This window comes from Bacteroides mediterraneensis, assembly GCF_900128455.1.
Classification (GTDB): domain Bacteria; phylum Bacteroidota; class Bacteroidia; order Bacteroidales; family Bacteroidaceae; genus Phocaeicola; species Phocaeicola mediterraneensis.
Genome location: NZ_LT635783.1, coordinates 2,981,957 through 3,090,496 on the forward strand (window position 1 = coordinate 2,981,957; position 108,540 = coordinate 3,090,496).

Here is a 108,540-nt window from a genome sequence, read left to right on the forward strand (position 1 = left end):
TTATACCGTGGCCTCCACAGGCGGGGAAGCCAAACAGTTAACAACCCACCAGGCTTATGATACCCATCCCATCTGGAGTCCGGATGGAAAACAGATAGCTTTCGCTTCTTCCCGTCAAGGCAGTATGGATATCTACCTTGTATCCAAAGACGGCGGAACTCCCCAAAGACTGACCACCCACTCCGGAAATGAATTGCCAGTTACTTTTACTGACGAGGGACACCTTCTATTCAGGGCAAGCGTGATGCCGGATGCGGCAGACCTGTCCTTCCCCAGTTCACAGTTTCCGCAAGTGTATGAAGTCAGCACCCAAGGAGGACGCCCCGTCTTGTTTTCGTCTTTCCCCATGGAGGACATCAGCGTAGGTAAAGAAGGGACCACCCTGCTCTATCACGATCAGAAAGGCTACGAAGACCCTTGGCGCAAGCATCATACCTCTTCTATTACGCGTGACATCTGGCTCAGCAAGGAAGACGGCAACCACCAGCGTACTTATCAGAAACTGACGTCCTTCAACGGAGAAGACCGCAGTCCAATATGGAGTGCCGACAACCAGTCATTCTACTACTTAAGCGAAAAAGGCGGTTCTTTCAACGTGTTCAAACGAAACCTGGATGGAAGCAATGAGATTCAGCTGACCCATCACACCCAACATCCGGTCCGTTTTCTGTCTGCTTCACGAGACGGCCTTTTATGCTACGGCTACGACGGTGAAATCTATACAGTAAAAGAAGGACAATCTCCACAAAAGGTCAATATCCGTATTGTAACAGACCAAACAGAAACCGAACTGGCTCACCAGATAAGAACCTCTGGGGCTACGGAAATCGCTGTCTCTCCCAATGGAAAAGAAGTGGCTTTCGTACTCCATGGAGATGTATTCGTCACTTCTACCGACTACAGAACCACCAAACAAATCACAGATACCCCCGAACAAGAGCGTAGCATAGATTTTTCTCCAGACGGACGAAGCATCGTATATGCCTCCGAACGGAATGGTATCTGGCAAATCTATCAGTCTAGCCTTACCGAAAAGGAGGAAAAGTTATTCACTTATGCAACCGGCATCAAGGAAGAACGGCTTACGCAGACACAAGTCACCTCTTTCCAACCTCAATACAGCCCGGACGGGAAGAAAGTGGCCTTCCTTGAAAACCGCACGACTTTGCGTGTACTCAACCTGAAAGACAAGTCCGTATGCACTGCCATGGACGGGAAATATGAGTATTCCTACAGCGACGGAGACCAGTGGTTCCAGTGGAGTCCCGACAGCCGCTGGCTGCTTTGCGGCTATATCGGCACAGGCGGATGGAACAACAGCGACGTGGCATTGGTCAATGCTTCCGGCAACGGCGAAATCCATAACCTGACAGAAAGCGGATACAATGATTCCAACGCGAAATGGGTGCTGGATGGAAAGGCCATGATCTGGGAAAGTGACCGGGCCGGCTACAGAAGCCACGGAAGCTGGGGAGCCGAAAGTGATGTCTACATCATGTTCTTCGACTTGGATGCCTACGAACGCTTCCGGCTGAGTAAGGAAGAGCTGGCACTCGTAGAAGAAAAAGAGAAAAAGGAGGAAGACAAGGACAAGCAGGACGACAAGAAAAAGGACAAAAAGAAAAATAAAGAGAAATCAGAAAAAGAGGAAGTCACCCCTCTCACTTTTGACCTGGAAAATTGCCGTGACCGAATAATCCGACTGACAGGAAATTCGTCTTTCCTGGGTGATGCCGTACTTTCTCCCAAAGGTGACAAATTGTATTACCAGGCTTCCTTTGAAGATGGAGCCGACTTGTGGGTACACGATTTGAAGGAACAGAAGACCGAACGTTTGCTCAAGGACATCGGATATGGTTCATTGATTTACAACAAAGAAAACAAACAGCTGTTCTTGTGCAGCAACGGAGCCATCAAGAAGATAGACACCGAAAAGAACAACATCCAGAATGTTGATTTTGAAGCCATATTCAACTATCGTCCTTACAAGGAACGGGAATATATTTTCAATCACGTATGGCAGCAAGTGCTCGACAAGTTCTATGTGCCCGACCTGCATGGGACCGACTGGAAATTCTACCGTGAAAGCTATGCCCGCTTCCTGCCATACATCAACAACAACTATGATTTCCAGGAAATGCTGAGCGAACTGCTGGGCGAGCTGAACGGTTCCCATACCGGTGCCCGGTATTATGCTCCGGGAGCTACCCTCTCCACTGCCTGTCTGGGAGCTTTCTTCGACAACACATACGACGGCGACGGTTTGAAGATACAGGAAATCATCGCCAAAGGTCCGTTTGCAGTCAAGAAAACCGATGTGACCACGGGATGCATCATCGAAAAGATTGACGGCCAACCGATACTGAAAAATGCGGATTATTTCCCGATGCTGGAAGGAAAAGCCGGGAAAAACGTACAACTCAGCATTTACAACCCAGCAAATGGCAAACGATTCCAGGTGAGCATCAAACCTATCAGTATGGGGGCCCAGAATGAGCTTCTTTACAAGCGCTGGGTGAAACGGAATGAAAAAATGGTGGAAAAACTTTCCGGAGGACGCATTGCATACGTACACGTGAAAGGCATGGACAGCCCAAGCTTCCGCACCGTGTACAGCGAATTGCTGAGCGACCGGAACCGTAACAAGGAAGCGGTCATCGTCGACACCCGTCATAATGGCGGAGGATGGCTTCACGACGACCTGGCCACTTTGCTGAGCGGCAAAGAATACCAACGTTTCGTGCCACGTGGACAATACATCGGTAGCGATCCGTTCAATAAATGGCTGAAACCTTCTTGCGTCATGGTCTGCGAAGACAACTACAGTAACGCACATGGTTTCCCATGGGTATATAAGGAACTGAAAATCGGAAAACTGATTGGTGCTCCTGTGCCCGGCACCATGACTGCCGTTTGGTGGGAACGCCAGATAGACCCAACTATCGTGTTCGGTATCCCACAGGTAGGCTGCATGGATATGCGTGGCCAGTACATGGAGAACCATCTGCTGGAACCCGACATTACCGTGTACAATACCCCCGAAAAATCATTAAAGGGCGAAGATGAGCAACTGGAAGCAGCCGTAAAAGAAATGCTCAAAGAAGCCGATGCGGCAAAAAATAAAAAATAAGATTCCAACTACCTAAAAAACAGACAGGCGGGAAAAGCTGATTCGTGTTCAACTTTCCCCGCCTTTGTGCTTCTGCCTCATTTTCTTTTCTCTTTCAGGAATCTTGACGAATGACCCGTCAGCATCTATTCTCCTTTCACCACCAGTTCCTGATGCATCACTTCCTGACGGTTATAGTTCCGCTGGTGTGTTTTCCAATATTCCTCCAGATTATCCGCCTCTTCTTTCGTCAGATGAATCACGGCTCCGTGCTTGGGAGAAGTATAATTGGTTGTCTTCATGACCCCTTCGTTAAAGTGTCCCAAATTCTTGAAATACACGAAGTCGGAAGTCTCGGCAAATCCGAAATTATGAGGTGTAATACTGAATATGTCATACATCAACACCCATTTGTCCTCGCCAATCCTTTTCCATACATTGGGGGCCTCACACGCCTTTGGCTCAAAGTCATACCAACGGGCATCGTACACATAACCTCCGTTCATCCGGTCGGATACGGCCTGTTTGATTCCTCCAATTCCGTCATGGGCCACATAAAACAAATGGTACTTGTCACCAATCTTGGTAATATCTCCATCAATGGCCGACACTCCGTCCATCGGATACTCAAACAAAATCTGAGGCGTGCTTTCTATCTTATTGAAATCATCGTTCACATAAACATAATACAATTTGTTGGCCTCGCTCTTGAACCGCATGGTATAATAAATCATCAGTTTGCCCTTCTTATCGTCATAAGCCACTTCGGGCGCCCATACGCAACCCACTTCGCTCAATCCGGCAGAAAGCCTGTCGAAACGGATATTGGCCCGATTCCAGTGAATCAAATCCCATGATTTCATCAGCACCAGCCCCCGGTTGTTTCCCCATCCGTACTCCGGACCACGCTCCCATTCTGTTGTCCGGTAACCGTCCCGCCGGCCAAACACATGCAGGTCGGTCATCGACAAGTAAAAGGCTCCATCCGGTCCGCGGAAGATATGCGGGTCACGAATGCCTCGCTGATAGGCTATGGTATCGCCCGCCAATACAGGCTCACCGTTATTGACAGCCGTAAAGGTATAACCGTCACGACTCACAGCCATATACAGGCCATGCGTTTCATCCCGGTGAAAAACCATCAGGTAGGCTCCCATATCCTTTTCTTCCGGAATAGCGTTACGATAACGGAAATCACGGAACCTTACCTGCCCTTTTCCCGCAGCATAAAGCGCCGGACGCAAAGCATAAAATCCTTTATACACATTGTGATTCAAACGGGACACATCTACATTCTCGGCCAACACTTCCCATGTCTTTCCATCCGCACTGACCGACATTTTCAAACGGTTACCCTGATTCAATATTTTTATTTTGAACTTATTTCCCAACTGATTGGCTGCCGTCAAAGGTTTCTCTTCTCCACGATAGATAGTAAAAATTTTCCCATTGGATGCTACCCCTGCATACGCCTGCTCATTGTAATAAAGCAGCAGACCACCCGTATTACCATTGCTCAAGGTAACTTCCACTCCCGTTTCATAACATTTATCTCTTGCCGTAGTCAGCAAAAGCCGTCCGTCGGCCGGAGTCCGCCCTTTGGCCTTTACCTTCAACATTCCTCCCGTCAGTTCCACAGCCTTCGGTGCATAATCTTTCCAGTATGTCCATTGCAGACCTAATTCAGATCCACCAAAATCATCGGAAACATCCATTTTCAGTTCAGGTTCCCGGTTTCCGCCCGGACAAATACCTTCCTGCGCCGTACGGCACCATCCGTCGGAGGTCCATTCTATCGGTTCAATCAAGGTAGACCTTCCCAAAGTATGATACCCATTGGCGTACGCATGGTATACCACCCACCAGTTACCGTTCACATCGTCGATAAGTGTTGCATGTCCCTTCGACCACCAATTCTCGCTGGCACTATATGTATGCACAATCGGATTATACGGAGAGTTTTCCCAAGGGCCGAACACCGATTTGGAACGGGCCACCACACACATGTGACTCGTAGCCGGCCCGGCTGTTCCTCCTTCTGCCGAAATCATGTAATAATACCCGTCTTTCCGGAGCAGTTTCGGAGATTCCAGATACATATCCTTTCCTTCTGTCACCCAGTTGGCCGGATATTCCCATCCGTCGTACACTTTGCGGCTCGGCCCAGTGACTTTCAATCCGTCTTCGCTCAAGGGAGTAATCCAACCGTTGTTTGTAAACAGATACCGTTTCCCGTCTTCACCCACCACATGGCCTGGATCAATACCTTTTACCTCTAACTTCACCGGCTTGCTCCACGGACCACGGATATCGTCGGCATAAATCACGTAGTTTTCTCCCGTAGAAGTCGGATAATAAATGTAATAACGCCCTTGATATTTCAATAAATCCGGTGCCATGACGGAACCTTCATATTCCGGCAGTGCCCGGCAAACCGGCTCCCAGTGCATCAAATCGGTGGAATGCCAAATCAAGAAACCCGGCGCATAATAGAAAGGTGAATGCGTAATGTAATAATCCTTACCATCACGGAGGATGGACGGATCCGGATAATCTCCGGGAAAAATCACTTTTGGAAAATTCTGTGCTCCTATTCCGGTCCCGACAGAAATGAAAAGCACAATCAACAAGAATAGTTTTTTCATGGAATCTATAAGATGCTAAATTATACAACTACAAAAATAGCAAGTAAAATCTGAAAAAACGGAGAAAAAAGGACACAAAAGGTAGAGAAATGTAACTGATAAAAGGTTCCTTCCAAACGCACTTGCGTTTTCCTTCAAACGTCAAAGAGTTTTGATTAAAACGCACTTACGTTTTGAGTCAAACGTACTTGCGTTTTTTTCAAACACAAAACCGTTGTCCGACCACTCTATAATCGAACAACGGTTTCAGTCAAAAAGACAAGTCTGTAGACTAATAGCTATGCTCGTCTTCTTTTACCTCTTTCATGGTCAGCGGCTTGCGGTCGATAGCCCGCCATGCATAGATGATATAAGCCAGTACGAACGGAACCAGAATAGACACATAGGCCATGGTTTTCAGGGTAAACTGGCTGGAGCAGCTGTTGGCAATGGTCAGCGAACTCTGCAAGTCGGCAGTAGACGGATAATAAGCCGTATGATTATAGCCAGCCACCAGCAACAAGGCCAGCACCGTCAGCACGGTACCGATTCCGGCAAACCAGATGCCGCGGGTATAGGTCTTGCAGAAAATGCTCTTGCCGATTCCATACAACACACCCACAACTCCTATCAGGAACAGGATGAGCAGATACGGCATTTCTACCAGATTATGGAAATATTTGAACGGCTCCATCACAATCAGCCCGTTGTCCGGGTTTACCGCAAAGCCGTCTTTCAACAACATACGGATGACAAACGCCAGAAAGAAGACCAGGAAAGGCACCACATCGGCAATCAATTGACGACGGAAACGGACATTTAGTTCTTCATGACGAATGTTGTTGATGAAATACAGATTTCCCAACAAACGGGCAAGAAACAGTACGGCAAATCCCAGAATCAAATTCCAAGGGTCGCCAAAAGCATCCAATCCATGCCAGCCGTTTCCCCAATGACTGATGACCGGCATCATCTCATCGGTCAGATTACCCTTGCTTACTACGAAATTGGAGCCGTTGAAGAAAGTAGCCACAGCCGCACCCAGCAACAGCGGGCCGACCACTCCGTTCAACACCAAAAAGAACTGATAAGTACGTTTGCCCAGCCAGTTTCCCAGTTTCGACTGAAACTCATAAGACACTGCCTGTAGCACAAAGCTGAAAAGGATAATCATCCACAGCCAGTAAGCCCCTCCAAAACTGGTACTATAGAACAAAGGGAAAGAAGCAAAGAAAGCTCCCCCAAAAGTGACCAGAGTTGTGAAGGTAAATTCCCATTTACGCCCTGTGGAGTTCACAAGCAAAGTACGTTCGTCTTCTGTACGTCCCAGGCAATACAGCAAAGAGTTTCCTCCCTGCACAAACAGCAGAAACACCAGCAATGCACCCAGCAAAGAAACCAGAAACCACCAGTAATGCTGCAAGAATATATAAGTTGAATCCATATTTTTTCGGTTTTAAGATAATGTATCGGTTAGTTTATTTCTCGTCCGGTCCTTTGCGGATAGCTTTCACCATAATACCGATTTCCGCAATCAGCAGCACGGTAAACATCACAAGGAAAATAAAGAAAGTGGTCTGTACGGAACCCGTTTCCAGTTTCGACACGGCTGCATTGACGGGTAGCATGTCCTGAATGGTCCAAGGCTGGCGGCCCATCTCGGCCACAATCCATCCGGCCTGACTGGCAATGTAAGCCAATGGGATGCTCCACAAGGCAATCCAGTGCAACCAGTTTAGCTTGGCCAGCTGTTTTTTCCAGACCAGTACCAAGATAACCAGGAAAAACAAGATGAAATACATACCCAGACCCACCATCACACGGAACGACCAGAACAGCAGTCCCACATGCGGAACCAATGCGTCTTTATCCTGAATATATCCATAACCGAAATAAGGCATATACTCATCCAACGCGCTACGGGCAATCTGCATAGCCGACTCGTCGCCTTGCTGTTTGGCTCTGCGGAAATCAGCCAATGCCGTAATAGCCTTCTTTCCGTTGGCTATCTTCTCCTCCGCAGAAAGTGCGGTAGAACCGTCCGGAAGCGTATAGCCACCGTTCTGCAAGTCATTGATGCCCGGCACATAGCCCGAAGTGCTGTGTGTAGCCAGGAAGGAAAGCATTTCCGGAATCTTAATGGCACCGACCACCGTAAGCGGCTCGTGCGTGCCTCCTTCATATAGCGCCTCCATGGCAGCCAGTTTCATAGGCTGTACCTGTGCCACCTGATAGGCAGATTTGTCGCCCGTTCCAGCCGTTACTAGTGCCGCGAACAATCCGACAGCTGCAGCCACCTTCATGCTGGCCAGCGCAAATTCTTTTTCACGCTTGCGAATCAGATACCAGGCACTTATACCAATGACAAAGGCAGCACCTACCATCCAGCTGCTCAATACCGTATGGAAGAACTTCACCACTGCTACCGGAGAAAAAGCCACCGACATGAAGTCGACCATCTCATTACGCATGGTTTCCGGATTGAATTCCATCCCTACAGGATATTGCATCCAAGAATTTGCCACCAGAATCCACCAGGCAGAAATTGTAGCTCCCAGCCCAGTCAGCCAAGTGGAAGCCAAGTGGAACCCCTTGCTCACCTTGTGCCAGCCAAAGAACATGACAGCCACAAAAGTGGCTTCCATAAAGAAGGCCAGAATGCCTTCAATGGCCAGCGGGGCTCCGAAGATATCGCCCACGAACCAGGAATAGTTACTCCAGTTGGTACCAAACTGAAACTCCAGAATCAAGCCGGTAGCCACGCCTATGGCAAAGTTGATTCCAAAAAGTTTCATCCAGAACTTTGCCGTACGTTTCCAGAATTCATTTCCCGTACGCACATACAGTGTCTCCATAGTTGCCATAATTACGGCCAAGCCCAATGTCAATGGCACAAACAACCAATGGTAAATGGCCGTCAAGGCAAATTGTGCCCTCGACCAGTCAATCATCGAAGTGTCGATTGTTTCAAGCATAAAAAATCACTTTATCGGTTAATATTAATAAGGTATAGTTATTCTGCCATCCGATCGGTCAGTTCCACTCCTACATAATCCTGTTTTTCTTCCTCACTCTTTCCACTCAGAAACGAAGGGAAGAAAAACAATTTCAGTATAAAGAACATGACAAAAAGCTTTATCAGGATAATGGCCCACAAGGTCCGGCCGATGGTCATCTCCCGAAAACCGTCACGGTAAAAATGAAAAATTCGAATGATAGTCTTTTTAATCATAATCTAGTTTTATAATGATTACAAAGTAAATGCTTTATCGGGAAAAAACAAGAGTTTATCGAGATATTCTGTAGAAAAATCTATCTGTTTTGCGCTTCATTATACAATGGAATACATTTGCAATGTAAAAATTCAACGAAATATGAAAAAAAGAGAACTCATTTTCTTCGCCGCATTCGCGACTTTCCTGTCAGCCAATGCCCAGGAGAAACAAACCTGGTCGCTCGATGACTGCATAAATTATGCACTGGAGAAAAACATCCAGCTGCAGCAGAACAAGATTTCCTTACAGGAAAGCGAAGTGGATGTGAAAACTGCAAAGGCTGCACTCTTCCCCAGCCTTTCATTCAATACCGGACAGAACATAGTAAACCGTCCGTATCAGGAGAACAGTGCCACCGTAAGTGGAACAGAAATTATCAGTAGTACGAATAAAACTACTTACAACGGCAGTTACAGCTTGTCGGCACAATGGACACTCTGGAACGGCGGACAGCGCCTGAACAACATCAAACAGCAAAAGAAAAATCAGGAAATAGCCGAACTGAGTGTGGCAGAAACCGAAAATACCCTCAAAGAAGAAATCACGAAACTCTTCCTTCAGATTCTTTACGCAGACGAATCGGTTAACATCAACAAAGGAACACTGGAAGTAAGCAAGGCCACTTACGAACGTGCCAAAGAGCTATTTTACCAAGGGAGTATTTCAAAAGCCGACCTGGCGCAGCTGGAATCTCAGGTAGGAAACGACGAGTATCAGCTGGTGACTTCCGAAAGTTCACTGAGAAACTACAAGCTTCAGCTGAAACAGATGCTTGAACTGGACGGTACAGCCGAAATGGAACTGGAACTTCCAGTGCTGGATGATGCAAAAGTGATGCAGCTGCTCCCGAACCAGGAAGATGTGTACCAGACAGCACTGGCCAACCGACCGGAAATCCAGAGCAGCAAACTGAGCATTGACAATGCCAAGCTGGCCATTTCTTCTGCCAAAAGTGGCTATTTCCCGACAATCAGTCTGTCGGCCTCTACCTCAAGTATGACCAACAACTCCAGCCAGAACAACTGGGCACAACAGATGAAATATGGCTGGAACAACATGATTGGATTGAACATCAGCGTGCCGATTTTCAACAACCGTCAAACCAAAAGTGCGGTAGAAAAAGCACAGTTCCAATACAATTCCTCCTTGCTGAACCTTCAGGACAAACAGAAAGGATTGTACACAGACATCGAAACCATCTGGCTGGACGCACTGAATGCACAACAGCAATATGCAGCGGCCGAAGTGAAACTGAAAAGCAGCCAGACCAGCTTCGACATGGTCAACGAACAGTTCAAATTAGGCATGAAGAATACCGTAGAACTGCTGACAGAAAAAAACAACCTGCTCAGCGCACAGCAGCAGCGGATTCAGGCCAAATATATGGCGATATTGAACCGTACACTACTTGATTTTTACGCAGGAAAAGACATTGAATTATAATAACCTAACAATATGAACAAGAAAAAAATAATTATCACAGCTGGCGTCGTAATTGTACTGGCTGTGGCAGGATACTGGATTTTTGGCAAGAAGAGCGCACAAGGCAAAGTAGACTTCGTTACCGAAACAGTAGCAAAAGGCAACATCAGCAATTCCATTACAGCTACAGGAACCATCGAACCTGTCACTGAGGTGGAGGTCGGTACACAGGTATCAGGTATCATTGATAAAATATACGTAGATTATAATTCGGTAGTAAAAGAAGGGGAAGTGATAGCCGAGATGGATAGAGTGACCCTGCTCAGTGATTTACAGTCAGCGCAAGCTACATACGACGGCGCAAAAGCCGAATACGATTACCAAAAGAAACTATACGAGAGAAACAAAAAGCTACATGAAAAGCAACTGATCAGTGAAACCGACTACGAGCAGAGTACATACGACTACGAACGTGCCAAGAGTACATTCGAACAAAGTCAGGCGGCTCTGTCAAAGGCAGAACGAAACCTTTCTTATGCTACCATCACCTCTCCGATCAATGGTATCGTCACCAGTAAGGACGTAGAAGAAGGACAGACCGTGGCATCTGGTTTTGAAACACCGACCCTGTTTACCATCGCTGCCGATTTGACCAAAATGCAGGTAGTAGCCGATGTGGACGAAGCCGATATAGCCGGAGTGAGAGACAGCGCCAGAGTCACATTCACCGTAGATGCCTATCCCAACGATGTCTTCGAAGGACGGGTTCACCAAATCCGACTGGGCAGCGCCAACAGCAGCAGCTCCAGCAGTACCAGCACCAGCAGCGAAACGGTAGTCACTTATGAGGTGGTCATCACCGCAGACAATCCTGATTTGAAACTGAAACCGAGACTAACCGCTAATGTGACCATCTATACGAATACACGTGACAATGTACTAGTGGTTCCCAACAAAGCCTTGCGATTTACTCCAGAAAAAGAACTGGTAGGCAAAAAGACCATCACCGACTGTGAAGGTGAACACAAAGTATGGACCATGGATGCCAACGGTTTCACAGCTCACCCTGTGAAAATCGGCCTGAGCGACGGAAGCCATACGGAAATTCTGGAGGGTATCAGCGAAGGAACACCGATTGTCACAGAAACCGTATTGAAAGGATTTGCCGATACTACAGCATCTGAAACTTCTGCCGACGGAGAAAGAAGCCCATTCATGCCAGGCCCTCCGGGAAATGACAAGAAGAAACAAAAATAAGGAGATACTGTCATGAAAAAGACTGTCATAGAATTACAAAATATCAAACGGAATTTCCAGGTAGGAGACGAAACGGTCCATGCGTTACGTGGCATCTCATTCAGCATACAGGAAGGAGAGTTCGTGACCATCATGGGTACATCCGGTTCCGGAAAGTCTACCCTTCTGAACACATTGGGATGTCTGGATACGCCGACCAGCGGGGAATATCTTCTTGACGGAGTATCCGTACGCACGATGAGCAAACCGCAAAGAGCGGTACTGCGGAACCGGAAAATCGGATTTGTCTTCCAGAACTACAACCTGCTGCCCAAAACCACGGCAGTAGAAAACGTAGAACTTCCACTGATGTACAACAGTGCCGTCAGTGCCGCTGAACGCCGTCGCCGGGCCATAGAAGCCCTGACTGCCGTAGGACTGGCCGACCGTCTGGAACACAAATCCAACCAAATGTCCGGTGGACAGATGCAGCGCGTGGCCATTGCCCGTGCACTGGTCAACAATCCGGCGGTCATCCTGGCCGATGAAGCGACCGGTAACCTGGACACACGTACTTCTTTCGAAATCCTGGTTCTTTTCCAGAAACTTCACAAGGAAGGACGTACCATCATCTTCGTGACACACAACCCGGAATTGTCACAATACAGCAGCCGCAACATCCGACTGCGTGACGGACATGTCATTGAAGACGTAACCAACCCCCATATTCTTTCGGCTGCGGAAGCACTGGCTGCCCTGCCGAAAAACGATGATGATTGACAATTTATCGAGATGACTTATGAATGGAACAAACCTTTTTAAAATAGCCTTCCGGGCATTGGCCAACAACAAGCTCCGCGCTTTCCTGACCATGCTGGGAATCATTATCGGAGTAGCTTCCGTCATTGCCATGCTGGCCATCGGACAGGGCTCCAAACGGAGCATCCAAAAACAAATCTCCGAAATGGGCTCCAATATGATTATGATTCATCCGGGAGCCGAGATGCGAGGAGGTGTCCGCCAGGACCCGTCGAGCATGCAAACGCTGAAACTGGAGAATTATGAGACTTTACGTGATGAATGTATGTACTTGTCGGCTATCAGCCCGGATGTTTCGGCTTCCGGACAGCTGATTTCAGGCTCCAACAACTACCCTTCTTCTGTGAGCGGAGTAAGCCTCGGCTATCTGACCATCCGGCAGCTGACCGTGGAACAAGGGGATATGTTTACGGAAGAAGATATCCGTACGGCAGCAAAAGTGTGTGTCATTGGTAAAACCATTGTAGACAACCTGTTCCCCGACGGACAAGACCCGATTGGAAAAATTATCCGCTGCAACCAGGTTCCCCTCCGTGTGATTGGAGTGCTCAAATCAAAAGGATACAACTCCATGGGTATGGACCAGGATGACGTGGTACTGGCACCTTACAGCACAGTAATGAAACGTCTGCTTGCCCAAACCTATCTGAGCGGTATCTTTGCTTCTGCCCTGACGGAAGACATGACGGAAGAAGCCGTTGACGAAATCACAAATATCCTCAGAAGAGAACATAAGCTGAAAGAAACAGACGATGATGATTTTACCATCCGTACCCAGCAGGAACTCAGCTCCATGCTAAATACTACCACCGACCTGATGACTACCCTGCTGGCCTGTATCGCGGGAATCTCCCTGGTGGTAGGAGGTATCGGTATCATGAACATCATGTATGTCAGTGTAACTGAACGTACCCGCGAAATCGGACTCCGTATGTCTGTGGGTGCAAGAGGAATAGATATTCTGTCACAATTCTTGATAGAATCCATCCTAATCAGTATCACAGGAGGATTGATTGGAGTGATTCTGGGCTGTGGAGCCAGCTTCGTCATCAAGACGGTTGCCCACTGGCCTGTATTCATCCAGCCATGGAGTGTATTGCTGTCATTTGCAGTATGTACCTTCACCGGTGTATTCTTCGGATGGTATCCGGCCAAGAAAGCGGCCGACCTGGATCCGATTGAAGCACTGCGTTATGAATAAAAAATAACGGAACTACTTTGTTCTTCATAACTTTGGTTTCCTGTCCGGCCGTCTATCTCTGCAGTAATATTTCGAAGTATTTGCTGCGTGTGACGGCCGGACTTTTCTTAAATTATCGTATCTTTGCTTTAAATCAATCTAATATGGTGCATCTAACCCACAACAAACACCGCTTACTGGAATTAATCATCCACACAATATGCTGGGGATTATTCTTCGGATTTCCGCTGTTTTTTACCCAACACGACAACGGAAATATCGACTGGAAAGAATTTATCAACCACTCCGGGGTATCGCTCGCCTTTTTTATCATTTTTTACGTCAACTACCTGATCCTGATTCCCAAGATACTCTTCAAAGAACATATCGGACGTTTCATTTTCCTGAACATCCTTCTTATTCTTGTGGCCTCCATCGGACTACGCTACTGGCACAACCTGATTGCCTTTCCACCTCCCGTACGCCCGCGCTCTTACCTGCCTCCCCGATACATCTTTTATATAAGAGACATGACCAGCATGATTTTTATGGTAGGATTGAGTGTGGCCATCCGGATGAGCCTCCGTTGGAGTGCTACAGAGCTGGCACGCCGGGAAGCGGTGAAAAGCCGTACGGAGGCGGAACTTAAGAACCTCCGCAACCAGCTGAATCCACATTTCTTGCTGAATACCCTGAACAACATCTATGCACTCACTGCATTCGATACAGACAAGGCACAGCAAGCCATCCAGGAACTCAGCAAGCTGTTACGATATGTGCTATACGACAATCAGGAAAATTTTGTTCCTCTTATCAAGGAAGTGGAATTCATACGAAACTACATTGAGCTGATGCGTATCCGAGTTTCCTCTCAAGTGAAAATCAGCACCCATTTTCAAATCCATCCGAACAGTCAGAGTCCTGTGGCTCCCTTGTTATTCATTTCACTGATAGAAAATGCCTTCAAGCATGGAGTATCTCCCACAGAACCCAGCTTTATTGACATCACATTGACTGAAAAAGAGAACAAAATCCACTGTATAATACGCAACAGCAACTACCCTAAAAGTTTCACCGACAAAAGTGGATCGGGTATCGGACTGGAACAAGTACACAAAAGATTGGAACTTCTGTATGCCGGACATTACGAATGGCAACATCAGGTCAGCCCCGACCAAAAAGAATACAGTTCGATTTTGACAATTGATATTCCAGACACTAATCTTAAAAAAACAATGCCATGACAATCAAATGCGCCATTATTGATGATGAACCTTTAGCACTCGGATTACTGGAAAGCTATGTGAAGAAGACTCCTTCACTGGAACTATGCGGAGCATATTCCAGTGCCATTCAGGCCATGGAGCTACTGAACGGACATCCGGTAGACCTGATTTTTCTGGACATCCAAATGCCAGAACTGAACGGACTGGAGTTCTCCAAAATAATTCCGAACAGTACACGCATCATCTTCACAACTGCCTTCGGACAATATGCTTTGGACGGTTACAAGGTGAATGCCCTTGATTATCTACTCAAACCTATCAGCTATACAGATTTCATGACAGCCGTAAATAAAGCCATACAGTGGTTTGAACTCTGCCAAAAGGCTGAGAATGCACCAGAAGAAGTACAGTCTTCCGAGGATTTGAAATATATTTACGTAAAAAGCGACTATAAACTGATTCAAATTGAGCTGGATAAGATTCTATACATCGAAGGGCTAAAAGATTACATTAAAATTCACTTGGAAGACAATCCTCGGCCTATCCTCTCACTGGTCAGTATGAAAATGATGGAAGACAAACTGCCGGCCAACCGCTTCATACGGATTCACCGGTCTTTCATTGTGCAAAAACAAAAAATAAAAATTATAGAAAAAGGTAGAATTGTTTTCGGGAAGGAGTACATTCCGATATCTGACAGCTACAAACAGGAGCTCCAAAATTATGTTAATAAACATACTATTTGAAAATCTGTTGTATTTTCAACATTTTTTTCTGAAACAATCCAATTTTTTACTGATTTTCTTTGGCTACAAACAATCTAAACCCTATATTTGTAGCATACATAATAAAAGCGGAAGTTGTGAAACTTCCTTTAGAATAGTTTAGTTAAGTCTAGTTTAGTTTTTGTGTTGTGATACTCCTGCTAATAGTGATTAGCGGGAGTATCTTTTTTTCTTATCGAAGATATATCCAGCTCTGCCTAAAATAGATTTATTAACAAACCACCTTCTATAGTTGTTAAAAAACAACAATGTTACAAAACTGCATATTCTTACAATTTGTATAACAAATTCAAGGAATAGCAATCAATTTATGAATCTGCAAGCTCAAACGCCAGACAGGATGTCCTTTTATATAATCCACCACTTCGGTAGTATTCATACAAGAACAAGGTTGCAGGAAATAGGCGGAAGCGGGTATCTGCAAATACGGCTCCACATCTTGCCCCTGATAGACCACCTTTATTTCATCTACCCTCTGCACACGTAACTGTGTACCTTGCTTGGGTGAACAGGTTACCCAGTCGATACCTTCAGGAAGTACACGGGTTCCATTCGTTTCGATACACACATACTTTCCTGCCGCATGCAAGGCGGTAACCAGCTGATCATCTACCCACAAGCCCGGTTCGCCCCCCGTCAAAATCACCATCCGGCAAGGATAGTTCCTCACCGCCGCCAGAATCTCTTCGTCCGACATCATCCTCCCCTGCTCATGCTTCGTGTCACAAAAATCACAATGCAGGTTACATCCAGAAAAACGGACAAAAACAGCAGGTGTGCCCACATGAAAACCCTCCCCCTGAAGGCTGTAAAAAATCTCATTAATCTTTTTCATAAATTACGGTGTTTCCTTCCGATTCACAGACTTCCACTTTTACACAATGGGGTACACGTTCACAAATCCATCGGGCTATATTTTCAGCGGTTGGATTACAAGACAACACGTCATTCAGGTTTTTATGATCCAACTGTCCTTTTACCACCTCCTTAATATGCGTGAAATCGACCACCATACCATCTGCATTCAGCTCTGCCGACTGACAATAAACCGTAACTATCCAATTGTGACCATGCAGGTTTTCACACTTACTTTCATAGGAAAGTTCCAGACGATGAGAAGCCGAAATCTCCATCCGTTTAATAACTGTATACATAACAATTTGATTTTTAAAAGATTAAAAACTCCGCATTTAATGTCACCTCAATGCAACTACAAAGGTAAAAAAGAATTATCAGACAGAAAAAATTCATGCACAAAGATTTGCACGGACATCAAAACTCACAATTTTTAATAAAATCCACAACAAATATTTTTGAAATTCCAATCAATACAGTATATTTGTATATACTTTTTTGATATACGAATGACGGAAGAGGACAAAAAACTGCTGCACACTTTCGAAGGCAAGTTAAGGCAATTGCTGTTTCTTTATGAAGGACTGAGAAAAGAGAACCTTTCATTAAGAAAAGAAATTGACGAAAAAAACGCAGAAATCGATGAGTTAAAAAGCAGTTGGAAAGAATTGGAAACCAAATATATCAACTTGAAAAGCGCCCGTATCCTCAGTATCAACGACAACGACCTCCGCGATACGAAACAAAGGCTGGCGAAACTTGTGCGTGAAGTCGATAAATGCATCGCTTTGCTGAATGAATAAAACAAAACGGTAAAGTATATACTTTTATGGACGAAAAAAAGAGATTTAATCTACTAATTGACAACGAACGTTATCCTGTGTCCATATTCCCATCGGAAGAGGAAGGATACCGGGAAGCTGCCAAACAGATTAACTATAAACTAAATAAATATCGCAGTGCATTTCCAGAATTTAACAGCATACAACACTGGAAAATGGTTGCACTCGATTTAGCGTATGAAAATACATCCATGAAGGACAGGAACGACACCCGTCCGTATATGGAGAAACTAAAGGAGCTGGATGAGGATATTGAAAAATGTATCCAACAAAGCCAGAATAAAGGTTTATAGAGAGAAAGACGTTTATTTTAAAGTAGTTTCACGCATAAGCTTGACCCGAAGGATTCCGACGGAAAAGCTTATGCGTTTTTTATTTATATATTTAAATTAATTATAATGTTGACGACAGTAATACTAGCGATTGTGGCCTTCCTGGTAGGAGGTGCATTGTCGTATGGGTTCTTTAAGTATGGCTTAAAGACGAAATATGACACCATTATCAAAGAAGCCGAGACAGAGGCCGAAGTTATCAAGAAAAACAAGCTTCTGGAAGTAAAAGAGAAATTCCTGAATAAAAAAGCTGATTTGGAAAAGGAAGTTGCTCAGCGAAACCAAAAAATCCAACAGGCGGAAAACAAGCTGAAGCAACGTGAAATGGTGCTCAATCAAAAAAATGAAGAACTTCAGCGCAAACGCAATGAAACTGAAGCTATCAAAGAGAATCTGGACGCACAGCTGGTAATTATAGAAAAGAAAAAAGAAGAACTGGACAACTTGCAGTCACAGGAAAGAGAGAAACTGGAAACCATCTCTGGACTGTCGGCAGAAGAAGCAAAAGAACGCTTGGTGGAATCCCTAAAGGAAGAGGCCAAGACACAGGCACAATCGTACATCAATGACATCATGGACGATGCCAAGCTTACTGCCAACCGTGAAGCCAAGCGTATTGTTATCCAGTCTATCCAAAGAGTGGCAACTGAAACCGCCATTGAAAACTCTGTCACTGTATTCCATATAGAATCAGACGAAATCAAGGGACGTATCATCGGACGTGAGGGACGTAACATCCGTGCCTTGGAAGCTGCCACGGGTGTAGAAATTGTAGTGGATGACACTCCGGAAGCCATTGTACTTTCTGCCTTCGACCCGGTTCGCCGTGAAATTGCCCGTCTGGCCTTGCACCAGCTGGTAACCGACGGACGTATCCACCCGGCACGTATTGAAGAAGTAGTAGCCAAGGTACGTAAACAGGTAGAAGATGAAATCATAGAAACCGGTAAACGTACTACGATTGACTTGGGTATCCACGGCCTGCATCCGGAACTGATCCGTATCATCGGTAAGATGAAATACCGTTCTTCTTACGGACAGAACCTACTGCAGCACGCACGTGAAACTGCCAACTTATGTGCCGTAATGGCTTCCGAACTGGGATTAAATCCGAAGAAAGCCAAACGTGCCGGTCTGTTGCACGATATTGGTAAGGTACCCGATGAGGAACCTGAATTGCCACATGCATTGCTGGGTATGAAACTGGCTGAAAAATACAAAGAAAAAGCGGATATCTGCAATGCCATCGGTGCACACCACGATGAAGTGGAAATGACCAGCCTTCTGGCACCTATCGTGCAGGTCTGTGATGCTATCTCTGGAGCCCGTCCGGGAGCACGCCGTGAAATCGTAGAAGCTTACATCAAGCGTTTGAACGACCTTGAACAGCTGGCTATGTCTTATCCGGGTGTAACCAAGACTTATGCTATCCAGGCAGGACGTGAACTCCGTGTCATTGTGGGGGCTGATAAGATTGACGATAAACAGACGGAAAGCCTGTCAACCGAAATAGCCAAGAAGATTCAAGATGAAATGACCTACCCGGGACAAGTAAAAATCACGGTTATCCGTGAAACCCGTGCAGTCAGCTTTGCGAAATAAAATTCATAAAAAATCCGGGATTCTCACATTCCGGATTTTTTATTTATCTCAACAGGTTTATTCTCATTTTCCTTCCAATAAGGGCATCAACACCTTTTCGGCACATGCATAGCCTTCTTCATACAAGTCGGTCAACTTCTTCACATCCTTTTCTATCCGATTCACTACGACCTTCTTTTCCGGACGAATGGCTATAATACGTCCCTCATCTTCCAGCTTTTCCACAAGTTCCAACTGCTCATTATATACCGCACACCGTCTGCTAAGCAACAATCTCAAACGCGGATAACGACGATAAATAAATCGAGGCACTCGAATGTCCTTTTCCGACTTACGATACCCTCTGTTACGGGTCAGGACCACGACATTCTGTGAATACCCCTGCGACATCGCACGCAAAACCGGAATGGAATCTACAATTCCTCCATCCAGCATCGGACGCCCGTCTACATACGCAATAGGACAAACGTATGGCAGACTGCTGGAAGCCTTGGCAATATCAACCAGACGTTCCCGGTCGCGTCCTTTTTTCTCTTCCAAATAACAAGCCCTTCCTGTGACACAGTTAGTTGTCACCATCTCAAACCGCGCTGGATTATCGAAGTAAGCCTCATAGTCGAAAGGTAAAATCTGACTTGGAAACAAATCATAAAGCAAGTGCTGATCCAAAATGCTATGCTGATACCACAAATACTTCAACCCGATATAATGATACTTGTCCAGCATATCAATATTGCTGAACTTGGCACGTCCACGCTGGTGAGACATATACGACAAGCCATTGCAGGCCCCCGCAGAAACACCTATCACGTAAGGAAATTCCAACTTATGATCCATCATGAAATCCAGAACTCCACATGTGAATACGCCTCGCATGCCTCCACCTTCAAGAACCAATCCTGTTTTTTCAAAGTCTAGTTTCATACCTTGCACTTTTTAAAGTAACCTTGGAATTGCAAATATATGTTTTTCCAATACATTCCAGCCATTTTTTCTATTTTATTTACTACATTTGCAACATTATTTTCACACATGTGATATTAAAATGTAATAAATATGTTTGATTCTCTAACTTATCAGAAGCGCCGAAAAGCCCTGCGGGAAAAAATGAGCAATGGTATTATCCTCATCTTGGGCAACAACGAAGCCCCAGCTAACTATCCCGGCAACACATACAAATTCCGTCAAGACAGTTCATTTGTCTATTTCTTCGGACATTCACACCCGGGTTATGCCGGTATCCTCGATATTGACAATGGAACCGATTATTTCTTTGGAGATGACGTTGACATGGATGATATCATCTGGATGGGACCTCAACCAAGCGTAAAAGAACTGGCAGCACAGGTGGGAGTGGAGAAAAGCTATCCTTTCGACAAACTGAAAGAAATGGTAGGGAAGGCTATCGCACAACGAAGAAAAGTCCATTTTCTTCCTCCCTACCGATATGACAACATGCAGCTACTTGAGGATTTGACGGGCATCCGTGCATCCATGACTCCCAAACATGCCTCGCTTGAACTCATCAAAGCAGTCATCTCTCTGCGAGCTGTCAAAGAAGAATGTGAAATAGCCGAAATAGACAAAGCCTGTAACGTAGGATATGAAATGCACACAGCTGCCATGCGCCTGTGCAAGCCCGGAGTATCGGAACAATACATCGCCGGTGTGCTCGACGGCATCGCTTCTTCCTACGGACGAATGGTTTCATTTGCTACCATCCTGACTCAAAACGGACAGACACTTCACAACCATGACCACAGTCACATCCTACAGGAAGGACGAATGATGCTGACAGATGCGGGTGCCGAACTGATGAATTATTACTGCTCCGACCACACACGTACTATCCCGGTCGGTGGAAAATTCACCAGCCGACAACGTGATGTTTACGGCATCGTACTGGCTTGCCACGACAAGGCACTCGAACTGGCCCGCCCGGGAGTGACCTATAAATCCGTACATCTGGAAGTATGCAAAGTGCTGACCAACGGTCTAAAAGACTTGGGGCTGATGAAAGGAAATACGGAGGAGGCTGTAGCCGCAGGGGCACATGCCTTGTTCCTTCCCCACGGACTGGGACACATGATGGGACTGGATGTGCACGATATGGAGGACTTGGGGCAATGTTATGTAGGCTATGACGAAGAAGTACAACCCTCTACCCAGTTCGGTTTGGCTTCTCTCCGCATGGGAAGAAAACTGCAAAAAGGATTTGTCATTACTGACGAACCGGGTTGTTATTTCATTCCGGCACTTATCGACAAATGGAAAGCAGAAAAGTTACACACCGACTTCCTGAACTTCGATGAAATTGAAAAGTACAAGGATTTCGGAGGTATCCGCCTGGAAGACGATATTCTGATTACAGATAATGGTTCTCGGTTCTTAGGCGAAAAACATATTCCTATCACTTTTGAAGAAGTGGAAGCAATCATGAATGAATAAAATTATTTATTAACTCTATAACATTTTCTAGAAACAATGAACAAACTGATTTTATTAGCCGCAGCAGGACTCTGTTTTGGAAGCATTTATGCCAAGAGCCCGAAAAAAGACAAAGCGGAAGAAGGATTCACCTTCACCACTGTAAAAGAAAACCCAATCACTTCCATAAAGAACCAGAACCAATCAGGTACATGCTGGTCTTTCTCCAGCATTGGTTTCCTGGAGTCTGAACTGCTCCGTACAGGAAAAGGCGAATTCGACCTGTCTGAAATGTTCGTCGTACACAAAACAATGGAAGACCGTGCCGTAAACTATGTACGTTACCACGGCGACGCATCATTCTCTCCGGGCGGAAGCTTTGAAGATATCGTATATTGCTACAAGAACTATGGTATGGTACCGCAAGATATCATGCCGGGTATCGAATACGGAGATTCTCTCCCGAATCACAACGAACTGGACGCAGTAGCCGGTGCTTACGTAGAAGCAATTGGAAAAGGTAAACAGCATAGACTGACTCCAGTTTGGAAAAAGGGAGTAACTGCCATTTATGACACCTATCTGGGAGAATGTCCGAAAGAATTTACTTATAAAGGCAAGACTTATACGCCGAGAACATTTGCAGACGAAGTGCTGGGACTGAACATGGACGATTATGTATCCCTGACTTCATTTACCCATCATCCTTTCTATCAGCCATTCAGCATTGAAGTACAGGACAACTGGCGCAATGCCTTGTCATACAATCTGCCGATTGACGAACTGATGGAAGTAATGGATAACGCCATCAACAACGGATACACTTTTGCCTGGGGAGCAGACGTCAGTGAAGAAGGGTTCACTCGTGACGGAGTAGCTGTATGTCCAGACGTAGCAAAAGGTGCAGAGCTGACCGGTTCGGACATGGCACGTTGGTTGGGCTTAAGCAAAGCAGACAAACGTAAAGAACTGACCAGCAAACCGCTTCCTGAAATCAACGTAACACAGGAAATGCGTCAAACAGCTTTTGACAACTGGGAAACCACAGATGACCACGGTATGCTGATTTACGGTATTGCCAAAGACCAGAACGGAAAAGAATACTACATGGTGAAAAACTCATGGGGCTTTAGCGGAAAGTACAAAGGCATCTGGTATGCATCTAAAGCATTCGTCAAATACAAAACCATGAATATTCTGGTCAACAAAAAAGCAATCCCTGCAGACATCGCAAAGAAATTGGGATTCTAAAAACTTAGTATATAGACTAATTATAAATAATAAGCGGCTCGTTCCATAAATTTAAGATGGAATGAGCCGTTTTTTTTCTTTCTTTTTACTAATTTTACGGATTGAAGTGGGAACAAGTGCTTTATTCCCCAAGAAAAAGATTCTTCCTGATAGGGAAATTACATCATATCCCTCGTCTGTCAATGCCAGACACCCCAAGAAGAATCTCACGTGATAAAGAAAAAAGAAAAAAACATATATAAATGAACTACAAATGGAACTATCAACCTCCAACACTTCAAGAAAGAGAAGCAGCTAGAGCCCTCTCCAGAGAAATAGGCATTAGCCCCATCTTGTGCAAGCTGCTACAAGAAAGAGGCATACATACAGCCGCTGAAGCCAAGCGTTTCTTCCGCCCTCAGCTGAACGACCTGCACAATCCGTTTCTGATGAAAGATATGGATGTAGCCGTGGAGCGCCTCAATCTGGCTATGGGACGCAAGGAGAGAATTCTGGTGTATGGAGACTATGACGTGGACGGAACCACAGCCGTCGCACTCGTTTTCAAGTTTTTGCAACAGTTCTATTCAAATATAGACTATTACATCCCCGACAGATACAATGAAGGGTATGGCGTGTCGAAAAAAGGAGTAGACTATGCGTATGAAACAGGAGTCAAACTGGTCATCGTACTAGATTGTGGCATAAAAGCAGTAGAAGAAATCAGTTACGCCAAGGAGAAAGGCATTGACTTTATTATCTGTGACCATCACGTGCCCGATGAAGTCCTTCCACCCGCCGTGGCCATTCTGAATGCCAAACGGTTTGATTCTACCTATCCCTATGAACATCTTTCCGGATGTGGAGTAGGCTTTAAATTCATGCAGGCCTTTGCCCAAAACAATGGCATCGAATTTCATCAGCTGACTCCTCTGCTCGACTTGGTGGCCGTAAGCATCGCTTCCGACATTGTGCCCATCATGGGAGAAAACCGTATCTTGGCCTATCATGGCCTCCGGCAGCTTAATGCCAACCCCAGTATCGGCCTGAAAGCCATCATTGACGTGTGCGGACTGGCCGAAAGAGAGATTACGATGAGTGATATCGTATTCAAAATCGGACCACGTATCAATGCCTCCGGACGTATCCAGAACGGAAAAGAGGCCGTAGACCTCTTGATAGAAAGGGATTTCGCCTCCGCCCTGAAGAAAGCCAACCGCATCAACAGTTACAATGAAACCCGAAAGGATTTGGACAAAAGCATGACGGAAGAGGCCAACAAAATTGTGGATAACCTGTCCGACTTGTCTGAAAGAAGGTCAATTGTCATCTTCAATGAAGACTGGCACAAGGGCGTCATCGGTATCGTAGCTTCCCGACTGACAGAAATCTACTATCGCCCAGCCGTGGTACTGACACGTACAGACAACCTGGCTACAGGTTCTGCACGTTCCGTATCGGGATTCGACGTATATAAAGCCATTGAATATTGCCGTGATTTATTGGAAAATTTTGGCGGACATACCTATGCCGCCGGACTCTCCATGAAAGTGGAAAATGTGCCGGAATTTACACGGCGGTTTGAAGAATATGTCACCAACCACATCCTTCCGGAACAGACCAATGCTACCATTCAGATTGATGCACAGCTGGATTTCAGAGACATCACTCCGAAGTTTTTCTTCGACCTGAAGAAATTCAATCCGTTTGGTCCGGAGAACCACAAGCCTATCTTTGCCACACTGAACGTGTATGATTACGGCACCAGCAAGGTGGTAGGCCGAGACCAGGAACACATCAAGCTGGAGTTGGTAGACAACAAATCGAACAACGTCATGAATGGTATCGCTTTCGGCCAAAGCTCACAAGTCCGCTACATAAAGACCAAGCAATCGTTCAACATCTGCTATACTATCGAAGAAAATACCCATAAACGAGGAGAAATCCAATTGCAGATTGAAGACATCAAGCCGAGTCGAAGCTAGAAATCCATGGCCGACTATCTGAAAATTCTGAAACAATACTGGGGATACGACCACTTCCGAGGTATACAGGAAGACATCATCCGCAGCGTAGGCGAAGGCAAAGACACTTTAGGGCTTATGCCCACAGGAGGAGGTAAATCCATTACTTTCCAAGTGCCGGCCCTCGCCCAGGAAGGATTATGTCTGGTCATTACCCCCCTGATTGCCCTGATGAAAGACCAGGTAAGAAACCTGCGTGAGCGGGGTATCAAGGCCACTGCCGTTTATTCCGGCATGACGCGAGAAGAAATTCTGATTGCATTGGAAAACTGCATTTTCGGCAACTACAAATTTCTTTATATCTCACCGGAAAGACTGGGTACCGAAATATTTCAAATCAAGCTTCGCAGCATGCACGTGAGCCTCATCACCGTGGATGAATCCCATTGCATCTCACAATGGGGATACGATTTCCGCCCCGCCTACCTGAAAATAGCCGACATCCGGCAACTGCTTCCGGGAGTTCCCGTCATTGCCCTGACGGCTACAGCCACTCCGGAAGTGGTCAAGGACATTCAGGAGCGCCTCCAGTTCCGTCGGGAAAATGTATTCCGCATGAGTTTCGAGCGAAAGAATCTGGCCTATATCGTCCGCCACACGGAAGACAAAGAAGGCGAAATGTTACATATCCTACAACGGGTAAATGGTTCCAGCATTGTTTACACACGCAACCGGAAAAAGACCAAAGAAATAGCCCAGCTTCTGAACCGAAACCACATCACAGCCACGTTCTACCATGCCGGACTCAGCGATGAGACCAAAGACCTACGCCAAAAGTCATGGCTGAAAGGGGAATATCGTGTCATGGTGGCAACCAATGCTTTCGGTATGGGAATTGATAAGCCCGATGTACGTCTGGTAATTCATGCCGATGTACCCGACTCCCCCGAGGCATACTTTCAGGAGGCAGGACGAGCTGGAAGAGACGGTATGAAAGCGTATGCAGTGCTGTTATTCTGCCCCCGCGACAAGATTACCCTAAAACAACGAATCAGCGACACTTTTCCTGAAAAAGACTATATCCGGAAAGTGTACGAAGACATCAATTTCTACTACCAGATGGCCATGGGAGACGGATTGGGCTGTACCTTCGCCTTCAATCTGGATGAATTCTGCCACAATTTCAAGCATTTTCCTGTACAGACCGACAGTGCGCTGAAAATCCTGACACGTGCCGGCTATCTGGAATATACCGATGAACAGGACAATGCCTCCCGAATCATGTTCACCCTCACCAAAGAAGAACTGTACCGCATTCATGAACAAAATGCAGATACGGAAAAACTGATTCGCATTTTACTGCGGACCTATACCGGACTTTTCACCGATTATGCGTACATTAATGAAGAGCTACTATCCAAACGCTCCGGATTGAGCAGACCACAAATCTATGAGACTTTGCTCTTTCTGACCCGACAGCACATCTTGCACTACATTCCCGGGAAAAAAACTCCCTATATCATTTACACCCGTGAACGACAGGAGACTGACCGTATCTACTTGAGCAAGGAAGTGTATGAGGAACGAAAAGAAAGCTACCGCCGGCGAATAGAGGCCATGATAGAATATGCTGAAAGTGAAAACAATTGCCGAAGCCGCATGCTGCTTCATTATTTCGGCGAAAAGAACGAGCACAACTGCGGACAATGCGATGTATGCCTGCAGCACCATCATTCCGGACTGAAACAAAGCCAGTTTGACGAAATCAGTCGCCAGATACGTGCCTTACTGAAAACCTCTCCTCTTTCTCCGCAAGAGCTCAAAGCCCAAATCCAAGCACCGGAGGAACAAGTGAGTAAAGTCATAGCCTATCTTCTGGCGGAAGAAATCATCCGTCAGGAAAATGGCCTGTTACTCTTTTAAGCAAGTTTATATTAGTCAAATATTTTACCATTCTAAAAAAAGAAGTATCTTTGCCGGAAAACACAAAAAACTTGATTCACATGGAAGAAGGAGGAGAATTCCGGGAACTCATGATACAGATTTTCCGCACCCGCATGGCGTTCCGACGTGCCATGCAACGTACATTAAAAGACAATCATGCAGGAATCACTTTCGAGATGCTTCAAGTACTGAGCAGTCTTTGGCATGAACAAGGTATCACCCAGCAGGCACTGGCAGAGCGAACCGCTAAAGACAAGGCCTGCCTGACCAACCTGATGAACAATCTGGAGAAAAAAGGATATGTCTATCGCAAGGAGGATGCAAGTGACCGCCGAAACAAGCTGGTATATCTTACTCCGGAAGGAGAAAAACTGAAAGAACAAATCCGCCCTATCCTCAATTTAGTATATGCCAACGCGGAGCATATCTTATCTACCGAACGAACCGGAAATATTTTATCTGAACTAAAAACAGTGCAAAATGTTCTTGAAGATTTCTAGCACCTTACGAATCCTGCTTTTCATCGGAAATCTCTTTCTTATCCTCCCGGCCATGGCCCAACAAGATTCACTGTTCCTATCTGTAGAACAGCTTTTTGAATCAGGAGTAAAAAGCAGCCTGCGCTTACAAGCCGACAGCCTGAAAGAGAGAATGGCTTATGAACGGAAGCGCCATGCCCAAACGGCCTTGCTCCCCGACCTGGAAATCGGTCTCAAAGGAGGGGTTATCGGACAACCTGTGGTCTTTCAGGAAGGGCTTTCCCATCCGACCTATCCGGACACTCCCGACTGGTCGCAAAACTATACGGTCGACTTCAACCAACCGCTGTATCAGGGAGGAAAAATCCGCTATTCCATCCGTAAGGCAGATATCGAAAAAGAAATTGCAGGCTTGCAACGATTGAGCAATCAAGCAGACATCAAACTGGGATTACTCAACCAATACTTGAATCTCTTTACTCTGTTCAAGCAACACATCGTGCTTACCCGTAACATCGAAGAGTCGCTTCGACGTTTGCAGGACATACGGCAGATGAAGAAAGAAGGACTCATCACTAACAACGACGTGCTGCGCAGTGAGATGCAACTTACCAACGACCGGCTGTCTCTGCAAGAAACAGAGAACAGTATCCTCATCGTATCCCAACAACTGAACCTGCTGCTGGGAAATTCCGAAAACCGTATAATAAAGCCCGACACCACATTGCTGCAGAAAGCGACTCCCCTGGAAAGTTACGAAGCCTATCTCCTGTCGGCTTACGAGCAGGCCCCAGACATGAAACTGCTGCAAAAAGAAACCGAACTGGCCCGGAACCAAATACAGATGGATCGCGCCTCCCGCAAGCCCAATGTCAACCTGTACGCATCCAACACTCTGGCACGCCCCATCACCCGTACCATGACCGACTTGTATAACAACAACTGGAACGTCGGACTTTCGGTTTCCTATCCCCTCTCGTCTTTATTCAAGTCCGACCATAAAATCAAGGAAAGCCAGTTGCAGGTGTCCGTGCAAAAGAAAGAAGAGGAACTGAAAAAGCAACAGCTCCAGATGGATATTTACAATGCGATTCTCCGCCACAAAGAAGCCTTGCAGCAGGCTGACGCCTGGAAACTCTCCGTCCGTCAGGCACAGGAAAACTATCGTATCATGCAGAACCGTTACATGAACCAACTGGCCATACTGACCGATTTGCTGGATGCCAACTCTGTCTTGCTCAACGCCGAGCTCCAGCTGACAGCCTCACGCACACGAATCATTTACACTTATTACCAACTGCAGAAAGTCTGCGGAAGATTATAACCCATTCAATCCTACAGAATATGACACTAAAAGATACTCATAGCAAACTACGGAAGAGAAGACTGCAGAATATCATTCTCAACTTACTTTGCATACTGATTGCCGGCTCCGGACTGGTATGGGTGGGCAACTACTTCTGGAAATACATTCATTATGAAATCACGAACGATGCATTCATCGACCAGTATGTAGCCCCCTTGAACATACGCGCTTCGGGCTACATCAAGGAAGTCCGCTTCAAGGAACATCAATATGTACATCAAGGAGATACGCTGCTGATACTGGACAACCGCGAATATCAGATAAAGGTCAAGGAGGCCGAAGCAGCCCTGCTGGATGTGCAAGGTTCACGCGACGTACTACATTCCGGCATAGAGACCTCACAAACCAACGTGGCAGTGCAGGAAGCCAACATTGCCGAAGCAAAAGCCAAACTGTGGCAACTGGAGCAGGATTATCACCGCTTTGCCCGTCTGTTGCAGGAAGAATCGGTCCCCGAACAGCAGTACGAACAGGCAAAAGCCTCTTATGAGGCCGCAAAAGCCCGCTACCAAGCCCTGCTGGCACAACATAAGGCTGCACAATCACAGTTCACAGAAACCAGCAAAAAAACCACCAGTGCCGAAGCGGCCATCCTGCGCAAGGAAGCCGACCTGGATTTGGCCAAGCTGAATCTTTCTTATACCGTACTCACTGCGCCATACGACGGATACATGGGACGCAGAACCCTTGAACCCGGACAGTTCGTACAAGCCGGGCAAACCATCTCCTACCTGGTCCGAAACACAGACAAATGGGTGACAGCCAACTATAAGGAAACCCAGATTGTCCACATCTACATTGGTCAGGAAGTACGCATCAAGGTCGATGCCTTTCCCGGAAAAGTTTTCCATGGGACGGTGACAGCCATCTCAGAAGCGACCGGATCCAAATACTCGCTGGTACCTACCGACAATTCTGCCGGAAATTTCGTGAAGGTACAGCAGCGAATTCCCGTGAGAATAGACCTGAAAGACATTTCTCCTGAAGAAATGAGCGAATTGAGAGCCGGTATGATGGTAGAAACAGAAGCCTTACGCAAATGATGACCATGCAACAACTGGACGTTCCCGTACGTCAATGGGTCCCCGACTGGCTCGGAATGATATGCATCTTCACCATCATCCTGCCTGTCACCATGCTGAACGGTTCCTACACCGGAAGCATGCTTGAAGTGTCCAACACATTGGGCACCCACACTGAAGACATCACCATGGGGTATTATGCCGCTTCGGCCGGAATGGCTGTGGCCTATCCCATTGTCCCCAAAGTGCTCGATGCCCTTTCCTCCAAGTTCCTGTTGCTGACCGACCTGACCCTGCAATTCTTTCTCAGCTGGATATGTGCCCGTTCGCAAAACATCGACCTGGTCATTATCTGCAGCTTCTTCATCGGCTTCCTGAAAGGTTTCCTCATGCTCTGGTTCATCCGAAGGGCCACCAAGATTTTCAGTCCCAAGAACGTACGAAGCGAGTTTTATTCTTATTTTTATCCGCTGGTGTTTGCCGGAGGACAGGTATCCATGGTACTTACTGCCGAACTGGCTTACCATTATAACTGGCAGTATATGTACTACTTCATGATGCTGCTCCTCATGACTGCCATCCTGACAGTGATTATCTGTTTCCGGCACGACCGCCCGTTGAAGCCCATACCACTCTCCGAACTTCATCTGCGCGAGATGCTGGTCATTGCCACCGGACTCCTGATGCTTGTCTATGTCATCAACTATGGGAAAGTGCTCGACTGGACCTCCTCTTTCAAAATCCGGCTCTATATCGTCATTGCTCCCATCCTGATTGCCTTTTTCATCTGGCAGCAATACCACTCCAAACATCCCTTTGTCAGTTTGGCTCCATTGTATCAGCCCAAAGCCATCGTAGGCTATCTGTATATGATGCTGGTCATGTTTTTCAGTACCTCCACCACCCTGCTCACCAACTACATGACAAGCATCCTGAAGGTAGACAGCACACACACTTATCTGCTCTATGGCTATCTGTTACCAGGTTATGCCCTGGGGGCTTTCATCTGTTTCTGGTGGTTCCGCTGGCAACGGTGGCGTTTCCGTTTTCTGATTGCCGGAGGAATGGGATGCTTTGCCGCCTTCTTCGGCATCCTGTATTTCACCGTATCCCCCGACAGCACCTACGAGATGCTTTTCCTCCCTGTGTTTCTGCGAGGGCTTGGCATGCTGGTATTAATCATCGCCTTTGCCTTGTTTGCCGTAGAAGAACTCAATCCCAAATACCTGCTGGCCAATGCCTTTTTCCTGATTTCCTTCCGGTCAGTGCTGGCCCCCATTCTGGCTACCTCTTTTTATAGCAACGCACTCTATCGGATGGAACAGAAATACTTGCATTCCTTGTCGGAAACCGTCAGCCAGACCGATCCACTGGCCGCCAGCCAGTTCAACCAGTCACTCAATCAATATCTTTCACAAGGACACGAATATACCGAAGCCACCCAAATGGCAACCCAAACACTCTATGCCACTTTGCAACAACAAAGCCTGTTGCTTTCGCTCAAACATATACTAGGCTATCTGTTTATCATCACTCTGGTCATCGCCATCGTTTCACGCTTCATCCCCTTCCACAAGACTATTCGTGTGAGATATGCCAAAACCGGGGATGATATGGTATAAAACGGCATAAAAAAACAGCGGAAAGAAAAATCCTTCCGCTGTTTTTATAAAAAATTTCATCAGAATTCAATAATTAATGACTTGCGAGGAGAAACCACAAGATTCTTTGTCAAATCGATTCTCTTCCCGCTCGATACATCTCTACCTTCTTTAGAATCCTTAGTCAAGACAGTATAGTACTCAGCAGCCAATGTCTGCTCATCACTCGTACTATTCAGCACAATCATTTCAGTTTTTCCGTCATGTACATGAGAATACATATATATTCCTCGCTGAGGAATATGATACTTCACTGTTCTGTTTTCTGCCATATACGTTGTTTAGTTTAATTTTGCGGGGCAAATATATGCATTTAAAACATAATTCTTAAACATAACAGCGAAAATTTTAATGTATTTATTCTTTTTTCATGACATAAATCAACTTTAATATACTTCTACCTTCACAGCCAGTGACTTACATTTGTCACGAAGTGCATCCAGGTCTCCGTCGTTCTTGTCATAACAAACCACAACTCCCATACGGCGGTTCAGGCGAGTGGTCGGTTTGCCAAAGATACGGAGATAGGTATTCGGCTGAGAACAAACCAGTTCCTCGCCTCTGTACTGCGGAGCTTTCTGGCTGGCAATCGGAGAAAGAATCACTGCACTTGCACCAATGTGTTCCTGCGTAATGCCCGGAATCGGCAGACCCAGTACCGCATACAGATGCAATTCAAACTCATTCAAGTTCTGCGTATTGGCCAAAGTTACCATACCCGTATCATGCGGACGAGGAGAAAGTTCAGAGAAATATACTCCGTTTTCATGGCTCAGGAAGAATTCCACTCCCCACAGACCATATCCCGTAAGCGCTTTTGTCACCTTGTCGGCCATCCGTTGTGCCTCAGCCAGATGTTCCGGTGCGATGTGAGCCGGCTGGAAACTTTCACGATAGTCTCCTCCCTTCTGCACGTGTCCGATAGGAGGACAGAACAAAGTCGGTCCGTTCTTCTGGGTCACTGTCAGCAAAGTGATTTCACTGTCAAAATGAATGAATTCCTCTACAATCAGTTCCTTGATATCGCCACGGCTGCCGTTGCATCCATATTCCCATGAATATTTCAGGTCTTCTTCAGATTTTGCAACTGACTGGCCTTTGCCGGAAGACGACATCAACGGTTTGATGACACACGGATAACCAATTTTGCTGGCTGCCTCTTTCAGTTCCTCATAAGAGGAAGCATAAAAATACTTCGCAGTTTTCAGTCCCAGTTCCTTGGCTGCCAAATCACGGATAGCCTTACGGTTCATCGTAAAGTTCACCGCACGCGCACTCGGCACGACTTGAATACCTTCTTTTTCCAAATGATAAAGCCGTTCAGTACGTATTGCTTCTATTTCAGGAACAATAATATCCGGATGATACTTTTCTACCACACGGTCCAAAGCCTCTCCATCCAACATACTGAATACCTCGCACGCATCTGCCACCTGCATAGCCGGTGCACCTGCATAAGAGTCACACGCAATCACATACTGGCCCAAGCGCTGGGCTGCAATGGTAAATTCCTTACCAAGTTCTCCGGAACCTAACAAAAGTATTTTTTTAGTCATATATATAAGGTTTATGCTTCTTTCCTGCAAAGATAATATTTTTCTTCGGACCTTATACCATGACCTGCCGATTTATCAAGCCTCAGTTTCTGCCTCAGCCAGCTTCTTCAAGGTCAGCAATTCAGTGCCGTCTTCGCCCAACAAGCTCACCGTACCATTTTCTTTCACCTCAAAACTACGCACCTTGTTCAATGCATCCAGAATATTCCTTTCCGTTTCCATATCCGGACAAGCCATCATGGTGGAAATCATCTGGCTGAACTGCAAAGACGAGGGCTTCCCTTCTTCCTGAGAGAACCCGCCATTGATGGTGTTGCAACTGGCATTTCCATACACCCGTTTCTCTGCCAGGTCGAAAGTCAGCTGCGGTGTTTTCTCCGTTTTGCCGATTTCAGTTCCATTGACGGTTATAATCTGCCACGTTCCTTCCAAATCGTTTAAAGACACTTCCTTTACTTCCCGTTTCTGCAACAGGATAACCGATTTTCCATCGGCATCGTTCAAAGATACACCTTCACCGACTTCTTCATATCCGGCCACCTTATTTAAAGCTTCCAGCACACTCTGTTCCACCTTCATGTCCGGACACATCATCCGGGTAGCTCCCACCTGTTCAAATGAAATCTTTCCTGCGTTCAGCGTGTCCAAGTTGAATGTACCCACCAGACGGTTGCATCCCGCATTACCATACAAGCGGTGTTCAGTGTTGTCAAAACCCAGATAAGGCGTATTTTCCGCACTCACTTTTTCCCCGTTCACTTCCACGATGTTCCATTCCCCTGAAAAATCAGCCACGGCTACCGAGTTCTTTCCCGCGCCGCAGCTCATCAGCAGACTGGCAAAAGCCGCTGCTGCCAAATACTTTCTATTCATAACTTGTTTCTCTTTAATCGTAATTCCATTTACACAAACAATTCATTTTTAAGAATTGTTCATTTACAAAAATACGGATATCCCTCGAATACTGCACCATGTTTGGATTTATTTTCTATCTTTGCATGTTGAACGGTAACGTTTACCGGGCATTTAAAGTATCAAATTAATAAATGAGTAAAGTATTGATTATCGGTGCAGGCGGTGTAGGTACCGTTGTTGCACACAAAGTGGCTCAGCATCCGGAAGTCTTCTCCGAAGTCATGATTGCAAGCCGCACACAGTCCAAATGCGACGCTATTGTCAAAGCAATTGGCAATCCTCACATCAAAACCGCCAAGGTAGATGCCGACAATGTGGATGAACTTGTGTCTTTATTCAACAGTTTTAAACCCGAAATCGTTATTAACGTAGCACTTCCCTACCAGGATTTAACGATTATGGAAGCATGTCTGCAAACGGGAGTGAACTACTTGGATACAGCAAACTACGAGCCGAAAGACGAGGCTCACTTTGAATATAGCTGGCAATGGGCTTACAAGAAACGTTTCGAGGAAGCCGGACTGACCGCCATTCTGGGTTGTGGATTCGACCCGGGAGTAAGTGGTGTATATACCGCATACGCAGCCAAGCATCACTTCGACGAAATCCAGTATCTGGACATCGTGGACTGCAACGCCGGAAACCACCACAAGGCTTTTGCCACCAACTTCAACCCGGAAATCAACATCCGCGAAATCACTCAGAACGGACGTTACTACGAGAACGGACAATGGATTACAACCAAACCGTTGGAATTCCACAAGGACCTGACTTATCCGAACATCGGCCCGCGTGACTCTTACCTTCTGTACCACGAAGAACTGGAATCACTGGTCAAGAACTTCCCGACCATCAAGCGTGCCCGCTTCTGGATGACCTTTGGTCAGGAATATCTGACTCACCTGCGCGTAATTCAGGACATCGGTATGGCCAGCATCGAACCTATCAACTACAACGGCATGCAGATTGTTCCGTTGCAGTTCCTGAAAGCTGTGCTGCCTAATCCGCAGGATTTGGGTGAAAACTACGAAGGAGAGACTTCCATCGGATGCCGTATCCGGGGTATCAAGGACGGAAAAGAACATACTTACTACGTGTACAACAACTGCTCTCACCAGGCTGCTTACAAAGAGACAGGCATGCAGGGTGTAAGTTATACCACCGGCGTACCGGCTATGATTGGTGCCATGATGTTCCTGAAAGGCCTGTGGAAGCGTCCGGGAGTATGGAACGTGGAAGAATTCGATCCAGACCCATTCATGGATGCCCTGAACAAATACGGACTGCCTTGGCATGAAGTGTTCGACGGCGATCTGGAACTGTAATTGATTGAAAGATTATCTATGATTAAAGAATCAAGAATGGAGAACCGGAGCACTCATTCTTCATTCTTGGTTCTTTTCTTTTTTCCCACTTTTACAAAGAAACAATTATGAACATAGGAGACAAAGCTCCCGAAATACTGGGAATCAACGAAAAAGGTGAAGAAGTCCGCCTGAGCGACTACGCAGGCAAGAAAATCGTACTTTATTTCTATCCCAAGGATATGACTTCGGGCTGTACGGCACAGGCCTGCAACATCCGTGACAACTACGCCGAACTCCAGAAAGCCGGCTACGAAGTCATCGGCGTAAGCATCAACGACGAGAAGTCACACCAGAAATTCATTGAGAAAAACCAGCTTCCGTTCACACTGATTGCCGACACCGACCACAAGCTTGTGGAAACCTTCGGTGTTTGGGGAGAAAAAAGCATGTACGGACGCAAATACATGGGTACCTTCCGTACCACTTTCATTATTAACGAACAAGGCATCATCGAACGGATTATTTCACCCAAGGAAGTGAAGACCAAAGATCATGCCGCACAAATCCTACAATAATTATGGCAAAGAAAGACGAACTTGAATTTGAAGGAGGAATTGAAAACGCCCCCAAACCCGATAACAGTGAAAAACTGAAAGCCTTGCAAGCCGCCATGGACAAAATTGAGAAGAGCTTCGGAAAAGGCTCCATCATGAAAATGGGCGACGACCACGTGCAGGAAGTAGAAGTCATTCCGACCGGCTCCATTGCCCTGAATGCGGCACTGGGCGTAGGGGGTTATCCGAAAGGACGTATCATCGAAATCTACGGTCCGGAATCTTCCGGTAAGACCACACTGGCCATCCATGCCATCGCCGAAGCACAGAAAGCCGGCGGTATTGCCGCTTTCATCGACGCGGAACATGCTTTCGACCGTTTTTATGCAGCCAAGCTGGGAGTGGACATCGACAACTTGTGGATTTCACAGCCCGACAACGGCGAGCAGGCATTGGAGATTGCCGAACAGTTGATTCGTTCCTCTGCCATCGACATCATTGTCATCGACTCTGTAGCGGCCCTGACCCCGAAAGCTGAAATTGAAGGCGACATGGGCGACAACAAGGTAGGTCTACAAGCCCGACTGATGTCACAGGCTCTGCGTAAGCTGACTTCCGCCATCAGCAAGACCAACACGACCTGTATTTTCATCAACCAGCTGCGTGAGAAAATCGGTGTCATGTTCGGCAACCCGGAAACCACTACCGGTGGTAATGCATTGAAGTTCTATGCATCTGTACGTCTGGATATCCGTCGTGCCTCTCAGCTGAAAGACGGCGAAGAAGTCATCGGTAACCAGGTACGCGTGAAGGTCGTAAAGAACAAAGTGGCTCCTCCTTTCCGCAAAGCCGAATTCGACATCATGTTCGGTGAAGGTATTTCCCGCAGCGGTGAAATCATCGACTTGGGTGCCGAACTGGGCATCATCAAGAAAAGCGGTTCATGGTACAGCTACAACGACACCAAACTGGGACAGGGCCGCGATGCCGCCAAACAATGCATCCAGGACAATCCGGAACTGGCCGACGAACTGGAAAAACTGATTTTCGATGCATTGAAGGACAAAGAATAGGCCACTTCTTTTCCATACAATAAGAGAGCGGGTTCTACTTTGCTGAGATTTAGCAAAGTAGAACCCGTTTTTTTTTTGCACGCTTACAGAGTCCACTGTATCTGTCCGTTCGTAACCGGATTCTGCATGAAAAAAGCTTTTCAAACCCTTCCACAAAAATTCAACCCCTTAACTATTTTTTCCGAATTTCAGGACTATTTCTCTGTCCCACACTGTGGGATATAAAAACCACAGTGTGGGATATATATTTCACAGTGCGGGATACAAAAACCACACTGTGGGACAGAACTGTTTTCTAAAGAAAAAATAGTATACATACCTACATTTTTACCTTTATCACACAATGTTTTCGAGCCTCCCCTCCATCGCACACACAACCCTAATTATCCCATTTTCTTTCTCTAAAACTTTTTTCTCGCTCAAAAGCAGGGAAAAAAACAAAAAAATACGTTATATTTACCACAAAGAATTATTGTGAATCACTAAAAAACAAAACTATGACCTTAAAGCATCAATTTCTTTTCATACTTTGTCTGGCTTTTTCCACTGTGGCTTCGTGGGCACAGAGTAATAAATTCGCCAATTCGGCTTTCCGTTTTGCCACTCGTGCAGAAGCTCAAATGCTGATTACGGAACTGGACGACTATACCCGCAACTGGAACCAGTTTGACATCGACGTACGCTTGCAGAAACCGCAAGGACGCAAGTCCGAACTGCTGCAGTTCGCTATGGACCAGACCCTCAACTGGAGCGACAAGGACAAGGAGCGCATCAGCAAGGCCATGAAAACCCTGGATGCTGAAATCAAGAAACAAAAATACAACCTGAACTTTCCCAAAGAAATCATCTTCGTGAAAACCACACAGAAAGAAGAAGGAAGCGCACAGGCCTATACTCGCATGAACTGGATTGCCATCGGCGAAGAAGCGTTGTTAAACAATTCAGATGAGGACTTGCAGTACTTGGTGGCACACGAACTGTTCCACTTACTGACCCGACAGAATGCCGACTTCAAAAAAGACATGTACCAGCTTATCGGGTTCTCCGTCATCGAGAAAGAAATCCTGTTCCCGTCCGACCTGGCAGAGAAACGTATCTCTAATCCGGATATCAGCCGCTATGACAGCTACGGAACTTTCACCATCGGCGGAGAGAAACAATACTGCACCATGGTGATTTATACCGACAAGTCCTACGAGGGAAATACACTGGTAGATTATCTGAAAATAGGACTTGTCCCCCTGAACGGAGATTTTATCCCTATCCAGAAAGCGGGAAAAACTATTGTTTACACGTTGGATGAAGCGGAAGACTTCTACACGCAGGTCGGTAAAAACACCAGCTACGTCATCCACCCGGAAGAAATCATGGCCGACAATTTTGCCTACACGTTGATTGGAAAGAAAGACCTTCCCAATCCGGAACTTATCCAAGGAGTACAGAAAATATTGAAAGCCAACAACCGATAATCAATCCCCTATTGATACAAAAAAGTCAGGCCCTTTCGAGGTGACCTGACTTTTTTATATGTTAGGCTCATTTTTTCCGGAAATCCTTTTCCAGCGCCAAGGTAATCCAATTGGCCAAGGCCTGTCGGTTGTCTGCGATGACCAGACGTTTCTGGTCCTGCGCGTTCTGAATGTTTCCCACTTCCAGGAACACCCCCACCGGAGTGGTATTCCGAAGCACAAACAGGTTCCGTTCGCTGACCGTACCGTCAAATCCCCGGTTGGGCTGATGCCGGTCGTACTTGGCTCGGAACGTATGCTGGATTTCTCTTGCCAGCCGCTTTCCTTTCGAGCTGCCCGGCGCATGATAGAAGAACACATCGGTCTGGTTGTTGCGTGCCCGGCTGTCCACATGGATAAACACGGCCCGCTTGTAACTGCTCTTTTCCTTCCGGTACAGGCGGTTGATGGCATCGCAACGCTGCTGCAGACGGGCCACCTGATTCAACGGAATGGCTTTTCCCATGCAAGTCTCCCGCTTGCTGTTGTTCAATACTGCCTGGTTGCGGATACCGTCTTTCGCATCCTGAATGATGAAATGTACTTTTGCCCCGCGCTTCAGCAGTTCCCGCCCGAGACGGAGAATAATGTCGTAGGCATATTCATCTTCGTGCAGCTCCTTTCCCTGATATTTGCCGATGCAACCGGGGTCGGGACCGCCGTGTCCGCTCACCAAATAAAAGACCGCCCCTTTCAAGGAGCTGGAAGTCACGGCATACGACGCATATTTCTTTCCCAGCAATGGCTCATAGTTGCCTTTCTTCCGCCCGTTCATCCCTAAGGGAAAACACAGCAGAAAGGCCAACAATACATACCCATATTTCTTCATCACTTCAGCAGCTCCTCTATTTTCTGACAAAGAGAAGCAAATTCCTCCTCATTATACAAACGCGTCATCATGACAATCTTTCCATCCTTTCCAATCAGTACGTTGCGGGTGATTCCAGCATTGCGTTCCGCATACTTGGCAAAGATATCCGCCCCCGGGTCAAGTCCCAACGGATAGGTCACTCCTGTCTGCTTGGCAAAAGCCTTCACACGTTCCAGCGGTTCGTCACGGTCTACCCCGTAGAGCACAAATGACGCATTGTCTTTATGTTTCTGCCAGATATCTTTCTCGATAAAAGGCATTTCCTTGCGGCATACCCCACACCAGCTGGCCGTGAACTGCAACATCACCACCTTGCCTTTCAGGTCGGACAGTTTCACCTTGCTGCCATCCGTCAGCGTCATCTCAAAATCGGGTGCCTCATCGCCCACCTTTACAATATATCCAGCCGCATCGGGAACCGGCTGACTGGCCTGAAGAGGGGCATGACTGCCCATACATCCCATCAAAGCCAATGCTAAAAACAGCTTCTTCATATTCATTCTAAATTATAATCCGGTCCAAAGATAACACAAAAAAGTGAAAAACAGACATATCGGAATAGAAACACGTATTTTATCCACTACACCAAATGTTTATACAGAAACTTTATTACCTTTGTGAAACATGAAAAACTCAAAACAACCCAACCTATGGACTGCACAAACATTATCGGAGAAAAAATCAAGTCACTCCGAAGCACTCAGGAAATAAGTATTCAGGAACTGGCCGAACGCGCCGGACTGACCGTGGAACAGGTGAGCCGCATCGAAGAGAACATCGACATTCCTTCGCTTGCCCCACTGATTAAAATCGCCCGTGTACTGGGGGTACGACTGGGTACTTTCCTGGACGACCAGCCCAATGAGACAGGACCGGTAATCTGCCGGAAAGGGGAAGCAGACGATACCATCGGCTTTTCCAACAATGCGACACAGGCACGGCAGCACATGCACTACCACTCACTGGCAAGAAGCAAGGCCGACCGCCACATGGACCCGTTTATCATCGACATCGAAGCCGACAGCGAAAAGGATTTCTTCCTTTCCGGACACGAAGGAGAAGAGTTCATTATGGTGCTGAAAGGGGAACTGGAAATCAGTTACGGGAAAAGTACTTACCGGCTGAAGGAAGGTGACACCATCTATTACGATTCCATCGTGCCGCACCACGTACACGCTGCCGAAGGACAAGCCGCACAAATTCTGGCCGTGGTCTACACTCCGGCCTAAGTCTCACTCAAACCTTCAACGACATGTTACAACTATCTGAAAGAACCTTGGGCGACTGGCTGGAGCATTGGGCAGAAGTGACTCCGGACAAAGAATACATCGTATATTCCGACCGCAACCTGCGCTTCACCTGGAAACAGTTCAACGAACGGGTGGACCGTATGGCCAAAGGCTTGCTGGCCATCGGAGTGCAAAAAGGCACGCACGTGGGTATCTGGGCCCGCAACGTACCCGACTGGCTGACTTTTCTGTATGCCTGTGCCAAAATCGGGGCCGTAGCGGTCACCGTCAACACGAACTACAAGCAGGCGGAACTGGAGTATCTTTGTGAGAACTCCGACATGCATACACTGTGTATCGTCGACGGGGAAAAGGACAGCAATTTCGTGGAAATGACCTACACCATGCTGCCTGAGCTGAAACTCTTTGAACGGGGACACATGAAAAGCAAGCGCTTCCCCCACATGCGCAACGTGATTTACATCGGACAGGAAAAATACCGAGGGATGTACAACACGGCAGAGATTCTGCTGCTGGGACATAACGTGGACGACGAGGAACTGACACGGGCCAAACAGCAGGTAAACTGCCACGACACCGTGAACATGCAGTACACCTCGGGCACTACGGGATTCCCCAAAGGCGTCATGCTGACCCACTACAACATCGCCAACAACGGATTTCTGACGGGAGAACACATGAAATTCACCCCCGACGACAAACTGTGTGTCTGTGTACCGCTGTTCCATTGTTTCGGAGTGGTACTGGCCACCATGAACTGCCTGACACATGGCTGTACACAGGTGATGATTGAGCGTTTTGACCCGCTGCTGGTCCTGGCTTCCGTCCACAAGGAACGGTGTACGGCCCTCTATGGCGTCCCGACGATGTTCATTGCCGAACTGAATCATCCGATGTTCAGCCTGTTCGACCTGTCGAGCCTGCGCACCGGCATCATGGCCGGCTCCCTCTGTCCGGTGGAACTCATGAAACAGGTGGAAGAAAAGATGTTCATGCGCGTCACCAGCGTGTACGGACTGACAGAAACCTCACCGGGCATGACACACAGCCGCATCGATGATGATCCGGAAGTGAGATACTACACCGTAGGACACGATTTTGAATTTACTGAAGTGAAGGTGCTCGACCCGGAAACCGGCGAGGAATGTCCGATAGGGGTACAAGGAGAGATGTGCAACCGGGGTTACAACAACATGAAAGGATACTACAAAAATCCGGAGGCTACGGCTGAGGTTATCGATGCCAAGGGATTCCTTCATTCGGGCGACTTGGGAGTGAAGGATGAAAACGGGAACTACCGCATCACGGGCCGCATCAAGGACATGATTATCCGTGGCGGTGAAAACATCTACCCGCGTGAAATCGAGGAATTTCTCTACAAGATGCCGGGCATCAAGGATGTACAGGTGGCCGGCGTGCCTTCCAAGAAATACGGAGAAGCCGTAGGGGCCTTCATCATCCTGCACGAGGGGTACACCATGAACGAGTTCGATGTCAGGGAGTTCTGTCAGGGAAAAATCGCCCGCTACAAAATTCCCAAATACATCTTCTTCATCAAGGAGTTCCCGATGACGGGCAGCGGCAAAATCCAGAAATTCAAACTGAAAGACTTGAGTCTGAAACTCTGTGCCGAACAGGGTATCGAAATTATATAGAAAGTGACTCGAACAACCAAAAAGAAAATGGCTCCCCCAAAATGCATTGTCACTGGAGGAGCCATTTGTTTGTATCGTTACGGAAAAGAACCGTCAGGCAAGCTGCTGCAGGATGTCTGCGGCAATCTGAGGAGCGGTCAGGTGGTTCTGCTTCAAAAACTCCTGCACGTCGAAACGATCTACAAATTCCTTCCGGGCACCGAAATTGAGCACCTTCATCGGACTGCAACCGAAATAGCGGGCAATTTTCTCGCCGAATCCGCCGTCCAAGACTCCGTCTTCCAGCGTCACTACCAGCTCGTGATCGGCCTTCAGTTCTTCCATCAGGGCCTCATCCACTCCCGTAATGTAGCGCGGGTTAATCAATGTGACCTCCATCCCGTGTTGCCTCTTGAGCAAGTCAGCCGTTTCTTCCGCCAGTCCGAAGAAAGAGCCCAGCCCCAGGATAGCTACCCGGTTGCCCTTCCGGACGGTCTGATAACAGTTCAACCGACTGTAATCTGTATCCACCGGACGATTCCCGTAAGCCAGTTCCGTGGCCGGCACGCGGATAGCTACCGGATATTCATTCTGACGGATACTCCATTCCAGCATGGCCATATACTCTTCCCGGCAAGTCGGTGCCAGGTAGACCAGATTCGGAATATTGCTGAGCAGCGGAATATCGAAGAAGCACAGATGTGTCACATCGTTCATGGCCGAGAGCGAACCCCAGAACACCAGAAGTACTGCCGGATTGCGGTTGATACACAAATCCTGCGAAAGCTGGTCGTAGGCACGCTGGATGAAGGTACTATACACCCCAAACAACGGTTTACCTCCATTCTTGGCAATACCCGAAGCCAGGGCCACAGCATGCTCCTCGGCAATACCCACATCGACAAACTGCTTCCCAGCGGCCTTCCGACGGTCGGGAGTAAATCCCATCACGGTGGGCGTACCGGCGGAAATGGCCACAATGCGGCGGTCTTCCTGCATACGCTGCAACAGGTAGCGGGCGGTCAGGTCGGCATAGTCCTGCGGCTCTTCACTCGAATGGAACACCACTCCCGTTTCAGGATTGAACGGCATGGTCCAGTGGTACGTCTCTTTGTCCTTTTCAGCCGGAGCATATCCTTTTCCTTTCAGCGTGTTGATGTGCACCACAATCGGATGGTCAATATCCTTCACTTGCTGGAAAGCTTTGATAAGCGCCTCTACGTTGTTGCCTTCGTTCACATAAAGATAATCCAGTCCCATGGCCCGGAAAAGATTGCAAGGACACTGGCCGTTGCTTTCGCGCAGCTCCTGCAAATTACGGTAAAGTCCTCCGTGATTCTCGGCAATCGACATCTGGTTGTCGTTGACTATAATGATGAAATTGGTACCCAGTTCTGCCGCATAATCCAGTCCTTCCAAAGCTTCTCCACCACTGAGCGAACCGTCTCCGATGACCGCAATCACATTGCCGCCTTTCCCGGTCAGATCCCTTCCTTTGGCCAGTCCGCCCGCCAGGCTGACAGAAGTCGAAGTATGGCCCATCACAAAATGGTCGTGCACACTTTCCATCGGTTCGGAATACCCAGACACCTCGTCATACAGCTCCGGATACAGGAAGGCATCCTTACGCCCGGTCAGCATTTTATGGGTATAACTTTGATGTGATACGTCGAACACAATCTTGTCTTCCGGCGAATGGAACACGTAGTGCAAGGCAATCGTAGCTTCCACCATCCCAAAATTCGGACCGAAATGTCCTCCGTGTGCGCTCAGCTTCTGTAGCAAAGCCTGGCGTATTTCGTGGCTTAATACATTCATTTCTTCTACCGACAGCCTTTTGACATCGGCCGGTGAATTGATTTTTTCCAGATACATAAAATGATATTTAAACAAGTTATACATTAAAGATGCAATTTCACAAAGCAAAAATAGGTCTTATTCCGCCTTATGAACGTATATAAATTACAGCTTTTTATACCCCGATTACTTGCATGAAGTCCTACAAGACAAAAGAGGCCGTTTCATCTATTATAATGAAACGGCCTCTTTGTATGGATGTATATCGTTCCGAATTATTTCTTTACAATCTTGACCAGCAACGTCTTGCTGTCCAGTTTGCCTTTCGTATCGTATGCTTCCGATTTTACCAGTCCTACCCCTTCGGCATACCATTCCGTGACACGCAGGGTCGTTGTTTTCAGTACGATTTTCGTACGCTGCAGGTAAGAAATCTTCACGCAATCAAACTTTCCGGCAGTGGTACTGATGGTTTCGTTTCCCATATAAGCTGCACCGGAAATATTCACTTCGTTTTTCAACATGTTGCGGACCACCTGATAGAAACGGTCGGGAATGCTCTCACCTCCTTTGGCACCATCTTTAATGGTAAACGAGTTGTCGCCTTTGAATTTAAGCTTCTCCAGCAATCCCAGACGAGCCGCTTCATTATACTTATCAGGGTCGGAATCAGAATCCACATACGGACCGTACATCAGGTCTTCCGTACAAACCGTGTTCGTTCCATCGTAGCTCCAGTTGAACAATGTATAGCTGGTATTATTCTTCGCCTTTGTGGTCACAATCTTATCGTAATAAGAAGCCTGTACCTTCCCGTCCGCCTTTACAACCTTGCTCACCGTCATCGTTTCGTCGGAAGTACTCTGACCAATCTCATCATAATTCACATAGTGCAATTCTGTCCCTTCCGTCGTACAGAAATATTGTGCCTGCATGGAATGACAGCTCAAAATGGCTGCGACTAAAAACATAAGCCTCTTCATAGATTCATCTTTTTAAAATAAATACGGTGCAAACATACAAATTTCTTTCTTTTTTCTGCCTATCTTTGTCACAGAAAAAACATCAAATCAAGCATATCATGGGATTATTATCATCTTTATTCGGAAAAAGCCAATCCGATGAAAACGAACAGGAAAAGCAAGACAAGAGAAATTTTGACATTTTGAAATACGACGGTATCCGTGCCCGTAACATGGGAAAACTGGACTATGCCATCAAATGTTTTGAAGAGGCGATAGCGCTCAACGACGAAAACGAGACACTGGGACTGCTGGCCAGCGCCTACCTTCAGGCCAACCGGACGGACGATGCGCGCATCACTCTCGACCGGCTCGTGGCAAAGGATGACACCAATGTGCCGGCCTTGCTGTCATTGGCCAGCGTATGCTTCCTGCAAGAAGATTACGACAGCATGGAAAAAGCCTGCCAGAAAGCCATCGCCGCAGATGATAAAAGCGCTCAGGCCTACTACCTGGCCGGAAAAGCGGCCCACGGCATGAAAAACGGATTGCAGGCCATCGTGATGCTGACCAAAGCCCTTGCCCAGAATGAAAGTTATACGGAAGCCTACCTGCTCCGTGCGGAGGTTTTGTGGGAAATGCGTCAGGCAAAAGACGCCTTAGACGACTTGGAGCAGGTGTTGAAACTCAATCCGGAGGAGGAAGAAGCCCTTCTGCTGAAAGCCACCATCCACATCCAGCTCGGGCAAACGGAAGAAGGTGAAGGATGCTTGGATCAGGTGATTTCACTGAACCCATTTAACGTAAAGGCTTACTTATTGAAAGGAAACTTGCTGACAGAAGAGAAGAAACTGGACCAAGCCTTGGAGAACTATCAGGAGGCCATCGAACTGATACCGCAGGACGCTCAGCTGTATCAGGAAAGAGGACGGGTACGTCTGCTGATGGGAGATAAGGACGGAGCTACAGAAGACATGAAAAAAGCCATCGAACTGGCTCCTGAGAAAGAGAATCTGATTTCCGGTCATTTCGATAATTTTGAAAAGAACAACTTGCAGACGGGGATTTATTGATTCACGCTCTTATATATAAAAGAAACGGCTGTGGAATGCTTCTTCAAAAAGATTTCCACAGCCGTTTCTTTTATATGTCTTCTAATCAAAGCTTGTCGTAAGCCGCTTTCAATTGCTGTAAAGCTTTTTCGAGGGTGATTCGCGGACAGCCCACATTCATCCGCATGAAACCAGCCCCTTCCTTCCCAAACATTTCTCCGTCGTTCAATGCCAGTCCGGCCTTGTCCACAAAGAAAGCGTTCAAGTCCTCGTGCGAAAGTCCCAGTTCCCGGCAGTCCAGCCAAACCAGGTAAGAAGCCTGCGGACGCATCACCTTAATCTTAGGTATATGGGTCTCGACATAATCTGCCACATAATCAATATTTCCCTGAATATACGCCAGACACTGCGCCAGCCACTCCTCTCCTTCGGTGTAAGCAGCCGTCACGGCAGGCCAGGCAAACACATGACCCGCATTCAGTTCGCCGGCATCCAGATAATTCACAAAGCGTTCCCGGAGCGCCTCATTATGTATAAAGGTGTGCGAAGCAGCCACTCCCGGCATATTGAACGTCTTGCTGGGCGCCATGAAGGTGACGGAATTATTGCGTGCCTTTTCCGAAACCATGGCAAACGGCGTATGATGGAAAGGAGGCAAGGTCAAGTCGGCATGAATTTCGTCCGAGAACACAATCACGTTGTCGTCGGCACAAATTTCGGCCAGCTCCTGCAATTCTTCTTTTTTCCATACGACTCCACCCGGATTGTGAGGGTTGCAGAGAATCAATACCCGTATACCCTTAATGGAACGACGAATCAAATCCAGATCCATGCAGTAATGTCCGTCCACCCCTTTCAGCGGACACTCCACCAGCCGGCGGTTGTTGCGCGTCACCAGCCAGGCAAAAGGATGATACACCGGCGGCATAATCATGATTTTATCCCCCGGCTCCGTGAAACAGTTGATGGCCATTCCCAGTCCGGGCACAATGCCGGGTACAAAATTAATCTCTTCCTTCTGCACCGTCATGCCATAACGTTTCTTCACCCATCCGATAATGGCCTGATAATAACTGTCCGGACGGAACGTATATCCCAGTACCGGATGTGCACAACGCTTGCGGATGGCATCCAGAATAAACGGAGGAGTGGCAAAATCCATATCGGCCACCCACATGGGAATCAAATCCGGACGTCCCCACACATTCACCATACCGTCCACTTTCTCGCAGCAAGTACCCCGACGGTCTATCACTTCATCAAAATTATAGTTCATGTCTTTTATCTGTTTGGCTGTTTTTTAATGAAATATCTCTATACAACAAAGGTAAGAAAATACCTTCACATCCGGCATTACGAATGTATTTTTTAAAAATGAGTAGAAAAAATTTGATGTAATATTTGTTTTTTAAAGAAAAGTATTACTTTTGCAGCAGAAATAACAACAAAATAACAAGAATATGAGAACATTTGCATCTTACTTCTTCTTTTACTTTTATTTCTTTTACTTTAGCAATGAAGTGAAGCGGGAGTTTGCATGCATACGGTAAGAAGAAAATTAAATTGAAATGATAATACAAAGTCCCGCTTCCATGGAGCGGGACTTTTTTTATAGTTATAATTACACAAGATGAAAAAGATAGCCATACAAGGAGTTCCGGGCTCGTACCATGACATCGCAGCCCATAAGTTTTTCAAGGACGAGGAAATCGAACTGATTTGCTGCAACACGTTCGAAGACGTGTTCGACACCCTTCGGAAAGACAGCAGCGTCATCGGAATGATTGCCATTGAAAACACGATTGCCGGAAGCCTCCTTCACAATTACGAGTTGCTCCGAGACAGCGGGGCAACGATTATCGGAGAACACAAACTGCGCATCAGCCACAGCATCATGTGCCTGCCCGGAGAAGACTGGAGCACACTGACCGAAGTCAACTCCCACCCGGTGGCACTGGCACAATGCCGGGATTTCCTGCAGCATCACCCGCAACTGAAAGTAGTAGAAACGGAAGATACCGCAGGCAGCGCACGCGACATCAAGGAAAAAGGCCTGAAAGGACATGCCGCCATCTGCTCCAAGTATGCCGCCGAACTTTACGGCATGAAAATCCTGCAGGAAGGCATCGAGACCAACAAGCATAATTTTACCCGCTTTCTGGTGGTATGCGACCCCTGGATGGCCGACGAACTGAAAGACCGTTCGAAAATCAATAAAGCCAACATCGTCTTTTCATTGCCACATAGCGAAGGAAGCCTCTCGCAGGTGTTGTCCATCTTTTCATTCTATCACATCAACCTGACCAAAATACAATCGTTGCCCATCATCGGAAGGGAATGGGAATACCTGTTCTACGTGGACGTCCTGTTCAACGATTACCTGAGATACAAACAATCCATTGATGCAGTCATGCCATTAACCAAAGCACTTAAAATTTTAGGAGAATATGCAGAAGGAGAATCAACCATATAAAATAGAGCCGGCCAACCGGTTAAGCAGTGTCAGCGAATATTATTTCAGCCGGAAGCTGAAAGAAGTGGCACAGATGAATGCCGAAGGAAAGAACGTCATCAGCCTGGGAATCGGAAGTCCCGACATGCCGCCTTCGGAAGAAACCATCAACGTGCTGTGCGAAAATGCCCGCAAGCCGGACGCACACGGTTACCAACCCACCGTGGGAATACCAGAACTACGCAAGGCCATGGCCGACTGGTACAAGAGATGGTACAACGTAGATCTGAATCCGGCTACGGAAATCCAGCCGCTCATCGGTTCCAAGGAAGGAATCCTGCACGTCACCCTGGCACTGGTCAATCCGGGCGACCAGGTGCTGGTTCCGAATCCGGGATACCCCACTTATACTTCACTAAACAAAATTCTGGGAAGCGAAATCGTGAACTACAATCTGCGGGAAGACAATCATTGGCAACCCGACTTCGACGAACTGGAGAAGATGGATTTGAGCCGGGTGAAAATCATGTGGACCAACTATCCGAACATGCCGACAGGCGCCAATGCCACGCTGGAGCTTTACGAAAAACTGGTCGACTTCGCCCGCCGTCACCAGCTGGTGGTAGTGAACGACAACCCCTACAGCTTCATCCTGAACCGTAAGCCTCTCAGCATCCTGAACATTCCGGGAGCCAAGGAATGTTGCATCGAATTCAATTCCATGAGCAAGAGCCACAACATGCCGGGCTGGCGTGTGGGCATGCTGGCCACCAACGCCACCTTCGTGCAATGGATTCTGAAGATAAAGAGCAACATTGACTCCGGCACCTTCCGTCCCTTGCAACTGGCTGCCGCTCAGGCTTACCGCAACAGTGCGGAATGGCACGAAGAAGCCAACATCCAGACCTATGCACGCCGACGGAAACTGGCCGAAGAAATCATGTACACCCTGGGATGTACCTTCGACCCGGAACAAGTAGGCATGTTCCTTTGGGGACGCATCCCCGACGCTTACGCCGATGTGGAAGACCTGACCGAAAAGATTCTTCACGAGGCCCGCGTCTTCATCACTCCGGGATTCATCTTCGGGAGCAACGGAAAACGCTACATCCGCATCTCACTTTGCGCCAAAGAACCCCAACTGGAAGAGGCCCTGAAACGCATTCAAGCAGTTATGAACAAATAAACATTACAAAAATCAAATACTACCATGGAACAATTGGATTTATTACCCATCGAACTGGAAGGTGTTTCTCAGGAACGCCCTCTGATTATTGCAGGTCCCTGCAGTGCTGAAACCGAAGAGCAAGTCATGACTACGGCCAGAGCCTTGGCCGACAAAGGCATCAAGATTTTCCGTGCCGGAATCTGGAAGCCCCGCACCAAACCGGGAGGCTTTGAAGGTATCGGCGTGGAAGGACTTTCCTGGCTGAAAGAGGTGAAGAAAGAAACCGGCATGTACGTGGCCACGGAAGTAGCTACGGCCAAGCATGTGTACGAATGCCTGAAAGCCGACGTGGACATTGTATGGATTGGCGCACGTACAACTGCCAACCCGTTTGCCGTACAGGAAATTGCCGATGCCCTGAAAGGTGTAGACATTCCGGTATATGTGAAGAATCCGGTCAACCCGGATCTGGAACTCTGGATTGGCGCCCTAGAACGCATCAACAATGCAGGACTGAAACGTATCGGAGCCATCCACCGCGGATTCTCTTCCTACGACAAAAAGATATACCGCAACCTGCCGCAGTGGCACATCCCTATCGAACTGCGTCGTCGTATTCCGAATCTGCCTATCCTTTGCGACCCGAGCCACATCGGCGGAAAGCGTGAACTGATTGCTCCGCTCTGCCAGCAGGCCATGGACCTGGGATTCGACGGACTCATCATCGAATCACACTGCAATCCGGAATGTGCATGGAGCGATGCCGCCCAGCAAGTGACACCCGACATCCTCGACTACATCCTGAACCTGCTCGTAATCCGTTCGGAACACCAGACCACGGAAAACCTGAACGAACTGCGCCGCCAGATTGACGAATGTGACAACGAACTGATGGACATACTGGCCAAACGTATGCGAGTGTGCCGGGAAATCGGAACCTTCAAGAAGGAACACAACATGACCATCCTGCAAACCGGACGTTACAACGAAATTCTGGACAAGCGAGGCGCACAAGGCTCACTCTGCGGAATGGACCCGGATTTCATCAAACAGGTGTTCGAGCTGATTCACGAAGAAAGTGTCCGTCAGCAAATGGAAATCATCAACAAATAAGCACGGGAGCGAGAAATGAAGATATTGATTTTAGGAGCCGGAAAAATGGGCTCCTTCTTTACCGATGTGTTGAGTTTTGAACATGAAGTGGCCGTGTACGATGTCAATCCCCAGCGCCTGCGTTTCATGTACAACTGCTACCGTTTTACCCAACCGGATGAAATCAAGGAATTCCAGCCGGAACTGGTCATCAATGCCGCCACGGTGAAATACACCCTCGATGCGTTCAACCAGGTGCTTCCGCTCCTGCCTAAAGACTGCATCATCAGCGACATCGCTTCCGTGAAAACCGGACTGAAGGAGTTCTACGAGCACTGCGGTTTCCGTTACGTGTCCACTCACCCGATGTTCGGTCCCACGTTTGCCAACCTTGACAAACTGAGCACCGAAAACGCCATCATCATCAAGGAAGGCGACCATTTGGGCAAGATTTTCTTCAAAGACCTCTACCAGCGTCTGAAGCTGAACATCTTTGAATACACGTTCGAAGAACACGACGAAACCGTGGCCTACTCCTTGTCCATCCCGTTCGTATCGACCTTCGTGTTTGCGGCCGTCATGAAACATCAGGATGCTCCGGGTACCACCTTCAAGCGCCACATGGCCATTGCCCAAGGCGTGCTGAGCGAAGACGATTTCCTCTTGCAGGAAATCCTGTTCAATCCCCGCACGCCGGCACAAGTGGAAGGTATCCGTACGGAACTGAACGAACTGCTGGACATCATCAGCCGGAAAGACGCGGAAGGCATGCATGCCTATCTGACCAAAATCCGAAAGAACATCAAATAATAAACCGAAAGAAGGCCTCAAACCAAAATTACGAAAATAAAAATCCTCCTGCCTTTAGCCATAGAATGCAAGACAAACCAAAGCTAAAAACAGGAGGATTTTTATATAATCACTAATAGATTCCTTTTATCTCCAATTATCTCCAACAGATATTCATCTGCAATCAGAAGCGATATCCTACCGTCAGCAAGAAAGCCAGGTTCTTGTTACTTTCATCTGCAAAACTGTCCTTAATCATATTGGTAAATCCGTACTGTCCGGTCAAGTTAATCAAATAATGGTCGTCCAGTTCAAACCCGATACCATACTGCAACCCTACAGCACAGCGATTCATCATGGCCTCATCACTGTTACCAACCTTTTTAAACAACTTGGTGCCTATTTCTGCCCCACTAGATTCGACAGTCATTTTTCCACCCAAGCCAAATCCTACATACGGACCAAAGTTAACCACAAAACGATTTTTCTCTGCAATATTTATCTTTACAGCTGCCAGCAACGGAATATCCAGATACACCGGATTTATCTTTGCATCGACTCCTTCCTCACTTGTCTTACAACCCTTGCTGGTAAAGTTTAATCCAGACTGGAAAGACCACATTTCATTAAAAGCATAATCCATACCTACTCCCAGCGTATAACCCACTTTCATATCCGCCTCGCTGTTCGTGATGTTCGCCATTGACATACCTCCATGAATGTCAAATCTTGCTTGAGAATAACCTGCAATAGCCAGCAAGCCCAATAACAAAGTCAATAATGTTTTTTTCATAGCCTATAAATCTTAAGTTACGTTTCTGTCTCCTTCGAAACAAATTCATTTATTTAAAGAAACATAGAGACTCGCCATTCGGCCATGTTTCCATTCACCAAACTCTAAACCTTTCTAAATATAAAAAATAAGTGTTCCTTTTTGTTCATTTTCACTAAAAACAGACCAGAAAATAAATAAAAAGGAACACTTCTATTTTTAAGTTCTACGCTTTACAGCTTGATTTTCTTCGATACCTTCTTCGATTCATTATGCAGGCGGTCGAGTGCAGTCACCACATAACGGTACTTCGTTTTGCCGTCTTCATACGGCAGCTTATAAAATTCATCGTGCGTGATAGCCACAATGTGAGAGGGGTCATTCAAATTCACCTTCTCTTTATTACCGAAACGATACACCACATAATGATAAGCCTTGTCCATCTCCGTCTTGGCTTTCGGTGCCGTCCAGAACAGAATGTAACCGTCTGCTGTCCACACTGGCTTCAGCTTGCGTACCTTACCCGGAGCCTTGTCGTCCATGAACGGCGAAGTAGGAAGCAACGCCGGATATTTGTGGTATTCTTTCACCAGCATATCCCGGTAATGCCCCTTGTTCTCTACCACAGCCGCCGCATACCACTGGCAACTTCCCTTTACGGTCGGCAAAGAACGCTGCAAATTGTACTTGGCCGGTATCTGGCTCTGGTTCGGATTCATCAAATCTGCCTTGGATACCGTACGCACTACATCCTGACCGATATACAACGGACGGGCAGCTGCGTGACGTGCCCACCAGCGAATCAACGTCTCATAATCCGCTGCCGGGTGTCCGATTTCCCAGTAAATCTGCGGGATATTGTAGTCCACCCAACCATTGTTCACCCACAGCAGCACATCGGCATACAAGTCATCGTAGTTCTGCAATCCGTTGGTTTCACTTCCGTTCGGATCGTTTTTCCGGTTCCGGTAAATCCCAAACGGAGAAACCCCGAACTTCACCCACGGCTTGCATTCACGTACCGTTTCATGAATCTCCTTAATCAGAACGTTCACATTGTCCCGGCGCCAGTCGGCCCGACGGGTAAATCCACGGCCATACGCGGCAAAACTGACATTATCCGGAAAATCCTCCCCCGGATTCGGATAAGGATAGAAATAATCGTCCATGTGAATGGCATCCACATCGTAACGGCTCACAATGTCGCGCACAATCTTGCAGATATATTTTCTGGATTCCGGCAATCCCGGATCGAAATACAGCTGTCCGGCATACTGCACGAACCATTCCGGATGCTGGTTATAAGGATGCATCGGCGACAACGCACCCGTACCCTTCGTCTTGGCCCGATACGGATTGATCCACGCATGAAGCTCCATGTTCCGCTTATGACATTCCTCAATCATGAACTGCAACGGGTCCCACATAGGCGAAGGAGCCTTTCCCTGCACACCGGTCAAAAAGCGGCTCCACGGTTCGTATGGCGATTTATACAATGCATCCGCTTCCGCCCTCACTTGGAAAATGATGGCATTGATGCCGGCTTTCTGCAAATTGTCCAACTGGCTCACCAACACCTTTTTCATCTTCTCCGTAGGCATTCCTTGGAACTGTCCATTCACACACTGTATCCATGCTCCGCGGAACTCCCGCTTGGGATAACGCACCTGCGCATGCACGCTGCCTGCCCACAGGCTTCCCAGCAGGAGCAGCCACATCAATAGTCTAGTCTTCATATCTGTAAATTTTATCATATCCTTTTCCCTTTCCGGACAATTGCCCGATTAAGCCGCAAAGATAATGAATTAATGCTTTAAAAGCAGATACCGTTGCATAATTATAGCCGCAGTTCTTTCAAAATCTACCATTTACCTCCCTATCCACATCTGCCTGTCCCAATAAGAGCAATCGGACAGGCATAATTCTTCAAAATACACCCACATAAAAGGATAAACTTCAGGATAAATTCTCTGTTTCACACTGTGGGATATAAGAACCACAGTGTGGGATATATATTTCACACTGTGGAACACAAAAACCACACTGTGAAACAGAGAAAAAGCAAAGACATACAGAAAAAGAGAGAACTACCACTGGATTTATGGATTCCCGACCAAGTTACTGACAGCTCAAAAATACGACAATCTCTATTGTGAAACAGGATATTATTCTAATTATCAAACAAATAAATACACGAATGAACAAATATAATCTTTGGCATGTGAATTATTTATTATATTTTAGCAGTATTGAAAAACACGGATAAATATTTTTGTAAAAAAATGGACACATTTTCATTTATATTGACCATATAATCAGCCATATACAGCTTATTTACAGTTGTATTTCTGCACATTTTCAGCTATTCTACAAGACAAAAAGCACCCGCTTGCCGAAAGGAACGAATGCCAAAAGTAGAAAGCACAAAAGATATTTACAGCCCGATATTGCTATGCAGAACCTCCCCCGGCAGACAGGCCTCACCCCTATAGCTGTCGGGACACATCAATGAAATTTATTGCGCTAAGTCCAATATTTGAATAATAGCCTACATACAGAGAGAAAAAACAAAAACTTTTTTCAACCTCAAACATCAATCAGAATGGCTCAATAGGGCTTGTATAATTAGCACACACAATATACTTTGACAAGCAATTTAAACAAAAAGAAAAAAAACGCCATCATATATACACGAAAGGACAAAACTTCGCGGAAAGGTTCATTGATTAGTAGAATCATAAAATTTGTCTATTTACATTTTGTAATTTGTCTCTTCATGAATAAACGCAATAATCTATATTTAGACAAGCAAAACAAGCCAAATGCGGCTAACTTTACATCACGATGCTAAGGGAACAAAATCCTTTAACACCAAAGAGATAGAAAACATATTTTTAATTAAACTTTTAAGAACTATGAAAAAAAGAGTCTATGGAGCCCTGATCTTGGGAAGTTTACTTCTCACAGGGGGTATGGTAACTTCTTGTTCAGATTACGATGATGACATCAACTCTTTGACACAAAGGGTTGACGCAATTGAAGCATCGGTAGCAGACCTGAAATCTGCAATTGAAAATGGGAAAACCATTAAATCTGTTACGTCAATAGAAAATGGATTTGAAATCGAATTTTCTGACGGTCAAAAGTATTCAATCAAAAATGGAGAAAATGGCACTACGGGAGATACGTGGACTATTGGCTCTGATGGTTATTGGTACAAGAATAATAATATAACAGAATGGAAAGCTGTTGGAACAAATGGAGCCGCCGGAGAAAACGGTCAATATTATGTTCCCAATACAACAACTGGCTGCTTTGACATCTATAAAGATGGCGAAAAGGTTGAATCTACTGATATCAGCTGGAAGAGTGGTAGCATGTCAGCTGTATTTAATGGCACCCAGTTAACTTTATCAAATGTTGATTTAGGCAATGGGGAAACTGGCGATATAAGTTTTAATGTAGGTGTACAGCTTGGTTCTGTTGCTTTCATCCCAGAAGTTGTCAGCAATGAGGTACCTTATCCAACTACAACGGATGAGTTCTTACACTTAGCAACTTATTTAGATGAAACCAAATATGACCCAACAACAAGAGCATTCAGCCCTCAAGCTGGTTTTGATAAATCTAATATTATTGAAACTGCATACCGATTGAACCCAAGCAATGCAAATATTCAGGACGCAGTTTTGGCATTTATCAATCGCCAAGTTGCAACTCGTTCAGCTGCTGATAAAACGAGTTTATTGAATTGTGCAGATTATACTTGGAATGATAAAGAAGGTACTGTTTCTGTTAAGACAACTATCAATGCGAGTGCATTAAGTACAGATAACAAAGAATCAGATATCGCAGCATTACAAGTATGGGCTGGTCAGAATCCTGTTACATCAGACTATATTTATGTAGAATCAACTCCGATAGATGTCCTGTTAGCAGATAGTATGGCAACATTGAATGCAGGCTCATTCAAAGGCTTCTATCCACGTACCAAGAGTATAGCTAAAGGTGAATCAAGTGATTTTATCCAGGAATTCGTAAAACTAACAGATGCTACAAACTTCGATTTCTATTATAACGGTAGTATCGATTTGAAGAAGCGTGCTGGATTGTACTCTAGCAAAAAAGGTGAATTCATCTCTGATTTAGGCTTTACAGGAATGAGTTACGAATTCTCACTTCCGGAAGAATACAAAGCAAAAGATGATCAAAATACAAACCAGCAATGGTATGTTAAAATGGAAGATGGTGTAGTTTCTGTAAACAAAGATCATCTTACTGAAAGCTTAATCCCAGCAATTGGAAAAACTCCTGTTGTCCGTGTAGATGCTTTCCTGACATCAAACGCAGGTGTGAAGAGATTAGTTGCTTCATCTTATATTAAACTTAACATAGTTGAGACTATTGAAGAAGGTGAAGATCAACCAGATATCACAGGAAATATCGGTAATGAAATGGCATTTGCATATAATAATTTAACAAGTGCTACAACAAAAGTTGGTGAAATGCCGTGGACAGAAGTAAACAACGTCATCTATGGTAAGACAAACTTAACTTCAAAAGAGTTCTGGAAGTATTACGGAGGTAAAGACGATGTTTATCAAATCCAAGTAACTACAACTAATAAGGCTGGTAATACTGTAACTCTCATCAACCAGCAGGGTAACGCCGATGAATTAGTTTCATTTAACAATAGTGGTATTTACTTTGATATAAGATTGAACAACGTAGAAAGCACTGAAACTTCTAACATTAAAGTTAGCATCAACAACTTGGTTAAGACTCAAAACACTTATAAAGATGTGAATGGTAAGGGAGCTGAATACAAAGTAACTATTACAATCCCATCTGACAATATCAAGGCAAGAGGTAATGTCGTTTTAACCCAGACATTCTATGTAAAAGAAACTTGTGCAGCATTCAACTTGAACCCATTGTATAAAGAAGGTGAAAACACAATCGTTGTCAAAGGTCAGTTGAATCCGAGTGACAAATGGGAAATGTCATCTGTTGTAAGTGAACATTTTGAAAAGCTAAATGGTAAAGATATCTTCAACTATTACGCAACAACAGCTCCTAATGCATTAACTACAAATGGATTGACATTTGAATGGGCTACAGGCGTAACTGGAGTTACTCCAATGGGTGAACAAGCACAAGACTTCACTGTAGCATTGGATGGTGCAATGACTACTGCCGAGTCTATTAAGAATATGACATACCAGATTGAATTAGTTAATGGTGAATATTGCAACTACAATTACAATATTAAATTCATTAATCCGTTCGTTGGTGTAAACGGTAATAGCATTAAAGTTTATGGTAATGGAGTAGGAGAAAATACAGCAGATGTTGCTACAGAAGTATTAGTCAACGACTTAGAAAAAGATGCTATCTTCCATTATGTTGGAACAGGATTAACATTGACATCTAAAGCAACAAATACTTATCATGTAGATAAACCTACTGTAAAATACGCATTCGATGAAACAAATGCAGATTACCAGACAATTATTAAGAATATGTCAGCTGGATCTATCTTGAATGTGGATGCTTCAACAGGTAAATTTACATGGAAGAATGAAGGAGCTAGATTGACTAAAGATTATACATTACATGTAATTGCAACTATTACATTTGCAGACTTGTCAGAAGTTCAATGTGTAATCCCTGTTGTATTGACAGCAGAAAAATAATTAACAGCCTAATTCATTAATTAGCAAAGGAGGGAGGATGGCATTGTCATTCTCCCTTTTTGCTTAAAAGATTAGCCTATGAAAGCCAAAAGACAAATTATGGCAATTATGCTAGTAGCTAGTACATTTGCCGCAACAGCCCAAACCAGCAATCAATCTTCCCTGCAAATCAAGGAAGAAGGAAAGACTGAGTTTGTTCCTCACTGGTTTATGCAAGTACAGGCCGGTGCCGCACATACCCGTGGTGAAGCAAAATTCGGGGATTTAATCTCTCCGGCAGCTGCCATCTACGGGGGCTATCAGTTTACACCGCTCTGGGGACTGCGTGTCGGAATAAGTGGTTGGCAGGCTAAAGGAGGATGGGTTGCCTATAATCAGGTATACAAGTACAATTACCTGCAAGGAAACGTAGATGCCACATTGGATTTGAGCAATTTGTTCTGCCACTACAATCCAGACCGTTTCTTCAATGCATACCTGTTTGCAGGTGTGGGTCTGAATGGAGCGTTCAATAACGATGAAGCTGTTGCATTAGCCAACAAAGGCTATGAATTGCGTTACCTATGGAAAGACAACAAAATCAGCCCAGTAGGTAGATTCGGATTAGGAACCAACCTGCGACTGACTTCAAATCTGTTCTTCAACATTGAAGTAAATTCCAATATACTGTCGGATAAGTTCAACTCAAAGAAGGCGGGTAATGTCGACTGGCAGTTCAACGCACTGGCCGGATTTACAATCAAGTTCGGAAAGACTTCGCGCAAGACAGAGCCAGTATATTACGAACCCACTCCGCAGCAACCGGCACCTCCTGTCAAGGAAGAGCCGAAACAGGTGCAAGAGCCGGCTCCTGTGAAAAAAGAAAAGGTCAGCATGACAGAAAACATCTTCTTTGACATTAACTCGTCTAAGATACGTACATCAGAAGAACAGAAAATTGAAAGACTGGCAGAATTCATGAAGAACCATGCGGACTGCAAAGTTACAATTTGTGGTTATGCAGACAAGCAGACAGGTAATGCAGATATCAACGAACGTCTTTCTAAAAAACGTGCAGAATCTGTGGGTGCGATGTTGAAAGATAAAGGCATTGACAGCCAGCGTATCATAATAGACCACAAAGGTGATACGGTACAGCCATTTAGCACAATAGAAGAGAACCGTGTAAGTATCTGTATAGCTGAATAAGCTCCATTTAACTCTTCATAACATGCAAAAGGGGTGTCACTCTCCCTCTCGTAGGGAGATGAGGGCACTCCTTTTCTTAATATCACCAAGGTTGACAAGAAGGGAATAATTCTTGGTACTATTTCTGGAAATTCAACGCCGCCGGGAAACCATAAAGCCCCACCATCTTCTGTATTGCCATCATAGCTTCAATGATAGTCAGTTTCCATAAAGTCATGTGCAATAATCTGACCCTGGGCATTTTTCCTTATCGCCCTTTCGCTCCCTTTCTGCTTTACGGTTATCCCTCTATTTTCCGCCTTCTCTTCCATCCTTAGATATTTTATACGGTCAATTTTTTCCTCGTGGTCCCTGAACTTAAACAGGCATACATCCGGGGCTTCCTTCCTTAAACCCACAAGCTTGAACTGGTAATGCTTCTTTGTATCATATACTTCCAGTATAAGCCCTGGCAGCCCGTTGAATTTCCAAGGCCCTTCACTTACAGCAATTTCCGGTGTGAACCAGGCTTCATAATCACGGCCATGATAGTGACAGGTCGCCAGTTGACAGGCATACCCTTGAATGGTTCTGATACTGTCCCGAAGAACCCAGTCCTGTGGTACATATTCTCCCTCTATATGACAATTAACGATTCCATTTGTGGTGCCAAGCATCACCTGTGAGGTCATCTTACCCTTCGGATAATTCTTATAAATATAGTCATGCAGGATTCTGGGTATGGGCAAAGAGGCATAGTCCCTTTTTCGGATATTCCCTATCATCATTTCACCCCATATTTTGCGTCCTGTGGGATCGTAGAACAAGGAATCATTATAAAACATGGGGTAACCGTAACACTGGCTGATTGTTTTCCCGATACGCAAGATCACTGTAAGCATTTGTTAAACTACAGGTATTGAACTTTATATACAACAATAGCGACTGTCACTATAAACCTAATAGTTGCAGTCGCTATTATTTTATTGAACCTATATGTTGCAGTCAGCACCGGTTGCCGGCTTCCTCCTCTTGTTTTGTCAATGCACTTTCCGGATGTTGCAGCTTCCATTTATGTGGAAGCAGTTCCAGCAGTTCCTCATGAGTAGCCTTTTTGTGATAGGGCATTCGGGCGATGACATCATTCAGATAATCCCTTGGGTTTACATCATGTGCCTTACAGGTGGCCAGCAGGGAACAGATGACCGACATATTAGCCGCTGCCTCATGGTTGCCGCAGAAGAGGTAATTTTTCCGTCCCAGAGTAATCGGCCGGATGACATTTTCAGCCAGATTGTTATCCCAGAGCAGGCGTCCGTCCTCCAGACATCCCATCATGTTGTCCCATCGGGTATAGGCATACGTGATGGCTTTCCCGATCTGGGAATTGGGGCTGTACTTGATTCCTTCCGTTTCCATCCACACTTTTATGGTATTCATGACAGGTCCGGCCAGTTCCCGGCGCTTCGTCTTCCGCTCGTCGTACGACAGGCCCGCCTTATCGCAGCAGTGTTCAATCCGGTAAATATGCTGTATCTGGGTCAGGCCATGTTCGGCCATCTCCCGGTTTTCATCCAGAGCCTGTTCAAAATGACGGCGGATATGCACCAGGCAGTTGAGCAGCCGCACGTCGGGGTTGGTTCTGAAGGCTGTCTCATAGCCTGCAAAACCGTCGCATTGAAGATAACCCTTGAAGTGATATTGATTTGCCAGGGATTCGATGACCGCTCCGGCACGCGATCCCTGGTCGTAATGGAAGATGACCAGTTTCTTCATGACCGACCTTACCATCCACAGGTATTCCTTGTCGGCCCTGTGCTTTTCCTTGTTGATGACCGGAACAGTGGTTTCGTCCGCCTGTACATAGTCGCAGGAAAAGACTTCCTTCTTGAGCTCCTCATACAGAGGCCTGAGCAGCTCCACCGTTTTTTTGAACCATCCGTCCAGCGTACTTTCCGTAAGGCCTTTCATCCCAAGATGCCGGTACTGCTGTATCTGCCGGTAGAACGGGACGTGATATTCATACTTCTGAAGCAGTATCTCGGCAAGCAGGCTGGTGTCGGCGATGCACTTGTCGACGGGCATCAGCGGCATGGGGGCAATCTCCACGCCTTTCTGCCCTGCGGGAGGAAGCCGGGTGCTGTCCTTGAGCGCATATTTGGGACGGATAATTTCCTTGACATAGAGCATCCCCGGTTTGTGCTTGACCACTTTGGTTACCTCTTCGCCAATCCTACGATATAAGGACAGGTCCACACCGGCCGGCTCTATAACCTCGGTTTCGAGTATGGGCAGATCCTCTGTCATTTTGCGGTTCTGACGCTTCTGCTTCCGGACTTCCACCAGTTCCTTTTCTATCTGCTCCACGGCCCCGTCACGCTTTTCTTCCGCCTGATGCCGGAGTCCGGCAAACTCTTCGGCAAAAAGGTCGGGCATATCGGGATTATATACGGGAAGCTTTTCTGTCTTACGCCCAAAGAGCTGGCGGTTCAGCCATGCAATCTGAGCCGTCAGCTCTTTGATTCGTTCCTGCAGATTCTTAATCTGTTCCGCCTGATCCTTATTAGTGGCAGACAACGAAGCAATGGAGGCATTCAGCCCTTCTATCGTCTTGAGCAGTATATCCTTTTCTTCCATTGTCCGCATCTGTTTTGTTTATGTAAATATACTAAATATAAGCGGATTACACAATAATATCCGCACTTTTGTTCACTCCGGAAGCATATTATACATGATATTCCTTGCGCTCTGCCCTCAGGCGCCGGAGCCTCTGCTGCGGATTTTCCTGAATGCCCTCGACCATCATCACCAGGTCGCGCCATTCCATGGGATAGCTGTTTGATTGGGGATCGTACTCCGGCAGTTTGAAGCGGCCCGCCTCCAGGCGTTTTACATACATCACCATACCTCCGTCTTCTGCATGAAGCAGTTTCATGAGCCTGCGGCTGGAACCGATGAAGATGAAGACATCCCCGTTCTTCACTTCGCTGTTCATCTTCTCATGTACCACTCCGCACAGCGAACTGATACCCTTGCGCATATCTGTCCTGCCAGGACACAGGAAGTAGCGCATCGTGTCGTTCAGGTTAAACATGGCCGCCTCGAAGACTTTGGGTGAACAGCTCCATCAGTATCTCTTCTGACCCGTTCCCGAAGTGGGCACGAAGACCGTTGGGAAACAGAACGGACACACCATGCGGCACTTGTCCTTCAGGGGACGATTCCATGACTGACTGTTTAAGACTGATGGGAACCAGCTCCTGTTTAACACTGTTCCTGTCAACCGAACATTTTCTACGCCAGTAATGATAGGTTGAATAACTTATACCTATCTGTTGTAGGTACGACTTCAACGGCAGGCCGCTTTGTTGTACCTGTAATTCCAATTCTTCAAATTCCAGTCTATTCATAATAATTGAGGTTTGATTGTATTCGCTGCCGCAAAGCTACAATCAAACCTCAAGGTGTAAAAGGTGCATTTGTCCGAATGCTTACAGATCACTCTTTCGGTAGTGACATCCGTACCCAACGTATCAGTCTGTTCCGTACAGTCGTATTCACACTCCATTATGGATGGTTCCAATGCTTGGATATATCTGTCAATCTGCCCCCACACACTGGTGCAGCCCATTAAAATAAAAAGCGTCAATAATGTTCTCATCATCAGATTCTGTTAGAAGTCAATATTGTTTTTATAATCTTTCTCCTGCAAGTCATATCCATGTTCCGTCCCCTGATATACAATGGGATACTGGCTTTCCTGCTGATACAGACGGGCCAGGTATTCCGTCCGTTCCATCGGCTTATGCTCCTTTTCATACCAGTTATAGAATGTGACCGGATAACCGGGAGAGAGAACTATCTCGGCCGCAGAATAGAAATAATGCCGGTCCTTGTCGTAGGCTTCCAGTATGAGACCGGGCAAGCCGCACAATTTCCAGGGACCTTCCTGAAAAGGCAAATCCGGAGTATACCAGGCCACATACGTCCTTCCCCTGAAACTGGTTGTCGCCTTCCGGCACCGATACCCGCACACCATTTTCACCGAGTCCTGCTGCATCCACTTCATTACAGGTATCTTCTCTTTCACCACCACGGCTTCTTTTCTTCCTATTTCTCCAACTCTCCCATATACATAACAGGAGTCCTTTTGCCTGTCCTTGTACAGGTATTCGCTGGTCGTAGAGATGCCGGCTCTGCGGATGGAATCCAAATTAGACACCCTTGCGTGGAAGCGCTGCAATTTCAGTCTTGCATGCCCCGGCAGAACCTCAATGGAATCATCCTGACAAGTATAGTAACTGACAAACGAAGTGAACCGTTTGCCCAGCCGAAGAATCATACTGTCTCTGTGAATATCGTTCTCTGTCAGAGTATCCCTTTTAACCAGATGTGTATAATGACATTCGAGCAATGCCGGTTCAAGTACCTTTTTCTGCTGCCCCTTACATAAGGACGGGGAGAAAGCCAAAGGAATCAAAAGCAACCACAATTTCTTCATATCGCGTAATGTATTTAAGTCATAAAAACCAGGCAAAAGCTCAAGGGCTAAAACAAAATGTACGCACCCACCATGATATTCCTCGGACGAATCGTATAGCTCCTGCTTATTTTAGTGGCATCCGGCAGGAAGGTCGTATAGGCGTATTCTTTTTCGTTGAACAGGTTGTTCAGATGAAAGTCTATGTGCAGCCGTTTCGTCGCCTTATAAGTGGCCTGTATGTCCCCTAAAAAGAAATGCCGGGTATCGGTCTGGCTTATTTTGTTGGCAAAGTGTTCTCCACATACCGTAAAGCTCCATTTTTCGGAAGGCAGGAACCTGACAGAAAGCTTCTGCTGAAGCTGGTAAGTTTTCTCCTTCTCCTCACTGTCACTAATGTGAAACCTGGTATGCGAGAATCCCATCCGATAATTGACGTTCATCCACGAAAGGACATTCATGTCGATTTCCGGACTCAGGGTGAAATTATCCTGACGGCTCTCCACCTTCCCTTCGCTTCGGAACAGAAATGCATCCCTGCGTGACCATCCGCCATCCAACGTAAACTTTGCCTTCGCCCATCCGGTAGCCTTGGTGACACTGAAGTCCAGATTCGTCGTATTCGCTTTCTGCGGAACATCCACATATCCTGACAGAATATACTGGTCCTGCATCCGCTGAGACACGGTGTACGGCGAACGGTTCCAGGATTTTCGGAACCTGATGCTGGAAAAGAACTCGCTCAGCGGTATATTGTATTCTATTCTGCCATCCACAGACGCATCCACCGTATGAAAGAAATCTGTCAGTCCTTCCGTCAGTGTACGGTAAGTGGTCAGCACGGAGCCGGGATAGAAGCCGGACAGACTGACCGGATTCTCCCTGTAGTCTCCTCTGGCCTGAATCTTCAACCTGCTGTTCAATCGATATTCCGCATAGAGTGAGGTCTGCCATGAAAGCTTGTCGTGGCGCAACGCGCTGTTGTCCGCCTCACTGCGATAATGGTAATAATTGAGGGGAAGGCTCAGGGTGGCGACCAGCTTCTCATCCTGGTATTTCATTTCCGGACTGAAACCGGTCTTGACAAATCCCATCTCCATATTGTTCCGTTCCGCCACATTCGCTGCCTCCAAACCGTATGAATCCAATTCGAACTTCCGGAATATACCGCCAAGACTGGACTTGAAGTCAAAAGTGAAAAGGCCACTCACCGCACCCCAACTGACGGAATTGTCTGTAAAAAATTCTGAGGGCCGGATATGCTGCATGACAGCCGATTCCTCCCTGGATACACTCAGTCTTTGCGGCTGAGCCTGATACAAAAGATAAGAAGTGAAATTGACGAACTTCTTCCCGTTTCTTTTCATCAGAAACAGGTCGTTGGCGAGTTTCTTCCCTCCCTCATACATATTTTGGCTGTTAGACTGATAGCCGCCCAGCCGCACGTCCCGGTCTTTCCAGTCCAGCGACACATCCAGATTCTCCGTAAGATTATAGTCGCTCCTGTTGATTTCGGTTGAGACCTTCCCATTGAGCACATTCTTGTGAAAATTTCCGTCTTCCACCTCCTCCATCCTCCATTGCTCATTGCCGGCCGGATCATAATAAACGCTTTGGGTTTTCTTCAAGGTATTCTCACGATGGTTCTGATAGGTCAGACTGAACTTTATATCCTGACCGCTCTTCAACTTAAACAGATTGTGAGATGTCACCTGATGCGTCCGGTTCTGAAGTTCTCGCTCTCTCGACAGTCCTAATGAATAAGGTGGTGTGATGTCAATATACTCCCTCAATAGATTGGGGCCATTGATTATTTCATTGCGATTGAAGGAGTTCAATTCCTTTGAGATGTCCTGTCCCGTATTGTTTGATTTCAAGGTATTCAACGTTTGAAACCCTTTGCTGAAACGCATGGCCGTTCCTTCTCCATTCCATAGTCCTTCCCCGTCTCCGATACCTCCTGCCGCCTTCAAGGTGCCGATCCATTTCATCCTGGCACCGGATTTCAATCTCAGGTTAATGGCAGCCTGGTCGGAAAAGACAAGCCCTTCGAGCACCTTTATGGGCTGATGGTTCTGCATGACCTCCACACTTGCCACATCCTTCTGAGGGATATTGTTGGTGGCTATTCCATACTGGGTACCCAACAGGTTGCTGTTCTCTATATAGAAGCGGTTAATCGGTACTCCATTGTAGCTTATCTTACCGTCTTCCGATGTTTTTATACCGGGAAGCCTTTTCAGGACATCTCCGATGGCGCGGTCTCCCTCCTTTGAATAAAGCTGCACATCATACTTTATCGTATCTCCCTGCAGGCGGACCCTCGGTACTTTTACCACCACTTCCTTGATTTCTATATCCTTGGGAGACAGAAAGACTTCCATCTCTTTCCCTTCTTCCAATCTCTTCTTGCAGGTCTCATAGCCGATGCATGAGAACCGGACATACATGGGGGCGGTCAGATTTTCAGCCAATTGGATGGCAAACCGTCCATCCTCTCCGGTTGTCCCAAACTTGACAAGCTTGTTTGTCTCTTCTACATAAACCATCACATTCACTCTTCCAATAGGCAAAGCAGTCGCCTTATCGGAGACCTTTCCTGAGAGGGTACGTGATTGGGCGTTTACAAGAAACGGAACATACAGCATCAAGAGAAGAAGTGTGTTCTTCATCGCATTGTCAAGGTTTATCAATGAGTCTTTCTGTCTACATATTCTTTGTTTATCACTTCCTGACTCACCAGTTTTCCATCCTGAAAAGTAAATGCCGTAGTCAAAGTGTACCATTCCCGGTCGTAAAGACTTTCCTGATACAGCAACCGTTCAAGGGGACGGTTATGCATGTCCATTGTCATTTCCTTCGCGTAGGGTTCACCAACAAGCGCCAGAAAATCCTTTTTACTCATTCCAATTTCAATCTTTTCGGAAGTGAATTTACTGTTCTGCACTCCCCAAAGGGACGCACAGCCCACCTGCATGATGCAGCAAGTCAGCAGAACAATTAGTTTAAGTCTCATATTATATAAATTCATCTGTAATCCTTTATGGGTAAGATTCTGTGTCTAATTTATATGTTTATTTTGGAATAAAAAGAATACGAGTTCACTTTTTATCTTTCTTAAAAATTGGTCTTATATATTTCTTGAAGATTTTGTCCACTTCAATGGGTGTGGAGTTATTCAGCATATCGTACATTCTGCCCGTGGAAGGTCTCAGGGTATGCCCGTAATCTGTCTGAATCTTTTTGCTCAGGTCCGGACCCTCATTCATAATGAGTTCTGGAGGACGGCCTTCCATGGTTACATCATATACAGGGTCCTCTCCCCGCTTTGTCCAGATAGAATAAGGACACATACGGATATATCCCTTTGGCTTCCTCACCATAAAGGTGTCTGTCAAACTTCGGGGGATACCTCTTTCGAATGGGTTGTCCACTTCCATCCATTTCTTTTCCAACGGAGCTTCCAGAGGCTTGTTATAATGCTCCATATTCTCTGGAAGGAAGTCAAACTGAATGTGCTTTATCGCTTCCTCATTCAGCTTGATTTCCTTGTCTTCCTTTTGCTGGCCCATTGCCGGTATCACTCCCAGCAAAAAGGAATTCAAAACCATATATCGTTGGATACTGTTCATTCGTCGTTTTCTATTGATTACCCATATTCAATCGCGACATTTCACTTTCAGCCGCACTCTGGTTGTTCATTGTCCGTTCGGTACGGAAACGGTAGGTGATTGTAAAGCCGATTTTCCGTGTGTCTTCCTTTCCTACACTGTACATGATAATATCATTCAGACGGGCTGAAGCACGTGTATTGTTCTTGTTGAAGATGTCGTACCCATCCAGCGAAAGTTGAAGCCTGTCATTCAGGAACGATTTCTTCAGGCTCAGGTTGAAGGAGGTATAACTCTTCGATTCGTACAACTGATAATATCCTTTGGACCCATAATTAAAATCGGCAGACAACAGGAATCCGGCAGGAAGTGTGAAACTGTTGTTGAAGTTCAGCATTACCAGCGGGCGTCCTGCTTTCAGGGTAGTTCCATCCGGGCCGGGGTAATGGAAGAAAGTCTTCATGCAGGTCAGCGTGAGGGAAGGCATCCACCACTTCACAGGATATTGCACATTGACCATACCCGTCAAATTGTGCATTTTATCGAAATTATCCATGTAGCTGACCGTCACCGCCGAGTTTCCCGGCATACTGTAGAAAGCCGTAACCAGCGGATTGCGGGTAAGGGTATAATTCAAATTCAGGAACAGAAACTTATAAAACAGCATATAGTTCAGGTCGTGAGTCAGGGCCTGCTTCAGATAAAGATTTCCTTTCTGATAGGTAAACCGGTCTGTGTACACCGCGTTGTCGTTCATCATATCAAACGGCGGACGTTCCGTATGAATGGAGTAAGTTAGGGACTGTTGCAGCTTCTCCGTATTATAACCCAGCGATACAGAGGGCAGTAGATTGTGATAAGTCTGGTCCTGGCTCTTGTTTTCATGAGTTTCTTTCAGGTCACTCCGTATCTGTTCGTAGCGCAAGCCTGCCCCCAACGACAGATTCTTCCAGGTATAATCGTATGACAGGTAGACCGAATTCTTCATCTCCGTATTACGTGTACGGCCATTATTCAACGCACGGACATATTCTATATAGTCGGTTCCGCTGGTGTGGCTGAAATCGTAACCGAGGCTGAAAGTTCCCGCCTTCTCCGTTTCATACGACAAGGAGAACTTGGCCGCAAACAAATCCCAGTCTGCCTTGCGGTAATAGTCCATAGAGGTTTCCGAACGGTCACTTTCCCATTCACGGATATTACCCTGGCTGCGGTCGGTCTTATGAAGATAATCTCCGTATACGTTCATCCTCCAGCCGTTCTCCCAGTCGTTTGTATAATACAGATTAAGATGGTTGCTGACCGACTTGTCACCCACCTCACCGAGATTCCTGATGAAGGTAGAAACTCCTTTGTCTGGTATCATGGAAAGGGTATCGTTCGAGAAGGTGTTACCCTGACTGTATTTGCCTTCATATTTCAATCCGATTTCCGATTCCGGCGAAAAATGATAAGATACCCCTCCCGTATAGGCATGACTTTCTTGAAAGATGCGCTTCCGGTTCAGGTTGGTCAGGTTCCAGACAGTGTCACTTTGGGTCTGCTGGTAAATGTCAAGATCCGAATCCTTCTTTCCACGGTTATAATTGTAGGAGAGAAAGAAATCCCAGTTCTTATCGTTGTAACTTCCGTTCATCTGATAATTCTGACTGAAATGCGTTCCCTGCAACAGATTCCCCTTGACATTAAAGGCCAGTCCTTCTCCCAGCCGTTTGGTCTTGATTTCAATCACCGCCCGCTGCTCTGAATGATAGTGCACACCTGTATTCGTAACCAGCTTGACGGATTGAATCTGGTCGATAGCCAGATTATCCAGTTCGGTCCGGTCTGTCACCTCCCTGCCGTTGAGATAATAAGTGGGCGTTCCCTTCCCGATTACTTCAATGTCGCTGCCCCGCTGCTGTATGCCCGGTAGCTTACAAAGCAGGTCATTCAGTGTGGTTTCTTTAGCGAGAATCGTATTCGGCACATCGGCTATGAGTCCATCCCGGTCCAGCTTGAAAGGCTTTTTGTATGCGGTCACTTCCACTCCTTCCAGCTCCGTCTGTGCCACTTCCATCCGCACCACAGGCAAAGTTAGATTCGCGCTGATTTGAATATTCTTATACTGTGTCTTATAACCGAGATAAGAATAGCGGATAAGATAGTCGCCCCCGGCAAGCGATGTGCTGTATATCCCGCAAGAGTCGGATACTGCTCCGCTGACAAGGGTGCTGTCCGTCTGGTTCAGGAATGCCACATTCACCATCGGCATCACTGCATTCTCTGAGTCCATGATTTTTCCTTTGACAGCATACTGGCTGTAAGCCGGCAGCAAAATCAGGCTGGCTATTATAGTAAAAAATGACTTTTTCATGAATTAAATCAAGACTTGCTATTGGCCAGCTCCTCCAATTTCTTTTTCAATAATCCATTGTGAAGCTGGTTTGCCACAATCTCCCCGTTACTATTAATCAGAATACCATGCGGTATGCCGGAGAAAGGAAAATTCTCTTTCACCCTTTGACCTTCCGTTGTATCAATCAGAGAATTAAACTTTATCTGATATTTTTTCATGGCCGACTGAAATTCATCCCTGTTCTTGTCTATCGAAATCAGAAGGATATCCAGTCCTTTTTCCTTATACTGGCTGTATGTCTTTTCCAGTTCAGGAAACTCTGCAATACAGGGAGCACAGCCGGAAGACCATAGGTCAATATACAAGTATCCGTTTTGAGGAATAAACGAGGAAAGCTTCCTTCTTACTCCATCGACATCCGGAAATTCCATATCCTTTATCTTCGTACCAATCTTGGCATCCAGCTCCTTCTGTTTCCGGTCCATATCCAGGCGAAGCTCATAGTACCATTGTACTTTTTTGTCGGCTTTCACTTCTTCCGGCAGCGTAGGATAGGTTTCGAGGAAATGAGGGTCATACACAGAACCGATTTCATTGACAAATACAGTCCTGCCCACAATATTGTGTATATTATCAAGCTGGAACTTTACTTTATACTCGGTGTAGACCTGCGCCAGAGAATCATACACCGATGTATCCGGATTGTCTTTTCCTTCTATGCTCCTGCGGTATTCCCTCTCTCCCATTTTTTCGATTCTACTGGTTTCTGTCAGGTAACCGTTGTAAAGGTCATTCATGGGTGTGCCCGATACATGAAAAGCTGAGTCAAATGCTATTTTTACCGTCCCTTTTTCGGGAAACAACATTCCCCTCACTGGATTCAGCGTGTCATTGACTGAGAGATAATAGGCCATCTCAGCATTCTCTTTTAAGCTAAAATTAAATTTTCCATGAAGTAAGGTATCACGACCTACAATAATCGCAGAATCATTCTGAAGATAATATAACTCTACGGGAGTTCCATCAGCACAATCTTGGCATACACCTTCGATATTTACTACTTGGTGATTTTCACAACCTGCCGTGACGATAGCCCACACGACAGCCCAAAAGAGATTGACAGACTTCATTATAAAATATGATTTTAAGAACTGTCCTCAAAAGTAGATATTATCTACGGAATGCCAGTCCACACGTCTCCTAAATTATCCTTTCAACAAACGATTAATGTTTAATGAATCACAAAAAGCTTTTATTTGTGGATGATACTCCGCATCCCCTCATAAAACAAGCCTCCCACGTCTACCCCTAACTTGAACTTTTTGAATTTATAAGAAGGCACCACTACCGGCATCGTTTCCCATCCTGTCCGTGAATCATAAAACCTTTGTACCCCTACATCCACTCCCAAACGCTCTGTAAAGTCGTAGCCTATGGTGGCTCCATAATAGGTATTGTTGAAATTGTATCTGTTATCCGGACTATAGGCACCAAATATCGTCAGATGGAATTTATCCATGGGACGAAACGTCATAGCACCAGACACCCCGAACGACTGACCGATACTATAAGGTAAAGTATATTTTGTGGCATTGATTCCCGCATACACCTCCAAAAAATCATTGATTTGCCGCTGGTACACCCACCCCAGCCGATTCACCCTACCGATACCAGGCAAGGTAGTCTGCATACCTTCCCCATAGAAATAAGGGGCAAACCGCCCGTATGCCTGATAGTCTCCCAAAAACATGGGAGAAGGGTTCACATAATAGGACGGGATGTAAAAAGGTTTCTTCAACTTAGGATCAAAGTTTCCTGCTGAATCCGGCTTTATTTCCAGATTTTCTCCATGCCCCTTTATTTTCACTCTATCCATGGACGGGTCAATGGACAGGAGTCCCTCACCCCCATCTTTTCCCAACCCTGCATCAAGTTTTATCGTATCTTTTTTGATACTTTCTTGTCCGAAAACCTGCGTACAGGACAGTCCTAAAAGCATAAGAAACACAAGTACCGATTTCATCATTCAAACATTTAAAAGCAATCACTTCAAAGTTACTTTAATTTTTTCATTCTGGCTATATGGATTGCAGGTTAAACTTGCACAACTGGATAAAAAAAGAATTACAGCGCCCCATATCAATACAAATCCTATTTTACTTTTATTTTTCATTGCAGTTACCATTTACGGAGCGGATAATTAAAAATAATACGTCAAGGAAGCCACGAACGTCCTGAACTTGGTATCGGGATTATTCTGATAAGTCTTTTTCAGACCCCAGTCATATCCTATGGCTACCTGTACATGGCGGGCTATCTCCACTCCGGCACGAAAGCCCACTCCCCAGTCGAAGCGGGGCATCGTTCCGTCCTTAAACACATTAGAAGAAACCGTCTTGACGACATCCGCTTCTCCGAGCCTGCTGCTTATCTGCTTCATTTGACCGAACAGACCGACATTGAAGTGGGGACCGGCATCCAGAAACAGACTGACATTCTTCCCGACCTTCAGTTTATAACCTAAGTGAATGGGAATATGAAGATAATAAGGCGTACTTTCATATTCGTAAGTATTTTCGTTCATCACATAATAATAAGGGCTTTTCCAGCCGTAGGAGGAAAACATTAGTCCCATATCCACATACAACCCTTTCGCCGCCTCACGGAAGGCATATTCCCCTTTCAACCCGGCATGAAAACCGGATTTAGGCATGTTCCCCTTGGTGGAGTGATAATTATATCCTCCTGAAAGTCCGTACCTGAATTCCTGTGCCTGCACCGAGGCAAACAACGACGCGCATATTGCCAGCGTAAGTAAAAATCTTGTCTTCATAATCTTATGGTTTTTAATTCATTATCAATCATCATTCTTTTTCTTTCGGAGAGCTTATCCAATCGCTTTCGTACACATTGCATCCTCCTAAAAGTCCGATGCCGTTTTCCACATTGGTATAATGGCTGCGGATGGGAGCCAATCCATATTTTCCCAAATCATTGTTTTGGATACGATTGAGTGCTTGCAGGTAAGTGTACATTTCTTTCGACAGCTTGTACAAATAGATTTTATAGGCGATGGTTTCCTTTTGCTCTTCATCTTCATAACCTGGATCGTAATATGTACCCACCTTCAGCACATAACTCTTCCCCTCTATCTTGCTGTCATCCCAACAATACAGATAGCGGTAATACTCTTTCGAAATATCGAACACATCATCAAATCCGGTCTTTTCTGAAAGCAACGGTTCCTTTTCCAGATCAAGGTCTACAGGCATATACTGTATGGTATCCCGCATTTCAGGAATCGAATACACCGTCTTTTTCTTCTTAATGACTCTCATCCCATAATAATCTTCCGTACCGGCCGTATCGGTGAAAGAAACGCGAAACTGTATGCCCCTGCCATAATTGCCGTCTGTCAGCACCACCTCCAGTTTATCCAGTGGGAACGACCTCGGTATCACCGTTTGTGCCTTGGCAAGCGGCAAATCGGGATACGAAACTTCCATCTCGATACGGTCATCTTCTTTCAGTCTGCCCAACACATAATACGACTGAGCCGGAAGCAAACCGGTAGCTGTTTCCGTGTATTTTACCGCTTTCTCCTCTCCGTTCAGCTTGAACACCAGCGTAGGCTTGCCGTCTGTACTTGTCTCCTGGCGGTGAATCACCCGACTCCGGGCCACTTGTATCAAGGTCGTATCACTCCCCGTAAAAGGCATGCAGAAAAGCACGGCCTTGCTCTCGGCACCCATTTCTTTCAGACTGAAATCGTGCGTACACGACTGGCATACAAAGACTCCTAAGAGGATAAACCACATTCTGTATCTCATACGAATTTAAAATTTAAGTGTATAACTGAAGGACGGTATGACAGGAAACACCCCATGAGCTTTCCCCACAAACGTACCGTCCGGATTTTGCTGTACGGTGGCATAAAGCGGGTTCATCCGGCAATACGCATTATACAGGCTGACATTCCAGATGCGCTCGAACCCTCTTTTCGTGGTTTTACGGAAGTTAATCCCTACATCCAACCTGTGATAGGCCGGAAGGGAGACATTGTTGGGCATTTCATACACCAGCATCCCTTCATTTGTTCTTTCCACTCCTGGTAGGACAGGAGCATCCACCTGTTGCGACGGAAGGGTAATACGGTTCCCGCTCCGATAGTTCCACGAGGCGTATGCATCGATCCGGTCATTGAACTTATGCGAGATATGAACGGAAAATTTATGCCGGTTGTCGAACTTGTCGGGATACCATGCAGGATAGAAGTCCGGGAAATACCGCTTGCTCCACGACAAGGTGTAGGAGGCATCGACCGAGGTCTTCCCATTGCTGTAACTGATATCGGTCTCCATTCCGTAGGCTCTTCCTTTTCCGGTTCTCACCTCGTTCTCCCACCGGTCTGCCGCCGGGTTAAGCATGCCACTGCTGCCGTCATATTCTATCAGGTTGTCCATGGTCTTATAGAATCCCTCCAAGCTCCACCGGATGCCATACGGAAGTCTGCCGTAGACTCCTGCGGCATATTGCTGCGATTTCATCGGTGTAATGTGCGCGGTGGAAGGCACCCAATAATCAGTGGGCAGGTTCAGGTAAGTGGCCGAAAGCTGGTGCATGAACTGGCTCATCTCCGTGTACGAAACCTTCAGACTGGCATTGTCGCACAACCTGAGGTGGATTGCCGCACGCGGCTCTATCGAATGATATTTCGTACCCGATATGCCAAACAGCGTGTAATGTACCCCTCCATTCAGCTTCACGTGTTTACCTACCGACAGGTCATCTTCTGCATAAAGCGTGAATTCATTGCTCCTGTACCGGCTGATGATTTGGTCGGTCAGCGCATTTTGAGAAGCATCGTCATACTTGGAATAATAATTCTGGGGCACAAAAAGATGGCGCATATAGTTGGAGCCGAAACGGATGTGATTCCACACATTCGGGCGATAGTCAAACTCCATCCGGTAGCCGAAATCATGGATGGTGGAACGATTGCGTTGCTCTTTCACAATGGCTCCCTTCGTTCCTTCAATATACCCCAACCGCTCTTCACTCAGGTAATTGAAGTTCGACTGATTATGGGTATAAACCCCTGTAAGATTGGCAAACATCTTGTGCGAGAAAATGTATTTCCAGTTGGCAGATACAGTGAAGTTTCCCCACTGTAGAGTGAACTTGTCTATATTGGTCGGCTCCGGGTCAAACAGGTATTCTTTATGCCTGAACTTGAAAAGGTCATTTCCCGAATAAAGGCTGACATCCGCACGACTTTTTTCCGAAAAGATATGGGTTACCTTTGCATTGAAGTCATGAAACGCATACCGCAGATTCTGCTTGTTCCGACGACTGGAATTTATGATGGCGAGAGCCGGAGCCGTGAGCAGGTCCATCCACGTACGACGCAGGGCCACATTGAACGAAGTACGGTTCTTCACAATCGGTCCTTCAAACTGTATTCTTCCTTCCAGTAGTCCCAGCGTGAAACTGCCCCGGTACTCCTTCATGTTTCCGTCATTGGTACGTACATCGACCACCGAAGAAAGCCGTCCGCCGTAACGGGCCGGGAAGCCACTCTTATAGAAATCGATATTCTTGATAATGTCTGTATTGAATGCAGAAAACAGTCCTCCGGCATGGTTCACCTGATACAAGGGAGTACCGTCCAGCAGAAACAGGTTTTCATCGTTGTTGCCGCCATGCACGTACAATCCGGAGATAAGTTCCGTCCCGCTGGCTACTCCCGAGAGACTTTGAAGTTTCTTCACCACATCGGGCGAACTCATAAAGTTGTTTCCGTTCACAAAATCCTTTGCCGTAAGCGATACCTTCCCTGTCTGGGTGGTGTATAAAGGAGAATTCAAATCGGCGGTCACGACCACCTCCTCGATTCGGTAATCCGATTTCAGCCAAATATTTTTTGTTTTATTTCCCTTCAACGTAATCTCTTCCATCAGTTCTCCGCTACCGATGTGCGAGAATCGGATTTTGTGGGTTCCTTCACTCAAGGTCAGGCTGTAAAAGCCATGCTCGTTGGTCAGTGTCCCCGTATGGGAGGTCATATCCCACACGGTGGCATTGATGACCGTCTCTCCGTTTTCCTGATAGACGTATCCGCTTAACGTATAAGAAGATTGTTTTTTAAGTATCACATACTCGCCGTTCACTTCCCATTGGATACCCGTATGCTCGAACAGGGTAGCAAGGGCACTTTCCAGGCTGTGCATATCGAGATGCTTACCGGCATAGGGAATGTCGAGCTTGATAGAAGCATCGTACACAAAGCTGACCGGATATACTTGTTTCACCTGTTCCATCAGGTCTTCAATTGTGACCCGATGCTGTGCATACAGGGATAAGGCATTCATCAAAGAAGCCAGAAAAAATAAGGGTAGGATGCGTGTCTTCATCTGCTTTTCTTTGTGATTTTTATATCCAGTGTCTTTTCAATCAACGTGATGATTTCCTCCAGGTTATCCGTCTTGAACTCTCCGGTAATCGTCCGGTAATGTGCCGACGAATACAGGGGTGTGCCATAATAGAGGGACAGTTCTTTGAGTACCTCTTCAATCGGGGTGTTCCGGTAAACGAATTTACCTGTCGCCCATGCCGACGGATTTGGAAAGGCCGGACGGCTCACCACCGGCATTTCGTCGCCATGAGTCAGCATGCCGCACATGTCTTTCGTAAGAATAATCCCGTCTTTGCCGTATCGGGCCTTGAACACCACCTTACCGGATTTTACATACACCCGGGTAGCCGTGTCCTGTCTGGATTCGTCCACTTCAAACTCGGTACCCAGCACTTTCACCTGGGCATAGTTGCTCGTAGCCAGGAAAGGAGAATGTACATTCTTGCGGACGGAAAAATACACCTTCCCGGACAAGTTCACCGCCCGACATTCTTTTCCGTATGTATCCGCATCGTATGATACCGTAGCCCCTTGGGAAAGAATGAGCAGTGTACTGTCCGGCAGAAAATGCCGGCTCACTCCTGCCTCTGCCGTGATGCACACGGTATGAGGTTCCTTTCCACCCCACAGGGTATGATACCCCACGATACAAAGGAATATCGCCGCGGCTATACCCGAAAAATACAGCCAGCGCCTGCCAGACGGATGGGACTGTCCCTCGCCCATCATTTTTCGCAAGGCCTTCTGGGTATCCAGTTTCCCGTATGTATAATACCGAAGGACAAACTGGAGTTTTCTTTCTTCTTTATCTTTCATAAGGAATGTGTTTTTAGATAAGACTGAATGTCCGGCAGAAAATCCTATGCCGGAAACAAAAAATTATCCGAAAAAGAACAGATATACCTTTTGCACTCCTGCTTTTACGGTTTTAATTGCCTTGCTCATCTGGTTCTTCACCGTATGGACAGAGATACCCATTCTGACAGCTATTTCCTCGTATTTCAACCCCTCTTTCTTGGCCAGCAGAAACACTTCCCTGCACTTTTCCGGCAAAGAGTCTATGGCCGTCCATATACGGGCCTCATCGTAAGCCCATTCTTCACATTCTTCGTCCGAAAGGACCTCTTCAAGGTCGGAAGGCTGCACGTTGCTGTCAATCAATGAATCTTTCTTCAAAATGTCTATGCAGCGGTTTCTCACCATAGAGTACAGGTACGATTTAAGGCCACTTGCGTCCATTCCCCTGTCCTTCCGCCTCCACAGTTCCATGAAACAGTCCTGTACCGTATCTTCCGCATCATCAATATCTTTCAGGTAATGAAGTGCGAACAGACAAAGCGGGCGATAATATTGAAGGAAATGCTCTCTGAATATTTTTGTATTGATGTCCATGTCCAAGTGTGATTGATAGATTCGCATTTTTAGGAAAACTCAGAATCGAAAGTTTACCACTATGAAAGGACTCGTCTTTTATTATATTTAAACACAAGAACATTCTTTTATACATCCTTTAAGTAACGATACGAGAAAGGTCTACAAACTGGGAGTAAACTTCAGCCATCGTACACGCAGCATCGAAAAATGGGTGACAGAAGGATGACTACATAACCATTCTGTAACGAGTCGGCAGGTATGACGGTTCCTTCAAGACGGAAAACGGGACTTACCACCTTGTCCTGTCGGGAACAAGACAAGACGATACCCCCCACTAAAAGCATAATAAGGAGACCCACGCGATTCATATCCACTAGATTTCTTCTCATAGTTTACCTCTTTCCAATCAGATTTATTTGGCCGAGTAAATATAGATACTTTTTTTGAATCCAAAAATCGGTTGGCAGAATTAAACGCCCCCACCTCTTTCTCTCCACCTCAAAGCACTTTCTATGTTTTCCTTGCGCAAAACCTACGTTTCCCGATGCAGAAACCTACGTTTCGCGCAAGGAAAACGTACGGTTCCGCATAAGGAAACGTAAAAGACTTCTTTCCGTCCGGAAGTATTCGCTTTGATAATTCCAGCTATTTTTCGTAACTTCGCACGTTCATCTAACAAGAAGAGACACATGTCAGAAAATGATTTTATTACCATAAAGGGTGCCCGGGTGAATAACCTGAAAAACATCGACGTACGTATCCCCCGCAACAAGCTGGTAGTCATTACCGGACTGTCCGGTTCGGGAAAGTCGTCGCTGGCATTCGACACGCTGTATGCCGAAGGGCAAAGACGTTATGTGGAAAGCCTGTCTGCCTACGCCCGCCAGTTTCTCGGACGTATGAGCAAACCGGAATGTGACTTTATCAAGGGTATCCCGCCGGCCATCGCCATCGAACAGAAGGTGACGAGCCGCAACCCGCGTTCTACCGTAGGCACATCGACCGAGATTTATGAGTACCTGCGTCTGCTTTTCGCACGGGTGGGAAAGACCTATTCGCCCGTGAGCGGACAACTGGTGAAGAAGGACAGCGTGGAAGACATCGTGAACTGCATGCTGTCGTATCCGAAGGGTACACGCTACACGGTGCTGACCCCCATCCTTCCCCGCGACGGAAGAACCGTGGCGGAACAGCTGGACATGGACATGAAGCAGGGATTCACCCGACTGGAGGTGGACGGCGAGATGGTACGCATTGAGGACTACACCTACCACGAAAGCGACAAGGTGTATCTGCTGGTCGACCGTATGAGCTGCGACGACAGCAAGGATGCCATCAGCCGACTGACGGATTCTGCCGAAACGGCCATGTACGAAGGCGACGGCACGTGCATGCTCCGTTTTTACTTGTCGGACGACACCCGCCTGCATGTGTTCAGCACAAAATTTGAGGCTGACGGCATCAAGTTTGAAGAACCGAACGACCAGATGTTCTCGTTCAACTCGCCACTGGGAGCTTGTCCTACGTGTGAAGGCTTCGGCAAGATTATCGGCATCGATGAACATCTGGTAATCCCCAACCGGGCACTGAGTGTGTACGACGGGGCCGTGCTCTGCTGGCGGGGCGAGAAAATGGGAGAATGGCTGAACGAGTTCCTGCGGGAAGCGCCGGCCCACGATTTTCCCATCTTCACGCCGTATTATGAACTGACGCAGGAACAGAAGGATTACCTCTGGCACGGACCGAGAGAGAAGGTCTGCATCGACTCTTTCTTCAAGATGCTGGAGGAAAACCAATACAAGATACAGTATCGCGTGATGCTGGCCCGCTACCGGGGAAAAACGACCTGCCCCACTTGTCATGGCAGCCGACTGAAAAAGGAAGCCAGCTACGTGCGGGTAGGCGGAAAGAACATCTCGGAACTGGTGGAAATGCCGATTACCCAGTTGCAGGAGTTTTTCCGTACCTTGACCTTGGATGCCCACGACACCCTCGTGGCACAACGGTTGTTGAGTGAAATCAAGAACCGCCTGACCTTCCTGTCGGATGTGGGACTGGGCTACCTGACCCTGAACCGGTTGAGCAACTCGCTTTCCGGAGGTGAAAGCCAGCGAATCAACCTGGCTACCTCGCTGGGTAGCAGCCTGGTGGGCTCGTTATACATCCTCGACGAACCGAGCATCGGATTGCACAGCCGCGACACCACCCGCCTCATCAAGGTGCTGCGCCAGCTGCAACAGCTGGGCAACACGGTGGTAGTGGTGGAGCATGACGAGGAAATCATCCGCGCAGCCGACTACATCATCGACATCGGTCCGAAAGCCGGACGACTGGGTGGACAGGTGGTATATCAGGGCGACATGAAAGACTTGCACAAAGGCAGCGACAGCTATACCGTGAAATACCTGCTGGGAGAAGAAACCATCGACCCACCTGCCAGCCACCGCCCGTGGAACAACTACATCGAAATCAAGGGAGCCCGCGAGAACAACCTGAAAGGCATCGACGTACGCTTCCCGCTCAACGTGATGACGGTGGTGACGGGTGTCAGCGGTTCCGGAAAGAGTACGCTGGTGCGCGACATTTTCTACAAAGCCCTGAAGCGGGAATACAGTGAGTCGAGCGAACGTCCGGGCGAATTTGTCTCATTGGGCGGCGACATCCATCAGGTGAACGACATTGAATTTGTAGACCAGAATCCGATTGGGAAATCTTCCCGAAGCAATCCGGTGACCTACGTCAAGGCGTACGATGAAATCCGGAAACTGTTTGCCGACCAGCCGCTGGCCAAGCAAATGGGATACAGCGCAGGCTATTTCTCGTTCAACACGGAAGGCGGACGCTGCGAAGAATGCAAGGGAGAAGGTACGGTGACGGTAGAAATGCAGTTCATGGCCGACTTGGTGCTGGAGTGCGAATCTTGCCACGGCAAACGCTTCAAGAACGACACGCTGGAAGTGAAGTTCGAAGGGAAAAACATCTACGACGTACTGGAAATGACGGTCAACCAGGCCATCGAGTTCTTCACGGAACACAACCAGAAGAAGATTGTCAAGAAACTGCGTCCGTTACAGGATGTGGGGCTGGGCTACATCAAGCTGGGACAGTCCTCTTCGACCCTTTCCGGAGGAGAAAACCAGCGCGTAAAACTGGCCTACTTCCTCAGCATCGAAAAGGCACAGCCTACCATCTTCGTGTTCGACGAACCGACCACAGGCTTGCACTTCCACGACATCAAGAAACTGCTGGAGGCCTTCGATGCCCTCATCAGCCGGGGACATACCTTGGTCATCATCGAGCACAACATGGATGTCATCAAGTGTGCCGACTATGTCATCGACCTCGGACCGGAAGGGGGCGACATGGGAGGAAATCTGGTAGTAGCCGGTACGCCGGAAGAGGTAGCCCAATGTGCGGCTTCCTATACGGGGCAATACCTGACCGAAAAACTCAATCCGCAATCTTAACGCACCAAATACATGACTCAAATACTTGAAACCCTATATAACCGACTGACCGGACATGCCCCTGAAAGCATAGAGGCACTGCCGGGAGCCGGTTCCAACCGAAGCTATTATCGTCTGAAAGGCAGCCCTTCCCTTATCGGAGTGTGCGGTACTTCACGTGAAGAGAACGAAGCCTTCATCTACCTGTCGCATCATTTTCAGGCACAGCATTTACCCGTACCGGCAGTGCATGCTGTTTCCGACGACGGACTCTGCTACCTGCAGGATGATTTGGGCACGGATTCCCTGTTCCAGCTCATCGCCCACGGAAGAGAGACGGGAGAATTTGACGAGACGGAACGGAACCTGCTGAAAAAGGTCATCCGGCTGTTGCCCCGCGTGCAGTTTGAAGGGGCACAAGGGCTGGATTTCGGGAAATGTTATCCGGCGGTAGATTTTGACCATAGAAGCATCCTGTGGGACTTGAATTACTTCAAATATTGTTTTCTGAAAGCGACGGGCATCGATTTCCGGGAAGATTTGCTGGAAGATGACTTTGATGCCCTCTGCCGGACCCTGATGGGAAGCATGGAAACCCAACCGGTATTCATGTACCGCGACTTCCAAAGCCGGAACATCATGGTGAAAGACGGAGAACCTTACCTGATAGACTTTCAGGGAGGACGTAAAGGGCCGATTTATTACGACGTGGCTTCTTTCCTCTGGCAGGCAAAAGCCCACTATCCGGACAGTCTCCGCCAGGAACTGATAGACGAGTACCTGGAGGCCCTTCACCCGTACAAGCCAATCGAAAAAACAGAATTTCTGTCCCATCTGCGCCATGTGGTATTGTTCCGCACGCTGCAGGTACTGGGAGCTTACGGCTTCCGCGGTTATTTCGAAAAAAAGGCACATTTCATTGAAAGCATTCCTTTCGCCATCGAGAACCTGCGCCAGCTGTTGCAGGAAGGCTTCCCGGAATATCCTTATCTCTGCGAAGTATTGCAGCGCATGACGGAACTGAAACAGTTTGCCGTTGTCCGCAACCGCCGCAACCTGACGGTCACAGTGATGAGTTTCTCCTACCGGAAAGGGATTCCGACAGACGAAAGCGGAAACGGCGGAGGATACGTGTTCGACTGCCGCGCCGTACACAACCCCGGACGCTACGAGCAGTACAAGTCGCTCACGGGACGGGATGCACCGGTCATCGAGTTTCTGGAAAAAGACGGAGAAATCACGGAGTTCCTGCGCCATACCGATGCCTTGGTAGATGCCCACGTACAGCGTTTTCTGGAGCGGGGTTTCTCACACCTGATGATTTGCTTCGGCTGCACCGGCGGACAGCACCGCTCGGTATATTCTGCACAACGCACGGCTGAACACTTATATGAGAAGTTCAAAATCAACGTACACCTGATTCATCGGGAACAACAAATAGACCAATTACTGAAAGCCAAATGAAAGCCATGATATTTGCCGCCGGACTGGGTACCCGGCTCAAACCGCTGACCGACCACATGCCCAAAGCCTTGGTGCCGGTGGCCGGACGCCCCATGCTGGAGCATGTGATTCTCAAACTGAAAGAAGCGGGATTTACCGAACTGGTCATCAACATCCATCATTTCGGAGAACAGATTCTCGATTTCCTGAAAGCCAACCAGGATTTCGGACTGACCATCCACATCAGTGACGAACGCGAGATGCTGCTGGATACGGGAGGCGGTATCAAGAAAGCGGCGACTTTCTTCACGGGAACGGAACCCTTCCTGGTACACAATGTGGACATCCTGTCGAATGCTAACCTGAAAGAAGTCTACGAGTTCCACCGGAAAAGCCAGAATCTGGCCACCCTGCTGGTCAGCCCGCGCAAGACTTCACGTTATCTGCTGTTCGATGCAGACAACCGCCTGAGGGGCTGGATTCACAAAGACACCCTGCAGACCAAACCGGAAGGATTGGTATATGAACCGGGAAAATACCGCGAATATGCGTTCAGCGGCATCCATGTGATTTCACCGGAATTATTTCATTATATGGAAGGAGAACAATGGAACGGCAAATTTCCCATCATGGATTTTTACCTGCATACCTGCCAGCAGCTCCTGCTCGGCGGATGCGTGAAGGAAGATTTGCAACTGATTGACATCGGCAAACCGGACACACTGGCCCGGGCCGAAGAATTTCTACAGCATTAACATTAATACCATGTAACGGCACTACCCGTATTGCTTCGCTGGTCCCACTTCAGGGCATCGGTCAGCATACTGGAGTTGGCACGGATGGAGAAATTGTAGGAAGTGAACGGGCCGAACACCAACCCACAGCTCATATTAAAACAGTGCAAGTCGCGGGTAATGTTCAAGGTGGTCATAGACATTTCCTTAGTGGTAAAGTCATACCCTGTAGAATACGTCATGTTCCAGCGGCTTCCAATCTTGAAGTTACCCGACACGTTCAATGAATGGGTCAGTGAATACGGATACCGCATCTTCTTGATGTTGATATTCTTCGTACGGTCTTCGCGAATGCTATAACTGTAACTCAAGCTGATGCTCCAAGGGAATTTAAAGGCCAAGTAACCGTCTGAATCGACAGAAGCCTTTTCCGTTTTTCGCATATTGGAGTTATTATTCTGATTTTCGCTTTCCTCCGTATCCTCTTCCTCGTCTTCCGAATCCTCCTTCTTCTTCTTGTTCTTGTCTTCGTTCTCATCCTTCTTGCCGAAGAGCTTCTTAAAGGTATCGTTGTTCAAGGTATAAGAGAACGAGCCGCTGTATCCCTGGAAACGTCCGAAACGTCCGTACGACCATTCTGTACGGTCGCCTACCACCACATTACCATTTTCATCAAACTGGTAGGCATACGTGGCGAATGACGCATTCATATTGAAAGTATAGTTATTGGGGAACTTCAGACGAAGGTTCATGCTCAAGTCGCTCCATTTCTTGTTGGCCATATCGTAGGACAGAGAAGCACCCAGCTGGTCAATCAAGCTGATTTTCTTGTAACCGGTGGTATCCTTGTCCGACTTCATCTTCATTTCAAGATTATTGTCTACCGAGAAACTGATATTCTGTGACATTGTTTTTCCAGGATAACCATATACCGCCCCTTCATACGGTGAATATTCCACCGTACGCACCTCTCCGTCTTCGTCTGTATAAGTATAAGTATCATAATAGCCATAACGAGACTTACCGAAGTTCGGTGTATACGTATAGCTGACTGTCGGCGTAAAGACGTGACGAATCTGGATTTCCTTGCTCTTCATGAACAACGGTTTGTACATACCATACAGCTTGGTATTCATCTGCAACGCCAAGTTATAGTCGTACACGCGGTTGAAACCATTGATGGTATCGCGGCGTACATGGTCATTGGAAGCCGGACTGGGGTCGTAGCTCTGCTTCACCTTCCGCAAATACCAGCGTTCAGTGTAATTGAACGAAGGTACGATGTTGATATACTTGAACAGGTTGAAGGTGGCCGAAACCGGAATCTTATGCTGCATACCATTTTCCCACTGGGTCAGCGGCGTCTTGAAAAGCAGGTTGTCCTTCGTACTGATGGAGTTCGTGATACTTCCGGTATACTGCAAAGAAATTTTCTCATACCATCGCTCATCGCCTGCCGCTTTCTTCCGCTTGAACGGATAGATACGGTTCAAGGAGATATTGACATCCGGTAAAGTCATGCTCAAAGAAGAGTCACGCGTGTTCTGCGTAATATTGAACGCTCCCGAAATATTCAAACCGATTTCCGGAAAGTTACGGGAGTAGCTCACACTGGATGCCTTGGTATTTTGGGCATACTGCTGCGGATTGTACAAGCTGCTCAAACTGGAACGGTCGTAGCTACTGGTGGCAAAATTCACGCTGGCCGAGAACGAACTGTTCGGATTGGCCTTTGCATCCTGCCGGTGACTCCACTGGATACGGAAGTCCTTCGACACCGAATAGTCGGGCATATTCTTTTCACCGGTTTTCGTCACCAAGTAACTGGCATTGAAAGAGCCGCTGTATTTGTAGCGTTTGTTATAGTTGGATGCAGCCGAAAGTCCCCATGACCCTTTCGTAAAGATTTCGCCCAACACCTTCAAGTCCATCTTGTCGCTGATGGCAAAATAATATCCTCCATCACGCAGATAGAAACCACGGTTCATTTCATCTCCATACGTCGGCATGATGAAACCGGAAGAATAGCTGCTGTTGAACGGGAAAAATCCGAACGGAACGGCAATGGGCAGAGGCACATCCTCTACCACCAGCTGGGCCGGACCAAATACTACATTCTTCTTGGGACGGACCTTCGCCATGGACATCTTCAGATAGAAGTGCGGATGATCAGGATTATCACAGGTAGTATACATCCCTTCCCCCATGTAAATCTCATCATTTGCACCTTTCTTAGCTTTCTTACTGGTTACATACCCTTCACCCTGCTGTGTGACAATATTGTTGATGAATCCTTTCTTCGTCTTGAAGTTATAGCGCATAGTCTTGGATTCGTACGGGGTCTCTCCATCCTTGAATACCGGCGTACCACTCTCCACTCCCGTCGTATCGGCCACGCCTCTTGCATAGACCGTACTACTGTCCATATTCATGGAGATGATTGCCGAAGTCAGTTCGATATTCTGGTAATTGACTTTTCCCTCCCCGTAAAGATGCGCATAGCCTCCCTTGGTAAAGACAATGGAATCGTTGGCCTCGTAAATGACAGGGGCATCCAGCGGCTCCTTCTTCTTGGCTGTGTCTGCGGCCAAAGTATCTATTCCCAGCGAATCCATCGCCAATGAATCCCGCTGAAGAGAATCGGCTGTCACAGAATTTCGGTCCCCTCCCCGCATACGTTTTCCTCTCACACGCTGCGCTTCGGCATAGAATGAGCAGAAAAAGCCAAAAACAAACAAGGATAGCAGTAAATATATGGTTCTTTTAAATGATGTCATTACCGTTTTCTTACGCAATATGCGGTGCAAAAGTAAGCATTATCCGATAAATAAACGCCAAACCCTTTCTTATTTATGTATTTTTAGTTCTATAAGAAGAGTTTACACCAGGCATCGAAACGGGTAAGGCCTTCGTCTCCATGCTTTTCGATGCTCTTACGGGCCTTCTCCACACTTTTCTCCTTATCAAGTTTGGTCTTTGAATAGAACTTATCGGCAAAACAGATAATCTGTTCTTCCAGGCTGACGGGAATCATATCGCGGTGAGGTATCGGCAGGTTCTGTTTAAGAATAGCCTGCAAGGACAGTCCGGCCCCCGTGTGACGCTCACACACCAAGGCATGACGCGGATACCCTTCACGCGCCACCAGCTCTGCTCCCAGATAACCATGGCAGATATAGGGATATTTACCAAAACAATAAATGCCATCGGCATCGGTCTCGAAAATCCCGATGTCGTGCAACATGGCGGCCTCCTCAATAAAATTCAAATCCAGATTCAGTTCCGGATGTTTTCGGGCCATGGCCAGTGCCTTATCGGCCACCGAACGGCTGTGTACCAGCAGAATGTGTCTCAACTCATTTTCTACCGGATAATAATTGTCTATCAATGCAAGTGGATTCATCATAAAGGTGCTATATTTGTAAAAAGTCTCACAAATCTATAAAAAATCCATGAGTTACACGAAAAGATTCCGATTGAATTACATACTGGGGCTATGCTGTCTCTGGTTTGGAGCCCTGCAAGGACAAGCCACTGTGCGCAACGGGGCCGACCAACTGGATAAATTACTTCCGTTGCTGGAAGGGAAACGGGTTTCGCTCGTCGTCAACCACACTTCACTTTGCGGAAAAACCCATTTGCTGGACACCCTGTCTACCTACCTCAAAATCGTGCAGGTGTTTGCACCGGAACACGGATTCCGGGGAGAGGCCGATGCCGGAGAAAGTGTCAACGACGGGAAAGACCTCCGCACGAGAGTCCCCATCCGTTCTCTTTACGGGAAAAACAAGAAACCGCTTCCCTCCCAACTGGCAGATACGGATGTGTTGGTTTTCGACATGCAGGATGTAGGTGCCCGGTTCTATACCTATCTAAGTACACTTTATTACGTGATGCAAGCCTGTGCAGAGAATCATAAGGAACTGATTGTGCTGGACCGCCCCAATCCATGCGATTACGTAGACGGCCCGGTACGAGAAAAAGCCTATAAAAGTTTTGTGGGCATGCTTCCTATCCCGGTGCTTCACGGCTGTACGCTGGGCGAACTGGCCCGGATGATCAACGGAGAAGGATGGCTGGGCCACCAACTGCAATGTTCCCTGCACATCATCCCCGTGGAAGGCTGGAGACACGGACAATCGTATTCGCTTCCGGTGAAGCCCTCCCCCAATCTTCCCAATGACCTTTCCATTGCACTCTATCCTTCCCTCTGCCCTTTTGAAGGTACTGCGGTGAGCGTAGGAAGAGGTACCCTATTCCCGTTCCAGATAGCAGGCTCACCCGATTTGCGCAAAGCCTTTTCCTTCCATTTCACACCCAAAGCACTGGAAGGATTCGACAAGCATCCCCTGTACTGCGACCGTACTTGCTACGGAATAGATTTACGTACAACAGACCAGCTCCCTCAAGGCTTTTCCTTGCAATACGTCATCCAATTCTACCGAGCCTACCAGGCCCTCTATCCGGATGCAGAGAAACGGTTCTTCACCCGTCCCCGATGGTTCGACCTATTAATGGGGACCTCACAAGTACGCAAGGATATCCTGCAAGGAAAGCCCGAAACGGAAATCCGCCGGACCTGGGAAAAAGATTTGCAACTCTATCGGACTATCCGTGCCAAGTATCTGCTATATGAATAAAAAAGAGCGGACAGCAGTCTCCTCCTGAGAGATTCCTGCTGTCCGCTTCTGTATTCTTTTAATTTCAAGAATTATTTTTTCTTCATTTTCTGCATCATACCTGCCATCTTGCTGCCTGTCACCATCTTCATCATCTTGCGGGTCTGGTCGAACTGTTTCAGCAAACGGTTCACTTCCTGAATGCTGGTACCGCTACCTTTAGCAATACGTGTACGGCGTGTACCGTTCAGAATTTCCGGATGTGTACGTTCTTCCGGTGTCATGGAATAGATGATGGCTTCAATGCTCTTGAAAGCGTTGTCGTCAATGTCTATATCCTTAATGGCCTTCCCCACTCCCGGAATCATGGAAGCCAGTTCCTTCAGGTTACCCATCTTCTTAATCTGGTGAATCTGCGTCAGGAAGTCGTTGAAATCAAACTGGTTCTTCTGGATTTTCTTCTGCAGGCGTTTGGCCTCTTCTTCATCATACTGTTCCTGTGCGCGTTCTACCAAAGAAACGATATCACCCATACCCAGGATACGGTCGGCCATACGGGCTGGATGGAACTGGTCTACAGCGTCCAGTTTTTCACCCGTACCGACAAACATAATCGGCTTGTTGACCACGGTACGAATAGACAGGGCCGCACCACCACGTGTATCACCATCCAACTTGGTCAGTACCACACCGGTGAAATCCAGACGTTCGTTGAATTCACGGGCTGTATTCACCGCATCCTGTCCGGTCATGGCATCTACCACGAACAGGGTCGCATCCGGATTGATGGCCTTCTTGATGGCTTCAATCTCGTTCATCATCTGCTCGTCAATCGCCAGACGTCCTGCCGTATCGACAATCACCAGGTCATAACCTTTTGCCTTGGCTTCCTGAATGGCATTCAACGCAATCTGCACAGGGTCTTTGCTATCCGGTTCGCTGAACACCGGCACTTCCACCTGCTGCCCCAGCACTTTCAACTGTTCGATAGCAGCCGGACGATACACGTCGCAGGCTACCAGCAAAGGCTTGCGGTTTTTCTTGGCCTTCATCATACGGGCGAGCTTGCCAGAGAAGGTAGTCTTACCAGAACCTTGCAAACCTGACATCAGGATGACAGCCGGACGGTTTTTCAACTCGATTTCTGCCGTATCTCCCCCCATCAGGGTAGTCAATTCATCGTGTACTATCTTTACCATCAACTGGCTGGGCTTGACTGCTGTCAAGACATTCTGTCCCAAGGCTTTTTCCTTTACCGTATCGGTAAAGTTCTTCGCCACTTTATAATTCACGTCCGCATCCAACAAGGCACGACGGACATCTTTCAAGGTTTCGGCCACATTGATTTCGGTGATTTTACCTTCACCTTTCAATATTTTAAACGACCGTTCCAGTCTTTCACTTAAATTATCGAACATATATGTTGCTTTTTTATTTATTATCAAAATTTTCCAGCGTGCAAAATTACAAAAAAATCAGTATGCTCAAATCTTTTTATTCTGCCATTTTGCTTTTTTCAGATAAATGAGGCTGAAAGCCAGCATCAATATATAATAAATGACCTCGGTAGTAAAGCAAATATCCACCGGTGCCTGGAGAATCATGCCTACTCCTACCACATAGAGGGCATAGAACACTTGCACGCATACTTCAAGCACCAAGGCAGCCTGCGTGTTTCCCGTACCGGATATGCCATTGAAATACACATTGGCCAGTGAGGAAATCAACATGGCCCCACACACCACATACAAGGCCGATACGGACTCGCGCAACAAGGCTTCTTCATTGGTATAAACCGACAAGATACTTTCAGGAAAAGCGACACAAAGTGCCACACAGACGACCATAATCAAAAAAGACATGCGGGCAATCTTATGCAGCAACGTCAATACGCCCGAAACTCCTCCTGCCCCAATCAGGTTGCTGACCAACGTGTTGGCCGAGGTGGACAGTGCCTGTACGGGTATCAGCAACACCACATACACGCTGCGCACAATATTGGCAATGGCCAGCTGCCGCTGTCCCAAACGTTCCAGTGCCATGAAAAAGACAAACCAGATGGCCATGGCCAGAAAATACTGCACCATCGTAAAGCAGGAGATACGCAAGATACGCATCACCATCGCCATGTCGAATTGTCCGAAACGGTTCAACCCGTATTTCTTCAAATCTACCTTATAACAGGTATATAGCAGGAAAAACACCAGTGAAGAAGCTTCCGCAATGACAGAGGCCAATGCAGCTCCCCGTACCCCCATCTCCGGCAAGCCCAATTCTCCAAAAACCAACCCATAGTCTAACACCACATTCACCAGTGCCATGACTACTGCGTTCAAAGTCAGTACCTTCGTACGGGTAATCCCGATATACAACCCCCGGAACATGACATTCACAAAAGCGAAAAGGAAGCCCCAAATGCGCCAGACAAAGAATTCATACGTGGCTTCATAAATGGAATCGGAAGTAATCAGCAGGCGAATCAACGGTCCGGCAGAAAAATACATCAATGCCAACAGGCAGACGGCCATTCCGAAACTGAAAGCCGTGCCTTGCCACATGACCGGTCCCACGGCTCGATAATTGCCTTCACCGTTGCGTCGGGCTATCAGTATCTGTGAACCGACACTGAATCCAAAAGCAATGGTGTACACACAGATATACAACAATCCTCCCATGGCCGATGCCCCCAATGCGACCTCGCCCACACGCCCTAAAAAGGCCGTATCGGTCACGTTAATCACATTCTGAGCCAGCAAGCCCAGAAAAATCGGATAGGTCACATGCCAGATTTCTTTATTGGTGTACATACGTCAGGAATAAATTGAGTAAAAACCGCATACTTTTGCAAAGATACACATTTCGCACAAGATGTAAAGGAAAAGGTCTGAAATCACCTTCCCTCTTCATTCGTTTCAAGTAAAACAATTTCATTTAAAATAAATTTTGCACATTTTGTTGGTTCCTGCGCAATTTTAGATTACTTTTGCGACCTATTTCTAACAAACAACCTATTAAAACGAATGAAAAAAATTCTTTTCCTCAGTGCAGCGACACTGTGTCTTTCTTTCCCTGCTTTTGCGGGAGATTATCTTACGAATACCAACCAGCATGCCGCTTTCCTCCGTATGGTCGCACGAGGGGCTTCCATCGATGTAGATGGTGTGTATAGTAACCCTGCCGGACTTTCCTTCCTGCCCCACGAAGGATTCTATCTGTCACTGACCGGACAAAGTGCTTATCAGACACGCGAAATAAATGCTACGTTCCCACTCTTCCAACAAGCGGACGGCGTCGGAACCAACCGTCAGTATAAAGGAACAGCTTCTGCTCCTCTCATCCCCAGCTTCCAAGGACTCTATAAAAAAGACAAATGGGTGATTTCTGCCAGCTTCGCCATTACGGGAGGTGGAGGAAAGGCCTCGTTCAGCAACGGTCTTCCCATGTTTGATGCCCTGGCCATGGGAATGATCAGCCAGCAGACGGGCGGGAAAGTCACTCCGCAAATGTACGACATCAACACCGCCATGGACGGCAAGCAGTATATTTACGGACTGCAACTGGGATTAAGCTATAAAATCAATGACTGGCTGAGCGTTTTTGCAGGTGGACGAATGAATTACGTAAGCAGTGGATACGAGGGATACCTGAAAGCGCACCTGAAAGAAAATCTGGGTGGTACCCAACTGGCTAACCTGGAACTGAACTGTGACCAAAGCGGATGGGGACTGACTCCTATCCTCGGGATAGATGCCAAACTGGGACGCTGGAACCTGGCAGCCAAATATGAATTCAAGACAAACCTGAACATCGAAAACAAAACCAATGTACTGGAAGTGCCTGCAGGTACTCCGGAAGCTATCATGAAACCTTACGCCGACGGTGAGCAGACACCAAGCGACATTCCTGCCTTCCTGAGTGTAGCCGCCGGATACGAAATTCTGCCCAACCTGCGTACTTCGGTGGAATATCATTTCTTCGATGACAAGCATGCAGGCATGCTGAACGACCGCCAAAAGACCCTGAAACACGGTACACATGAATACCTGGCAGGCCTGGAATGGGACATCACCAAACGGCTGACCGTCAGCGGGGGCTACCAACGGACAAATTATGGTCTCAGTGATGAATTCCAGACCGACACCAGCTTCTATTGTGATTCCTATTCCTTGGGCTTTGGGGCCAGAATCAACTTCACGCAAGCCTGGAGCATCGATGTGGCTTACTTTTGGACACACTATGACAAATACACCAAAGAAGTGGCCAGCTACAACGGTACCGGACTCAGTGGAACAGACGTCTACCATCGTACCAACAAAGTCTTCGGCCTGAGCTTGAATTATAAATTTTAAACTTTTTCCGCTTCGTATCACAGATGTCCAATCATTTTTGATATGAAGCGGAAATTTTATATCCGGTTCTTTCATCTAGACAAATTGTTACACTCTTGCTTGTTATAAGAAAAAAAATATCACTCATTGTCTTTTTTCTTCACTTTTTATATATTTGTGACCGAATATCCTTACAAACCCTTCAAAAATTAAACTATGAGCAAGAAACTATCGTGGGTATTATTAACCCTATTAGGAAGTGTTGCCTTTACTGGATGTACGGATGAAGATCCACAAGACAATGACTCTTCCCTCAACCACTCCGACAATGAAGAGAATACAAATAGCGATTCATCGCAAAGTATATCCACCGAAACGTATTATGCCAACATGTTTGGGAAGGAAATCTTGGAAACTTACTATCTGTGGAACGAAGAAATCCGTGACGACCTGAACCAATGGAACATTGAAACCAACAATGATCCTATCGGCACATTCAGCCGGATAAGATACCACGAAGGGGAAAAATACATAGACAAATGGTCCATGCTTACCAACGATATGACTTCCCTTACAAATAATATGAACGGCACAACCACTTCATTTGGATGGAACTTGACCATTTACAATATGTCAAGTACAGTAAACAGAGAGCAATACATAGGGGTAGTCAATTTCGTATACAAAGATTCTCCCGCCGCTAAAGCAGGTCTTAAACGAGGAGACATCTTGCTCACTTTGGATGGTAAAATCATCAATTCCGAGAATTACATGAATCTGTATTCTAACAGTACATTGACTGTCACGCTCGGACTGCTGGATCCGGAAAGTTATACTATTCAAGACCAAAACAAGGAAGTATCACTTACCGCCGTTTCCATGTATGAAAACCCGGTCATTTGCGATTCCATCTATGAATTCAACGGTAAAAAGGTAGGATATCTGGCCTACACCAGTTTTGATTTTGCTTCCATTCCTCAGGTTATCGAAATCAGCCGCAAATTCAAGGCAGAACAAGTCAAAGAACTTATCCTCGACCTACGCTATAATACCGGAGGATATGTGACCACAGAACAGGTGCTGGCCTCTCTGTTTGCCCCCCAAGCCGCAGTAACCAACAAAGAAGTTTTTGAGAAAGAAGTTTATAACAAAGCCTTGACTCAATATTACCAAGAAAAAGGCATAAACCTGGAATCTCATTTTGAGACTGATTTTGAGTATCAGGACCAGGGCCAAACCGTAAAAGTGAATACCAAAGATGCCAATATCGACTTGGAAAAGATTTATGGTCTGATAGGTTCCAGATCAGCATCAGCTTCAGAAGCTCTTTTGGGAGGACTGATGCCTTACACTCAGATAGAACTTATCGGAAGCCAGACGCAAGGGAAATACTGTACCGGGTCCCTCATTTCAGCCAAAGATTTCTATATAAATACACCAGCCGAACTTAACAATTGGGGAACCTACGTCATGATAAATATTTATCAGAACGCTCGAGGCGAAACACCCTGCATGCCCGATGGACTGATTCCCGACATTGCCGTGGACGATACTCCATTGCTTCCCTATGCAATAGGGGATGTGAACGAACCTTTATTGAAGCAAGCACTCATAGAAGCCGGACGTACATACGATGAGAGCTCGACATCTAGAACTCTCAGCCGTAGCATGGTTCCCAAATTCCGCAAACTTCCTCAAGCAGAAAACAGGACTTTTGGAAAACGTATCCTGACGTTACCTTCGACAGTCATCCGCGATATGCTAATCAAAGCGGAAGCTCAATAACATCGTCACACTCAAAAAAATCAGCCGGCCAACCTCATAGAGAGAGTTAGCCGGCCAATTTTTTCCATAAAACATACAGATATTTTTAAAAAGATTATTCTTCCCACACCAGATATGCAGAAATCAGCCAGTGATTCAATTCATTGCCGCTTGCAGGCTGTGCCTCAGGAATACTGACCGTAAAGGTATGCTTGCCGGCCTTTAAGTCCTTCAAGCTTATTTCCTCCGGCACCACATCCGAACCCGGGCACCAATTAGAACGAGACAAGTCGGAAGAGGCCAAAGGTTCTTCCACTTCTTTGGTCTTATAGCCTTCCTCACTGATGTAAGCGGCCAAACGTTTGATCAACCATACTCCTGTAGCGGGATTAAAACGACGGAAAGAAGCACAATCATCCCGCCAAGGAATGAAATTATAGACCTCTTTCCCATCTACAGAGAGAATATTTCGCTTCTGTACAAATTCATCCCCACCTTCATGACCTCCATGGCCGGTAACAATGTATTTCAGACGTACATTCTTTGCATTCTCCGGTAATACGAAATCAGTGGAAACTGATTTGCGCGCAAAAATATCCGGATAAGTCTGCCCGATATAATACACCGTATTCATCAAGGGCTCTACATGACGGCGTACCAGTTTTTCGCAAGTCACCGGAGTTTCCTTTATCTTCAGCTCCATACTGGCCACATAACCTTCTTTTGTCCAGGTATCAATAAAAATGCCGACATAGGCTTCTCCCTTCAAAGCCGGATATAAATCGGTGATATCTTGCTCCCACTGCACACAGTTCTCCCATTTGGGAATATAGACCGGACGACGCTTACTGGACAACGAATCATCATTCTCACTGTAATATCCCACCCCAAATGGCGTCATGAAACGCATCAGTTCAATCGTAGGCAAGTAGTCCTTTCCAGGTACGATTCCCACCATCTTCTCCAATTTCAAGCTGTCGATTTCCGGAAACTTCTTTTTTCCCTGTGCAATACTCAACAGATTGATGGCCGAATGTTTGGGAATCACAAAGCAAGAACCCGACTTATCCCATCGGTCGCCATTTGAAGCCAACGTCACTTTCACACTCACCGTTACATCCCGTTGATAATCGGGTATCTGAATCTTCTTCAAAATGATACGTCCGTTCACCAAATGAATGACGCCATTGGCATCAGCCTCAGCGTAATTAGGATATGTATCCGGTGCAAAACGAATATTTTCCTTATTAAACACCGCCAAGTTTAAATCTCCCTTGGCCGGGAGTTCCTTATGTCCAGCCGCATAGATATTCATGGCCACGAACAAGGAAACAAACATACTAACTATCTTCATATACTTATAAATGATTATTTTACAACTTCAAAACCTCTCTTGTCCAAGTAGGCCTTAAATTTACGAAGGTATTCTTCGTCCGGACCGTCAAAGAAAGAAACGCCAGAAGCACCGTTGTTAAAAGCTTCATCTAATGCCTGTTCGAATGTATTTTTAATATCCGGGAACATCAGTCCCGCATAAATCTTTGCTTTTCCATGAACAGTCTGGACACTTTCCTTGACCGAACGTCCAATCCATTCCGGCCCTTCATAATAAAAGCCATTATAAATCATCGGGAAATATGCATCGAGAGACCATTCTCCCCAATCCTGACGCACCATCTTACGAGCCATCGACGGACCGGGGAATACAGCTGCAGAAATTTGTTTCCCTTCTGCCTTGAGAGTCCGCGTAATCTTATCCACCACACGCGTAATGGCATCCAAGCGGAAGTTTATCCAAGACTGGTCTTCCATCGGATATTTCAATTCCAACGGATCCTTCCCGGACTGTTCCTTAAACATTCTCCGACACACCTCACAATAACAATAATCGTATTCCGGCAATTCGGCTGTCTGTTCAATACCATAATTCTTCCATAAACTAACCGGCAGCACCACATCCGGGAAACGAACGTAATCCAAATGTACTCCATCCACATAGGGCAAATTCGCTTCTTTCAGATAATCGGCAGCCAGATATTCAGCCACACCTTTATGATTCGGGCATAAAAAACGATAATAATCCACATAAGCCGGTTTATCATAACAAGACTCTCCCTTACGGTTTACGGCAAACCAGTCAGGATGTGTTTCAAGGACCTCCTTACGGTTCATCGTCCACTTCCAATAATGAGCCTCCAGCCCCGCATCTTTACACATCCGATATGTATTCTCGTCATATCCTTCAAACATGACTCCACTAATACCGCATTCTTTCATCAAGGCAAAATGTTTTTTATAAAACTCATCCCCTTTTTCTTTATTGATACGCATCCAGACCCAGTTTTTCACCTGCCGGGGAGTTATCGCCTCACAAGTAAACCGTCCATTCTGGTCCACCACATAACGTACTTTTTCTTCCGGTACGGTTACTGACATGCAAAATGTACGACTGGTAGCTTCTACGGATATTTCCGAACCCACAGGTAAATCCTGCAGTTCCGCATCGGTCAAAAAGAAATTCTCTTTGGCACGCAGATAATTCTTCTCTTTAGCATAATAATCCAGCTGCGCATAAAACATAGCCCACAGCAATTTATAAGCAGCTAAGTTATAGGGATACTTAAATGCATCTGTACCTTTTCCTACCACCTTATCCGAAAGATACAAGAATCCCCATCGGTCGGGCATGTGCATATCAATCCGTCCCGTAGGCATCCATACCCAGTTTTCCTCCCGCTGTCCGGGCTTCAACCACTGCACCCGTGAGAAATTAATACGCCAGTAATTCCCTGCCTTAGCCGGGTTGGAGAAATTTACCGTCAACGCCTTATGAGGTATAGCCATTTCTACCGTCCATTGTTTGTCTTTATCGTCCGACCTGTTCAAAGTTCCTTCACGATGTACAGCCAGTTGCAATCCCGGACAATCCCATTGCACCAGGAAATTACCCCCTGAACGGTAAGGCTTATCCAACATCAAATCGAATATCACTCCCTTTGCATTAGTTTCTATTTCAAAGTAATTCTGCCCATCGCCATCCGGGTCTAAAAATACCTCAAAATCATTATCATAATAAATAATCGTATCCCGCAGACTCAGCTTTGCCTTAATATCTTCTTCCTGCAAAGTGGCAGCCACATAAAGATAGCAATCATCCCACAACATTTTAGCCGATGTATCATAACAAGGCTTGGCAAATCCCTTTCCACTAATATCTACAAAAGAAGAAGTAGGCTGAGCCTTCTGCCAGTCTGCCTCATCCAGCTTCCCATCAATTTTTATTTTTCCATTTGTACGATAGCAGACATAACCTTCGGGCAACGTAAGCATACGCTCGTATCTTGTATATAAATTTTGCGCCCAAAGCTGTCCCACTACTAACAATGCAAACAAACTACATATTACTTGTTTCCTCATGTTCCTGTTTTTATTAATTACTTTCAATTACCTGCCCTGCTCCCCAATACAATTTAACCGGTCCATCCAACAGTACGGCCACAACGGTTATCTGCGGATCCAGCACACGATCAGGCACATCAATATAAAGATTACCAGGAACCTCACTCCAATAGTTTTTGTTGTAAACCTTATAAGATAACATGGCTCCGTTGCCTACTACCCACACCCGGTTCACCTTATTCATCAACCCCTTCACTTCAATCGGTCCGTTAGGCTTGTAAGGCAAATACAGATACAGAATATCCCCCCCCTTATTCAAAGTAGTATATCCTTGAAAATGTTCCGTCGGGATACCCGCACGAGTGTCATAAATAGCTTCTTTGTGTTTCTTGGTCCAACGCCCAAATTCCTTCAAGATAGCCACTTGCTCTTCAGGAATGGTTCCATCTTCCTTCGGGCCGATGTCCAGCAACAGATTTCCTCCCATACTCAGGCAGTCGACAAACGTACGCAACAAAATAAAAGGAGATTTATAATTGGTATCCGTATGCTGATATCCCCACGAGTCATTCATCGTCATACACAACTCCCAGTATTTATCCTGAGGACGCACAATAGGAACCCCCTGTTCAGGAGTCGCATAATCTCCATAACCCTGGATACGGGAATTGATAATCACATTTTTATTGTCCGAACGCAACAAATCTACAATCCCCTTTGAATTCCAAGCCTCAGCCGTTTGCTCCCAGTCACCATCAAACCAATACAAATCCGGTTTCCACGTTTTGTTCAATTCCGACAGCTGTGCCATATTAAATTCTACAAAACGCTTCCAACGTACAGAATCATTAGTATAACGCACATCAGTACGTGTCATATTCGGATAATCCGGATGTGACCAATCCAACAGCGAATAATAAAATCCCAGTTTCAACCCTTGCTTACGGACTTCTTTGACAAAAGGACTGATTAAATCCCGTTTTGCCGGTGTACATTTCACCGTGCTCAACTCTCCCACTTTTGTATCCCACAAAGCCATACCATCATGATGCTTGGTTGTAATGACAGTATAACGTGCCCCACTTTCTTTTATCAGATCCACCCAAGCTTTCGGATCATATTTTGAGGCGGTAAAACCATCCTTCTGACTCATATATTCTTCATAAGGCAGATATTTATTGAAAAAAGACCAGCTTTCGGATACTCCTTTCACCGAATAAATTCCCCAATGAATAAATATGCCCAATTTGGCATCTGCAAACCACTCCATTCTTTTTTCCTTCTGCTCATCCACTTGTCTCTTCTCCGGTGTCTGTCCACAAACAGGAGTCCCCAAAATTCCAAACAAAAGCAGTGCTGCAAAAAAACGATTTTTCATGATAATAAAAGATTTAATTTAACAACAAATTCCTACTTAAGCTCCATAATAGAAACACAAACCAAACTTATTTCCTATTATAAAGAGCAGCCTGAGTATAAAAGCAATAAAGTAACCTGACAATATTCAAATATACGGATTTATTATTTGTAAATAGACTGTTCCATTTTATTTTTACTTATTTTCCTTACATTATACCAATAATATGTATATTATTCAAATTCAACCTGACTTTTCTAGTTCTTAGTATTCCATTGGAGATGCCCAATCCCTTGTCATATATCTAAGCCCAAATATCCAACGCCATATAGGGCATTAAAAAAAATGCTCAATCACTTGTTGAATCAACTATTAAAAAGACAAAAAAGGCCGTCTCTACTGAGACGGCCTTACTCCTTTGCGGAAGCTGGGGGATTCGAACCCCCGGTACGGTTACCCGTACGGCAGTTTAGCAAACTGCTGGTTTCAGCCACTCACCCAAACTTCCAGTAGCTGACTGTAGCGCATACGGGAATCGAACCCGTGTTTCAGCCGTGAGAGGGCCGCGTCCTAGGCCACTAGACGAAAGCGCCATTTCCTTATCCCGAACAAAGCGGAAGCTGGGGGATTCGAACCCCCGGTACGGTTACCCGTACGGCAGTTTAGCAAACTGCTGGTTTCAGCCACTCACCCAAACTTCCAAACCTTTTGGGATAACGCATCTTCTTTCAAATGCGGTGCAAAGATAGAGTGACTTTTTGAGTTGTGCAAACTTTTATAGACTTTTTTTCATAAGGCAGCCCCATCCATCCCACAAAATCTAAACCACATACGTTTTTGTAATTAATACAAATTAATACTATACCATAAAATAGGTATTGTACAACACAAGCTTTTTCGCTAACTTTGCACTCGGTTTAAAGAAACCCAATTCACATAACTTTTAATATTTCAATTTATGGCAATGAATTTTAAAGAAGGTCGTTGGAACCATGAAATCAACGTCACCGATTTCGTAAAGACAAACATTACGCCTTACGAAGGCGACGCTTCATTTCTGATGGGCCCGACCGAACGTACAAAAGCTGTTTGGAACAAATGTCTGGAGGCATTGGCTGAAGAACGTGCAAACAACGGAATACGCTCCCTTGACCCATCTACTGTTTCTACTATCACTTCTTTTGCACCTGGCTATATTGATAAAGAAAACGAAGTCATTGTCGGCTTGCAGACGGACGAAGTATTGCGCCGTGCTATCAAACCTTTCGGAGGTATAAAGGTAGTAGAAAAAGCTTGTCGCGAGAATGGAGTGGAAGTGGATCCAAGAGTAAAAGACATCTTCACTCACTACCGCAAAACCCACAATGATGGAGTCTTCGATGCCTATACAGAAGAAATCCGTTCGTTCCGTTCATTGGGATTCCTGACAGGACTTCCCGACAATTATGCACGTGGACGTATCATCGGTGATTATCGCCGTCTGGCGCTTTATGGACTAGACCGCCTGATTGAAGCCAAGCAAAACGACTTACATCACCTTACGGGTCCGATGACAGATGCCCGTATCCGCCTTCGTGAAGAAGTGGCAGAACAAATCAAAGCCCTGAAAGAAATCAAGATAATGGGCGAACAGTACGGGCTTGAATTAGGACGTCCGGCACTGAATGCACAGGAAGCTGTACAATGGGTATATATGGCTTATCTGGCAGCTGTCAAAGAACAAGATGGTGCAGCCATGTCACTGGGTAACGTTTCTTCCTTCCTGGATATCTATATTGAATACGATATGGCGCATGGTCTTTTGGATGAAGCCCATGCACAGGAGTTGATTGACCAGTTCGTCATCAAATTGCGAATGGTACGCCATCTGCGCATGCAAGCTTATAATGATATCTTTGCTGGCGACCCGACTTGGGTAACGGAATCTATTGGTGGACGTTTCAATGACGGTCGCACTAAAGTGACCAAGACTTCTTTCCGCTTCCTGCAGACACTGTACAACCTTGGTCCCTCACCAGAGCCGAACCTGACTGTACTGTGGAGCCCGGAATTGCCGGAAGGATTCAAGAAATTCTGTGCACAGGTATCTATTGACACCTCTTCCATCCAATATGAAAATGATGACCTGATGCGCGAAGTCCGCAACTCAGACGACTATGGTATCGCTTGTTGTGTATCTTATCAGGATATCGGCCGACACATCCAATTCTTCGGTGCACGTTGCAACCTCGCCAAAGCTTTGCTGCTGGCCATCAACGGTGGACGTTGCGAAAACACAGGAACCCTAATGGTCAAAGACATTCCGGCATTGACCAGCGACGTGCTGAATTTTGAAGAAGTATTGGCCAACTACAAGAAAGTATTGAAAGAAATGGCCCGTGTATATAATGAAGCCATGAACATCATTCACTACATGCACGACAAGTACTACTACGAAAAGGCACAAATGGCATTTGTAGACACTGATCCGGCCATCAATTTGGCCTACGGAGTAGCAGGTATGTCTATCGCAGTGGATTCACTTTCTGCCATCAAATATGCCAAAGTAACTGCCCGCCGCAACGACATCGGCCTGACAGAAGGCTTCGATATCGAAGGAGAATTCCCCTGCTTCGGTAACGACGATGACCGCGTAGACCATTTGGCAGTCGACTTGATTTACTATTTCGATGAGGAACTGAAAAAATTGCCGGTCTACAAGAATGCCAAACCGACCCTGTCTATTCTGACCATTACTTCCAACGTGATGTACGGAAAGAAAACAGGTGCTACTCCTGACGGACGTGCCAAAGGCGTGGCATTTGCACCGGGAGCCAATCCGATGCATGGACGTGACAAGAACGGTGCCATTGCTTCTTTGAGCTCTGTAGCCAAATTGCGCTATCGTGATTCACAGGACGGCATCAGTAACACATTCTCTATTGTTCCGAAGTCATTGGGAGTAGATATGGAAAACCGTATCGAAAACCTCGTCACAATGATGGACGGTTACTTTGTGAAAGGTGCGCACCACCTGAACGTGAACGTTTTGAACCGGGAAATGCTGGAAGACGCAATGGAACATCCGGAAAAATATCCGCAGTTGACCATCCGCGTATCGGGTTATGCCGTGAACTTCATCAAACTGAGCCGTGAACATCAGTTGGAAGTAATTTCACGCAGCTTCCACGAACGCATGTAATTGAAACTAAAAAGTATATTCACTTTAGACACAGGTTACCCCGGCATAATCAAGGGGTAGCTTGTGTCTATTATTTTTTATTTACCTCATGATTAGAGTACATTCATACGAATCACTAGGCACATACGACGGACCAGGGATACGCCTGGTCGTATTCCTCCAAGGCTGTAACTTCCGGTGCCTGTATTGTGCCAATCCGGACACCATTGACGCCAAAGGAGAAAGTAAGGAAACAGCTCCAGAAGAAATTCTCAAAATGGCCGTAAGCCAGAAACCTTTCTTCGGAAAAAAAGGAGGTATCACTTTCAGCGGCGGAGAACCCACTTTCCAAGCTAAAGCCCTGATACCTTTGCTCCGCATACTGAAAGAAGCGGGCATACATATCTGCATAGACACCAACGGAGGAATCTGGAATGAAGATGTAAAAGAGCTTCTTTCACTGGCCGACCTTGTGCTGCTGGATGTCAAAGAATTCAATGACGCACGTCACAAGGTCCTCACCTCCAGAAGTAATGCACAGACCTTGAAAACAGCCGCCTGGCTCGAAGAAAACCAGAAACCTTTCTGGCTACGCTATGTACTGGTACAAAATTACAGTTATTTTAAAGAGGACATAGAAGCCTTGGGTGAACATTTCAAAAACTACCACATGATTGAACGGGTAGAGATACTTCCCTACCACACCTTGGGGGTACACAAGTACGAAGCCATGAAAATGGAGTATAAGCTGAAAGACGTCAAGCTGAATACCCAGGCACAGCTGGACGAAGCCAAACAACTGTTTGACAAGTATTTCAAGACCGTGTATGTGAACTAGTTTCTTTTTTTAAAAAATATTTTGTCTTTTCGTGCAGTATTCCTTTCTATATTCCATTTATTAGTCAGAAAAAAGAAATTTAGACGCTAATATGAAAAGAATACGGTTAGTGAATAGCATCGAGATGGAAAAAGAGAAGGCAAAAAGAATCTCCAGCAAGCAATTGGAAGCCAAGATTACAGCTTTTACCATCTTATTGGCGGTGATCGTCATGAATATATTGTGGTGGACAGGTACACAATTCTTGGAATGGAGTCACAACCACAATATGACCAAAGCTGCAAAACCCTTCATCCAAACTATGCAGCAAAAGTAACCCTTCTTTGAATCGAGGGTAAAAAAAAGTTCCAGCGTCTTTGTGAAGACATTGGAACTTTTTCTTTTATCAGCTTAACCTCCTTATACCAGCAACACAGTCAGTTCACGGGCTCCATGGGCCCCTAAAACCAACGCCTGCTCAATATCGGCTGTTTTGGAAGGACCTGAAATAAATACGCCGTAACCAAATTCACCTGTATCTGTCTTCTGATAGGCCTCATGCATGTTATTGACCAGGTTCTTCCGGTCGAGCAAAAGAATCAACGCCTCAGAAATGAAATACACCGCACGCTGTTCTACATCCTGCTCCACCCAGACGGCTCCATTTTCACAAACGCCGATGCGGCCACGTACCACGGCCAGGTCGGTTCCATCCAAGTCTGCCGATGCAGCCACCTCGTCCGGATGGAAAGTGGCACACGTAATCTCTTTCAAATTGGAGGCAATGCGTTTGGCGTCCGGATACAATTTGCGAATCAAATCATTTATATCTTCACCGTCCTTTACCTCCACGACACGCCCACCGACTTCCGCAACCACTTTAGTGAACTGTGCCACCGGATTGGCATACGTTATCGCTTCCTGTTCCAAGGCCGACAAGTCGGGCTTCTCATAACGCACCCGCGTATTCCGACGGATGTTCTGCAATATATCTTCTCTACTACTCATGACTCCTTATTTTACTTTACCCTTTTTCCACATCTCATTAAAGCTTTCTTTGGCAAACTGAGGCATATCATGTTCTTTACCCCAATCATTCAAACCGTTATATATCAGTGCATGCGGGAATGAGTTCACCCACGACGCCCGTGCCAATGCAAAATTGAACAAGGCCGGATGTTCCATCAATACTTTCATACCTCCCGACATGGTCCGTTTGGACGAACTGGCTACTCCCAAATCGTCCAACTTCTGCCGCCAACGGTAAATCTGGTCGGCCAAGTCCACTTTTGCCGGACACACGTTCTGACAAGAATAGCACAAAGAACACGCCGATACGTTGTCGTAGTAATGCAAAGGAGCTTTCAGCATACCCAGATTGATACCGATAGGACCGGGAATAAAATACGTATACGAATATCCTCCCGAACGGCGATACACCGGACACGTGTTCATGCAGGCCCCACAGCGCAGGCAGTTCAAGGTCTTCACATGCTCCTGATCGGCCAGAATATTACTGCGTCCGTTGTCCACAATAATGATATGCAATTCTCCCCCCTTACGAGGCTTACGGTAATGAGAAGTATAAGTAGTAATCGGCTGTCCCGTACCGGAACGAGCCAGCAGTCGGGTAAATACCCCCAATGCTTCCCGGTCGGGTACAATTTTCTCCAGTCCGAAAGCGGCAATCTGCAGTTTGGGCTGCGAAGTTCCCATGTCGGCATTTCCTTCATTGGTACATACCACAAACTCACCCGTAGAAGCCACGGCAAAGTTGGCTCCTGTCATGGCTGCTTCTGCCTCCAGAAACTTATGACGCAAATTCTTACGGGCTGCATGTGTCAGATAAGTCTGGTCGTTGTTACCCGGCTCCGTACCCATCTCCTTTACAAACAGTTCGCCGATTTCTTCCTTCTTGATGTGGATGGCCGGCACCACAATGTGACTCGGCTTCTTGTGCATGAGCTGGAGAATCCGTTCACCCAAGTCACTTTCCACCACGTCAATCCCTTTCTGAATCAAGAATTCATTCAATCCACACTCCTCAGCCAGCATGGATTTGCTCTTGATGAAACGATGCACATTATGCCCGTGCAAGATATTATAGATAATGGCACAATACTCATCCGCATCCTTTGCCCAATACACATGTGCTCCATTTGCCTGGGCATTCTTCTCGAACTCCTGCAAAAGCAAGTCAAGATGACTGTTGCTATACATTTTAATGGCAGAAGCCATATCACGCAAATGCTCCCATTCCGGTACTTCCCGGCTGATTTTATCACGTTTGGCACGCATCATCCATAATGTCTGGTCGTGCCAGGCCGCCAGTTTCTTGTTTTCCTGAAACTTCTCGGCAGCTTTTGAATGTTTCGTACTCATAATCCTGCTGCTAAAACTTCTACAATATGAATGGTCTTGATGGGCAATTTCTCCCGGGAAATAATCCCGTTCTGATGCATCAGACAAGAACTGTCTGCCCCTACGATGTATTCGGCTCCCGTATCAATGTGACGCTGCACCTTGTCACGCCCCATCTGACCGGATACAGCATGTTCCTCCACAGCAAACATACCGCCAAAACCGCAACATTCATCCGGACGTTCCGGTTCCACGACCTCGATACCTTTCACCAACGACAACAAATCGCGAAGCTTGTTATAATAAGGTATATTCAACTCGCTGGGAGAAGAAAGATGCATCAGGCGAACCCCATGACAACTGTTCTGAATACTTACCTTGTGAGGAAAAGAAGCCTGCAAGGAGGTAGGCTTCACCACATCATGGATGAACTCACAAATATCATAAATTTTTTCTTCACTGGCACAACGGTGCGACTCTTTCGCCAACAGGTTACCATAATGGTCGCGCACAAACACCACGCAACTGGCCGAAGGGCCTACAATGTAATCATATTGTTCAAAAAGACGGTCAAAACGACGGGCCAACTCCACAGACTCTTCCTCAAACCCCGCATTCGCCATCGGTTGTCCGCAGCAAGTCTGATCCAACGGATAATCGACATCTACCCCCAGACTTTTCAGTAACTTAAAAGAAGCTACTCCCACCTGTGGGTAAACGGCATTGATATAACAGGGAATAAATAATCCTACTTTCATATATCTAAATCAGTTATTAGTCTTCTTCCGAGCAAAAGTAAAAGCTTTTCTTCGGATATGAAAATTTTCCTTTGCATTTTGAACAGGTTTTAAAAACGAACAACAAACTGTTACAAATGCGTGCGCCCCGCGAATCACTTCGCAGGGCGCACCCAACTAATAACTAACTTCTTTTACTTTTGTGGTTTACGTAATTTCTATATGACTAACACTGCAAAGATACGGGAATCCGCTTTCCCGGGCAATACCTAAAAATGGGTATTTTAGAATCGGTCCAAATAGCAAGATTCACTTATAAGTTCATTTTCACTTCACTCAGTTCTACCAGTTTGTTTACAATGGCATAAATGGTCAATCCGGCCGCCGAATGGATTTGCAGCTTCCTCGTGATATTTCTCCGGTGCGTAATGACCGTATGCACAGAAATATACAGTTTCTCAGCAATCTCTTTATTGGTCATTCCACGGACCACACAGCCCACAATTTCCTTTTCCCGCTGACTCAACGAATCTTGGTCGCTGTCCTCTTCTTCCGCCATGTTCATCAGCTGAGAAATCTTGTGTGACAACGATTCGACATCGTCAAACAGCCCTACGGAATCATCATAACCTTTCAACTGACTGGCATCCACCATCGTATAAATCAATGACACAAACTTCATTGACTGGTCGGCATATTCCTGCTTGAAGGCCGCCACATCAAACCATCCTCCAAACTGAGGATTTATCACCAATATCTGAGGCCTGTGTGCCTCCATACAATGCCGCAAACCCTCTTCCGAAGAAATTTCAATTACCTGCACCGACAAATCAGGCAGACGCCTCAACACAGACACCAGCCCGCTACGGACAATCATCGACTTTTCAGCCACAGCAATGTATATTGTTTCTTGCGGTTTCATTTTATCTCCTTTTCAAGCTCCATAATGGCGGGTACAAAAACATAATCTTCCACCCGGTTGTGTGAAGCCAAATCTTCTTCACAACTAAAAATATCGAACAGCGTGGCATTCAACAGCTGATTGTCACCGCCCGACGGATAATATTTGATAATGATATTTTTCAATTCGGTCAGTTTGGCATTTACCTGGTCATGACGACGGGCAAACGCCCCGATACTATAGTCCGGCAAACGCTCTCCCTTCAACAAATGCTCCACATACGTAAACACTTTTTCATTTTCATATTCCATGTGCTTCCGTACTTCATGCACATACGCATCAAAAAACTTGACAATGAGAAAAGCCACTTCATTTTCCGAAGAACAATCGATGGCTTCAATCAGTTTCCGACGGATGGTAGGCAGCTGAAAATCCAGAAAATAAGAATGTGCCCGCTTCAGATAATCCATCAAGGCTGGAATGGAAAGCCCGCTCAAATGGTCATGAATATGATTGCTCTCCTCACCGAGAAAGTTCACTACAATTAAAAACGTGTTGCAGTCCACATTGTTCATCGCGCAGACTTCCTGCACCGACTTGTCACCAAAGCCCAGCGAAACGCCAAAGCGGCTCAACACTTGCAAGAGCGCATAGTTCTCGCATATCAGGTCACTCATTTTGTCCGTGGGTTTATACATCCGGGTCGTATTGTTACACATAAATATCGTATTCATCATTTTACGTGGCAAAATAAAGAAATCCAGTCAAAAACCACAATCACTATTTTTAGGTATATTCCTGCACTTTTTGACCTTTCAGACAAAGATACACCGCAGTCCTCCATTTTCCGATGGGAAAATACACAAAAATCTCTAAATAAAAGCCGAAAAAACCGCCGCCGATACGTAGAAAAAAATTACCTTTGTTACATAAACTTTAAAATTATCGCATTATGTATACCATACAGGCCAACGCTTCCGGCACACGAAGCATCGACGTTTCTGAAAAACATCTGGAAACCATTGAAAAATATTCACTTTTCCAACAACTCATTGACAGCAACGGCATCGTAGACGAAACCGTGCTCGACAAGCTGAAACTGAACATCCGTTCACTGATTGCTTCCATGGAAGAAAACAGCAAGGATTTGCTCGACTTGTGCATCGACGTCATTTACCACAACAACATGAAAGCCTTCGGACTGCACCAGCTCATTCTGCTCTATATCAAATGGGAAAGAGAAAAAGAAGAGAAAGAAGACAACGAAGACGAATCTACAGAAGAAACCCACAATTCATAAACTGCCTTGAAAGAATACAAGCTGACCGACTGGCTGCCCACAACCAAAAAAGAAGCCGAACTGAGGGGATGGAATGAACTGGATGTCATTATTTTCAGCGGGGATGCCTACGTGGACCATCCTTCTTTCGGAGCTGCCGTCATCGGACGAATGCTCGAAGCCAAAGGCCTGAAAGTGGCCATCATTCCCCAACCCAACTGGCGCGATGACTTGCGCGACTTCAAGAAACTGGGAAGACCCCGCCTGTTCTTCGGCGTTTCTGCCGGATGCATGGACAGCATGGTCAACAAATACACGGCCAATAAACGACTGAGAAGTGAAGATGCGTATACTCCGGACGGACGCCACGACATGCGTCCGGAGTATCCCAGCATTGTCTATACACAAATTCTGAAAAAGCTGTATCCCGATGTACCGGTGGTTTTGGGAGGTATTGAAGCTTCCCTCCGACGACTGACACATTACGACTACTGGGAAGAAAAGCTACGTCCTTCCATCCTGGTGGAATCGGGAGCGGACTTGCTGATTTACGGCATGGGCGAGAAGCCTATTACGGAGCTAAGTGAACGACTGCTGAAAGTGGAAGGAGAAACGCATGCCGGCGACCTGCCACACGACATTCCGCAAACGGCTTACCTGATTTCGCAGAAAGAAGCTGCCCATCTGCCGGAGAATCCCAACGGACAGGGTGACCTTACCCTGTATTCCCATGAGGAATGTCTGAAAGACAAGAAAAAACAGGCACAGAATTTCCGCCACATCGAGGAAGAATCCAACCGTTATGCCGCAGCCCGCATACTGCAACAGGTAGGCAAACAGGCGGTGGTCACCAACCCTCCCTATCCTCCGATGACACAAGGAGAGCTGGACATGTCGTTCGACCTGCCTTATACCCGTCTGCCGCATCCCAAATACAAGAACAAACGGATTCCGGCATACGA

The 108,540-nt window shown here is 46.4% G+C and carries 87 protein-coding genes, 3 tRNA genes and 1 pseudogene (1 of these 91 running past the window's edge); 43 read left to right on the plus strand and 48 right to left on the minus strand.

The annotated features are described in order from the left end of the window. Window positions 1-3,130: the 3' portion of a S41 family peptidase gene (locus BQ7480_RS12760; RefSeq protein ID WP_072543164.1), read on the plus strand. It extends 134 nt beyond the left edge of the window; the window shows 3,130 of its 3,264 coding nt (coding positions 135-3,264); its start codon lies off the left edge, out of view; it ends in the stop codon at window positions 3,128-3,130. Window positions 3,131-3,255: 125 nt separating this feature from the next. Here the strand turns inward: BQ7480_RS12760 and BQ7480_RS12765 are convergent, their stop codons facing one another. The 4 genes from BQ7480_RS12765 to BQ7480_RS12780 form a co-directional block, all read right to left on the minus strand. After that, window positions 3,256-5,754 carry a family 43 glycosylhydrolase gene (locus BQ7480_RS12765; RefSeq protein ID WP_072543165.1) on the minus strand — a complete coding sequence of 833 codons (2,499 nt, stop codon included), beginning with the start codon at window positions 5,752-5,754 and terminating at the stop codon, window positions 3,256-3,258. Window positions 5,755-6,025: 271 nt separating this feature from the next. Beyond that, window positions 6,026-7,177, minus strand: a complete 1,152-nt coding sequence (cydB, locus tag BQ7480_RS12770; RefSeq protein WP_072543166.1) for a cytochrome d ubiquinol oxidase subunit II — start codon at window positions 7,175-7,177, stop codon at window positions 6,026-6,028. Between the two features lie 34 nt (window positions 7,178-7,211). Further along, the gene (locus BQ7480_RS12775; protein ID WP_072543167.1) at window positions 7,212-8,708 is read right to left on the minus strand and encodes a cytochrome ubiquinol oxidase subunit I; all 1,497 of its coding nucleotides are present in this window, start codon (window positions 8,706-8,708) and stop codon (window positions 7,212-7,214) included. Window positions 8,709-8,746: 38 nt separating this feature from the next. Next, on the minus strand, window positions 8,747-8,965 hold the full coding sequence (locus tag BQ7480_RS12780) for a DUF4492 domain-containing protein (RefSeq protein WP_022354196.1): 219 nt from the start codon (window positions 8,963-8,965) through the stop codon (window positions 8,747-8,749). Between the two features lie 142 nt (window positions 8,966-9,107). Between BQ7480_RS12780 and BQ7480_RS12785 the strand changes: the two genes are divergently transcribed. The 6 genes from BQ7480_RS12785 to BQ7480_RS12810 all read left to right on the plus strand — a co-directional run bounded on the left by BQ7480_RS12785 (window position 9,108) and on the right by BQ7480_RS12810 (window position 15,637). Continuing rightward, the gene (locus BQ7480_RS12785) at window positions 9,108-10,451 is read left to right on the plus strand and encodes a TolC family protein (RefSeq protein WP_072543168.1); all 1,344 of its coding nucleotides are present in this window, start codon (window positions 9,108-9,110) and stop codon (window positions 10,449-10,451) included. 12 nt (window positions 10,452-10,463) lie between these two features. Beyond that, a complete protein-coding gene (locus BQ7480_RS12790; protein ID WP_072543169.1) occupies window positions 10,464-11,687 on the plus strand; it encodes an efflux RND transporter periplasmic adaptor subunit in 1,224 nt (407 codons plus the stop codon). Between the two features lie 12 nt (window positions 11,688-11,699). Then, window positions 11,700-12,446 carry an ABC transporter ATP-binding protein gene (locus BQ7480_RS12795; RefSeq protein WP_022354193.1) on the plus strand — a complete coding sequence of 249 codons (747 nt, stop codon included), beginning with the start codon at window positions 11,700-11,702 and terminating at the stop codon, window positions 12,444-12,446. A 19-nt stretch (window positions 12,447-12,465) separates the two neighbouring features. After that, window positions 12,466-13,686: an ABC transporter permease gene (locus BQ7480_RS12800; protein WP_072543170.1), complete on the plus strand. Its 1,221-nt coding sequence runs from the start codon at window positions 12,466-12,468 to the stop codon at window positions 13,684-13,686. Between the two features lie 143 nt (window positions 13,687-13,829). After that, the gene (locus BQ7480_RS12805; RefSeq protein WP_072543171.1) at window positions 13,830-14,909 is read left to right on the plus strand and encodes a sensor histidine kinase; all 1,080 of its coding nucleotides are present in this window, start codon (window positions 13,830-13,832) and stop codon (window positions 14,907-14,909) included. Then, window positions 14,906-15,637 carry a LytR/AlgR family response regulator transcription factor gene (locus tag BQ7480_RS12810; protein WP_072543172.1) on the plus strand — a complete coding sequence of 244 codons (732 nt, stop codon included), beginning with the start codon at window positions 14,906-14,908 and terminating at the stop codon, window positions 15,635-15,637. Before BQ7480_RS12805 ends, BQ7480_RS12810 begins: the two co-directional genes overlap by 4 nt. A gap of 328 nt (window positions 15,638-15,965) precedes the next feature. On the opposite strand, the gene BQ7480_RS12815 is transcribed toward BQ7480_RS12810, so the two are convergent. Both BQ7480_RS12815 and queD read right to left on the minus strand, forming a co-directional pair. Further along, window positions 15,966-16,511 carry a 7-carboxy-7-deazaguanine synthase QueE gene (locus tag BQ7480_RS12815; protein WP_072543173.1) on the minus strand — a complete coding sequence of 182 codons (546 nt, stop codon included), beginning with the start codon at window positions 16,509-16,511 and terminating at the stop codon, window positions 15,966-15,968. Then, complete coding sequence (queD, locus tag BQ7480_RS12820) at window positions 16,498-16,830, minus strand: 6-carboxytetrahydropterin synthase QueD (RefSeq protein ID WP_072543174.1); 333 nt, start codon at window positions 16,828-16,830, stop codon at window positions 16,498-16,500. The genes BQ7480_RS12815 and queD overlap by 14 nt, the downstream gene beginning before the upstream one ends. A 210-nt stretch (window positions 16,831-17,040) precedes the next feature. On the opposite strand from queD, the gene BQ7480_RS12825 reads away from it, so the two are divergent. The 3 genes from BQ7480_RS12825 to rny all read left to right on the plus strand — a co-directional run bounded on the left by BQ7480_RS12825 (window position 17,041) and on the right by rny (window position 19,307). After that, a complete protein-coding gene (locus tag BQ7480_RS12825) occupies window positions 17,041-17,334 on the plus strand; it encodes a hypothetical protein (protein ID WP_083581820.1) in 294 nt (97 codons plus the stop codon). 26 nt (window positions 17,335-17,360) lie between these two features. Then, complete coding sequence (locus BQ7480_RS12830) at window positions 17,361-17,666, plus strand: cell division protein ZapA (RefSeq protein WP_072543175.1); 306 nt, start codon at window positions 17,361-17,363, stop codon at window positions 17,664-17,666. A gap of 105 nt (window positions 17,667-17,771) precedes the next feature. Next, window positions 17,772-19,307, plus strand: coding sequence for a ribonuclease Y (gene rny / locus BQ7480_RS12835; protein ID WP_072543176.1), 1,536 nt, complete (start codon window positions 17,772-17,774; stop codon window positions 19,305-19,307). 63 nt (window positions 19,308-19,370) lie between these two features. Here the strand turns inward: rny and BQ7480_RS12840 are convergent, their stop codons facing one another. Beyond that, a complete protein-coding gene (locus BQ7480_RS12840) occupies window positions 19,371-20,231 on the minus strand; it encodes a patatin-like phospholipase family protein (protein WP_072543177.1) in 861 nt (286 codons plus the stop codon). Window positions 20,232-20,363: 132 nt separating this feature from the next. Between BQ7480_RS12840 and BQ7480_RS12845 the strand changes: the two genes are divergently transcribed. The 8 genes from BQ7480_RS12845 to BQ7480_RS12880 all read left to right on the plus strand — a co-directional run bounded on the left by BQ7480_RS12845 (window position 20,364) and on the right by BQ7480_RS12880 (window position 31,361). Next, the gene (locus tag BQ7480_RS12845) at window positions 20,364-21,755 is read left to right on the plus strand and encodes an aminopeptidase P family protein (RefSeq protein ID WP_072543178.1); all 1,392 of its coding nucleotides are present in this window, start codon (window positions 20,364-20,366) and stop codon (window positions 21,753-21,755) included. Window positions 21,756-21,791: 36 nt separating this feature from the next. After that, the gene (locus BQ7480_RS12850) at window positions 21,792-22,985 is read left to right on the plus strand and encodes a C1 family peptidase (protein ID WP_072543179.1); all 1,194 of its coding nucleotides are present in this window, start codon (window positions 21,792-21,794) and stop codon (window positions 22,983-22,985) included. 242 nt (window positions 22,986-23,227) lie between these two features. Then, window positions 23,228-24,949 carry a single-stranded-DNA-specific exonuclease RecJ gene (recJ, locus tag BQ7480_RS12855; RefSeq protein ID WP_072543180.1) on the plus strand — a complete coding sequence of 574 codons (1,722 nt, stop codon included), beginning with the start codon at window positions 23,228-23,230 and terminating at the stop codon, window positions 24,947-24,949. A 6-nt stretch (window positions 24,950-24,955) separates the two neighbouring features. Then, the gene (locus BQ7480_RS12860; protein WP_072543181.1) at window positions 24,956-26,851 is read left to right on the plus strand and encodes a RecQ family ATP-dependent DNA helicase; all 1,896 of its coding nucleotides are present in this window, start codon (window positions 24,956-24,958) and stop codon (window positions 26,849-26,851) included. An 80-nt stretch (window positions 26,852-26,931) separates the two neighbouring features. Further along, a complete protein-coding gene (locus BQ7480_RS12865) occupies window positions 26,932-27,372 on the plus strand; it encodes a MarR family winged helix-turn-helix transcriptional regulator (RefSeq protein WP_072543182.1) in 441 nt (146 codons plus the stop codon). Then, a complete protein-coding gene (locus BQ7480_RS12870; RefSeq protein ID WP_072543183.1) occupies window positions 27,353-28,675 on the plus strand; it encodes a TolC family protein in 1,323 nt (440 codons plus the stop codon). Before BQ7480_RS12865 ends, BQ7480_RS12870 begins: the two co-directional genes overlap by 20 nt. Window positions 28,676-28,695: 20 nt before the next feature. Next, the gene (locus tag BQ7480_RS12875; protein WP_072543184.1) at window positions 28,696-29,760 is read left to right on the plus strand and encodes an HlyD family secretion protein; all 1,065 of its coding nucleotides are present in this window, start codon (window positions 28,696-28,698) and stop codon (window positions 29,758-29,760) included. Next, window positions 29,757-31,361: an MFS transporter gene (locus tag BQ7480_RS12880; protein WP_072543185.1), complete on the plus strand. Its 1,605-nt coding sequence runs from the start codon at window positions 29,757-29,759 to the stop codon at window positions 31,359-31,361. Before BQ7480_RS12875 ends, BQ7480_RS12880 begins: the two co-directional genes overlap by 4 nt. Before the next feature lie 59 nt (window positions 31,362-31,420). On the opposite strand, the gene BQ7480_RS12885 is transcribed toward BQ7480_RS12880, so the two are convergent. From BQ7480_RS12885 to BQ7480_RS12895, 3 genes are all read right to left on the minus strand, one after another. Beyond that, entirely contained in the window at window positions 31,421-31,672 is a 252-nt protein-coding gene (locus BQ7480_RS12885; protein ID WP_072543186.1) for a cyclomaltodextrinase C-terminal domain-containing protein, read from the minus strand. A 114-nt stretch (window positions 31,673-31,786) separates the two neighbouring features. After that, entirely contained in the window at window positions 31,787-32,956 is a 1,170-nt protein-coding gene (purT, locus tag BQ7480_RS12890) for a formate-dependent phosphoribosylglycinamide formyltransferase (protein WP_072543187.1), read from the minus strand. Window positions 32,957-33,031: 75 nt separating this feature from the next. Beyond that, window positions 33,032-33,829: an META domain-containing protein gene (locus BQ7480_RS12895; RefSeq protein WP_072543188.1), complete on the minus strand. Its 798-nt coding sequence runs from the start codon at window positions 33,827-33,829 to the stop codon at window positions 33,032-33,034. A 173-nt stretch (window positions 33,830-34,002) separates the two neighbouring features. Between BQ7480_RS12895 and BQ7480_RS12900 the strand changes: the two genes are divergently transcribed. The 4 genes from BQ7480_RS12900 to BQ7480_RS12915 all read left to right on the plus strand — a co-directional run bounded on the left by BQ7480_RS12900 (window position 34,003) and on the right by BQ7480_RS12915 (window position 38,274). Beyond that, the gene (locus BQ7480_RS12900; RefSeq protein ID WP_022354589.1) at window positions 34,003-35,196 is read left to right on the plus strand and encodes a saccharopine dehydrogenase family protein; all 1,194 of its coding nucleotides are present in this window, start codon (window positions 34,003-34,005) and stop codon (window positions 35,194-35,196) included. 107 nt (window positions 35,197-35,303) lie between these two features. Next, window positions 35,304-35,753, plus strand: a complete 450-nt coding sequence (gene bcp / locus BQ7480_RS12905; RefSeq protein ID WP_072543189.1) for a thioredoxin-dependent thiol peroxidase — start codon at window positions 35,304-35,306, stop codon at window positions 35,751-35,753. Window positions 35,754-35,755: 2 nt separating this feature from the next. Then, complete coding sequence (recA, locus tag BQ7480_RS12910) at window positions 35,756-36,805, plus strand: recombinase RecA (protein WP_072543190.1); 1,050 nt, start codon at window positions 35,756-35,758, stop codon at window positions 36,803-36,805. A 497-nt stretch (window positions 36,806-37,302) separates the two neighbouring features. Beyond that, entirely contained in the window at window positions 37,303-38,274 is a 972-nt protein-coding gene (locus tag BQ7480_RS12915; protein WP_072543191.1) for a SprT family zinc-dependent metalloprotease, read from the plus strand. Between the two features lie 67 nt (window positions 38,275-38,341). Here the strand turns inward: BQ7480_RS12915 and BQ7480_RS12920 are convergent, their stop codons facing one another. Both BQ7480_RS12920 and BQ7480_RS12925 read right to left on the minus strand, forming a co-directional pair. Then, on the minus strand, window positions 38,342-39,088 hold the full coding sequence (locus BQ7480_RS12920; RefSeq protein WP_072544028.1) for an N-acetylmuramoyl-L-alanine amidase family protein: 747 nt from the start codon (window positions 39,086-39,088) through the stop codon (window positions 38,342-38,344). A gap of 53 nt (window positions 39,089-39,141) precedes the next feature. Next, complete coding sequence (locus BQ7480_RS12925) at window positions 39,142-39,648, minus strand: TlpA family protein disulfide reductase (protein ID WP_374043578.1); 507 nt, start codon at window positions 39,646-39,648, stop codon at window positions 39,142-39,144. 186 nt (window positions 39,649-39,834) lie between these two features. Here BQ7480_RS12925 and BQ7480_RS12930 point away from each other — a divergent pair, with 186 nt between their 5' ends. Both BQ7480_RS12930 and BQ7480_RS12935 read left to right on the plus strand, forming a co-directional pair. Further along, window positions 39,835-40,413: a helix-turn-helix domain-containing protein gene (locus tag BQ7480_RS12930; protein WP_072543192.1), complete on the plus strand. Its 579-nt coding sequence runs from the start codon at window positions 39,835-39,837 to the stop codon at window positions 40,411-40,413. Between the two features lie 23 nt (window positions 40,414-40,436). After that, on the plus strand, window positions 40,437-42,089 hold the full coding sequence (locus BQ7480_RS12935) for an AMP-binding protein (RefSeq protein ID WP_072543193.1): 1,653 nt from the start codon (window positions 40,437-40,439) through the stop codon (window positions 42,087-42,089). A 93-nt stretch (window positions 42,090-42,182) separates the two neighbouring features. Here the strand turns inward: BQ7480_RS12935 and BQ7480_RS12940 are convergent, their stop codons facing one another. Continuing rightward, the gene (locus BQ7480_RS12940; RefSeq protein ID WP_072544029.1) at window positions 42,183-43,943 is read right to left on the minus strand and encodes a 1-deoxy-D-xylulose-5-phosphate synthase; all 1,761 of its coding nucleotides are present in this window, start codon (window positions 43,941-43,943) and stop codon (window positions 42,183-42,185) included. 197 nt (window positions 43,944-44,140) lie between these two features. Further along, entirely contained in the window at window positions 44,141-44,848 is a 708-nt protein-coding gene (locus BQ7480_RS12945) for a TapB family protein (protein ID WP_072543194.1), read from the minus strand. A gap of 98 nt (window positions 44,849-44,946) precedes the next feature. Between BQ7480_RS12945 and BQ7480_RS12950 the strand changes: the two genes are divergently transcribed. Further along, entirely contained in the window at window positions 44,947-45,900 is a 954-nt protein-coding gene (locus BQ7480_RS12950; RefSeq protein ID WP_072543195.1) for a tetratricopeptide repeat protein, read from the plus strand. Between the two features lie 85 nt (window positions 45,901-45,985). Here the strand turns inward: BQ7480_RS12950 and BQ7480_RS12955 are convergent, their stop codons facing one another. After that, window positions 45,986-47,155, minus strand: a complete 1,170-nt coding sequence (locus BQ7480_RS12955) for a MalY/PatB family protein (RefSeq protein ID WP_072543196.1) — start codon at window positions 47,153-47,155, stop codon at window positions 45,986-45,988. 354 nt (window positions 47,156-47,509) lie between these two features. On the opposite strand from BQ7480_RS12955, the gene BQ7480_RS12960 reads away from it, so the two are divergent. Genes BQ7480_RS12960 through BQ7480_RS12975 form a run of 4 tightly spaced genes read left to right on the plus strand, consistent with a single transcriptional unit; the run spans window position 47,510 to window position 51,401 of the window. Then, entirely contained in the window at window positions 47,510-48,352 is an 843-nt protein-coding gene (locus BQ7480_RS12960; RefSeq protein WP_022354602.1) for a prephenate dehydratase, read from the plus strand. Continuing rightward, window positions 48,327-49,517 (plus strand): pyridoxal phosphate-dependent aminotransferase, encoded by a 1,191-nt coding sequence (locus BQ7480_RS12965; protein WP_072543197.1) that lies wholly within the window; start codon window positions 48,327-48,329, stop codon window positions 49,515-49,517. The genes BQ7480_RS12960 and BQ7480_RS12965 overlap by 26 nt, the downstream gene beginning before the upstream one ends. 24 nt (window positions 49,518-49,541) lie before the next feature. Further along, entirely contained in the window at window positions 49,542-50,612 is a 1,071-nt protein-coding gene (locus tag BQ7480_RS12970; RefSeq protein WP_072543198.1) for a bifunctional 3-deoxy-7-phosphoheptulonate synthase/chorismate mutase type II, read from the plus strand. A 15-nt stretch (window positions 50,613-50,627) separates the two neighbouring features. Then, window positions 50,628-51,401, plus strand: coding sequence for a prephenate dehydrogenase (locus BQ7480_RS12975; protein ID WP_072543199.1), 774 nt, complete (start codon window positions 50,628-50,630; stop codon window positions 51,399-51,401). Between the two features lie 163 nt (window positions 51,402-51,564). Here the strand turns inward: BQ7480_RS12975 and BQ7480_RS12980 are convergent, their stop codons facing one another. Together BQ7480_RS12980 and BQ7480_RS12985 are read right to left on the minus strand one after the other, a co-directional pair. After that, window positions 51,565-52,173, minus strand: coding sequence for a porin family protein (locus BQ7480_RS12980; RefSeq protein ID WP_072543200.1), 609 nt, complete (start codon window positions 52,171-52,173; stop codon window positions 51,565-51,567). Window positions 52,174-52,385: 212 nt separating this feature from the next. Next, entirely contained in the window at window positions 52,386-53,888 is a 1,503-nt protein-coding gene (locus BQ7480_RS12985; RefSeq protein WP_072543201.1) for a glycoside hydrolase family 10-like protein, read from the minus strand. A gap of 1,179 nt (window positions 53,889-55,067) precedes the next feature. Between BQ7480_RS12985 and BQ7480_RS12990 the strand changes: the two genes are divergently transcribed. Further along, the gene (locus BQ7480_RS12990) at window positions 55,068-57,848 is read left to right on the plus strand and encodes a PL29 family lyase N-terminal domain-containing protein (protein ID WP_072544030.1); all 2,781 of its coding nucleotides are present in this window, start codon (window positions 55,068-55,070) and stop codon (window positions 57,846-57,848) included. 78 nt (window positions 57,849-57,926) lie between these two features. Then, window positions 57,927-59,036, plus strand: coding sequence for an OmpA family protein (locus tag BQ7480_RS12995; RefSeq protein ID WP_083581823.1), 1,110 nt, complete (start codon window positions 57,927-57,929; stop codon window positions 59,034-59,036). Between the two features lie 188 nt (window positions 59,037-59,224). Here BQ7480_RS12995 and BQ7480_RS13000 read toward each other — a convergent pair whose 3' ends face one another. The 4 genes from BQ7480_RS13000 to tnpA all read right to left on the minus strand — a co-directional run bounded on the left by BQ7480_RS13000 (window position 59,225) and on the right by tnpA (window position 62,425). After that, window positions 59,225-59,917, minus strand: coding sequence for a GLPGLI family protein (locus BQ7480_RS13000; RefSeq protein WP_072543202.1), 693 nt, complete (start codon window positions 59,915-59,917; stop codon window positions 59,225-59,227). Window positions 59,918-60,020: 103 nt separating this feature from the next. Beyond that, window positions 60,021-61,652: an IS66 family transposase gene (gene tnpC / locus BQ7480_RS13005; protein ID WP_072543203.1), complete on the minus strand. Its 1,632-nt coding sequence runs from the start codon at window positions 61,650-61,652 to the stop codon at window positions 60,021-60,023. Window positions 61,653-61,740: 88 nt separating this feature from the next. Continuing rightward, window positions 61,741-62,109 (minus strand): IS66 family insertion sequence element accessory protein TnpB, encoded by a 369-nt coding sequence (gene tnpB, locus BQ7480_RS13010; protein WP_022233133.1) that lies wholly within the window; start codon window positions 62,107-62,109, stop codon window positions 61,741-61,743. After that, window positions 62,102-62,425, minus strand: coding sequence for an IS66 family insertion sequence element accessory protein TnpA (gene tnpA / locus BQ7480_RS13015; protein ID WP_072542632.1), 324 nt, complete (start codon window positions 62,423-62,425; stop codon window positions 62,102-62,104). Before tnpA ends, tnpB begins: the two co-directional genes overlap by 8 nt. Window positions 62,426-62,502: 77 nt before the next feature. Here tnpA and BQ7480_RS17900 point away from each other — a divergent pair, with 77 nt between their 5' ends. Then, the gene (locus BQ7480_RS17900; RefSeq protein ID WP_154670766.1) at window positions 62,503-62,649 is read left to right on the plus strand and encodes a hypothetical protein; all 147 of its coding nucleotides are present in this window, start codon (window positions 62,503-62,505) and stop codon (window positions 62,647-62,649) included. A gap of 39 nt (window positions 62,650-62,688) precedes the next feature. On the opposite strand, the gene BQ7480_RS13025 is transcribed toward BQ7480_RS17900, so the two are convergent. The 12 genes from BQ7480_RS13025 to BQ7480_RS13080 all read right to left on the minus strand — a co-directional run bounded on the left by BQ7480_RS13025 (window position 62,689) and on the right by BQ7480_RS13080 (window position 77,251). Beyond that, a complete protein-coding gene (locus BQ7480_RS13025; RefSeq protein ID WP_072543205.1) occupies window positions 62,689-63,516 on the minus strand; it encodes a GLPGLI family protein in 828 nt (275 codons plus the stop codon). A gap of 47 nt (window positions 63,517-63,563) precedes the next feature. Continuing rightward, complete coding sequence (locus BQ7480_RS13030) at window positions 63,564-66,167, minus strand: carboxypeptidase-like regulatory domain-containing protein (RefSeq protein ID WP_161946437.1); 2,604 nt, start codon at window positions 66,165-66,167, stop codon at window positions 63,564-63,566. A gap of 17 nt (window positions 66,168-66,184) precedes the next feature. Beyond that, on the minus strand, window positions 66,185-66,511 hold the full coding sequence (locus BQ7480_RS13035) for a hypothetical protein (RefSeq protein WP_139255778.1): 327 nt from the start codon (window positions 66,509-66,511) through the stop codon (window positions 66,185-66,187). A gap of 85 nt (window positions 66,512-66,596) precedes the next feature. Next, window positions 66,597-67,127 (minus strand): DUF4858 domain-containing protein, encoded by a 531-nt coding sequence (locus tag BQ7480_RS13040; RefSeq protein WP_072543208.1) that lies wholly within the window; start codon window positions 67,125-67,127, stop codon window positions 66,597-66,599. Window positions 67,128-67,137: 10 nt separating this feature from the next. Continuing rightward, complete coding sequence (locus BQ7480_RS13045) at window positions 67,138-69,462, minus strand: TonB-dependent receptor family protein (protein WP_072543209.1); 2,325 nt, start codon at window positions 69,460-69,462, stop codon at window positions 67,138-67,140. Window positions 69,463-69,470: 8 nt separating this feature from the next. After that, window positions 69,471-70,574 carry a TlpA disulfide reductase family protein gene (locus BQ7480_RS13050; protein ID WP_072543210.1) on the minus strand — a complete coding sequence of 368 codons (1,104 nt, stop codon included), beginning with the start codon at window positions 70,572-70,574 and terminating at the stop codon, window positions 69,471-69,473. 122 nt (window positions 70,575-70,696) lie between these two features. Then, entirely contained in the window at window positions 70,697-71,467 is a 771-nt protein-coding gene (locus BQ7480_RS13055; protein ID WP_072544032.1) for a hypothetical protein, read from the minus strand. A gap of 177 nt (window positions 71,468-71,644) precedes the next feature. Then, the gene (locus BQ7480_RS13060; protein ID WP_072543211.1) at window positions 71,645-72,277 is read right to left on the minus strand and encodes a porin family protein; all 633 of its coding nucleotides are present in this window, start codon (window positions 72,275-72,277) and stop codon (window positions 71,645-71,647) included. Window positions 72,278-72,308: 31 nt separating this feature from the next. After that, the gene (locus BQ7480_RS13065) at window positions 72,309-73,274 is read right to left on the minus strand and encodes a DUF4249 domain-containing protein (protein ID WP_072543212.1); all 966 of its coding nucleotides are present in this window, start codon (window positions 73,272-73,274) and stop codon (window positions 72,309-72,311) included. 6 nt (window positions 73,275-73,280) lie between these two features. Next, window positions 73,281-75,857, minus strand: coding sequence for a carboxypeptidase-like regulatory domain-containing protein (locus BQ7480_RS13070; RefSeq protein ID WP_072543213.1), 2,577 nt, complete (start codon window positions 75,855-75,857; stop codon window positions 73,281-73,283). Continuing rightward, window positions 75,854-76,675 (minus strand): FecR family protein, encoded by an 822-nt coding sequence (locus tag BQ7480_RS13075; protein WP_072543214.1) that lies wholly within the window; start codon window positions 76,673-76,675, stop codon window positions 75,854-75,856. The genes BQ7480_RS13070 and BQ7480_RS13075 overlap by 4 nt, the downstream gene beginning before the upstream one ends. Before the next feature lie 63 nt (window positions 76,676-76,738). After that, window positions 76,739-77,251 (minus strand): RNA polymerase sigma-70 factor, encoded by a 513-nt coding sequence (locus tag BQ7480_RS13080; protein WP_072543215.1) that lies wholly within the window; start codon window positions 77,249-77,251, stop codon window positions 76,739-76,741. A 671-nt stretch (window positions 77,252-77,922) separates the two neighbouring features. Between BQ7480_RS13080 and uvrA the strand changes: the two genes are divergently transcribed. Genes uvrA through BQ7480_RS13095 form a run of 3 tightly spaced genes read left to right on the plus strand, consistent with a single transcriptional unit; the run spans window position 77,923 to window position 82,877 of the window. After that, window positions 77,923-80,700 carry an excinuclease ABC subunit UvrA gene (uvrA, locus tag BQ7480_RS13085; protein ID WP_072543216.1) on the plus strand — a complete coding sequence of 926 codons (2,778 nt, stop codon included), beginning with the start codon at window positions 77,923-77,925 and terminating at the stop codon, window positions 80,698-80,700. A 12-nt stretch (window positions 80,701-80,712) separates the two neighbouring features. Then, on the plus strand, window positions 80,713-82,143 hold the full coding sequence (locus tag BQ7480_RS13090) for a RapZ C-terminal domain-containing protein (RefSeq protein WP_072543217.1): 1,431 nt from the start codon (window positions 80,713-80,715) through the stop codon (window positions 82,141-82,143). Next, entirely contained in the window at window positions 82,140-82,877 is a 738-nt protein-coding gene (locus tag BQ7480_RS13095) for a nucleotidyltransferase family protein (RefSeq protein WP_072543218.1), read from the plus strand. Before BQ7480_RS13090 ends, BQ7480_RS13095 begins: the two co-directional genes overlap by 4 nt. A gap of 2 nt (window positions 82,878-82,879) precedes the next feature. Here the strand turns inward: BQ7480_RS13095 and BQ7480_RS13100 are convergent, their stop codons facing one another. Next, the gene (locus tag BQ7480_RS13100; RefSeq protein WP_235816740.1) at window positions 82,880-85,531 is read right to left on the minus strand and encodes a putative LPS assembly protein LptD; all 2,652 of its coding nucleotides are present in this window, start codon (window positions 85,529-85,531) and stop codon (window positions 82,880-82,882) included. A 191-nt stretch (window positions 85,532-85,722) separates the two neighbouring features. Next, a complete protein-coding gene (locus BQ7480_RS13105) occupies window positions 85,723-86,259 on the minus strand; it encodes an HD domain-containing protein (protein WP_072544033.1) in 537 nt (178 codons plus the stop codon). Between the two features lie 49 nt (window positions 86,260-86,308). Between BQ7480_RS13105 and BQ7480_RS13110 the strand changes: the two genes are divergently transcribed. Then, complete coding sequence (locus BQ7480_RS13110; RefSeq protein ID WP_072543220.1) at window positions 86,309-87,496, plus strand: exo-beta-N-acetylmuramidase NamZ family protein; 1,188 nt, start codon at window positions 86,309-86,311, stop codon at window positions 87,494-87,496. A 71-nt stretch (window positions 87,497-87,567) separates the two neighbouring features. Here BQ7480_RS13110 and ffh read toward each other — a convergent pair whose 3' ends face one another. Then, entirely contained in the window at window positions 87,568-88,893 is a 1,326-nt protein-coding gene (gene ffh / locus BQ7480_RS13115; protein ID WP_072543221.1) for a signal recognition particle protein, read from the minus strand. Window positions 88,894-88,959: 66 nt separating this feature from the next. After that, complete coding sequence (locus BQ7480_RS13120) at window positions 88,960-90,282, minus strand: MATE family efflux transporter (protein ID WP_072543222.1); 1,323 nt, start codon at window positions 90,280-90,282, stop codon at window positions 88,960-88,962. A 213-nt stretch (window positions 90,283-90,495) separates the two neighbouring features. On the opposite strand from BQ7480_RS13120, the gene BQ7480_RS13125 reads away from it, so the two are divergent. After that, window positions 90,496-91,824 carry an OmpP1/FadL family transporter gene (locus BQ7480_RS13125; RefSeq protein WP_072543223.1) on the plus strand — a complete coding sequence of 443 codons (1,329 nt, stop codon included), beginning with the start codon at window positions 90,496-90,498 and terminating at the stop codon, window positions 91,822-91,824. A 195-nt stretch (window positions 91,825-92,019) separates the two neighbouring features. Further along, window positions 92,020-93,588: a S41 family peptidase gene (locus BQ7480_RS13130; protein WP_072543224.1), complete on the plus strand. Its 1,569-nt coding sequence runs from the start codon at window positions 92,020-92,022 to the stop codon at window positions 93,586-93,588. Between the two features lie 94 nt (window positions 93,589-93,682). Here BQ7480_RS13130 and BQ7480_RS13135 read toward each other — a convergent pair whose 3' ends face one another. From BQ7480_RS13135 to BQ7480_RS13160, 6 genes are all read right to left on the minus strand, one after another. Further along, the gene (locus BQ7480_RS13135; protein WP_072543225.1) at window positions 93,683-94,921 is read right to left on the minus strand and encodes a PNGase F N-terminal domain-containing protein; all 1,239 of its coding nucleotides are present in this window, start codon (window positions 94,919-94,921) and stop codon (window positions 93,683-93,685) included. 14 nt (window positions 94,922-94,935) lie between these two features. Continuing rightward, on the minus strand, window positions 94,936-96,984 hold the full coding sequence (locus tag BQ7480_RS13140; protein ID WP_072544034.1) for a sugar-binding protein: 2,049 nt from the start codon (window positions 96,982-96,984) through the stop codon (window positions 94,936-94,938). 13 nt (window positions 96,985-96,997) lie between these two features. Further along, complete coding sequence (locus BQ7480_RS13145) at window positions 96,998-98,344, minus strand: alpha-L-fucosidase (RefSeq protein WP_139255779.1); 1,347 nt, start codon at window positions 98,342-98,344, stop codon at window positions 96,998-97,000. Between the two features lie 400 nt (window positions 98,345-98,744). After that, a tRNA-Ser gene (locus BQ7480_RS13150) sits at window positions 98,745-98,831 on the minus strand. A gap of 12 nt (window positions 98,832-98,843) precedes the next feature. Then, a tRNA-Glu gene (locus BQ7480_RS13155) sits at window positions 98,844-98,916 on the minus strand. Window positions 98,917-98,937: 21 nt separating this feature from the next. Continuing rightward, window positions 98,938-99,024, minus strand: a tRNA-Ser gene (locus tag BQ7480_RS13160). 257 nt (window positions 99,025-99,281) lie between these two features. On the opposite strand from BQ7480_RS13160, the gene pflB reads away from it, so the two are divergent. The 3 genes from pflB to BQ7480_RS13175 all read left to right on the plus strand — a co-directional run bounded on the left by pflB (window position 99,282) and on the right by BQ7480_RS13175 (window position 102,637). Beyond that, a complete protein-coding gene (pflB, locus tag BQ7480_RS13165) occupies window positions 99,282-101,504 on the plus strand; it encodes a formate C-acetyltransferase (protein ID WP_072543227.1) in 2,223 nt (740 codons plus the stop codon). Between the two features lie 88 nt (window positions 101,505-101,592). Next, window positions 101,593-102,321 (plus strand): pyruvate formate-lyase-activating protein, encoded by a 729-nt coding sequence (gene pflA, locus BQ7480_RS13170; protein ID WP_072543228.1) that lies wholly within the window; start codon window positions 101,593-101,595, stop codon window positions 102,319-102,321. A gap of 124 nt (window positions 102,322-102,445) precedes the next feature. Beyond that, window positions 102,446-102,637 carry a hypothetical protein gene (locus tag BQ7480_RS13175; protein WP_139255780.1) on the plus strand — a complete coding sequence of 64 codons (192 nt, stop codon included), beginning with the start codon at window positions 102,446-102,448 and terminating at the stop codon, window positions 102,635-102,637. 83 nt (window positions 102,638-102,720) lie between these two features. On the opposite strand, the gene BQ7480_RS13180 is transcribed toward BQ7480_RS13175, so the two are convergent. The 5 genes from BQ7480_RS13180 to BQ7480_RS13200 all read right to left on the minus strand — a co-directional run bounded on the left by BQ7480_RS13180 (window position 102,721) and on the right by BQ7480_RS13200 (window position 107,033). Further along, window positions 102,721-103,308, minus strand: a complete 588-nt coding sequence (locus BQ7480_RS13180; protein ID WP_072543230.1) for a LutC/YkgG family protein — start codon at window positions 103,306-103,308, stop codon at window positions 102,721-102,723. A gap of 6 nt (window positions 103,309-103,314) precedes the next feature. Then, complete coding sequence (locus BQ7480_RS13185; protein WP_072543231.1) at window positions 103,315-104,682, minus strand: lactate utilization protein B; 1,368 nt, start codon at window positions 104,680-104,682, stop codon at window positions 103,315-103,317. After that, entirely contained in the window at window positions 104,679-105,419 is a 741-nt protein-coding gene (locus BQ7480_RS13190; protein ID WP_022353620.1) for a (Fe-S)-binding protein, read from the minus strand. The genes BQ7480_RS13185 and BQ7480_RS13190 overlap by 4 nt, the downstream gene beginning before the upstream one ends. Before the next feature lie 292 nt (window positions 105,420-105,711). After that, on the minus strand, window positions 105,712-106,320 hold the full coding sequence (locus BQ7480_RS13195) for a response regulator transcription factor (RefSeq protein WP_072543232.1): 609 nt from the start codon (window positions 106,318-106,320) through the stop codon (window positions 105,712-105,714). Beyond that, window positions 106,317-107,033, minus strand: coding sequence for a hemerythrin domain-containing protein (locus BQ7480_RS13200; RefSeq protein ID WP_394332656.1), 717 nt, complete (start codon window positions 107,031-107,033; stop codon window positions 106,317-106,319). Before BQ7480_RS13200 ends, BQ7480_RS13195 begins: the two co-directional genes overlap by 4 nt. Window positions 107,034-107,251: 218 nt before the next feature. Between BQ7480_RS13200 and BQ7480_RS13205 the strand changes: the two genes are divergently transcribed. After that, complete coding sequence (locus BQ7480_RS13205) at window positions 107,252-107,599, plus strand: hypothetical protein (RefSeq protein ID WP_022353617.1); 348 nt, start codon at window positions 107,252-107,254, stop codon at window positions 107,597-107,599. 6 nt (window positions 107,600-107,605) lie between these two features. Continuing rightward, a pseudogene (locus BQ7480_RS18250) lies at window positions 107,606-108,540 on the plus strand (YgiQ family radical SAM protein); the annotation flags it as partial.

Bases quoted from the DNA above. Each gene is read 5' to 3' on its own strand.
- BQ7480_RS12950 (WP_072543195.1), top strand. From the start codon at position 44,947: ATGGGATTATTATCATCTTTATTCGGAAAAAGCCAATCCGATGAAAAC.
- BQ7480_RS17900 (WP_154670766.1), top strand. From the start codon at position 62,503: ATGCTTACAGATCACTCTTTCGGTAGTGACATCCGTACCCAACGTATC.
- BQ7480_RS12925 (WP_374043578.1), bottom strand. From the start codon at position 39,648: ATGGGATGTATGGGCAGTCATGCCCCTCTTCAGGCCAGTCAGCCGGTT.
- BQ7480_RS12830 (WP_072543175.1), top strand. From the start codon at position 17,361: ATGGACGAAAAAAAGAGATTTAATCTACTAATTGACAACGAACGTTAT.
- tnpA (WP_072542632.1), bottom strand. From the start codon at position 62,425: ATGAATAGACTGGAATTTGAAGAATTGGAATTACAGGTACAACAAAGC.
- BQ7480_RS13060 (WP_072543211.1), bottom strand. From the start codon at position 72,277: ATGAAGACAAGATTTTTACTTACGCTGGCAATATGCGCGTCGTTGTTT.
- BQ7480_RS13025 (WP_072543205.1), bottom strand. From the start codon at position 63,516: ATGAAGAAATTGTGGTTGCTTTTGATTCCTTTGGCTTTCTCCCCGTCC.
- BQ7480_RS13095 (WP_072543218.1), top strand. From the start codon at position 82,140: ATGAAAGCCATGATATTTGCCGCCGGACTGGGTACCCGGCTCAAACCG.
- BQ7480_RS12930 (WP_072543192.1), top strand. From the start codon at position 39,835: ATGGACTGCACAAACATTATCGGAGAAAAAATCAAGTCACTCCGAAGC.
- BQ7480_RS13195 (WP_072543232.1), bottom strand. From the start codon at position 106,320: ATGAAACCGCAAGAAACAATATACATTGCTGTGGCTGAAAAGTCGATG.
- BQ7480_RS13000 (WP_072543202.1), bottom strand. From the start codon at position 59,917: ATGCTTACAGTGATCTTGCGTATCGGGAAAACAATCAGCCAGTGTTAC.
- BQ7480_RS12875 (WP_072543184.1), top strand. From the start codon at position 28,696: ATGACACTAAAAGATACTCATAGCAAACTACGGAAGAGAAGACTGCAG.
- BQ7480_RS12960 (WP_022354602.1), top strand. From the start codon at position 47,510: ATGAAAAAGATAGCCATACAAGGAGTTCCGGGCTCGTACCATGACATC.
- pflA (WP_072543228.1), top strand. From the start codon at position 101,593: ATGATTAGAGTACATTCATACGAATCACTAGGCACATACGACGGACCA.
- bcp (WP_072543189.1), top strand. From the start codon at position 35,304: ATGAACATAGGAGACAAAGCTCCCGAAATACTGGGAATCAACGAAAAA.
- BQ7480_RS12810 (WP_072543172.1), top strand. From the start codon at position 14,906: ATGACAATCAAATGCGCCATTATTGATGATGAACCTTTAGCACTCGGA.
- BQ7480_RS12850 (WP_072543179.1), top strand. From the start codon at position 21,792: ATGAACAAACTGATTTTATTAGCCGCAGCAGGACTCTGTTTTGGAAGC.
- BQ7480_RS12940 (WP_072544029.1), bottom strand. From the start codon at position 43,943: ATGTATCTGGAAAAAATCAATTCACCGGCCGATGTCAAAAGGCTGTCG.
- BQ7480_RS12990 (WP_072544030.1), top strand. From the start codon at position 55,068: ATGAAAAAAAGAGTCTATGGAGCCCTGATCTTGGGAAGTTTACTTCTC.
- BQ7480_RS12775 (WP_072543167.1), bottom strand. From the start codon at position 8,708: ATGCTTGAAACAATCGACACTTCGATGATTGACTGGTCGAGGGCACAA.
- BQ7480_RS13065 (WP_072543212.1), bottom strand. From the start codon at position 73,274: ATGAGATACAGAATGTGGTTTATCCTCTTAGGAGTCTTTGTATGCCAG.
- queD (WP_072543174.1), bottom strand. From the start codon at position 16,830: ATGTATACAGTTATTAAACGGATGGAGATTTCGGCTTCTCATCGTCTG.
- purT (WP_072543187.1), bottom strand. From the start codon at position 32,956: ATGACTAAAAAAATACTTTTGTTAGGTTCCGGAGAACTTGGTAAGGAA.
- BQ7480_RS13080 (WP_072543215.1), bottom strand. From the start codon at position 77,251: ATGGACATCAATACAAAAATATTCAGAGAGCATTTCCTTCAATATTAT.
- BQ7480_RS13030 (WP_161946437.1), bottom strand. From the start codon at position 66,167: ATGAAGAACACACTTCTTCTCTTGATGCTGTATGTTCCGTTTCTTGTA.
- BQ7480_RS12965 (WP_072543197.1), top strand. From the start codon at position 48,327: ATGCAGAAGGAGAATCAACCATATAAAATAGAGCCGGCCAACCGGTTA.
- BQ7480_RS13035 (WP_139255778.1), bottom strand. From the start codon at position 66,511: ATGAGACTTAAACTAATTGTTCTGCTGACTTGCTGCATCATGCAGGTG.
- BQ7480_RS12955 (WP_072543196.1), bottom strand. From the start codon at position 47,155: ATGAACTATAATTTTGATGAAGTGATAGACCGTCGGGGTACTTGCTGC.
- BQ7480_RS12880 (WP_072543185.1), top strand. From the start codon at position 29,757: ATGATGACCATGCAACAACTGGACGTTCCCGTACGTCAATGGGTCCCC.
- BQ7480_RS12885 (WP_072543186.1), bottom strand. From the start codon at position 31,672: ATGGCAGAAAACAGAACAGTGAAGTATCATATTCCTCAGCGAGGAATA.
- BQ7480_RS13120 (WP_072543222.1), bottom strand. From the start codon at position 90,282: ATGTACACCAATAAAGAAATCTGGCATGTGACCTATCCGATTTTTCTG.
- BQ7480_RS12805 (WP_072543171.1), top strand. From the start codon at position 13,830: ATGGTGCATCTAACCCACAACAAACACCGCTTACTGGAATTAATCATC.
- BQ7480_RS13145 (WP_139255779.1), bottom strand. From the start codon at position 98,344: ATGAAAAATCGTTTTTTTGCAGCACTGCTTTTGTTTGGAATTTTGGGG.
- BQ7480_RS13130 (WP_072543224.1), top strand. From the start codon at position 92,020: ATGAGCAAGAAACTATCGTGGGTATTATTAACCCTATTAGGAAGTGTT.
- tnpB (WP_022233133.1), bottom strand. From the start codon at position 62,109: ATGTTTAACCTGAACGACACGATGCGCTACTTCCTGTGTCCTGGCAGG.
- BQ7480_RS13100 (WP_235816740.1), bottom strand. From the start codon at position 85,531: ATGCGGGGAGGGGACCGAAATTCTGTGACAGCCGATTCTCTTCAGCGG.
- BQ7480_RS12765 (WP_072543165.1), bottom strand. From the start codon at position 5,754: ATGAAAAAACTATTCTTGTTGATTGTGCTTTTCATTTCTGTCGGGACC.
- BQ7480_RS12895 (WP_072543188.1), bottom strand. From the start codon at position 33,829: ATGAATAGAAAGTATTTGGCAGCAGCGGCTTTTGCCAGTCTGCTGATG.
- BQ7480_RS13190 (WP_022353620.1), bottom strand. From the start codon at position 105,419: ATGAAAGTAGGATTATTTATTCCCTGTTATATCAATGCCGTTTACCCA.
- BQ7480_RS12980 (WP_072543200.1), bottom strand. From the start codon at position 52,173: ATGAAAAAAACATTATTGACTTTGTTATTGGGCTTGCTGGCTATTGCA.
- BQ7480_RS12970 (WP_072543198.1), top strand. From the start codon at position 49,542: ATGGAACAATTGGATTTATTACCCATCGAACTGGAAGGTGTTTCTCAG.
- BQ7480_RS13135 (WP_072543225.1), bottom strand. From the start codon at position 94,921: ATGAAGATAGTTAGTATGTTTGTTTCCTTGTTCGTGGCCATGAATATC.
- recJ (WP_072543180.1), top strand. From the start codon at position 23,228: ATGAACTACAAATGGAACTATCAACCTCCAACACTTCAAGAAAGAGAA.
- rny (WP_072543176.1), top strand. From the start codon at position 17,772: ATGTTGACGACAGTAATACTAGCGATTGTGGCCTTCCTGGTAGGAGGT.
- BQ7480_RS13040 (WP_072543208.1), bottom strand. From the start codon at position 67,127: ATGAACAGTATCCAACGATATATGGTTTTGAATTCCTTTTTGCTGGGA.
- BQ7480_RS12790 (WP_072543169.1), top strand. From the start codon at position 10,464: ATGAACAAGAAAAAAATAATTATCACAGCTGGCGTCGTAATTGTACTG.
- BQ7480_RS13105 (WP_072544033.1), bottom strand. From the start codon at position 86,259: ATGAATCCACTTGCATTGATAGACAATTATTATCCGGTAGAAAATGAG.
- BQ7480_RS12975 (WP_072543199.1), top strand. From the start codon at position 50,628: ATGAAGATATTGATTTTAGGAGCCGGAAAAATGGGCTCCTTCTTTACC.
- recA (WP_072543190.1), top strand. From the start codon at position 35,756: ATGGCAAAGAAAGACGAACTTGAATTTGAAGGAGGAATTGAAAACGCC.
- BQ7480_RS13125 (WP_072543223.1), top strand. From the start codon at position 90,496: ATGAAAAAAATTCTTTTCCTCAGTGCAGCGACACTGTGTCTTTCTTTC.
- pflB (WP_072543227.1), top strand. From the start codon at position 99,282: ATGGCAATGAATTTTAAAGAAGGTCGTTGGAACCATGAAATCAACGTC.
- BQ7480_RS12915 (WP_072543191.1), top strand. From the start codon at position 37,303: ATGACCTTAAAGCATCAATTTCTTTTCATACTTTGTCTGGCTTTTTCC.
- BQ7480_RS13075 (WP_072543214.1), bottom strand. From the start codon at position 76,675: ATGAAAGATAAAGAAGAAAGAAAACTCCAGTTTGTCCTTCGGTATTAT.
- BQ7480_RS12935 (WP_072543193.1), top strand. From the start codon at position 40,437: ATGTTACAACTATCTGAAAGAACCTTGGGCGACTGGCTGGAGCATTGG.
- BQ7480_RS12800 (WP_072543170.1), top strand. From the start codon at position 12,466: ATGAATGGAACAAACCTTTTTAAAATAGCCTTCCGGGCATTGGCCAAC.
- BQ7480_RS12900 (WP_022354589.1), top strand. From the start codon at position 34,003: ATGAGTAAAGTATTGATTATCGGTGCAGGCGGTGTAGGTACCGTTGTT.
- BQ7480_RS12840 (WP_072543177.1), bottom strand. From the start codon at position 20,231: ATGAAACTAGACTTTGAAAAAACAGGATTGGTTCTTGAAGGTGGAGGC.
- ffh (WP_072543221.1), bottom strand. From the start codon at position 88,893: ATGTTCGATAATTTAAGTGAAAGACTGGAACGGTCGTTTAAAATATTG.
- BQ7480_RS13070 (WP_072543213.1), bottom strand. From the start codon at position 75,857: ATGAAGACACGCATCCTACCCTTATTTTTTCTGGCTTCTTTGATGAAT.
- BQ7480_RS12815 (WP_072543173.1), bottom strand. From the start codon at position 16,511: ATGAAAAAGATTAATGAGATTTTTTACAGCCTTCAGGGGGAGGGTTTT.
- BQ7480_RS12795 (WP_022354193.1), top strand. From the start codon at position 11,700: ATGAAAAAGACTGTCATAGAATTACAAAATATCAAACGGAATTTCCAG.
- BQ7480_RS13205 (WP_022353617.1), top strand. From the start codon at position 107,252: ATGTATACCATACAGGCCAACGCTTCCGGCACACGAAGCATCGACGTT.
- BQ7480_RS12920 (WP_072544028.1), bottom strand. From the start codon at position 39,088: ATGAACGGGCGGAAGAAAGGCAACTATGAGCCATTGCTGGGAAAGAAA.
- BQ7480_RS12945 (WP_072543194.1), bottom strand. From the start codon at position 44,848: ATGAAGAGGCTTATGTTTTTAGTCGCAGCCATTTTGAGCTGTCATTCC.
- BQ7480_RS12780 (WP_022354196.1), bottom strand. From the start codon at position 8,965: ATGATTAAAAAGACTATCATTCGAATTTTTCATTTTTACCGTGACGGT.
- cydB (WP_072543166.1), bottom strand. From the start codon at position 7,177: ATGGATTCAACTTATATATTCTTGCAGCATTACTGGTGGTTTCTGGTT.
- BQ7480_RS12845 (WP_072543178.1), top strand. From the start codon at position 20,364: ATGTTTGATTCTCTAACTTATCAGAAGCGCCGAAAAGCCCTGCGGGAA.
- BQ7480_RS13180 (WP_072543230.1), bottom strand. From the start codon at position 103,308: ATGAGTAGTAGAGAAGATATATTGCAGAACATCCGTCGGAATACGCGG.
- BQ7480_RS12870 (WP_072543183.1), top strand. From the start codon at position 27,353: ATGTTCTTGAAGATTTCTAGCACCTTACGAATCCTGCTTTTCATCGGA.
- tnpC (WP_072543203.1), bottom strand. From the start codon at position 61,652: ATGGAAGAAAAGGATATACTGCTCAAGACGATAGAAGGGCTGAATGCC.
- BQ7480_RS12985 (WP_072543201.1), bottom strand. From the start codon at position 53,888: ATGAAGACTAGACTATTGATGTGGCTGCTCCTGCTGGGAAGCCTGTGG.
- BQ7480_RS13090 (WP_072543217.1), top strand. From the start codon at position 80,713: ATGACTCAAATACTTGAAACCCTATATAACCGACTGACCGGACATGCC.
- BQ7480_RS13050 (WP_072543210.1), bottom strand. From the start codon at position 70,574: ATGAAGTCTGTCAATCTCTTTTGGGCTGTCGTGTGGGCTATCGTCACG.
- BQ7480_RS13185 (WP_072543231.1), bottom strand. From the start codon at position 104,682: ATGAGTACGAAACATTCAAAAGCTGCCGAGAAGTTTCAGGAAAACAAG.
- BQ7480_RS13110 (WP_072543220.1), top strand. From the start codon at position 86,309: ATGAGTTACACGAAAAGATTCCGATTGAATTACATACTGGGGCTATGC.
- BQ7480_RS12825 (WP_083581820.1), top strand. From the start codon at position 17,041: ATGACGGAAGAGGACAAAAAACTGCTGCACACTTTCGAAGGCAAGTTA.
- BQ7480_RS13045 (WP_072543209.1), bottom strand. From the start codon at position 69,462: ATGAAAAAGTCATTTTTTACTATAATAGCCAGCCTGATTTTGCTGCCG.
- BQ7480_RS12865 (WP_072543182.1), top strand. From the start codon at position 26,932: ATGGAAGAAGGAGGAGAATTCCGGGAACTCATGATACAGATTTTCCGC.
- BQ7480_RS12785 (WP_072543168.1), top strand. From the start codon at position 9,108: ATGAAAAAAAGAGAACTCATTTTCTTCGCCGCATTCGCGACTTTCCTG.
- BQ7480_RS13140 (WP_072544034.1), bottom strand. From the start codon at position 96,984: ATGAGGAAACAAGTAATATGTAGTTTGTTTGCATTGTTAGTAGTGGGA.
- BQ7480_RS13200 (WP_394332656.1), bottom strand. From the start codon at position 107,033: ATGAATACGATATTTATGTGTAACAATACGACCCGGATGTATAAACCC.
- BQ7480_RS12860 (WP_072543181.1), top strand. From the start codon at position 24,956: ATGGCCGACTATCTGAAAATTCTGAAACAATACTGGGGATACGACCAC.
- BQ7480_RS12995 (WP_083581823.1), top strand. From the start codon at position 57,927: ATGAAAGCCAAAAGACAAATTATGGCAATTATGCTAGTAGCTAGTACA.
- BQ7480_RS13175 (WP_139255780.1), top strand. From the start codon at position 102,446: ATGGAAAAAGAGAAGGCAAAAAGAATCTCCAGCAAGCAATTGGAAGCC.
- uvrA (WP_072543216.1), top strand. From the start codon at position 77,923: ATGTCAGAAAATGATTTTATTACCATAAAGGGTGCCCGGGTGAATAAC.
- BQ7480_RS13055 (WP_072544032.1), bottom strand. From the start codon at position 71,467: ATGAAATCGGTACTTGTGTTTCTTATGCTTTTAGGACTGTCCTGTACG.